This is a genomic window from Halovenus aranensis, from assembly GCF_900100385.1.
Lineage (GTDB): Archaea > Halobacteriota > Halobacteria > Halobacteriales > Haloarculaceae > Halovenus > Halovenus aranensis.
This window is the reverse complement of record NZ_FNFC01000002.1, coordinates 1-111,284: the sequence shown is the minus strand read 5'-3', so window position 1 is coordinate 111,284 and position 111,284 is coordinate 1. Positions and strand designations below refer to the sequence as shown.

At 62.2% G+C, this 111,284-nt stretch carries 113 protein-coding genes, 1 tRNA gene and 1 pseudogene (1 of these 115 running past the window's edge); 61 read left to right on the top strand and 54 right to left on the bottom strand.

What is annotated here, in order from left to right; genetic code table 11:
• Positions 1-186, bottom strand: the start of a protein-coding gene (locus BLR34_RS02445) for a DUF7289 family protein (protein ID WP_092699074.1). 1,449 nt of this gene lie to the left of the window's left edge; only the first 186 of its 1,635 coding nucleotides appear in the window; the start codon lies at positions 184-186; its stop codon lies beyond the left edge, outside the window.
• A 213-nt stretch (positions 187-399) separates the two neighbouring features.
• Between BLR34_RS02445 and BLR34_RS02440 the strand changes: the two genes are divergently transcribed.
• The 5 genes from BLR34_RS02440 to BLR34_RS02420 all read left to right on the top strand — a co-directional run bounded on the left by BLR34_RS02440 (position 400) and on the right by BLR34_RS02420 (position 3,575).
• A complete protein-coding gene (locus tag BLR34_RS02440; RefSeq protein ID WP_092699072.1) occupies positions 400-888 on the top strand; it encodes a type IV pilin domain-containing protein in 489 nt (162 codons plus the stop codon).
• A gap of 215 nt (positions 889-1,103) precedes the next feature.
• The gene (locus BLR34_RS02435) at positions 1,104-1,565 is read left to right on the top strand and encodes a 30S ribosomal protein S15 (RefSeq protein WP_092699070.1); all 462 of its coding nucleotides are present in this window, start codon (positions 1,104-1,106) and stop codon (positions 1,563-1,565) included.
• On the top strand, positions 1,566-2,702 hold the full coding sequence (locus tag BLR34_RS02430; protein ID WP_092699068.1) for a hypothetical protein: 1,137 nt from the start codon (positions 1,566-1,568) through the stop codon (positions 2,700-2,702).
• Positions 2,699-2,959 (top strand): KEOPS complex subunit Pcc1, encoded by a 261-nt coding sequence (locus tag BLR34_RS02425; RefSeq protein WP_092699066.1) that lies wholly within the window; start codon positions 2,699-2,701, stop codon positions 2,957-2,959. Before BLR34_RS02430 ends, BLR34_RS02425 begins: the two co-directional genes overlap by 4 nt.
• Positions 2,952-3,575 carry a 30S ribosomal protein S3ae gene (locus BLR34_RS02420; protein ID WP_092699064.1) on the top strand — a complete coding sequence of 208 codons (624 nt, stop codon included), beginning with the start codon at positions 2,952-2,954 and terminating at the stop codon, positions 3,573-3,575. The genes BLR34_RS02425 and BLR34_RS02420 overlap by 8 nt, the downstream gene beginning before the upstream one ends.
• A 46-nt stretch (positions 3,576-3,621) precedes the next feature.
• Here BLR34_RS02420 and BLR34_RS02415 read toward each other — a convergent pair whose 3' ends face one another.
• Both BLR34_RS02415 and BLR34_RS02410 read right to left on the bottom strand, forming a co-directional pair.
• Positions 3,622-3,996 (bottom strand): hypothetical protein, encoded by a 375-nt coding sequence (locus BLR34_RS02415; protein ID WP_092699062.1) that lies wholly within the window; start codon positions 3,994-3,996, stop codon positions 3,622-3,624.
• 51 nt (positions 3,997-4,047) lie between these two features.
• Positions 4,048-4,770 (bottom strand): alanyl-tRNA editing protein, encoded by a 723-nt coding sequence (locus BLR34_RS02410; protein WP_092699060.1) that lies wholly within the window; start codon positions 4,768-4,770, stop codon positions 4,048-4,050.
• 94 nt (positions 4,771-4,864) lie between these two features.
• On the opposite strand from BLR34_RS02410, the gene BLR34_RS02405 reads away from it, so the two are divergent.
• The 3 genes from BLR34_RS02405 to pdxS all read left to right on the top strand — a co-directional run bounded on the left by BLR34_RS02405 (position 4,865) and on the right by pdxS (position 6,446).
• A complete protein-coding gene (locus BLR34_RS02405; protein ID WP_092699058.1) occupies positions 4,865-5,056 on the top strand; it encodes a 30S ribosomal protein S17e in 192 nt (63 codons plus the stop codon).
• Positions 5,057-5,218: 162 nt separating this feature from the next.
• Positions 5,219-5,356 carry a hypothetical protein gene (locus tag BLR34_RS16825; RefSeq protein ID WP_176765210.1) on the top strand — a complete coding sequence of 46 codons (138 nt, stop codon included), beginning with the start codon at positions 5,219-5,221 and terminating at the stop codon, positions 5,354-5,356.
• Between the two features lie 181 nt (positions 5,357-5,537).
• Positions 5,538-6,446 (top strand): pyridoxal 5'-phosphate synthase lyase subunit PdxS, encoded by a 909-nt coding sequence (pdxS, locus tag BLR34_RS02400; protein WP_092699056.1) that lies wholly within the window; start codon positions 5,538-5,540, stop codon positions 6,444-6,446.
• A gap of 15 nt (positions 6,447-6,461) precedes the next feature.
• On the opposite strand, the gene BLR34_RS02395 is transcribed toward pdxS, so the two are convergent.
• The 10 genes and pseudogenes from BLR34_RS02395 to BLR34_RS02350 all read right to left on the bottom strand — a co-directional run bounded on the left by BLR34_RS02395 (position 6,462) and on the right by BLR34_RS02350 (position 19,188).
• Positions 6,462-7,103: a halocyanin domain-containing protein gene (locus BLR34_RS02395; RefSeq protein ID WP_176765209.1), complete on the bottom strand. Its 642-nt coding sequence runs from the start codon at positions 7,101-7,103 to the stop codon at positions 6,462-6,464.
• Positions 7,104-7,204: 101 nt separating this feature from the next.
• A complete protein-coding gene (locus tag BLR34_RS02390) occupies positions 7,205-7,636 on the bottom strand; it encodes a metal-dependent transcriptional regulator (RefSeq protein ID WP_092699052.1) in 432 nt (143 codons plus the stop codon).
• Between the two features lie 25 nt (positions 7,637-7,661).
• On the bottom strand, positions 7,662-8,141 hold the full coding sequence (locus BLR34_RS02385) for a rubrerythrin (RefSeq protein WP_092699050.1): 480 nt from the start codon (positions 8,139-8,141) through the stop codon (positions 7,662-7,664).
• Between the two features lie 100 nt (positions 8,142-8,241).
• Complete coding sequence (locus BLR34_RS02380; protein WP_092699048.1) at positions 8,242-9,126, bottom strand: winged helix-turn-helix domain-containing protein; 885 nt, start codon at positions 9,124-9,126, stop codon at positions 8,242-8,244.
• 41 nt (positions 9,127-9,167) lie between these two features.
• Positions 9,168-11,890, bottom strand: a pseudogene (acnA, locus tag BLR34_RS02375) (aconitate hydratase AcnA).
• A gap of 183 nt (positions 11,891-12,073) precedes the next feature.
• On the bottom strand, positions 12,074-13,285 hold the full coding sequence (gene sufD / locus BLR34_RS02370; RefSeq protein WP_092699046.1) for a Fe-S cluster assembly protein SufD: 1,212 nt from the start codon (positions 13,283-13,285) through the stop codon (positions 12,074-12,076).
• Positions 13,286-13,298: 13 nt separating this feature from the next.
• Positions 13,299-14,723, bottom strand: coding sequence for a Fe-S cluster assembly protein SufB (gene sufB / locus BLR34_RS02365; RefSeq protein WP_092699044.1), 1,425 nt, complete (start codon positions 14,721-14,723; stop codon positions 13,299-13,301).
• A gap of 28 nt (positions 14,724-14,751) precedes the next feature.
• Positions 14,752-15,657: an ABC transporter ATP-binding protein gene (locus BLR34_RS02360; protein ID WP_092699041.1), complete on the bottom strand. Its 906-nt coding sequence runs from the start codon at positions 15,655-15,657 to the stop codon at positions 14,752-14,754.
• 180 nt (positions 15,658-15,837) lie between these two features.
• Positions 15,838-18,582, bottom strand: a complete 2,745-nt coding sequence (locus tag BLR34_RS02355; RefSeq protein WP_092699039.1) for a DNA-directed DNA polymerase — start codon at positions 18,580-18,582, stop codon at positions 15,838-15,840.
• 69 nt (positions 18,583-18,651) lie between these two features.
• The gene (locus BLR34_RS02350; protein WP_092699037.1) at positions 18,652-19,188 is read right to left on the bottom strand and encodes a nucleoside-triphosphatase; all 537 of its coding nucleotides are present in this window, start codon (positions 19,186-19,188) and stop codon (positions 18,652-18,654) included.
• A gap of 153 nt (positions 19,189-19,341) precedes the next feature.
• On the opposite strand from BLR34_RS02350, the gene BLR34_RS02345 reads away from it, so the two are divergent.
• Both BLR34_RS02345 and BLR34_RS02340 read left to right on the top strand, forming a co-directional pair.
• Complete coding sequence (locus BLR34_RS02345) at positions 19,342-23,292, top strand: PAS domain-containing protein (protein WP_092699471.1); 3,951 nt, start codon at positions 19,342-19,344, stop codon at positions 23,290-23,292.
• A 41-nt stretch (positions 23,293-23,333) separates the two neighbouring features.
• Positions 23,334-24,218, top strand: coding sequence for a type IV pilin N-terminal domain-containing protein (locus BLR34_RS02340; protein WP_143414106.1), 885 nt, complete (start codon positions 23,334-23,336; stop codon positions 24,216-24,218).
• 2 nt (positions 24,219-24,220) lie between these two features.
• Here the strand turns inward: BLR34_RS02340 and BLR34_RS02335 are convergent, their stop codons facing one another.
• On the bottom strand, positions 24,221-24,949 hold the full coding sequence (locus BLR34_RS02335) for an SDR family NAD(P)-dependent oxidoreductase (RefSeq protein WP_092699035.1): 729 nt from the start codon (positions 24,947-24,949) through the stop codon (positions 24,221-24,223).
• A gap of 360 nt (positions 24,950-25,309) precedes the next feature.
• On the opposite strand from BLR34_RS02335, the gene BLR34_RS16820 reads away from it, so the two are divergent.
• Together BLR34_RS16820 and BLR34_RS02330 are read left to right on the top strand one after the other, a co-directional pair.
• Complete coding sequence (locus BLR34_RS16820; RefSeq protein WP_176765207.1) at positions 25,310-25,474, top strand: DUF7838 family putative zinc beta-ribbon protein; 165 nt, start codon at positions 25,310-25,312, stop codon at positions 25,472-25,474.
• 7 nt (positions 25,475-25,481) lie between these two features.
• Positions 25,482-25,850, top strand: a complete 369-nt coding sequence (locus BLR34_RS02330; RefSeq protein WP_092699034.1) for a response regulator — start codon at positions 25,482-25,484, stop codon at positions 25,848-25,850.
• Here the strand turns inward: BLR34_RS02330 and gcvPB are convergent, their stop codons facing one another.
• Both gcvPB and gcvPA read right to left on the bottom strand, forming a co-directional pair.
• Positions 25,851-27,281: an aminomethyl-transferring glycine dehydrogenase subunit GcvPB gene (gene gcvPB / locus BLR34_RS02325; protein WP_092699032.1), complete on the bottom strand. Its 1,431-nt coding sequence runs from the start codon at positions 27,279-27,281 to the stop codon at positions 25,851-25,853.
• Entirely contained in the window at positions 27,278-28,612 is a 1,335-nt protein-coding gene (gene gcvPA / locus BLR34_RS02320; RefSeq protein WP_092699030.1) for an aminomethyl-transferring glycine dehydrogenase subunit GcvPA, read from the bottom strand. The genes gcvPB and gcvPA overlap by 4 nt, the downstream gene beginning before the upstream one ends.
• A 177-nt stretch (positions 28,613-28,789) precedes the next feature.
• Here gcvPA and BLR34_RS02315 point away from each other — a divergent pair, with 177 nt between their 5' ends.
• The 11 genes from BLR34_RS02315 to BLR34_RS02265 all read left to right on the top strand — a co-directional run bounded on the left by BLR34_RS02315 (position 28,790) and on the right by BLR34_RS02265 (position 34,001).
• Positions 28,790-29,023, top strand: a complete 234-nt coding sequence (locus BLR34_RS02315; RefSeq protein WP_092699028.1) for a hypothetical protein — start codon at positions 28,790-28,792, stop codon at positions 29,021-29,023.
• A 229-nt stretch (positions 29,024-29,252) separates the two neighbouring features.
• Positions 29,253-29,519 carry a 50S ribosomal protein L37ae gene (locus BLR34_RS02310; protein ID WP_092699026.1) on the top strand — a complete coding sequence of 89 codons (267 nt, stop codon included), beginning with the start codon at positions 29,253-29,255 and terminating at the stop codon, positions 29,517-29,519.
• Positions 29,516-29,650 (top strand): DNA-directed RNA polymerase subunit P, encoded by a 135-nt coding sequence (locus BLR34_RS02305; protein ID WP_092699024.1) that lies wholly within the window; start codon positions 29,516-29,518, stop codon positions 29,648-29,650. The genes BLR34_RS02310 and BLR34_RS02305 overlap by 4 nt, the downstream gene beginning before the upstream one ends.
• Complete coding sequence (locus tag BLR34_RS02300) at positions 29,650-29,904, top strand: KEOPS complex subunit Pcc1 (RefSeq protein ID WP_092699022.1); 255 nt, start codon at positions 29,650-29,652, stop codon at positions 29,902-29,904. Before BLR34_RS02305 ends, BLR34_RS02300 begins: the two co-directional genes overlap by 1 nt.
• A 288-nt stretch (positions 29,905-30,192) precedes the next feature.
• Positions 30,193-30,912, top strand: coding sequence for a GNAT family N-acetyltransferase (locus tag BLR34_RS02295; protein WP_092699019.1), 720 nt, complete (start codon positions 30,193-30,195; stop codon positions 30,910-30,912).
• A gap of 187 nt (positions 30,913-31,099) precedes the next feature.
• On the top strand, positions 31,100-31,474 hold the full coding sequence (locus BLR34_RS02290; RefSeq protein WP_092699017.1) for a hypothetical protein: 375 nt from the start codon (positions 31,100-31,102) through the stop codon (positions 31,472-31,474).
• 163 nt (positions 31,475-31,637) lie between these two features.
• On the top strand, positions 31,638-32,051 hold the full coding sequence (locus BLR34_RS02285; protein WP_092699015.1) for a hypothetical protein: 414 nt from the start codon (positions 31,638-31,640) through the stop codon (positions 32,049-32,051).
• Positions 32,052-32,120: 69 nt separating this feature from the next.
• Positions 32,121-32,504: a prefoldin subunit beta gene (locus tag BLR34_RS02280; RefSeq protein ID WP_092699013.1), complete on the top strand. Its 384-nt coding sequence runs from the start codon at positions 32,121-32,123 to the stop codon at positions 32,502-32,504.
• Positions 32,505-32,513: 9 nt separating this feature from the next.
• On the top strand, positions 32,514-32,774 hold the full coding sequence (locus tag BLR34_RS02275) for a DUF3194 domain-containing protein (protein ID WP_092699011.1): 261 nt from the start codon (positions 32,514-32,516) through the stop codon (positions 32,772-32,774).
• 49 nt (positions 32,775-32,823) lie between these two features.
• On the top strand, positions 32,824-33,327 hold the full coding sequence (locus BLR34_RS02270; RefSeq protein ID WP_092699009.1) for a bifunctional nuclease family protein: 504 nt from the start codon (positions 32,824-32,826) through the stop codon (positions 33,325-33,327).
• Positions 33,324-34,001, top strand: a complete 678-nt coding sequence (locus BLR34_RS02265) for an HAD family hydrolase (protein ID WP_092699007.1) — start codon at positions 33,324-33,326, stop codon at positions 33,999-34,001. Before BLR34_RS02270 ends, BLR34_RS02265 begins: the two co-directional genes overlap by 4 nt.
• A 14-nt stretch (positions 34,002-34,015) precedes the next feature.
• Here the strand turns inward: BLR34_RS02265 and BLR34_RS02260 are convergent, their stop codons facing one another.
• On the bottom strand, positions 34,016-34,450 hold the full coding sequence (locus BLR34_RS02260) for a DUF192 domain-containing protein (RefSeq protein ID WP_092699005.1): 435 nt from the start codon (positions 34,448-34,450) through the stop codon (positions 34,016-34,018).
• A 91-nt stretch (positions 34,451-34,541) separates the two neighbouring features.
• On the opposite strand from BLR34_RS02260, the gene thiD reads away from it, so the two are divergent.
• Positions 34,542-35,906, top strand: coding sequence for a bifunctional hydroxymethylpyrimidine kinase/phosphomethylpyrimidine kinase (gene thiD / locus BLR34_RS02255; protein WP_092699003.1), 1,365 nt, complete (start codon positions 34,542-34,544; stop codon positions 35,904-35,906).
• Positions 35,907-35,917: 11 nt separating this feature from the next.
• Here the strand turns inward: thiD and BLR34_RS02250 are convergent, their stop codons facing one another.
• Together BLR34_RS02250 and BLR34_RS02245 are read right to left on the bottom strand one after the other, a co-directional pair.
• Complete coding sequence (locus BLR34_RS02250) at positions 35,918-36,958, bottom strand: phytoene/squalene synthase family protein (protein ID WP_092699001.1); 1,041 nt, start codon at positions 36,956-36,958, stop codon at positions 35,918-35,920.
• 54 nt (positions 36,959-37,012) lie between these two features.
• Positions 37,013-37,666, bottom strand: coding sequence for a helix-turn-helix domain-containing protein (locus BLR34_RS02245; RefSeq protein ID WP_092698999.1), 654 nt, complete (start codon positions 37,664-37,666; stop codon positions 37,013-37,015).
• 124 nt (positions 37,667-37,790) lie between these two features.
• Between BLR34_RS02245 and BLR34_RS02240 the strand changes: the two genes are divergently transcribed.
• Positions 37,791-38,555 carry a Nif3-like dinuclear metal center hexameric protein gene (locus BLR34_RS02240; protein WP_092698997.1) on the top strand — a complete coding sequence of 255 codons (765 nt, stop codon included), beginning with the start codon at positions 37,791-37,793 and terminating at the stop codon, positions 38,553-38,555.
• A gap of 9 nt (positions 38,556-38,564) precedes the next feature.
• On the opposite strand, the gene BLR34_RS02235 is transcribed toward BLR34_RS02240, so the two are convergent.
• Positions 38,565-38,984 (bottom strand): universal stress protein, encoded by a 420-nt coding sequence (locus tag BLR34_RS02235; protein WP_092698995.1) that lies wholly within the window; start codon positions 38,982-38,984, stop codon positions 38,565-38,567.
• A 100-nt stretch (positions 38,985-39,084) separates the two neighbouring features.
• Here BLR34_RS02235 and BLR34_RS02230 point away from each other — a divergent pair, with 100 nt between their 5' ends.
• From BLR34_RS02230 to glyA, 4 genes are all read left to right on the top strand, one after another.
• Complete coding sequence (locus BLR34_RS02230) at positions 39,085-39,507, top strand: universal stress protein (RefSeq protein WP_092698993.1); 423 nt, start codon at positions 39,085-39,087, stop codon at positions 39,505-39,507.
• Between the two features lie 4 nt (positions 39,508-39,511).
• Complete coding sequence (locus BLR34_RS02225; protein ID WP_092698991.1) at positions 39,512-40,054, top strand: SprT-like domain-containing protein; 543 nt, start codon at positions 39,512-39,514, stop codon at positions 40,052-40,054.
• 232 nt (positions 40,055-40,286) lie between these two features.
• Positions 40,287-42,233 carry an ATP-binding protein gene (locus BLR34_RS02220; RefSeq protein WP_092698989.1) on the top strand — a complete coding sequence of 649 codons (1,947 nt, stop codon included), beginning with the start codon at positions 40,287-40,289 and terminating at the stop codon, positions 42,231-42,233.
• Between the two features lie 63 nt (positions 42,234-42,296).
• Positions 42,297-43,544: a serine hydroxymethyltransferase gene (gene glyA, locus BLR34_RS02215; protein WP_092698987.1), complete on the top strand. Its 1,248-nt coding sequence runs from the start codon at positions 42,297-42,299 to the stop codon at positions 43,542-43,544.
• Between the two features lie 220 nt (positions 43,545-43,764).
• Here glyA and BLR34_RS02210 read toward each other — a convergent pair whose 3' ends face one another.
• Positions 43,765-47,169 (bottom strand): GAF domain-containing protein, encoded by a 3,405-nt coding sequence (locus BLR34_RS02210; protein ID WP_092698985.1) that lies wholly within the window; start codon positions 47,167-47,169, stop codon positions 43,765-43,767.
• Between the two features lie 148 nt (positions 47,170-47,317).
• Between BLR34_RS02210 and BLR34_RS02205 the strand changes: the two genes are divergently transcribed.
• A complete protein-coding gene (locus BLR34_RS02205) occupies positions 47,318-48,211 on the top strand; it encodes a tetrahydrofolate dehydrogenase/cyclohydrolase catalytic domain-containing protein (protein WP_092698983.1) in 894 nt (297 codons plus the stop codon).
• Between the two features lie 168 nt (positions 48,212-48,379).
• A complete protein-coding gene (locus BLR34_RS02200; protein ID WP_143414105.1) occupies positions 48,380-48,925 on the top strand; it encodes a hypothetical protein in 546 nt (181 codons plus the stop codon).
• A 4-nt stretch (positions 48,926-48,929) separates the two neighbouring features.
• Here the strand turns inward: BLR34_RS02200 and BLR34_RS02195 are convergent, their stop codons facing one another.
• Complete coding sequence (locus BLR34_RS02195; RefSeq protein ID WP_092698979.1) at positions 48,930-49,625, bottom strand: DUF7117 family protein; 696 nt, start codon at positions 49,623-49,625, stop codon at positions 48,930-48,932.
• A 134-nt stretch (positions 49,626-49,759) separates the two neighbouring features.
• On the opposite strand from BLR34_RS02195, the gene BLR34_RS02190 reads away from it, so the two are divergent.
• The gene (locus BLR34_RS02190; protein ID WP_092698977.1) at positions 49,760-50,530 is read left to right on the top strand and encodes a hypothetical protein; all 771 of its coding nucleotides are present in this window, start codon (positions 49,760-49,762) and stop codon (positions 50,528-50,530) included.
• A gap of 103 nt (positions 50,531-50,633) precedes the next feature.
• Here BLR34_RS02190 and BLR34_RS02185 read toward each other — a convergent pair whose 3' ends face one another.
• Complete coding sequence (locus BLR34_RS02185; RefSeq protein WP_092698976.1) at positions 50,634-52,823, bottom strand: elongation factor EF-2; 2,190 nt, start codon at positions 52,821-52,823, stop codon at positions 50,634-50,636.
• 303 nt (positions 52,824-53,126) lie between these two features.
• Here BLR34_RS02185 and BLR34_RS02180 point away from each other — a divergent pair, with 303 nt between their 5' ends.
• The 4 genes from BLR34_RS02180 to BLR34_RS02165 all read left to right on the top strand — a co-directional run bounded on the left by BLR34_RS02180 (position 53,127) and on the right by BLR34_RS02165 (position 55,698).
• Entirely contained in the window at positions 53,127-54,170 is a 1,044-nt protein-coding gene (locus tag BLR34_RS02180; RefSeq protein ID WP_092698974.1) for a hypothetical protein, read from the top strand.
• 151 nt (positions 54,171-54,321) lie between these two features.
• Positions 54,322-54,597 (top strand): ArsR/SmtB family transcription factor, encoded by a 276-nt coding sequence (locus tag BLR34_RS02175; RefSeq protein ID WP_092699467.1) that lies wholly within the window; start codon positions 54,322-54,324, stop codon positions 54,595-54,597.
• A 2-nt stretch (positions 54,598-54,599) separates the two neighbouring features.
• Positions 54,600-54,899: a DUF8036 family membrane protein gene (locus BLR34_RS02170; RefSeq protein WP_092698972.1), complete on the top strand. Its 300-nt coding sequence runs from the start codon at positions 54,600-54,602 to the stop codon at positions 54,897-54,899.
• 49 nt (positions 54,900-54,948) lie between these two features.
• Positions 54,949-55,698, top strand: coding sequence for a DUF5781 family protein (locus BLR34_RS02165; protein ID WP_092698970.1), 750 nt, complete (start codon positions 54,949-54,951; stop codon positions 55,696-55,698).
• A 372-nt stretch (positions 55,699-56,070) separates the two neighbouring features.
• Here the strand turns inward: BLR34_RS02165 and BLR34_RS02155 are convergent, their stop codons facing one another.
• A complete protein-coding gene (locus BLR34_RS02155; protein ID WP_092698968.1) occupies positions 56,071-56,199 on the bottom strand; it encodes an AbrB/MazE/SpoVT family DNA-binding domain-containing protein in 129 nt (42 codons plus the stop codon).
• Between the two features lie 181 nt (positions 56,200-56,380).
• Here BLR34_RS02155 and BLR34_RS02150 point away from each other — a divergent pair, with 181 nt between their 5' ends.
• Entirely contained in the window at positions 56,381-57,340 is a 960-nt protein-coding gene (locus tag BLR34_RS02150; RefSeq protein WP_092698966.1) for an AAA family ATPase, read from the top strand.
• Here BLR34_RS02150 and BLR34_RS02145 read toward each other — a convergent pair whose 3' ends face one another.
• The 4 genes from BLR34_RS02145 to BLR34_RS02130 are packed head-to-tail and all read right to left on the bottom strand — an operon-like array spanning position 57,341 to position 60,820.
• The gene (locus BLR34_RS02145; protein ID WP_092698964.1) at positions 57,341-57,880 is read right to left on the bottom strand and encodes a DUF7519 family protein; all 540 of its coding nucleotides are present in this window, start codon (positions 57,878-57,880) and stop codon (positions 57,341-57,343) included.
• Positions 57,877-59,241 carry a DUF58 domain-containing protein gene (locus tag BLR34_RS02140; RefSeq protein ID WP_092698962.1) on the bottom strand — a complete coding sequence of 455 codons (1,365 nt, stop codon included), beginning with the start codon at positions 59,239-59,241 and terminating at the stop codon, positions 57,877-57,879. Before BLR34_RS02140 ends, BLR34_RS02145 begins: the two co-directional genes overlap by 4 nt.
• Positions 59,238-59,867, bottom strand: coding sequence for a DUF7269 family protein (locus BLR34_RS02135; RefSeq protein ID WP_092698960.1), 630 nt, complete (start codon positions 59,865-59,867; stop codon positions 59,238-59,240). Before BLR34_RS02135 ends, BLR34_RS02140 begins: the two co-directional genes overlap by 4 nt.
• On the bottom strand, positions 59,864-60,820 hold the full coding sequence (locus tag BLR34_RS02130; RefSeq protein ID WP_176765206.1) for a DUF4129 domain-containing protein: 957 nt from the start codon (positions 60,818-60,820) through the stop codon (positions 59,864-59,866). Before BLR34_RS02130 ends, BLR34_RS02135 begins: the two co-directional genes overlap by 4 nt.
• 127 nt (positions 60,821-60,947) lie before the next feature.
• Between BLR34_RS02130 and BLR34_RS02125 the strand changes: the two genes are divergently transcribed.
• The 3 genes from BLR34_RS02125 (at position 60,948) to BLR34_RS02115 (ending at position 63,139) form a co-directional block, all read left to right on the top strand.
• Positions 60,948-61,553, top strand: coding sequence for a DUF7549 family protein (locus tag BLR34_RS02125; protein ID WP_092698956.1), 606 nt, complete (start codon positions 60,948-60,950; stop codon positions 61,551-61,553).
• A gap of 81 nt (positions 61,554-61,634) precedes the next feature.
• Entirely contained in the window at positions 61,635-62,216 is a 582-nt protein-coding gene (cmk, locus tag BLR34_RS02120) for a (d)CMP kinase (protein ID WP_092698954.1), read from the top strand.
• A 2-nt stretch (positions 62,217-62,218) separates the two neighbouring features.
• Positions 62,219-63,139, top strand: coding sequence for an RNA-guided pseudouridylation complex pseudouridine synthase subunit Cbf5 (locus BLR34_RS02115; protein ID WP_092698952.1), 921 nt, complete (start codon positions 62,219-62,221; stop codon positions 63,137-63,139).
• A gap of 12 nt (positions 63,140-63,151) precedes the next feature.
• Here the strand turns inward: BLR34_RS02115 and BLR34_RS02110 are convergent, their stop codons facing one another.
• The gene (locus BLR34_RS02110) at positions 63,152-64,504 is read right to left on the bottom strand and encodes an LLM class flavin-dependent oxidoreductase (protein ID WP_092698950.1); all 1,353 of its coding nucleotides are present in this window, start codon (positions 64,502-64,504) and stop codon (positions 63,152-63,154) included.
• Between the two features lie 54 nt (positions 64,505-64,558).
• Entirely contained in the window at positions 64,559-65,791 is a 1,233-nt protein-coding gene (locus BLR34_RS02105; RefSeq protein WP_092698948.1) for a carboxylate--amine ligase, read from the bottom strand.
• A 149-nt stretch (positions 65,792-65,940) separates the two neighbouring features.
• On the opposite strand from BLR34_RS02105, the gene BLR34_RS02100 reads away from it, so the two are divergent.
• The 10 genes from BLR34_RS02100 (at position 65,941) to BLR34_RS02050 (ending at position 76,169) form a co-directional block, all read left to right on the top strand.
• Positions 65,941-66,909: a quinone oxidoreductase family protein gene (locus BLR34_RS02100; RefSeq protein ID WP_092698946.1), complete on the top strand. Its 969-nt coding sequence runs from the start codon at positions 65,941-65,943 to the stop codon at positions 66,907-66,909.
• 70 nt (positions 66,910-66,979) lie between these two features.
• A complete protein-coding gene (locus tag BLR34_RS02095) occupies positions 66,980-67,894 on the top strand; it encodes an ABC transporter ATP-binding protein (RefSeq protein ID WP_092698944.1) in 915 nt (304 codons plus the stop codon).
• On the top strand, positions 67,894-68,724 hold the full coding sequence (locus tag BLR34_RS02090; protein ID WP_092698942.1) for an ABC transporter permease subunit: 831 nt from the start codon (positions 67,894-67,896) through the stop codon (positions 68,722-68,724). The genes BLR34_RS02095 and BLR34_RS02090 overlap by 1 nt, the downstream gene beginning before the upstream one ends.
• Complete coding sequence (locus BLR34_RS02085; RefSeq protein ID WP_092698940.1) at positions 68,721-69,536, top strand: ABC transporter permease subunit; 816 nt, start codon at positions 68,721-68,723, stop codon at positions 69,534-69,536. The genes BLR34_RS02090 and BLR34_RS02085 overlap by 4 nt, the downstream gene beginning before the upstream one ends.
• 1,186 nt (positions 69,537-70,722) lie before the next feature.
• Positions 70,723-71,091, top strand: coding sequence for a response regulator transcription factor (locus BLR34_RS02075; protein ID WP_092699465.1), 369 nt, complete (start codon positions 70,723-70,725; stop codon positions 71,089-71,091).
• Between the two features lie 176 nt (positions 71,092-71,267).
• Positions 71,268-72,176 carry a HEAT repeat domain-containing protein gene (locus tag BLR34_RS02070; protein WP_176765205.1) on the top strand — a complete coding sequence of 303 codons (909 nt, stop codon included), beginning with the start codon at positions 71,268-71,270 and terminating at the stop codon, positions 72,174-72,176.
• Positions 72,177-72,256: 80 nt separating this feature from the next.
• On the top strand, positions 72,257-73,582 hold the full coding sequence (locus BLR34_RS02065) for a glycosyltransferase family 2 protein (protein WP_245683166.1): 1,326 nt from the start codon (positions 72,257-72,259) through the stop codon (positions 73,580-73,582).
• A 246-nt stretch (positions 73,583-73,828) separates the two neighbouring features.
• A complete protein-coding gene (gene purD, locus BLR34_RS02060; protein ID WP_092698932.1) occupies positions 73,829-75,121 on the top strand; it encodes a phosphoribosylamine--glycine ligase in 1,293 nt (430 codons plus the stop codon).
• Between the two features lie 49 nt (positions 75,122-75,170).
• On the top strand, positions 75,171-75,707 hold the full coding sequence (locus BLR34_RS02055) for an acyltransferase (RefSeq protein WP_092698931.1): 537 nt from the start codon (positions 75,171-75,173) through the stop codon (positions 75,705-75,707).
• Between the two features lie 57 nt (positions 75,708-75,764).
• Positions 75,765-76,169, top strand: a complete 405-nt coding sequence (locus tag BLR34_RS02050) for a translation initiation factor IF-2 subunit beta (protein WP_092698929.1) — start codon at positions 75,765-75,767, stop codon at positions 76,167-76,169.
• Here BLR34_RS02050 and BLR34_RS02045 read toward each other — a convergent pair whose 3' ends face one another.
• From BLR34_RS02045 to BLR34_RS02020, 6 genes are all read right to left on the bottom strand, one after another.
• Complete coding sequence (locus tag BLR34_RS02045) at positions 76,170-76,349, bottom strand: DUF7836 family putative zinc-binding protein (protein ID WP_092698927.1); 180 nt, start codon at positions 76,347-76,349, stop codon at positions 76,170-76,172. It abuts the gene before it with no gap.
• 84 nt (positions 76,350-76,433) lie between these two features.
• Entirely contained in the window at positions 76,434-77,399 is a 966-nt protein-coding gene (locus tag BLR34_RS02040; protein ID WP_092698925.1) for a transcription initiation factor IIB, read from the bottom strand.
• A 178-nt stretch (positions 77,400-77,577) separates the two neighbouring features.
• Positions 77,578-77,859, bottom strand: coding sequence for a DUF357 domain-containing protein (locus tag BLR34_RS02035; protein ID WP_092698923.1), 282 nt, complete (start codon positions 77,857-77,859; stop codon positions 77,578-77,580).
• Between the two features lie 33 nt (positions 77,860-77,892).
• On the bottom strand, positions 77,893-78,966 hold the full coding sequence (locus tag BLR34_RS02030; RefSeq protein ID WP_092698921.1) for a saccharopine dehydrogenase family protein: 1,074 nt from the start codon (positions 78,964-78,966) through the stop codon (positions 77,893-77,895).
• A 38-nt stretch (positions 78,967-79,004) separates the two neighbouring features.
• The gene (gene cheB, locus BLR34_RS02025) at positions 79,005-80,054 is read right to left on the bottom strand and encodes a chemotaxis-specific protein-glutamate methyltransferase CheB (RefSeq protein ID WP_092698919.1); all 1,050 of its coding nucleotides are present in this window, start codon (positions 80,052-80,054) and stop codon (positions 79,005-79,007) included.
• A gap of 47 nt (positions 80,055-80,101) precedes the next feature.
• Positions 80,102-81,256, bottom strand: a complete 1,155-nt coding sequence (locus BLR34_RS02020; RefSeq protein WP_092698917.1) for a sensor histidine kinase — start codon at positions 81,254-81,256, stop codon at positions 80,102-80,104.
• 140 nt (positions 81,257-81,396) lie between these two features.
• On the opposite strand from BLR34_RS02020, the gene BLR34_RS02015 reads away from it, so the two are divergent.
• Positions 81,397-82,356, top strand: a complete 960-nt coding sequence (locus tag BLR34_RS02015; protein WP_092698915.1) for a hypothetical protein — start codon at positions 81,397-81,399, stop codon at positions 82,354-82,356.
• An 84-nt stretch (positions 82,357-82,440) separates the two neighbouring features.
• Here the strand turns inward: BLR34_RS02015 and BLR34_RS02010 are convergent, their stop codons facing one another.
• Genes BLR34_RS02010 through BLR34_RS02000 form a run of 3 tightly spaced genes read right to left on the bottom strand, consistent with a single transcriptional unit; the run spans position 82,441 to position 84,157 of the window.
• Positions 82,441-83,142, bottom strand: coding sequence for an enoyl-CoA hydratase/isomerase family protein (locus BLR34_RS02010; RefSeq protein ID WP_092699463.1), 702 nt, complete (start codon positions 83,140-83,142; stop codon positions 82,441-82,443).
• Positions 83,143-83,153: 11 nt separating this feature from the next.
• Positions 83,154-83,585, bottom strand: a complete 432-nt coding sequence (locus BLR34_RS02005) for an SRPBCC family protein (protein WP_092698913.1) — start codon at positions 83,583-83,585, stop codon at positions 83,154-83,156.
• Between the two features lie 44 nt (positions 83,586-83,629).
• Complete coding sequence (locus BLR34_RS02000) at positions 83,630-84,157, bottom strand: SRPBCC family protein (RefSeq protein WP_092699461.1); 528 nt, start codon at positions 84,155-84,157, stop codon at positions 83,630-83,632.
• Between the two features lie 89 nt (positions 84,158-84,246).
• On the opposite strand from BLR34_RS02000, the gene BLR34_RS01995 reads away from it, so the two are divergent.
• Together BLR34_RS01995 and BLR34_RS01990 are read left to right on the top strand one after the other, a co-directional pair.
• Positions 84,247-84,897: a DUF7114 family protein gene (locus BLR34_RS01995; protein WP_092698911.1), complete on the top strand. Its 651-nt coding sequence runs from the start codon at positions 84,247-84,249 to the stop codon at positions 84,895-84,897.
• 77 nt (positions 84,898-84,974) lie between these two features.
• Positions 84,975-85,046 (top strand) — tRNA-Thr (locus BLR34_RS01990).
• Positions 85,047-85,282: 236 nt separating this feature from the next.
• Here the strand turns inward: BLR34_RS01990 and BLR34_RS01985 are convergent.
• The 3 genes from BLR34_RS01985 to BLR34_RS01975 form a co-directional block, all read right to left on the bottom strand.
• On the bottom strand, positions 85,283-85,924 hold the full coding sequence (locus BLR34_RS01985) for an Hsp20/alpha crystallin family protein (protein ID WP_092698909.1): 642 nt from the start codon (positions 85,922-85,924) through the stop codon (positions 85,283-85,285).
• Positions 85,925-86,047: 123 nt separating this feature from the next.
• Complete coding sequence (locus BLR34_RS01980) at positions 86,048-87,226, bottom strand: AI-2E family transporter (protein ID WP_092698907.1); 1,179 nt, start codon at positions 87,224-87,226, stop codon at positions 86,048-86,050.
• 244 nt (positions 87,227-87,470) lie between these two features.
• Positions 87,471-87,677: a DUF8145 family protein gene (locus BLR34_RS01975; protein WP_092698905.1), complete on the bottom strand. Its 207-nt coding sequence runs from the start codon at positions 87,675-87,677 to the stop codon at positions 87,471-87,473.
• A 145-nt stretch (positions 87,678-87,822) separates the two neighbouring features.
• On the opposite strand from BLR34_RS01975, the gene BLR34_RS01970 reads away from it, so the two are divergent.
• Positions 87,823-88,929, top strand: a complete 1,107-nt coding sequence (locus BLR34_RS01970) for a CapA family protein (RefSeq protein ID WP_092698903.1) — start codon at positions 87,823-87,825, stop codon at positions 88,927-88,929.
• Here the strand turns inward: BLR34_RS01970 and BLR34_RS01965 are convergent.
• The 3 genes from BLR34_RS01965 to BLR34_RS01955 form a co-directional block, all read right to left on the bottom strand.
• Positions 88,926-89,636 (bottom strand): queuosine precursor transporter, encoded by a 711-nt coding sequence (locus tag BLR34_RS01965; RefSeq protein WP_092698901.1) that lies wholly within the window; start codon positions 89,634-89,636, stop codon positions 88,926-88,928. The genes BLR34_RS01970 and BLR34_RS01965 overlap by 4 nt on opposite strands.
• Positions 89,629-89,802 (bottom strand): ribbon-helix-helix domain-containing protein, encoded by a 174-nt coding sequence (locus BLR34_RS01960; protein ID WP_092698899.1) that lies wholly within the window; start codon positions 89,800-89,802, stop codon positions 89,629-89,631. The genes BLR34_RS01965 and BLR34_RS01960 overlap by 8 nt, the downstream gene beginning before the upstream one ends.
• A 215-nt stretch (positions 89,803-90,017) precedes the next feature.
• Entirely contained in the window at positions 90,018-90,356 is a 339-nt protein-coding gene (locus BLR34_RS01955) for a thioredoxin family protein (RefSeq protein ID WP_092698897.1), read from the bottom strand.
• A 120-nt stretch (positions 90,357-90,476) separates the two neighbouring features.
• Here BLR34_RS01955 and BLR34_RS01950 point away from each other — a divergent pair, with 120 nt between their 5' ends.
• Positions 90,477-90,794 carry an ASCH domain-containing protein gene (locus tag BLR34_RS01950; RefSeq protein ID WP_092698895.1) on the top strand — a complete coding sequence of 106 codons (318 nt, stop codon included), beginning with the start codon at positions 90,477-90,479 and terminating at the stop codon, positions 90,792-90,794.
• Positions 90,795-90,902: 108 nt separating this feature from the next.
• On the opposite strand, the gene BLR34_RS01945 is transcribed toward BLR34_RS01950, so the two are convergent.
• Both BLR34_RS01945 and BLR34_RS01940 read right to left on the bottom strand, forming a co-directional pair.
• Positions 90,903-92,168: an ABC transporter permease gene (locus BLR34_RS01945; protein ID WP_092698893.1), complete on the bottom strand. Its 1,266-nt coding sequence runs from the start codon at positions 92,166-92,168 to the stop codon at positions 90,903-90,905.
• Positions 92,165-92,863, bottom strand: coding sequence for an ABC transporter ATP-binding protein (locus tag BLR34_RS01940; RefSeq protein ID WP_092698891.1), 699 nt, complete (start codon positions 92,861-92,863; stop codon positions 92,165-92,167). Before BLR34_RS01940 ends, BLR34_RS01945 begins: the two co-directional genes overlap by 4 nt.
• Before the next feature lie 86 nt (positions 92,864-92,949).
• Between BLR34_RS01940 and BLR34_RS01935 the strand changes: the two genes are divergently transcribed.
• The 4 genes from BLR34_RS01935 to BLR34_RS01920 all read left to right on the top strand — a co-directional run bounded on the left by BLR34_RS01935 (position 92,950) and on the right by BLR34_RS01920 (position 98,920).
• On the top strand, positions 92,950-94,401 hold the full coding sequence (locus tag BLR34_RS01935; RefSeq protein ID WP_092698889.1) for a LolA family protein: 1,452 nt from the start codon (positions 92,950-92,952) through the stop codon (positions 94,399-94,401).
• A 49-nt stretch (positions 94,402-94,450) separates the two neighbouring features.
• The gene (locus BLR34_RS01930) at positions 94,451-95,389 is read left to right on the top strand and encodes an oxidoreductase (protein ID WP_092698886.1); all 939 of its coding nucleotides are present in this window, start codon (positions 94,451-94,453) and stop codon (positions 95,387-95,389) included.
• 86 nt (positions 95,390-95,475) lie between these two features.
• Complete coding sequence (locus BLR34_RS01925; protein WP_092698884.1) at positions 95,476-96,927, top strand: ATPase domain-containing protein; 1,452 nt, start codon at positions 95,476-95,478, stop codon at positions 96,925-96,927.
• Between the two features lie 172 nt (positions 96,928-97,099).
• On the top strand, positions 97,100-98,920 hold the full coding sequence (locus BLR34_RS01920) for a PAS domain S-box protein (protein WP_092698881.1): 1,821 nt from the start codon (positions 97,100-97,102) through the stop codon (positions 98,918-98,920).
• Here the strand turns inward: BLR34_RS01920 and BLR34_RS01915 are convergent, their stop codons facing one another.
• From BLR34_RS01915 to BLR34_RS01905, 3 genes are all read right to left on the bottom strand, one after another.
• Entirely contained in the window at positions 98,921-101,404 is a 2,484-nt protein-coding gene (locus tag BLR34_RS01915) for a DUF5059 domain-containing protein (protein WP_092698879.1), read from the bottom strand. It lies immediately after the preceding gene.
• A gap of 131 nt (positions 101,405-101,535) precedes the next feature.
• On the bottom strand, positions 101,536-102,732 hold the full coding sequence (locus BLR34_RS01910) for a DUF5305 family protein (protein WP_092698877.1): 1,197 nt from the start codon (positions 102,730-102,732) through the stop codon (positions 101,536-101,538).
• A gap of 170 nt (positions 102,733-102,902) precedes the next feature.
• Positions 102,903-104,069: a signal peptidase I gene (locus tag BLR34_RS01905; protein WP_092698875.1), complete on the bottom strand. Its 1,167-nt coding sequence runs from the start codon at positions 104,067-104,069 to the stop codon at positions 102,903-102,905.
• A gap of 215 nt (positions 104,070-104,284) precedes the next feature.
• Here BLR34_RS01905 and BLR34_RS01900 point away from each other — a divergent pair, with 215 nt between their 5' ends.
• Entirely contained in the window at positions 104,285-105,118 is an 834-nt protein-coding gene (locus tag BLR34_RS01900) for a DUF8054 domain-containing protein (protein WP_092698873.1), read from the top strand.
• A 5-nt stretch (positions 105,119-105,123) separates the two neighbouring features.
• Here the strand turns inward: BLR34_RS01900 and BLR34_RS01895 are convergent, their stop codons facing one another.
• On the bottom strand, positions 105,124-106,035 hold the full coding sequence (locus BLR34_RS01895; protein ID WP_092698871.1) for a COG1361 family protein: 912 nt from the start codon (positions 106,033-106,035) through the stop codon (positions 105,124-105,126).
• Between the two features lie 221 nt (positions 106,036-106,256).
• Here BLR34_RS01895 and BLR34_RS01890 point away from each other — a divergent pair, with 221 nt between their 5' ends.
• The gene (locus BLR34_RS01890) at positions 106,257-106,817 is read left to right on the top strand and encodes a DUF7344 domain-containing protein (protein WP_092698869.1); all 561 of its coding nucleotides are present in this window, start codon (positions 106,257-106,259) and stop codon (positions 106,815-106,817) included.
• Between the two features lie 30 nt (positions 106,818-106,847).
• Here BLR34_RS01890 and BLR34_RS01885 read toward each other — a convergent pair whose 3' ends face one another.
• From BLR34_RS01885 to BLR34_RS01875, 3 genes are all read right to left on the bottom strand, one after another.
• Positions 106,848-108,431 (bottom strand): helix-turn-helix domain-containing protein, encoded by a 1,584-nt coding sequence (locus BLR34_RS01885; RefSeq protein WP_143414104.1) that lies wholly within the window; start codon positions 108,429-108,431, stop codon positions 106,848-106,850.
• A gap of 225 nt (positions 108,432-108,656) precedes the next feature.
• Entirely contained in the window at positions 108,657-110,090 is a 1,434-nt protein-coding gene (locus BLR34_RS16580; RefSeq protein WP_143414103.1) for a DUF1102 domain-containing protein, read from the bottom strand.
• A gap of 129 nt (positions 110,091-110,219) precedes the next feature.
• Positions 110,220-111,284: vWA domain-containing protein (locus BLR34_RS01875; protein ID WP_143414102.1), on the bottom strand; the 1,065-nt coding region annotated here is incomplete at its 5' end.

The window sequence follows — 111,284 nt, the reverse complement described above, 5'->3', positions numbered from 1 at the left end:
TGTCAGCGTCTGCTCGGCCCTGTCGACCGACAGCCGGTCCTCGGTGTCGTTGATTGCGGTCGCTCCCAGCGTAACGACGGCAGCAGCACCGGTAATCATAATTCCGAGCATGAGGACGACAGCGACAGCGTTGCTCTGTGCCCTGTTCGGCACCGCACTGTGCCGCTCGTCCTCACCGGCGTTCATCGCCCCTGCCTATGCCGGGCGTACTGATAAGCATGCTGCAGAACCCGAGTGAACGGCGTCTCTGTCCCGACAGCCGGGCCACACACTGGCAGCAGCGGAGTACTTATCCCCGCGCTCGGACCTAAAGATAACAATGTGTGTATCCCGCTCATCAGCCAGCGTCGTTCCAGGGGGGCGGTTGGTGGGGGAGCGAGTACACAAGAGGGTGAAACGATGACGGCAACGGAACAGCGAGACAACGCCGCCGTGACACCACTGGTCGGCGTCGTATTGATGCTCGCTGTCACGGTGACGGTGGTCGCAATCGCCGTGCCGCTCGTGTTCACCCAGACCGACGCAGTTACCGACGACCAACCCAGTGTCGACCTCGGATTCTCGTACACGGAGGCCGTCGCGTCGGACGAGGCAGATACCTTCGGTGTGACGGCTGGGGACGCCGGTATCGACGCCGACGGACAGCTCACAGTTATCTTCAGCTCGGGAGATGCAATTCCAGCCGGCCGGCTCACCATCAGCGGTACCGAAAGCTCGGGTAACCTTGTGGCAGATGCCGACCGCTTCGGGACGGGTGACGAGGTGACTCCCGCCGCAGAGATTACCGTCTGGGCGGCCAGAGGAGAGACAGTCCAGGTCCGCTGGACGGCAGAGGACGGCGAGGAGTCAGCACTACTGGGGACGTTCACCGTTCGGCCGACCGACTGAGCGCAGGCACGCTGTTGGCGTCACAGAAAAGTAACCGTTAACAGGCCCGACCGAGTGTACTCAGGTGGGAACGCACGGCCGCAAGTCTGACTCGCCGTCCGCTTGGGCGGCTTGGGATTGCGGTAGTGTCACCCGCCGACAGCGGCTGCCGAGACGCGACAGCCGTTCGGCGGACATTACACGCCGCGTTTGGTCTGTGTTCCAACCAGATACACATGGCACGAATGCATACGCGCCGCCGTGGCTCGTCCGATTCGGACAAGCCGGCGGCAGACGAACCACCGGAGTGGAGCGACGTCGACGCGGACGCCGTCGAAGACCGCGTCGTCGAACTGGCAGAACAGGGGCACAGCCCCAGCGAAATCGGCGTCATCCTCCGTGACGAGGGTGTCCAGGGTACGCCGGTTCCCGACGTGTCTCTCGTGACCGACAAGAAGGTGACAGAGATTCTCGACGAACACGACGCCGAGCCCGAGATTCCCGAGGACCTGTACAACCTTCTCGAGCGGGCAGTGCGCCTGCACGACCACATGGACGAAAACCAGACCGACTACCAGAACAAGCGCGCACTCCAGAACACGGAGTCGAAGATTCGCCGCCTCATCAACTACTACCGCGGCGACGAAATCGACGAGGACTTCTCGTACAGTCCCGACCTCGCCCGAGAGCTGCTATAGATGTCCACGACCGGCCGTTCCGACGGGTCCACGCCTGCGGCGAGTGACATCGCCTCCCGACTCCGGGCGGCAGAGTTCGTCAGGCTCGTCGCCGACGCGACCGGCGATGCCGTCGCCGCGACCGGCCTCCTTGCGACGGCGCTCGAAGGCGATACCATCGCCCACCAGTGTTCGGTCGTTCCCGTGCCGGCGTCGGCACAGCGAGAGACCGACGCGGACCTGACAGTCGGAGTCGGCCGTCACGCGACAGACGCAGACATCACAATCGGCACGGCCGGACCACCGGCGAGTTCGACGGCACTCGCCGTCGCGGAAGCGTTCGAGACGATTGATTACGAACTCGCGCTCGCGGGCATCACGGCTGCCGGGGCGGTTCCGGCGAGTGACACGCTCGCCGCCGCCGAGGCACGCGGTATCGAGCGCCGGCCAGGCGTCGCCGTTCCGACCGCCAACCTCGAAGACGGGCTGGCTCACGCCACGCTCGTGTACGCCCCCTTCTCGGGAGACACCGACGCCACAGCGGCCACGCTCACAGCCCTCGATTCGGCAGAGACAGACGAGGAGACACAGCGGCGTGTCGCCTCCATGGTCGCCTTCGAGGTGTGTAGCGACGACGGGAACGCGCCACAGGCAGCCGAGGCAGTCGAGCGGTTTCTCCGTCCGTTGGCGACAGTCGGCGGCCGATTCGAGACGGTCGAAGGGTTCGGTGACGTTCTCGACGCGACGGCGCGCGAGCGGCCGGGACTCGCTGTCCCGCTCGTTCTCGGCGCAGTCGAGCCAGAACAGGCACTCGACGTGTGGCGAACCCACGGGCAGCGAGCCCACGAGGCCGTGAGTTCGGCGTCGACAGGTCGGTACGATGGGCTCTACGTCGTCCGCTGTGACGGCGACCAGCCCGTTGGCACGCTGGCACGCCTTGTCGCGGCGTACCGCTCGCCGGAGCCGCTCGTGGTGGCCGTTGACGACAGCGAGGCCGCCGCAGTGGCTGTCGAGGAACGCGATGCCGACCTCGGCTCGCGCGTCGAGACAGCCGCGAGACGCGTCGACGGCCGCGGCGGAGGAACGGCAACCGTCGGCCGGGCACAGTTCAGCGGCGACCCGACAGCGTTCGTCGCCGCGTTTAGGGAGGTACAATGAGTCGGCGAACACGCATCGAGTCGACGTTCGACGACGAAGGGACGGCCCGCCAAGTCGCAGCCACGCTCCGGCCGGACAACACGCCGGAGATGGAGACGACGGTCGACGGGACGGCGGTCGTGACCACAATCGAACGCGAGACGACGGGCGGTCTGCAGGCAACAGTCGACGACTACGTCGTCAATCTTCAGGTCGCAGCACAGCTCACAACCACGGACGGGGAGACGTCCACCACAACGACAGACAACAATGAGTGAACGTTCAGTCTCACGACAGAAGCAGCAGAAACGCTGGTACACCGTGCTCGCTCCCGAGCAATTCGACCGCGAAGAGCTCGGCGAAACGCCAGCAGACGAACCGGACAGGGTACTCGGCCGAACCATCGAGACGACGCTGGGTGACCTTCGAAACGACGCAAGCGACAACAACACGAAACTGACCTTCAAAGTCTCCGAGGTGGCCAGCGAGAGCGCATACACGGAGTTCATCAAACACGAACTCACCCGTGACTACATGCGTAGCCTGGTCCGCCGTGGCTCCTCGAAGGTCCAGGCCTACGTGACAGTGCTGACTACCGACGACTACCGCGTCCAGATTCAGCCTGTCGCGCTGACGACAAAGTCCGCCGACGAGAGCCAGGAGAAGGCAATTCGCCGGACGATGATTGACCTCATCGAGGACGCGGCCGCGAACCGCACCTTCGAGGAACTGGTCGACCGCGTCGTCAACGGCGACCTCTCCTCGGCAATCTACAACGAGGCAAAGACCATCTACCCGCTTCGCCGCGTCGAAATCCAGAAGATGACCCTCGAAGCCCGACCCGAAGAGGTCGCCGTCGAGGAAGAGACCAGCGTCGGCGTCGACGACGAGTAACTTCGCAGTTCACTTTTCTGAGAGTCCGTCTTCGGCAGCCGGACGATTACGCATCGTCGACAAGTTGTGCCTCGACCTCGTAGAAATCCAGACTGTCTGTTTCGTCGTGGATACCCTCGAACACGAACTCACGCTGTATCTCGGTCGCGCCCGACAACTCAAGTGGCTCTGTCTGTGTCCACTGCTCGGACTCACCCTCCTCGGGCTCGTAGCGAAGCACTACTTCGACCGTGCTCTGTTTTGTGTCCTGAAACCCGTTCTCGACAGACACCTGAATCTTGAGATTCCCGCCCGGCTGGAGGCTAAAAGCGGTGTCGGTGACCAGAAACTCCGGCTGTTCGTCGTCGGTACAGCCCGCAAGCGAAGCTGCCGTGAGGGAACCAAGCAGGCCTAGGCACCGTCGGCGCGAAAGTGACTCCATGGTACGTGATTCGGGATTCTCCAGACTTGTACGTTCTGCATCCAGACAGTGTCAGCCTTCGAGTCTAAATTCGAGACGCTCGACATCTTCTCCCTTGGAAGTACACTCGACAATGTCGATGTGACCGACCTCACCGAGGCTGTCGACGTGGGTCCCGCCACACGGGCACATGTCGAATTCCTCGATTTCGACGACCCGAAGCGGGTCGACAGAGTCGGGAATCAGATCGAGTAGCGCACGGCCCTCGTCGACGTCGCGCTCGACCGCCTCGCGCGGCCGGTTCGCCTTGGTCACGCCGTAATCCTCGTCGATTGCGTCGTTCGAGCGGCGCTCGATGCGCTCGATATCCGCCTCGTCGAAGTCCGCCGGCTCGAAGTCGATGCGTGACCGGTCTGGATAAACCTGGTTGCCGGCCGTCGTGGCGTCGTACTCGTCGAGAACGACACGGGAAACGACGTGCTGGGCGGTGTGCATCCGCCGGAGTTTCTCGCGGCGCTGCATGTCGATGGCTCCCTCGACTGTCGTCCCCTTGGCGGGCGGGTCACCGGTCATCGACTCGACGTAGTGGCGCACGTCGCCGTGGTTCTTACGGGCGTCCGTGACAGTCGCCTCACCGCCGTCCCACGAGAGCGTGCCGTGGTCTGGCGGCTGGCCGCCGCCCTCGGGGTAGAAATACGTCCCGTCGAGAACGATGTACTCCTCGGTGGCATCGGTCACTGTTGCGGTGAACTCGGTCGTGCCGTCGTCGTCGGGCAGGTACAGCAACTCTGTCATGCGAATACCTTGCAGACACATCCTAAAGAATCGGTCGGACGGAGACGACGAGTCGAATCATTTTAAAGGCCGTCCCGGCTACGTTGGGATACCAATGGCCATCAAACCTGCCTACGTCAAGAAAACGGGACGACTCCTCATGGAGCAGTACCCCGACGCGTTCGGACCGGACTTCGAACACAACAAGGAAGTCGTCAACAAGCTCACCAACATCGAGTCCAAGGGCGTCCGCAACCGCATCGCTGGCTACGTCACGAGCAAGCAAAACACCGGACAGCCCGCATAGGTCGTCTCTCACACTGCCGACGCGCTGGCGGTCGTCTCTCTCACCGGTATCTTTTCGCGACGCCAACCAGTTAGCTGTGGCTGTAAGAGCCGAAACACCGCCAGCAGACGACGCGACGCCGACAGAGCCCCGTGACCTCGACCACGAGCGCCATCGGACCTCATGAGCGAGTATCGAAGCCTCATCGGTACGTCCTCACTCCCGGCGTTTTTCGTGCTCGGAGACGGCGAGTGTATCGAGTGGATAACCGACCGAAAGTCCGGAGCTGAACTCGGCGAAACTGTCGAGCGCTACCGCTGACACGGAGAGACGATTCGCTTGGGCCGGTGGTAATTACGCATAAAACTAACGGCAATAGTGTCCGATAAACGCCGGGACTGGACGCCGCCGATTGGAACAACAGCGACGTGGCCGCCACGGCGAGCGTGCCCAGGCTTGTCACAATCAGGCCCGTTAAGTTCGTGTAGGCCAACAGTCGTATATGAGTCAGGAAACCGACCTAGAAGAGCTTCGGCGTGGGACCGACCTCGTCAAGCGCGGATTCGCCAAAATGCAGAAGGGGGGCGTCATCATGGACGTCGTCAACGCCGAGCAGGCTCGCATCGCCGAGGATGTGGGTGCAGTGGCAGTCATGAACCTCGAAGCCGTGCCGGCAGACATCCGCAAACGCGGCGGCGTTGCGCGGATGGCCGACCCTGCCTCGCTGAAAGAGATTATCGACGAAGTCTCGATTCCAGTGATGGGGAAAGCCCGTATCGGTCACACGACCGAGGCACAGATTCTCGAATCCGCCGGTGCCGACATGATAGACGAGTCGGAGGTCCTGACGCCGGCAGACGATAGATACCACATCGACAAGCGCGACTTTACCTCGCCGTTCGTCTGTGGCGCGCGAAACCTCGGCGAAGCGCTCCGACGCATCGAGGAAGGAGCGGCGATGATTCGGACCAAAGGCGAGGCTGGGACCGGCGACGTGAACCAGGCGGTCCACCACCAGCGCAACATCAAAAGCGCAATCAGGAAGCTCGAAGGGATGAGCCACGAGGAACGCGAGCGCTGGGCCCGCGAACACGAAGCACCCGCCCACCTCGTCCACGACACCGCCGAGCGGGGTCGCCTGCCGGTCGTGAACTTCGCCGCCGGCGGTATCGCGACGCCCGCCGACGCGGCACTGATGATGCACCACGGCTGTGATGGCATCTTCGTCGGTTCGGGTATCTTCGGCGCAGAGAATCCCCGGGCGATGGGCAAAGCTATCGTCGAGTCGGTCAACAACTGGGACGACCCCGACACGCTCGTCGATATCGCCACCAACGTCGGCGAAGGGATGGAAGGAGACGCGAACGCAGACCTCGACGACGACGAACAGCTCCAGCACCGCGGCGTCTAAAAGGCGGCTTCTGTTTTACTCGTTTCCGACGAGTTCGTTGTAGGCACCGACGCCGATAAGCGAGACAGCGCCGAAGACGCCTGCTCCAGCGACGACGGAGCCGAAGTTCATTCCGCTACCGCCACCTCGACTGTAGCTCGTGAGGTCGGTTTCGACGTTGTCTTCGCCGACGACGACGACGCCGAGCATGCCGAGTGTCTTGTGTGGTACACAGAAATACTGATGTACTCCCGCCATGCTCTCGTCGAATTCGACTTCGTACGTGAATCCCTCTTCGCCAACCAGTGACCCATCGTGGGCTTCGCGGCTGTCGAGTCCGCCTTCTTCTGCGACGACGTTGTGCGCGCCACCCTTGCCCGTCCACCGCCAGGTGATAGTCTGCCCGGGCTCGACGTAGATGGCCGGCGGGTTGAACTGGTAGCCGTTCATTCCCGCTCCGACATCAACGATGACCTCGTCGGTGCCGCTGGCATCGGCCGTGGTTCCGTCCCACTCCGCCTCCGAGAGATAGCCGCCGTATGCGCTACTCTGTGCCACAGCGGACCCCGAACCGGCTGTACCGAGCGTTACCGCGCCGGCCACGGTTCCGACGCCGGCCTTGAGTGCTTGCCGTCTCGTCACCGCTGGCGTTGACTCGTGTTCGTCCATATACCCCATACTCACACGTTCCAACGTATAAATCGATTGTTCCATATCGGTTCGTATCCGCGTCGGGCAGAACCGAGATCCGCGCTGTCGCCTGTGGGAGTGATCTGTGTTCAGTCGGCCGCGTCAGCTTCGAGTTCGAGGAGGGCACATACGTCGTCGTCGGCGTCGAAACAGTCGGGACACTGAGGTTGTCGGTCGATAATCGTATCGAGCCGTTCGGCCACCGTCTCGTCGATAACTGGTTCGAGTTGCTGGGCTTCCGTTCGGAAGTCGTCGACTTCCAGCACCTCGACGAGGAAGCGCTCGATGATACAGTAGTTCTGGAGTGCGTCCCTGGCGCGGACGATGCCATCGTCGGTCAGGTCGACACCCTTGTACTTCTCGTGGTTGCAGAGGCCGTCGTTTTCGAGTTTGCCAATCATCTCGTTGGCACTCGCGGGACTCACGTCGAGCATCTCCGCGACTGCACCCGTCGATGCCGGACCGTCTTCGATTTCCTGGACGAGATAAATCGCCTTCAGGTACTGGTTTGCTGTGTTCATAGCTCCCTCCCGTCGCTGTTGCGTGTCATTCTCGCTCCTCCATCAGTGTCGTGACTTCCTCGACGCCGGTCTCCTCTTCCTCGCGAATCGACGCGAGTTCATCCAACAAGACCGACCGGTCGATACTGAACTCGGCCTCGGAGGCCTCGATAGCCTCGATGAGGTCGTCATAGAACTTGTAGGCAGTCTCCTCGTTACAGAGCTGGTCGTAGAGAACGCCGTCGAAGTCCTGGTCTGACTCGTAGCGCTGTTCGACAAGTGTCTGAATCTCACCGAACGGAATCGTCTCGGCGTCGAGCCCCTCGACCAGCGCTTCGATGCGCTCGCGGTGGTCGGCCGACTCCTCGGCGGCCTCGGTGAGCAGTCCCCGGATGTCGTCGTCGATGTCCTCCAGTTCCTTGGCGTGTTTCGCTGCCCGCGCCTCGACGACTTCCTCCAGAACGACGCCAATCTGGAGGAGGCGCGCGAGCTGGTGGTCCGAGGACACAGGCGTCTGGACGCTCATCGCCACCCCGGGAGCGTAATCCCGCCTTCGGGTACTGTTCGGTTCATATTGATACGTCGGGCGTACGCCCCCTTAAACGGTTCCCTGTCGGGAAAGCGATTCACTCGCTGGAGAGTGCTGTCACCCGGCAGTTCTCGTCAAGTTCGACGTCGAGTGTGTCGTCACCGAGCGCAATCGTGGCCGTCGCAGTGACTGGGTCGGTCGTCTCACAGGCCACCTGACAGGTATCGGCGTTCGCTATCGACTGTGGACCGAAGATTATCTCACCGAGACCGTGTCCGTGCTCGGTATAAAAGCCCTGGACTGAGGGAACGCTTGCGAGCAAAATCCGTAACGGCGGTTCGAGCCCGTACCAGCACCGCTCACAGGAGACGTGGGTCTCGTAGTCGGCCCACTCTTCTTCCGAGTCTTCGGTCTCGCGGGGGTAGTCGACGGTCGTCGCCCCCCAACAGCGCGGGCAGATGCCCTGCCTCGCGAGGTTGACTCCAGAGAGCGTCCGCTTGAGGACGACCGTCGCGAGTTCCGAGAGCGACCGTCCCTGGTACGCTCCCGGTGGCGTCGGGTACCCGAGCTGCGCGCCGTGTTCCTCGCAGTTCAAAAAGAGCTGGTCTCGCTCGTAGCTGATTGTCAGCGGGTCGCCACAGTCGGGACACAGCCAGGTCGACTCCGCGGTGTGTTCGCCCGTATCCGCGCCGTAGGTACCCGAATAAATCGCCGAGACTACAGCCAGTCCCGCAGTCCGTATCCCGTACTCACCGTCTCGCTTTCCGATGAAGCCGTCGCTGAGTTTGTCCAGGTGATAGTTGAACCGGCCGCTGTCCTCGACGCCGACCCGCCGCCGGAGTTCTGAGAACTGGAGGCCGGGGTCGCCGTCGCTGAGTGCCTGCGCCAGTTCGAGCAGGATACCCAGACGCGTCTCGTCTCCGAGCACCGAGAACGCGTCTTCCGGCGAGCCGATATAGTCGGTCCCTGTCTCCTCGGTCATACTGCATGAATCCGAGTGGACAGGGAAATATTCGACGGTCGTTACGACCTCAGCAGTCGGCGAAGCACGAGATGGAGGACGCCGCCGTTCTCGACGTACTCGACGGCCGCTGGCGTGTTGAGCTGGGCCGTCACGTCGAATTCGGTGGTCTCGCCGTCGCTTTCGGCGACGACAGTAAGTTCGTCGTTCGGTTCGAGGCCGTCCTCGAGGCCGTGAATCTCGAAGGTTTCGCTACCGTCGAGCCCGAGCGACTCCCAGGAATCGCCGTCCTGGAACTGAAGTGGCAACACGCCCATCCCGACGAGGTTGTCGCGGTAGATGCGCTCGTAGCTCTCGGCGAGTGTGGCACGGATGCCGAGCAAATCAGTGCCTTTGGCCGCCCAGTCGCGGCTGGAGCCGGTACCGAACTCGATGCCGGCCATCACGATTAGCGGTGTTTCCTCCTCTTGATAGCGCATACTCGCGTCGTAGACGGTCGTCTCCTCGTCGGAGGGATGGTAGACCGTGTACCCGCCCTCCACGCCGTCGAGCATCTCGTTTTCGATGCGGACGTTGGCGAAGGTGCCACGCATCATGACCTCGTGGTTGCCCCGGCGAGCGCCGTAGGTGTTGAACTCGTGGGGCTCGACGCCGCGCTCTGTGAGCCACTGGCCGGCAGGGAGGTCCTCGCTGAAGGGTCCGGCGGGGCTGATGTGGTCGGTCGTGACCGTATCGCCAAGCGTCATCAGACAGCGCGCTCCGGCGATATCCTCGACGCCGGGCTCTTCGAGCGGGAAGTCTTTGAAGAAAGGCGGCTCGCGGATGTACGTCGACTCGTCATCCCACTCGTAGACATCGCCCGTCGGTGCTTCGAGCGCGTCCCAGCGTTCGTCGCCCTCGAAGGCGCGTGCGTATTTCTCCTCGAACATCTCGGGGGAGACGTTGTCGTGAATCGTCCGGTGAATCTCCTCGGGGTCGGGCCAGATATCTTCGAGATAGACCGGCTCGCCGCTCTCGTCAGTCCCGAGTGGGTCGGTTTCGAGGTCGATATCCATCTGACCAGCCAGCCCGTAGGCGACCACGAGTGGGGGGCTGGCCAGGTAGTTCGCGCGAATCTTCGGATGGATGCGCGCCTCGAAGTTGCGGTTGCCCGAGAGCACGCTCGTCGTCCAGAGGTCGTGTTCGTCGATGGCGGCCTCGATAGGGTCGGCAAGCGGCCCGGCGTTGCCGATACAGGTCGTACAGCCGTAGCCGACGACGTGATAGCCAAGCGCTTCGAGGTCGTCGAGCAGGTCGGCCTGTTCGAGGTACTCCGTGACGACCTTGCTTCCCGGTGCGAGCGACGTCTTGACGTAGTCGGGCACTTCGAGCCCCAGCTCGGCGGCGTTTCTGGCGAGGAGTCCGGCGGCGACCATCACCGACGGGTTCGACGTGTTCGTACAGCTCGTAATCGCGCTGACGAGGACGCTCCCGTGGCCGATTTCGACCTCTGTGCCGTCCTCCAGTGTGACGGGAATCTTCTCGTCGAGGTCGGGCCGAGAGTCGGTCACAAGGCCACCGTCGCCAGTTGCTGTGCCGGAGTCCAGAACGCCTTCCTCGGCGAGCAGGGTCGGGAAGTGCTCGTCGAGGTTGCCCATCGGAATCCGGGAATGGGGTTTCTTATGGCCCGCCAAGCTCGGCTCGACATCGCCGAGGTCGAACTCGACGGTCTCGGTGAACTCGGGGTCGTGCTCACCGAACAATCCCTGGGCCTCGAGGTACTCCCGGACCAGCTCGATGTGGTCGTCCTCGCGGCCGGTGAGTTCCAGATACTCTAGAGTCTTCTCGTCGACCGGGAACATGCTGATGGTACAGCCGTGTTCGGGCGACATATTCGCGATAGTCGCGCGGTCGGCGACCGAGAGCTGAGAGAGGCCGGGACCGTAGAACTCGACGAACTTGTCGACGACGCCGACCTGCCGGAGTTTCTCCGTGATGTGAAGCACGAGGTCCGTCGCAGTCGCGCCTTCGGGGAGGTCACCGGTGAGTTTCACGCCGACGACTTCGGGCAGTGTCATCGTAATCGGCTGGCCAAGCAGAGCGGCCTCTGCTTCGATACCGCCGACGCCCCAGCCGACGAACCGATACCGTTTATCATCGGCGTGTGGCTGTCGGTGCCGACGAGTGTGTCCGGCAAGAGCCACTGCTCGCCGTCGATTTCACGGCTGTGGACGACACGGCCGAGGTGTTCGAGGTTGACCTGGTGGACTATGCCAGTCCCCGGCGGGACGACCTCGAAGTCGTCGAAGGCCTGCTGGGCCCACTTGATTGCCTTGTAGCGCTCGGCGTTGCGTTCGTACTCCATTTCGACGTTTTTGTCGTAGGCGTCGTCGCTTCCGAAGTAATCAACGTGGACGCTGTGGTCGATGACCAGGTCGGCGGGAATCTCTGGTTCGACGATAGTAGGGTCCTCGCCCGCACGCTCGGCCGCAGAGCGCATCGCCGCGAGGTCGACAACCGCTGGAACCCCTGTCAGGTCCTGTAACACGACGCGAGAGGGATTGAACGGTACTTCGACGTCTGGTACCTCTGGCTCCCACGAAGCCGCGTTTCGTACGTCTGCCTCGGTGATTCGCTCGCCGTCGACGTTTCGGAGAACTGCTTCGAGAAGGACACGGATACTCACCGGCATCGAGTCGAGGTCACACAACCCCTGCTCTTCGAGGACCGTGAGGTCGGCCATCTTGTGCGACTCGCCATCGACCGTTACCTCCCGAACGGCACCGAATGGGTCGGTTTCTGACATGATAGCTGATAGTAGCAGGGGGGTGTTTTAACCGATTACCCATATATTCCTTATATTCATCAATCCGGCTAGGACGGACCGATATGCGGTTTACTGACAGTGAGTGGATGTGTCTATGCCTGTACAGACGTGTGTCACAGTGGAAGAAATCGCAAAAGAATGAACGCGACCGAAACGCGGGCGTCAGTTGCGGAGCCGCTGTGCGATAAGTTCCTGCGTGTCCTCACGCAGTTCGTCGACTTCGACTTCTTCGAGGACCGGGACGAAAAAGCCCTCGACGAGCATGTTGATAGCGTCCTCTTCGGGGATGCTCCGTGAGGTCAGATACAGGAGGTCTTCTTGGTCGACCTGTCCGACCGTCGCGGAGTGGCTCGCTTCGGTGTCGTGGTTGTTGATGATGAGCTTCGGCGAGGCGTCGGCCTCGCTCTCGTCAGACAGCATCAGCGTGTTCTCGCGCTGGTAGGAGTTAGTATCCCACGCGTCCTCACCGACGTCTTGGACGCCCTCGTACACCGACCGGGCGACGTCGTCGAGGACGCCACGGGTCACGAGGTCGGCAGTCGTGTGTTCGGCCTCGTGCCAGACGCGGCTCGCGAGGTCGAGGTGCTGGTCGTCGTGGCCGAAGAAGGCACCGACGATTTTGGACTCGCTGCTGTCTCCGAGCAGTCGCGTCTCGACAGAGGTCTTGGTCATCCGGGTACCGAGGTTGCCCTCAATCCAGTTGAGAGTCCCGTACTGGTCGGCGTGGCCGCGTTTGACCTGGAAGTTGTACGTCTCCTCGGAGAGGTTCTGGAGCGTACCAAACTGGACGTGGGAGTTCTCGCCGACGACGGCCTCGACGACGCCGCTGTAGTAGCGCTGGCCCTCCAGTTCGTCGCCGGTGGACTGCCGTTCGAGAATCGTCACGCTCGCGTTGTCTTCGGCGACGACGAGCGTGTAGTTGAACAGCGACCGGGAGTTCATCTCTGTCCGAATGGTCACGTCCTCGGCGGTGACACCCTCGGGGACGTAGACGACCGTCCCGGCGCTGAACAGTGCCGTCGACAGCGCAGTCAGGTAGTTCCGTTCGGGGTCGACGACGCTGCCGAACTGCTCTTCGATGAGGTCACCGTGTTCGTCGAGTGCCTCCTCCCAGGAGAGCACGTCCACACCGTCGGCGTCGACGCGGTCTTTCTCTTGTGCCCAGTCGAGCGGGTCGACCAGCGTCTCGTAGTCCAGCGAGTCGAGGTTCGTCCAGTCGCGTCCGGGCGTCCTGATGACATCGGGCATCTCCAGCCCTTCGAGCGCCTCGAAGGCCTCTAGCCGTGTCTCCAGTAGCCACTCGGGCTCGCCGAGGGACTCGCTTATCTCCCGTACCTGTTCTTCCGTCAGATTTGCGTGTACCTGCGTACTCATTACATTCACCTCGCTATCCGAGCGAACCCTCCATCTCGAGTTCGACCAGCCGGTTGAGTTCGACGGCGTACTCGATGGGGAGTTCCTCGGTAATCGGCTCGATAAAGCCGTTGACAATCATCTGCTTTGCGTCGTCGTCGTCCAGGCCACGCGACTGGAGATAGAACACGTCTTCGTCGCCGATTTTGCCGACGGTGGCCTCGTGGGCGACGTTGACGTTCGACTCCTGAATCTCCATGTACGGCATCGTGTCTGACGTCGAGTCGTTGTCGAACATCAGTGCGTCACACTCGACTGCCGTCGAAGAGTTCTCCGCGCCGTCGGCGATGTGGACCAGACCGCGGTAGTTGGTGCGGCCGCCGTCCTTGGCGACGGACTTGGATTCGATGGTCGACTGCGTGTTTGGCGCGTTGTGATAGACCTTCGCGCCGGTGTCGATGTTCTGTCCCTCGCCCGCGAAGGCGATGGTGATGTGGTTGTCGGTCGCACCGGGACCCTTGAGGATGGTGCTCGGGTACAGCATCGTCGCTTTCGAGCCCATCGAACCCGAGACCCACTCCATCGTCCCGTCACTCTCGACGATTGCGCGTTTCGTGTTCAGGTTGTAGGTGTTACGCGACCAGTTCTGCACCGTGGAGTACTGAACGTGTGCGTTCTCGCCGACGAACACCTCGACGCCGCCGGAGTGAAGGTTGAACGCGGAGTACTTCGGCGCCGAACAACCCTCGATGTAGTGGACTTCGGAGTTGTCCTCGGCGATGATGAGCGTGTGCTCGAACTGGCCCATGCCCTCGCTGTTCATCCGGAAATACGCCTGAACGGGCATCTCGACCGTCGTGTTCTCAGGGACGTAGACGAACGAGCCACCCGACCAGATAGCGCCGTGGAGTGCGGCGAACTTGTTGTCACTCGGAGGGACACAGGAGGTCATGAAGTGCTCACGGACGAGGTCGGGGTGTTCCTGAACAGCCCGGTCCATGTCCATGAAGATGACGCCCTTGTCTTCCCACTGCTCTTTCATGTTCTGGTAGACGATTTCGGACTCGTACTGGGCACCGACACCCGAGAGGGCGTTTTTCTCGGCCTCTGGGATACCCAGCTTGTCGAACGTGTCCTGAATCTCTTCGGGGAGGTCTTCCCAGTCGTCGACGCCGCCTCGTGTCTCGATGTCCGGGCGGATGTACGGGACGATTTCGTCGATTTCGATTTCCGAGAGGTCGGGCTGGCCGGGCCAGTCCGTCGGCATCGGCATCTCCTGGAAGAGGTCGAGTGCGCGGAGGCGACGCTCCAGCATCCACTCGGGTTCGTCTTTGTCCTCCGAGATGACCCGGATGGTCTCCTCGGTCAGCCCCTTCTCGGATTTGAACGCCGATTTCTCCTCTTTCTTGAACTCGAATCGGGCTTCGGTGTCAGTTTCTTGGAGGTCTTCTGAACTCATGGTGTATCACTTGGTGTTGTAGTTTCGATTAGGCCGTCTCGTAGACTTCTTCGCGGACCCAGTCGTAGCCGTCGTCTTCGAGCTGCTCGGCCAGTTCCGCACCGCCGCTCTTTGCAATTTTGCCGTCGAGCATCACGTGGACGTAATCGGGCTCGACGTAGTCGAGAATCCGCTGGTAGTGGGTAATCTGGAGGATACCAGTTCCCTGCTCGTCACGCAGCGCGTTGATTCCGTTCGACACGTCCTGCAGTCGGTCGATGTCGAGCCCGGAGTCGATTTCGTCGAGCACCGCGATTTCGGGTTCCAGAATCGCTGCCTGGAGGACCTCGTTTTGCTTTTTCTCGCCGCCGGAGAAGCCTGCGTTCAGGTACCGGCTGGCGAACTTCTCGTCCATGTCGAGAACCTCCATCTTCTCCTGGAGAATCTCCTGGAACTCGGCGACGCCGACTTCGCCCTCGTCTGCGGGACCTTCCATCGGCGAGGTCTCGTAGCCCGCGTCCTCGTCGTCTTCTTCCTCCTCTTCGCCTTCCTCGAAGAGCTCTTCGCGCTCTTCGAGCTTGGCGTTGAGTGCCGTCCGGAGGAAGTTGACCATCGTGATGCCCTCGATTTCGGCGGGGTACTGGAATCCGAGGAAGATTCCAAGCGCCGCCCGCTCGTTTGGTTCGAGGTCGAGCAGGTCCCACTCGCGCAGGTCGTCTGGCATCTCCTCGTCGAACTCGTCACCCTCAAGCTCCAGTGTGACGGAGCCGCCGGTGACCTCGTAGGCAGGGTGGCCGGCGATGACTTTCGCCAGTGTCGACTTTCCGCTCCCGTTGGGTCCCATCAGGGCGTGGATGTCGTTACTGGCGACCTCGAGGTCGACACCGCGCAGAATCGTCTCGCCGCCGTCCTCTGCTACCTTCGCTTGTAGGTTCTCGATTTTGAGTGTAGCCATTTTCTTAGGTCATCCGAAAACAGGGCTGTAAGACTCATAATGCTTTCGCATTTTAGCGGCATAATTTCTACTTTGGTAAAGAATGTTTTTGATGTAGAAAGTAAATAGCGATAGATACGATATCTTGACGAGATAAATCAAGGGGCGGTTTTGTATTACCGAACAAGAGATACCTCTCTGTCAGGTATACTGGCCCAGTCCAGTCTGTTCCTGTCCCGAACGAACCTCGTCCCAGGAGATGCCAAGGGCTTCCAGAATCCGGGCAATTGGACCTTTGAGCGTCTTGTCGAGCATCTTCTCCCAGTCGATTTCGAACTCCTCGGGCACCTGGTCGGCGTATTCGAAACAGATGACATCGGGGTCGCGCTGGAACTCTTCATACACCGGGTCGGCGTCGAGTTCGTCGCCGTTCTCTGCCTCGATTCGCTCGAAGAAGTCGGCGTGTACCCGGTCGACGTAGAGGCGCTTTGGCTTTGACCCGCGCTGGAAGTTCGTCCCCAGCACGGTGTTCGCGTACTTCGCACCCCGGACGTGTGCAGTGTCTGTGTCGTAGTTGTCCAGGCGCTTGCCGATACCGCCCGGGATACCCACGTCTTCCGGGTCAGCGTTGCCGTCCTGGAAGTCCTGAATTACGTCGTGGACGTAGGTCTTTATTTCGTCGACGTCCTCGCCTTTGACGATCATCTCGATAACGTCTTTCTGAACTCGCTTCGTGATGGGGGCAATATCCGAGCGCTGGTACTCGAATCCGGTGATGTCGATATCGTCGACGTCCTGGCCTTCCTTCCAGACGATGTGACCGGCGTAGCGTTTCTTCTTGCCCGCCTGGAAGAAGCGCCGGTACAGTTTCTCGAACTCTATCTGGAAGCGGTGGTCTGTGGCGTCGAGTTCCTCTCGTGCGAACTCGTCGTAAGCGTCGTTGATTCGCTCCTCGATTTCGAACGAGCGCTCGATTGCTTCTTCTTTCGAAACGTCCGTTCCGACGCTGACCATGACCGAGTCGGTGTCGCCGTAGATGACCTCCTTGTCGAGTTCGTTTGTCACCTGCTCGGTGAACTCGATTACCTCCCGACCCGTGGCCGTGACGGCCGCACCCATCTCTCGGTCGTAGAGGCGGAACCGGTCCCACCCGAGCACGCCGTATAGGCTGTTCATGATGACCTTGACAGCTTGCTGCTGGCGGTCGTACTGCTCGTAGGCGGCGGTCTTGGCGTCGTGGTCGTCCCGGAGTGTTTTCTTCTCCTCGCGCTCGGTCAACAGCTCGTCGACCATCTCCCGGATTGCGCCGTCGGGTTCCTTCCGGAACCGGGTCCCGTTCGGGGCGCGGTAGGTCTCGCCGTCGTAGCTCTCGGGGTCGACTTTCGTCTCCGGCGAGGCGTTGATAGTCACCATACACATCGGGTAGAGTGACTTCAGGTCGAGCACGCTGACGTTCTCCCGGACCCCGGTGATGGGGTCGAAGACCGCGCCGCCCTCGTAGTCCTCGCTCTCCTGTTGACCTTTCGATGGGAGGGCGAACTCGTCGTGGAGCTTGTGGAGGACGTACATGTCGACGGCGTCGCCGGGTGTGGTGGCGTCTTCGAGCTTACAGCCGACGAACTGGCGTACCTCGTTCCAGAAGGCGACGATGTTCTGTTCGCGGTCGAGTTCGACACACAGCTCCACGTCGCGGAGGTTGTACTCGAGTAGTCGTTCGGGGTCGTCTTCCCAGAGGTCGCCGATGTCGCCGGGATAGCGTTCCTTGCCGACGCCGAGTTCCCGCTCGCCGACATCGTCGAGTCGGTATGAGTCGAGTTCGGTGAACTTCGTTCGCTGATAGGCATACAGCAGGTCGAAGACGACACGACCCTTGATATCGGGGCCACCCCAGCCGCTGGCCCAGACTTCGTTCACCCGCGAGAGGCGGTCGAACTGGAGGTTTCGTTCCGTCTGGTCGTCGAGGTGTTCGAGGCGGTCGATGAGGTAGGGCGCGTCGAAGTCGTCGAAGTTCCAGCCGGTGAGTACGTCCGGGTCGGTTCGCTCGATGTAGTCGAGGAACGATTCGAGCATCTCCTCCTCGGTGCTGTAGCGTCTGATATCGACAGACAGGTCCGTGGCCTCGTCGCTCGCTTCTCGGCTGTCGGTCTCGATTGGGGCGTAGTCGGCCAGTTCCTCGGGTGCGGTTTCGCCGTCCGGGGCCTCGTACAGCCAGAGGATGTATTCGTCGTCGGTAGAGTCGTGGCTGGCGATACAGATAACCTGCTCTTCACCGTCCTCGGGGAAGCCAGAGCGGTCGTCGACCTCGATGTCGAAGGTGTTGACCCGCGGTGTCGCATCGACGTCGACGGCGTCGATTTCCTCGTGGTGGGCTCGGAGTGTCAGCCGGTCGTCGTCGGTGTCGAGTGCGCGCTCTGGGACGCGGATGCCACTGGTGATGTCTTTGTCGATGAGCAGCCGGTTCGGAAAGAGAATATCGGCCTCGTAGTGGTCGAACTCGTCACGAATCTGTCCCACGTCCCGGGGCGTCTGGCCGTAGATTTTGACGAGGCGCTCGCCGCGGATAGATTCGAACGGCTCGCCGTCGTCGTCGGTCTGGTCCCATCCCGTAATCCGGTCGTACTCCATCAGCCGTCCCTCGGTGACGTTCTCTGCTGGGGCATAAAAGTACGGCCTGAACTCCAGCACGCGGACGTGAACCAACTCACCCGCGGGCGTTCGCCCGAAGACGTGGACGATTGGCCGCTCGTCGTCACCGGTTCCTTCGATAGTGTAATCGACCTGCATTACGCCGATATCGACCGTCGCCTCGACATCCGGAAAGAGTGCGTCGCTCGTGTCGACGTAGCTCGCGTCGTCGCCAGTGTCGCCGGCGACGGCTTCGGCTTCCTCCGCGGGTCGCTCGTCCGGGTTCCCGCCGCCGTAGTCCCCGAGTTGACGCTGACTCATGTTGGCCGTGCTTTGGTCCCCCGGATAAAAACGTTCGCGGTCCGATAGCTCTCTGGCACCCAGAGACGACTACAACTCGTTGCGAAAGCGGGTCGCGAGTCGTTTCGGCAACCTGTCCCGCGTCTCCGGTGTCACTCTGTAGAGGCGCACGTCGCGTCGCCGTGTGATTCGGTCGACAAAGTTGGCAGACGACGCGGACTGGACGGACGCGAGCACCGGCCGGTCGCTGTCGAGTGTCAGTTCGAGTTCTTCGAGGAACACGTCGCTGTGGAGTTGCATCGCCGCAATCTCGTCGATAACGACCAGGTCGGCCGTGGCTCGCGCGTCGGGGAGAGTCCGGCCCGCGAACTCGTCGACGGTCTCGACCGCGACGCTGTATTCACCCACGGTCGGCCCCCGTTCGCGGTCGACAGCCGCCAGCGTCGCCCGCTCGTCGGTGGCAACCTCGACGAGGTCGAAGCCGACCCGCTGGCCGTCACGGCGTCGCTCTGGACTATAGAAGCCGCCGACGGTCACACCAGCGTCTTCGAGCCGGTCGAGCGTCCGCCTGAGCGCCGTCGTCTTCCCGCTTTTCGGCGGCCCGGTCAGGAGGTGATTTGTCGCCATAGCTGTGTGAAACGGTGGCTGTCAGCCCGTCCGAGACTAGATAGTTGTAGTTACGTTGGGAAGATGAACGTTTTGCCGGCGTCACCGGTAGAGACCGTGACAGCAGGCGCGACAGTCGTTGTACGAGAGACTGCACAGACGTCGCGGCGGGAAATGTTTAAGCTGGTATGCCCCCTACTGTTGATAATTGTGTCCGGCCTTACCGACAGATTGAACCAAACAATCCAGATACTCTACGTGAATTCTGATTCCGCGTTCACTGAACTCGTCCAGACGAAGCTGCAGCAGACGGATATCGATATCGGCTGTACGCCTGTCGAGGAACCCGATGATGTCTATCAAGAACTGGAGACGGGGGACATCGACTGCATCGTAACCGCGTACTCGCTCGACGGACTGAACGGCATTGAGCTGACGAAGTCCGTTCGCAAGCGGGATGACGATATCCCGATACTCCTGTTCACCGGCCAGGGCAGCGAAGAAATCGCGGGCCAGGCGACGCAGGCCGGGGTATCGGACTACATTCCAGTCAGCCCCAATCGCGACAATTTCACGCTGCTCGCAAATCGTATTCAGACACTCGCAACGGCTGCACGAGACCGGGAGGCGGCCGAACGGACGAGACGGCGCTTCCGTCGGACGCTCGAACGCGCCACCGACGCGGTGTACGCCGTCGATACCGACTGGCGCATCGAGTACATGAACGAAAAGATGGCGGCGCGTATCGACCGTGACCCAGACACGCTCATTGGGACCACGCTCTGGGAGGAGTTCCCCTCGATTGTCGGGACAAAACTCGAAGACAGATATCGGACCGCGATGGAGACCGGGGAGCCAGTCGCGTTCGAACACCACCTGGGTGCCCCGTTCGATTACACGATCGAGGTCCGTGCCTTCCCCGACGACGAGGGGCTGACCGTCTTCTCGCGCGAGATTACCACAGAACGAGAGCGAGAACTGGAGCTAGAGCGCAGTGACCGGATTCTCGAAACCATCCACGACGTCGTGTTCGTCCTCGGTGAGGACCGCGACATCGAGTTCGCGAACGCGGCCGCAAAGCGGCTGACTGCAGGAGACCAGTCCGCACAGCTCGTGGGGACGCAGTTCGAAGCGGCCCTCAGCGACCGTACGAGCGAGCACGATATTAGGCGCCTCTCACAGGCTGTCGAGACGACCCTCGATGGCGGCGAGAACAACGACAGTCTCAACGAGTTGTACGACAAAGACCTACAGGTCGAGATTGCCGCCATGGGCAGTGACCGAACCTTCGATATCCGCGTCACGTCGTTTCAACGCGAGCAGACCGCCCAGGTTCTCCTCGTCGCCCGAGACGTCACCAAGCAGAGTGAGGCCACGCGACAGTTAGAGCGCGACCGGGACGCACTCCGGCAACTTCAGACCGTCATGGCGGAAGGCGGTGTCACGACGCAGACACGGCTCCAACGACTGCTGGAGGTCGGCTGCATGAATCTCGGACTCGAAATTGGTATCGTCTCACAGATTCAAGGCGACGACTACGGTATCAAAGCAGTCCACGCGCCAGACGCCGATATTACAGTCGGCGACAGCTTCGACCTGTCGGCGACGTACTGCGCAGAGGTCGTCGACAGCGATGCTGTCTGTTCGTTTATCGACGCGGTCGCCGACGGGAGAGAGACACACCCTGCCTATCGCAAGTTCGAGCTAGAGTCTTACATCGGCGCTCCGCTCGTGGTCGACGGCGAGCGATACGGGACCGTCAATTTCTCTAGTCCGACGGCGCGGACCGCGGCGTTTGGAGCAGTCGAACGGACGTTCGTCGAGTTGCTGGCAGAACTCGTCAGCGCAGAGATATCTCGGGGTCGCGACCGGATGGAACTCAAGCGCCAGGAGTTCCTCTTCGAGCGTGTCCAGAACATCGCAGATATCGGTGTCTGGGAATACACTCCCGAAACGGGCGAACTCGAGTGGTCAGATGGCGTCAAGCGGATACACGGTGTCGACGAGACGTACGAACCCTCACTCGACGACGGAATCGAGTTCTACCACCCTGACGACAGGGAGACGGTTGAATCGGCGGTCAACGAGGCAATCGAAGCGGGGACACCGTACGACCTCGATTTGCGAATCGTCCGGTCTGACGGGGAGGAACGTGACGTGCGAGCGTGGGGAGAACGCGTCGAGGACACACAGCACGGCGAGACGGCGCTTCGTGGCGTATTCCAGGACATAACGGAGCGAAAAGCCAAGGAACGAGAGTACCGTGAACTGGCAGAGGAGTACGAAGCGCTGCTCGAAACGTCGGGGGACGCGATATTCCTGCTCGACGTCGACACCTCCGGCGAGGACCCGTCGTTCGAGTTCGCCCGTCTCAGCCCCGGATACGAGATGCAGACCGGACTCACGACCGACGAAGTGCGCGGAAAATCCCCGCAGGCGGTCTTCGGCGACGAGCGGGGTGCAGAACTCGACGCCAACTACACGCGCTGTATCGAGCAGCGTGAGCCGATTTCGTACCAGGAAGAACTGGATATAAGCGACGACGCGCGGTTCTGGGAGACGAGCCTCGCACCTGTTATCGTCGACGGCGACATCGTCCGGGTCGTCGGTATCGCTCGAAACGTGACCCAACGGGTCACCCGCGAGCGAAGCCTCGAGACGACCAATCAGCGCCTCGAATCACTCATCGAGGCGACGCCGCTCACCGTGATGGAGATTGATTCTGACGGTATCGTCACCCGTTGGAACGACGAAGCCGAGCACATGTTCGGCTGGTCACGCGACGAGGTCATCGGTGAGTTCAACCCAATCGTCCCCGAGGACAACCAAGGCGAGTTCTCGACACACCGACAGCGCGCACTGAGTGGCGAGCGAATCCGGGGGAAAGAAGTCCGGCGAGTGACAAAAGACGGCGAGGAACTCGACTTACTGCTGTCAGTCGCCCCCGTCGCCGACCCCGACGGCGAGACGACGAGCATACTCGCCATGTTAGAAGACATCACCGACCAGAAACGGTTAGAGGAGAAGCTCCGTGCACTGCAGGAGACGGCCCGGCGTCTCAGCGGTGCACAGTCGACCGACGAAATCGGCGACATCGCGGTCGATGCCGCCGTCGAGATTCTCGGTTTCGAGTTCACCGGCCTCTGGGAGTACGACAGCAACGCCGACAGGCTCGTCGCGCTGAGTGCCAGTGACTCCACCACGGAACTGCTGGGTGAACTACCGGACGCGACGCCCGACGACAGTCTCGCCTGGGACGCGTTCGAGGCGTCTGAGCTACGTATCTACGACGACCTCCGTGCCCAGCAATCGGCCAGCGAGCTCGCCACGGGACTCGAGAGTGGTCTGTTCGTACCTCTGGGAGCGTTCGGCGTCATGGGCGTTGGAACGCCGGTGGCGCAGTCGTTTTCTGACACAGACGCCGACATGTTCCGGATACTCGGAGCAACCGTCGGGGCCGCGTTCGCACGCGCGAGTCGCGAGGCAGAGCTTCAGCGACAGAACGAGCGCCTCGACGAGTTCGCCAGCGTCGTCGCCCACGACCTCCGGAATCCGCTGTCTGTGGCTGTTGGCTTTCGGGAAGTTATCGAGAGCACCGGTGACCTGGAGCATCTCGACCGTATCGAGTCGGCACACGACCGCATGGAGCGGATGATAGACGACCTTCTCACCCTGGCCCGTGGCGAGACGACGGTATCAGATACGGAACAGGTCGACATCGGGGCCGTGACGACCGAAGCCTGGGGGTACGTCGACACTGCCGACGCGACGCTGACAGTCGCCAGCCAGGTCCCGACGCTGGTCGGTGACGGCAGCCGCCTGACACAACTGTTCGAGAACCTCTTCAGAAATGCAATCGAACACGGCGGCGACGGCGTCACGGTCACCGTCGGGCAACTGGAGGCCGATACCGGGTTCTACGTCGAGGACGACGGGACCGGTATCCCCCCCGACCAGCGCGAGGACGTGCTCGAACACGGTGTCACAACAAACGAGGGAGGGACCGGATTCGGCCTCTCGATTGTGACAGACATAGCCGCCGCACACGGCTGGAGCGTCCGCGTGACAGACGGTGCCGATGGCGGTGCACGCTTCGAGTTCGTGACGGCCGCCGGCAGGACGTGACAGCAAGAGTGTTATTCATCTCCAGTGCAACACGCCGAACAGTGACGACACGTCGAGCCATCTCGCCTGTCATCGGCGTCGTGTTGATGGTGGCCATCGTCGTGGTACTGGCAGGTATCACCGCCGCGTTCGTGTTCAGTTCGACCGAGGAAACGGACCCACAGCCGGACGTGGTGATGACCGTCGTCGACAGTGAAGATGCCACGACCGTCGCTCTCAGACACGAGAGTGGTGACACCATCGCCGGTAACAAAACTCGACTCGTCGGGGCCGCCGACGAAGCCGCGTTTCACGGCAGACAGCTCCGAGCAGGGCAGACTGTCGAGGTGGTCCCCACGGAAGCGGAGTTGACACTGGTCTGGTCCGGTGAGAACACAGACTATGTCATCCAGGAGTTCGATGTGGATGCCAGGTCACTCCCGTACAATCCAGATGACGTCGACCGGGAGTGTGGGTGGGTCGAGACCAACGTCGGCGCGAACGGCGACCTGGATATGAGCGGTGATGCGGCAAACTGTAACGTCAAAGACGACCTCGAAGCGAGCATCGACGATGTCAACGTCGACCTCCAGTCGGGCGCGTTGCTTGTCGGTGACGTCGACACCGACGGTGATGTCGACCTCGACGGCTCCAAGGTCGTCGGCGACGTGGTATCGAACGCGGACGATATCACGATAACAGGAGCCAGTTCGGTCTACGGTACCGTCATCGCCAGGTCGGGCACGAACATCGATATCGACGGCAACAGCTACGTTCGGGGTAATGTCGTCGTGAAGGGCGGCTCTCTCAGCCTGAACAGCGTCGATATCGACGGACACGTCTACGCGAGTGACGATGACTTCCCCAGTAGCTGTACAGACACGACAATCGGGCCGGACGAGGAGAGTTGCAGCGAGTACGACCCGCGAGACCCCAGCGACGCCTGAGACTACCGCATGTCTTCGCCGCCGTTGACGTTGAGCGTCTCGCCGGTCACGAACGTCGCATCCCTGAGATAGGCGACAGCCCCGGCGATATCCTCGGGCTCACCGAAGTGGCCGACAGGAATCCCCTCCCGTTCTTGTGCCTTCTCTTCTGGGGTCCGGTCGGCAGTCATGTCTGTCTCGATGTGGCCCGGAGCGACTGCGTTAACCCGGATATCCGGCGCGAAGTCGGTCGCGTGGCTCCGGGTCAGCGAGATGAGTGCACCCTTCGAGGATGCGTAGTGACACTCGATTGGGGCACCCGTGTGGGCGAGAATCGAGGAGATATTCGTCACAGAAGGGTCGTCTGCCGAGTCCTCGAGATACGAGAGCGCGGCTTTCGTGACGTTGAACGCGGAGTTGACGTTGACGTCCATAATGCGGTCGAAGTCCTCGGAGTCGAGGTTCTCGGTGTAGACGTGCTGGTCGATGCCCGCGTTGTTCACGACGTGGTCGAGTCCGCCGAAGGCGTCGACGGTTTTCTCGACGAGACGCGTCGCCGCCTCGGGAACCGAAACGTCGGCTTCGATGACAATCGCCTCCTGTCCGTGCTCGCGGACCGCCGCTGCGACCTCGGTGGCCTGCTGTTCGCTCGTGTGGTAGTTGACGGCCACGTCGTAGCCGTCTTTGGCAAAGCGGAGTGCGGTTGCGCGGCCGAGTCCGCGTGAGGAACCGGTAACGAGTGCTGCTGGCATGGCTCTATCGAGGCGGCCGCGGGACTTGCCTGTTGCGAAAGCGGCGGGTCCTGGCGACACCGTGTCGCGAGATGGCGGTCGACACTGACAGCCGTCACAGCCGGACACTATCGCCGTTTACTCCCGCGGCGGGCCGAGACCGGAGCCTCCTCTCCCAGAGAACGGTCACAGCTCGGACAACACCCCTCTCGGTAGAAGACCGTCGGCCCCTTCCTCGTTTCCGGGTCCCAGCGCACGACGTAACCACAGTGTGGACACTGCGTGGTTCGGTTCCCCATACGTGACGTACGAACGTCACCGAGATAACGTCCGGGGTGAGAAATCGAACCGTTAAACACCGATGACAGCAAATAGGCGTCTATGGGAATGGAACTGGACCGCGAATGTCCGAACTGTGGTGAGACCGGCTTCTGGCGGACAGCGAGCATGGTAGTCCACATCGGCGAGAAGGTGAAGTGGAGTTGTAACGAGTGTGACTACGGCTTCGTCACGATAGACGAGACAGTCGACACGGCAACCGCCTGAACCGAGGATGACCGACAGTATCGACGTACTGCTCGTCGACGAAGACAAGGAGACGCTCGAACTCGCAGCGACGTTTCTGGAGCGAAAGAGTCCCCGTATCACCACGGCGTCGGAAACGGACCCCGAGACGGCCGTCGACAGAGCCGTCGACGGTGGGTTCGACTGCGTCGTCAGCGACTACCGGATGCCGGAGCTGGACGGGGTCGAGCTCTGTCGGGCAATCCGCGAGCGCGAGCAACTTCCGTTCTTTCTGTTCACCGCGGTTTCGGCGTCAGAAATCGAAGACGAGTCCGTCGTGACCGGCTCGGTCCGAAAAGGCGCAGGCACCGAACACTACGACGAACTCGTCGAGCGAATCGAAGCTGCCGTCCCGTAGCTACTCCTCGTCGAGCGCCTGCCAGGAGAGCTGTGGGTCCCGTGCGGCGCTCACCTGGTCGATGCGGCGGGCGGCCGTCCGCTCGGGGGCAGATTCGAGCGTCGCATCGTCTTCTCCGGCGACCGCGTTGAACGCCGTCGCAAGCTGGTCGAGCGTGCGCTTGTTCTCGCCTTCGGTCGGCTCGGTCATCAGCGCCTCGTCCACGATTTCGGGCCACTTCGTCGTCGGCGGATGGACGCCGTAATCGAGCATCCGCTTTGCCACGTCGGCGGCGTCTTGGTCGTCGGCGCTGGCGACGAACTCGTGGTGGAACGGGCCGAACGGAACCTCGTAATCGAGTTGCTCTGCGAGGTAGTTCGCGTTCAGAACCGCCTTTGCGCTGGCGTCGACGAGCCCCTCGTCGCCCAGCCGGGCGATGTAGGCCGCCGTCTTGGCGAGGACGAGCCAGTTCCCGTGGAAGCCATGAACCTTCCCTACCGAGTTCTCAGGCTCGTAGCGCTCGTAGCCCTCGTCGGTCGCGCGGACCTGTGGTGTTGGCAAGAACTGTTCGAGGTCCTCGCTGACACCGACCGGACCCGCGCCGGGGCCGCCACCGCCGTGTGGCGTCGCGAACGTCTTGTGGACGTTGTAATGCATGATGTCAAAGCCCATATCGCCGGGCCGAGCGCGGCCGAGCAGGGCATTGAGGTTCGCGCCGTCGTAGTACAACAGCCCGCCGACGTCGTGGACCATCTCGGCGACTTCGACGATATCTCGCTCGAACAGGCCGAGCGTGTTGGGGTTTGTCAGCATGAGGAGCGCGGTCTCGTCACTCAGTGCGGCCGCCAGGGCGTCGAGGTCGACGCGCCCGTCCTCACCGCTTGGCAGTTCGACCACGTCGAAGCCAGCCATCGCGGCGCTGGCGAAGTTCGTCCCGTGTGCGCTGTCCGGAATGACGATTTCGCTCCGTTCGTCCCCGTTGTGTTCGTGATACGCCTGTGCGACGAGCACTCCCGTGAACTCGCCGGCCGCACCGGCCGGGGGCTGGAGCGTAACGGCGTCCATCCCGCCGATATCGGCGAGGTACTCCTGCAGTTGCGCGTACAGGTCGAGGGTGCCCTGGACCGTCTCGCCGTCGCGGTCCGGGTGGACGGCGCCCGCCGGCGCGGCGGCGATGTCCTCCGTGAACGACGGGTTGTACTTCATCGTACACGACCCCAGCGGGAAGGGGCCGCTTTCGATGCCGTAGTTCATCTGAGAGAGGCGGCTGTAGTGACGAGCCAGCTCTGGCTCGGAGAGGTCGGGCAGTTCGAGGCTATCTCGTGTGAGGTCGTCGGGCAGCGGCGTCTCGATATCAACCTCGCGGTTGTTTTTTTCCGAGAGGAGCGGTACGTACCGGTCGCCGTCGGTGTACCGCGCCTGGTCGTAGCCGTCGCCGTAATCCTCGCTCATTGTGCCACCTCCGAGATGGCCGCGACCAGTTCATCGGCTGCCTGTTCGTTCGTCTCGGTCACGCAAATCTGAAGCAGGTCGTCTTCAACCGCGTGGACCGCGTAGCCGGCCGCCGCGAGGTCGTCGGCGATGTCGGATGCGGGCCGCTCGGTTCGCGCGACGAACTCCCGGAAGTGGTGTCGGTCGTGGACCGGTGCGGTGATGCCGTCGATGTCGTCGAGGCGTTCGGCGACAGCGTGGGTCCGCTCGATGCACTCGGTCGCGGTCTCGACGAGGCCGTCTGGTCCGAGCGTCGCCGCGTGAATCGCTGCTCGGAGCGCAACCCACGCCTGATTGGTGCAGATGTTACTCGTCGCCCGCTCTTTGCGGATGTGCTGTTCGCGGGTCTGGAGCGTAAGCGTGTAGGCGCGTCGCCCGCTCTCGTCTTCGCTCGCACCGACAAGGCGACCGGGGACCTGCCGGAGGAAGTCCTCGCGGGTAGCGAACAGCCCCATGCCCATCCCGTATGCGGTTCCCAGCCCCAGCGTCGCCGCCTCGCCGATGACTACGTCGGCACCGACGTTTGCGGGCTCTTCGAGGACCGAGAGCGCAACGGGGTCCGAGCCGAGACAGAACAGCGCGTCGTGGTCGTCGGCGAGACCACCGATTTCGGCCAGGTCTTCCTCGATGACGCCCCGAACGGTCGGGGATTCGGCGTAGACCATCACCACGTCGTCGTCGATTGCCTCGGCCAGCGCCGTCGTGTCGACAGCGCCGTCGTCCATCGGGTAGCTCTCGACGGTCAGGTCTGCACCGTCTGCGTAGTTGGCGAGGACGCCCCGCTTGCCTGCCCGGAGGTGTTCGGGGACGAGGACGTGTGAGCCGCTGGTCTCTCTGACCCGGGTCGCCAGCGTCGCCGCTTCGCCGAGGCCGGTCGCGGCGTCGTACAGCGAACAGTTCGCGATACCGAGGCCGGTGAGTTCGACCAGCATCGACTGGTACTCGAACAGCACCTGGAGAAAGCCCTGTGCAATTTCGGGTTGATACTGCGTGTAGGAGGTGAGAAACTCCTGACGGTCGGCGAGGTGGTCGACCAGTGAGGGGACGTAGTGGTCGTAGTGACCCCTGCCGAGAAACTCCACGAGGTCGTCGTTTTCGGCGAGTCTGTCTTGCATCTCGGCTCGGACGGCCCGTTCGTCCCGAGCTTCGATGCCAAACTCGTCGTCGAACCTGACCGCCTCGGGAATATCGAACAGGTCGGCCTCCTGCTCGACGCCCACCGCATCGAGCATCGCGTCAGTCTCCGCGGGTGTATGTGGCGCGTATGGACTGCCTGTGTCGTGTCTGCCCATTCTACCTACCGCTTAGGAATACCCCTACGGATTACTTTCGGTTCTGTCCCGTTTTGCTGGGAAATAGCGAGAGCAGCAAAGAGCGTTCACGGCGGGTCCACGCCGTGACACGTACACGTCAGTTGGCTTCTCGCGGTGAGAGACAGACACATTAATCGTTCGCTCAAACAACGACCAATGCCGTCACTGCCTACACTGTTGCGTGTGAGTGCCGTCGTGAGCGTTCTCGCGGGGCTGGCCCACCTCGTCGTCCCGAACCGCCTGCTCGAACTCGCACGCTGGAGCTACGACCGCGTGCTTGCGGTCCAATTTCAACCTCGGACAGGCGCAACGCGTCGTGTTCGTCTCGTTGGTCTCGTGATGGTCGTCCTCGCTCCGGTGCTTGCCCGCCTCGCCGCGTGGCTGGAGTAAGTGTGTGTCCCCTACCAGATACCGGTGCGTTCGAGAGACCGTGTATCCAGCCAGCACACGACCCGACCTTTGTTACCGACTCGTGTCTGTGACAACAGCAAGGGTGACGGTTCCACAACACTGGCCGGGACGGGCTGCCAGCGCGTCGCCAGTCCCGGGACACAGACCGCACCGGTCCCCGTCGTAACTCGCAGGGTTTATTTGGCCGCTGGGCCGAGAGTGTCGTACTATGAGCGACAACGACAACAAGGTCGGGAGTGCCGGCCGCTTTGGCGCACGCTACGGGCGCGTTGCACGGCGTCGCGTCGCCCAGATTGAAGAAGAGATGCGAAACGCACAGGTCGACGGCGACGACGTAAAACGCGTCGGCACCGGCATCTGGGTCAACGAGGAGACCGGCGAGAAGTTCACCGGCGGCGCGTACCAGCCGGAGACGCCGGCTGGCGAGACGGTCACCCGCTCGATTCGGGCGGCGCTCGAAGAGGACGACGAATGAGCTACAAGTGCTCCCGCTGTAAGCGCGACGTGACGCTCGACGAATACGGCGGGGTGCGCTGCCCCTACTGTGGTCACCGCGTCCTGCTGAAAGAGCGCAGCCGTGACATCAAAGAAATCGACGTCGAGTAGTGACTTCCGACCGCTTTCACGACACCGTTCTCACCGTCGACTACGCATCACCGACAGCCGCTCGTCGGGTCGCGCGAGCGATCGAGCCGGAAATCGGTGACATCGACGACGACCGAAGCAGCGTCTCGCTCCGGCGCGAGAGTAACACCGTCGAACTCCACGTCACCGCTAGCGACGTGGTCGCGCTCCGGGCGAGCCTGAACACCTGGCTCTCACTGGTCCAGACTGCCGAGGCCGCGGGCAAGCTCGCGTAGTGACGTGGCGGTTTCTTACCCGAGCTTACGCGATTCACTCCCGTCCTCGAAAATCGAAGATTTTCGGTTGTGGTTCGAGACACGTAGCGTCTCGTCATCACGAAAGACGTACGTCTTTCGAACGACAGCAAGACCTCCGGTCTTGCCATGCCCCTGTTCGGTCCTCGGGTCCGACTTGCGGCGGAACACTCGTCCATCACGGGACGGGCGGGACTCTCTCGTTGTTACAGGTAGTCAGTGCTGACAGGGCGCCACAGCGCTTATACAGCAATCGACCAAACAGTACGTATGCAGGTAAGAGATGCGGTATCACACGACAGCCCGGCACTCAGAGATGTGGCCCGGCGGTCGCTCGAAGCCTCGTACCCGCTGGACCAGCATACCATAGCGGCAGCGGTCGACGAGTGGTACGCCGAGGAGCGCCTCGCCGAGCGCCTCGCCCACGACGAGCAGTTGTTGCTCGTCGTCGAGGAAGACGGTCAGGTAGTCGGCTTCGCAGACGCCGAGCAAACCGGTGACTCCACCGCCGAACTCTACTGGCTCCACGTCGACCCCAGCTTCCGGGCCGAGTCCTACGGCGAACGGCTCTTCACGGGTGTCCAAGAGCGTTTCACAGAGCGTGGCGTTCCGAATCTCCTCGGGCGCGTGCTCGCCGTCAACGACTCTGGCGGAGCGTTCTACGAGCGCCACGGGATGGAACAAGTCGGCCAAGAGCCCGTCGACATCGACGGAACGGAGTACGCCCAGGAGATTTACGCAGCCGCCGAAGGTGAGACCAGAGCCGTCGATGTCGACGGCGACACCTTCTACATCGACCACACCGCGACCGAGCGCGGCTCGCTCGGACAGTTCCATCTCGTCTACGCAGAGGAAGACGGCAACCACTACGGCTACTGGTGTGCAAACTGCGAATCACTGGCAAACGCGATGGACGCGATGGGACGTATCCAGTGTGACGGCTGTGGTAACAGCCGCAAGCCGACCCGGTGGGACGCCGCCTATCTGTAGCGTATCAGATGCTGGTTGCAACTCGCCGGCACCATCGCGTACACATGGGAGCTAAGCAGTGGCTATTTGACTGACAGACCCCTGCATAGCTCGGAGACCCGTGTTCGCCGGGAACCGGCGGACGATGCAAAACAGGATTAGAAAAAAGATAGTGGAGATTAAACGACTACACCACATCAGAGCAGATATGACCGTCACAACAACTGGCGACGGGTGGAGCGTCGAGTTGGTAGACGACGTACTAGTTTGGGAGTTTCTTCCCGGGATGGAGCTGTCGTCGTTCAAGACAGACGCGTATCCAGTCTTCGAGGAACTGCTCGAAGCACACGATATCAAGGCGATGGTGACAGTCGTCCGGCTTGATGACCCATTCACCGGCGAAGTGTTCGATATCTGGGAGCAGTCGGCCCGACGTGCAGAGGAGGCCGGTATAGCACGGTGGGCCGTCGTCGCAGACGGCATCAAGGCCATTTCCCTCCGGGGCAAGATTGACACCGGCGACCTGACGACGCTGACGACAGAGGAGCGAACCGAAGCCGAAGAGTGGGCACACGAGGCGTGAGTAGTCCCAACCGGAGACAATCGAGGGAACGTCCAGCACCGCACAGCGAGGCGACAAGCTGAAACAACCGCATACGCCTGTCGGTGTGACGTGCCGTCGTCGGTAGGTATTTCGACGGCCCTAGTACGTGCTCTGGAAGGTACGGTGTATTTATCGTGACGTCATGTCCGATGGAGACGGTGGCGGACTGGAGCGACAGTCTGTCGACGCTGTTGAGTCGACTGTCGAAAGTATCGAAAAAATGCCTCTGGTTGGCGGCGTGTTCGCGGTTATCGGCTACCTGCTTGCCGGGAGTGTACTCTTTTTTGAACTAACGGAGTTTCATCCACTGCTTGAGGACTTTTTCAGTACGCACACCGAGCACAGCTTGGCTGGTGGCGGCCCCGAGCGCGGGGCGGACACGCTGAACAGTGACCTCGCCGAGTTACACAGTTGGCCGTCGACGCTGTTGTGGCTCAAACTGGTCGGTGTCGCACACATCCTGTTCGGCATCTTCGTCTCGCTTGCGGCCATCGTTCGCGCTCTCGCCTTGATGTCACACCGTCTCTCCTACGAGATGGAGCGAAGCCAGAGCTGATGGGGACACGGGAGCCCGCGTGGAAGCAAGATGCGCAACTTTAACAGTCCGGGTCCCGACCTTCTGGATATGCAAGGAAATCTTCCCCCGGAAGCACAGGAGAAACTCGAAGAGCTACAGGACCTGCAGGAGACGGCACAGCAGGTCGCCAGTCAGAAACAGCAGGCCGAAACCGAGCTCACCGAGTCCAAGACAGCGCTCGAAGAGCTCGAAAACGTCGAAGGCGAGACGACGATGTACCGGAACGTCGGCGAACTCCTCGTCGAGACGGACTACGAGGAAGCGAAAGACGACCTCGAAGAGAAAGTCGATAGCCTGGAAGTCCGCGTCGAGACGCTGGGCAAGCAGGAAGAGCGTGTCCAAGACCAGTTCGAGGAGCTGCAGGAAGAGCTCCAGCAGATGCTCGGTGGCGGCGCTGGCGGCGGCCCGATGGGCGGCGCTGGCGGCGCATAACTCTCGGCTATGAGCGACGACGGTGTCACTGGAGACGCCCCTGACGACGAGACGGTCGTCCAGACGGCAGCAGACGCCGCGGAGGATGTCATATTCTCACGGTACGACCGCTCGGCAGTCTCGGATTTAGACATTACAGTCACCTTCGAGGACGAGATGCTCGAAGTCGACATCTATCTCGATGCCGAGGAGGGACGGACCGACGCCGAGCAGGTGACAGAGGACGCGGCGTTGGCGGCCCGTAGCGCCGTCGACGACCTCTTGTTGTAACGGGACACCCAGCGGACACGTTTTTGCCCTTCGGCCACGAAGCCAGCACATGGAACACGAGGCAACAGTGGAGGGCGTTGGGGTCGGTGTCGGTGACGAGGGTCACAGCCTCCCAGTGGTGATACTGGAGGCAAGAGACCGTCTTGTTCCGATATTCATCAGCGGCGACCAGGCCCAGTCGATGCAGCTCGCGATGGAAGGCGAACCCTTCGAGCGGCCGCTGACACACGACCTGTTCGTCGAGATGGTCGCCGAGTTCGGTGCGGCAATCGACCGCGTTCGCATCGACGACCTCGCCGACGGCACCTTCTATGCGAAAATCGATATGGAACAGTACCACGGCGGCGAACGGAAGCAGGCCGTCTTCGACGCACGACCCTCCGACGGTATCGCGCTCGCCCTGCGAGTGGACTGCCCGCTCATCATCACCGACGAGGTAATCGACGAGGCTGGCAAGCCACCCGAGGCCTTCGACTCCGAGGAAACGTTGGACGACCCGAGCGAGGAAGACGACGACCCGTTCGGCGGTGCCGGTGACGACCCCTTCAGATGACTGCCTACGACTCACTGATTCTCGACTACGACGGCGTACTGGTCACGGTCCTCGACAGCAGCGCCCGCACGGAAGCCTGCTGGCGAGCTGTCGACACGGTCGAGCCATCCGGGCTTGCGCCGGACCGTGACGTGGTGACGACACTCGCCAGCAGCGTCCCGCCGGAGACGGTTCGAGAGCTGAGCGACGAACTCGGCGTCTCGGCGGAGACGCTGTGGCGCTTTCGAGACGATATGCTCGCGACAGTCCTGACAGATGCAGCCGTCGAGGGGCGAAAGCGTCCGTATCCGGACATCGATTCCCTCGCTGCACTCTCGGAGGTCCCGCTTGCCATCGCGAGCAACAACCAACGCCGCGTCGTCGAGCGAATCCTCGACGAGTACGACTTCGGCGACGCCTTCGAGACAGTCCACGCCAGGGAGCCTCGTCTCGGGAGCCTATCGCTGAAAAAGCCTGAGCCGACGTTTCTGGAGCGGGCACGCGAGGATATCGACGCAACGAACCCGCTGTATGTAGGCGACAAGGAGAAAGATGTCGTGGCCGCCCGACGCGCCGGCATGGACGTTGCGTTCATGCGGCGAGACCACAACCAGAACCGGTCACTGGAGACAGCACCGACCTACGACGTGGCCGGTCTCGACGAGGTTGTCCCGCTGGTCGCACAATCCGCCTGACTGCCGGTGCGCAGTCACTCCGCTCCGAGTGACACGCCGTCGGCGTCTTCGACGACGACCCTGTCGCCGACAGAGACGCCGTCGGCGTTCCCTGCGGGGAGTTCGAGAATCCGGTCTGCACGCGCCATCCCGATACCGCGCCAGGGCTGTAGCTGCGAGACCTGCACCACTTCACTGTCGTCAAGCCAAATAACGTCGAGTGGCATCCGGACGAACAGCATATGCACGAGTTGACGGGGCGGCCCGTCAGTGAACGGAGAGAGCGTATCACCGCCGACCTCCATCACGAGCGCGAACTCGTCGGGGAGCGTCGAGCGGAACATGAGGCCACGCCCCGTCGAGAGCAGCGAGTCGGCGACGGTGACATTCGTAGCGAGGACCCGCCGGTTCGTGTCTCCATCCTCGCCGAGTGTCTCGTCTTGTTCGTGGACGACGCGCAGGTCTGCCATATCCAGTTTTCACGACGCCGAGTCAAAAGTCTATTTCCCTCGCGCTTGCCGTATCACCACCAATTTATACTACCAACGAATATCAGACGACATGGCCAGAGTTCGTAACCCAGTAGAACCGCCTGTCGTCCTCACGGTTGCAGGCAGTGACTCGGGCGGTGGTGCGGGAATCCAGGCCGATATCAAGACAATCGAGGCCTGTGGCGGCTTCGCGACGAGCGCCGTCACGAGCGTCACAGCCCAGCACACGCGGAGTGTCGAGAGCACACACGTCCTCCCGTCTGGAGAGGTAACGTCTCAGTGTGTGGCCGTTCGCGATGACTTTGCGGTCGGCGCAGTCAAGACCGGCATGCTCGCGACCGCTGACATCATCGAGTGTGTGACCGAACAGCTACACGAGGTGGACGCGCCGGTCGTCGTCGACCCGGTGATGGTCGCTGCTTCGGGAGACCGACTGCTCGACCCCGACGCGGAGTCGGCATACGAGTCGTTGATTGCCGAGTCTGCAGTGGTCACCCCAAACGCCGACGAGGCCGAAGTGTTGACCGATATCGCCGTGACAGACACCGAGGGCGCAGTCGAGGCCGGGCACGACCTCGTGGAGATGGGAGCCGACGCCGCCCTGCTCAAGGGCGGCCACGTCTCCGGAGAGCCCGTCGTCGACGTGCTGGTCACAGACGGAGGTGTCGAGCGCATCAGCCACCCACGTGTCGAGACGGCGGCGACACACGGCTCGGGCTGTACGCTGTCGGCGGCAATCGCGACACACCTCGCGCGGGGACGCGACCGGTCGACTGCAGTCCGCGAGAGTATCGACTTGCTCGAACGCGCGGTCAGATACGGCCTCGATGTCGGCCAGGGGCCGGGCGCGGTCCACCACAGCGTCGAACGCCGAAACGAGGCCGCGAGAGAACCGACCGCGGAGGCAGTCACAGCCGCGGTCGGGGACCTCGTCGAGATGGACCTCGCTCGTCTCGTTCCCGAAGTCGGGATGAACGTCGTCGGTGCGACGCCATACGCGGAGTCTCCGCGAGAGTGTGCGGCCGTCGAGGGTCGGCTCACCCCACGACTCGACGGTGTCAAAGCAAACGGCGGGGTCCGGTTCGGGGCGTCGAGTCACGTGGCGCGGTTCCTCGTCGCTGCCCGCGAGTACGAGCCGGAGTACCGTTTTGCGGTCAACTGTCGGTTCGGCGACGCGGTCGAGTCGGCACTGGGAGACCTGGAGTGGCCGGTCGGGAGTTACAACAGAAGCGAACAGCCCGAACAGGTCGAGTCCGTCGAAGGGAGCACGATGCAGTGGGGGGCGCGACAGGCGTTCGAGGGTCGAGAGCCAGCGCCGGTCGCGGTGTACGACCCGGGCGCGGTCGGGAAAGAGCCGATGCTGAAGCTGCTGGCAGCCGATACCGACCGATTGGTCGAGCGAGTGCAGACACTGCGCGGACAGCTCTCGGCGTAAGTCACGGCCTCTCAGCGGCCGAACGCGCTCTGTTCGATTTCGGCCTGTAACGCCTCAAGAGACGGAACCTCCTCGCCGGCGAACGTTTCGACGAGCGCGTGGACCTCCGACCGCGAAACCTTGACGTCACCCTCCAGCATGACATCTTCCGGGCGAGCACGCAGTTCGCGCATCGTCGCGACGGCAAGCAGGTAGGGAATCGCCCAGGCGCCTAAGACGTTCCCGCGGCTATCGGGCATCGTTTCGAGCCAGGTACGGGCGTCCTCGGTGTATCCCTCTGCCCGAGTGACCAGCGCCTCGACGACTGGGACGAAGGCCTCGTGTTGTCCATGGTCTGCCATATCGTCTGGGTGGAGTCCGTGTCGCTCGAGCAGTTCGTCCGGGACGTAGACGTTGTTTTCTTCCTCGTAGTCGGCGGCAACGTCTTTTGCCACGTTGACCAGTTGCAAGAGCAAGCCAAAAGAGGGGGCAACGTCGTACAGTCGCTCACGGGTCCGCTCGGGGGCGTCCCGCGCGACCAGCCCGGTAACGAGGTGGCCGACAGTTCCAGCGACGTACCAGCAGTACTCTTCCAGTTCCTCGAGCGTCTGGATGCGAAGCCCTCCCTCCGTGGCATAGCGCTCGATGAACAGCCCCATCCCGTCGATCATCTCGGTCACCGCTGGGGCAATCTCTGCCTGTGAACTCTCGGGGAGTGCGGCGAAGGTCTGGAGGAGGCGGGGCGTCTCGGCCACGACGCGCCAGTCGGCCGACGGGGTGTCGGGCTTCCACCGCTCGACGCCCTCCATGAACCGGTCGAGGCTGTCGGCGTCACCCGTTTCGAAGGCGGTCCGATACTGGTCGAGCAGGCGCACCTGCTCGGCCGGCGGAATCGCGTCGCTGTCCTCGACCGTGTCCGCGACGCGACAGAGCAGATAGCCGACACAGATTTCGCGCGCCAGCGGTTCGTCGAGTTCGGTGATAGTGAGCGCAAACGTCCGGGACACGTCTCCCACTATTTCGTAACACCAGTCGAAGTCGGGGTCGGCTGGCGTCGAAGCGTGGTCGGTCACTGGTAGTACGCTAGGTGGAATCTGGTAAAAAGTGCTGGGGAGTCGGCGAGGGAGTTACTCCCCGAAGCCGAGCTCGTCGAGAATCTTCGACTGGGCAGCGTTGAGGTGTTCGGTGAACGTCGACGGCTGGATGCCGAGTTCGTCGGCGACCTCGCCCGCGTTTGCACCGCGCGGATACTCGAAATAGCCCATCTCTGTCGCCGTCGCCAGGACTTCGCGCTGTCGGTCAGTCAGTCGGCGAACGTCGACCGGAGCGATGTCGCCGTCCTCGTCGTCGGTCCGGCCGCTAACGAGATGTTCGATGCGAACGTCACCAAACCGGTCCTGAAACGCCCGGATGTTCTCCCGCAGGGCCGTGATATCTTGTGCGTGTATCGTTACGTGCAGATCGCCGTCGGCCGCGTAGGTGTCGCTCACTGGCCCGACGGTCTCCTCGACGAACTCACAGACGCAGGGACGACTCGGGTCGCGGTCGAACTCGTAGACTGTCCGTGGGCCGTAATCGAACACTTCTGAGAACTCCGTGTCGTCGGCCGCGGTCGACATCTCCGGCTCGCTCGTCGGTGCGGTGAACTGTTCGGTCACAGCCTCTTCGTTGCCGGCACCCCATTCGATTTCTTCGATAGGCTCCTCGACCGCTGCGGACGCACTCGCCACCGGGCAGGTCTCTGGCGTCGCAAAGACCAGTTCTGCTCGAATCCCGCTCATATCATGACTGTGGGATTTCACCGACAAATAGCGGCTGCCGATTCCCAATCTGTGGGAACAGTGCACACGGAGACCGGCGGCCCGGACAGGAACACATACCACCGTCCGTACCCAACAGCGGCGTATGCACTGTCAGGACCTCGTCGACAGACTCGACGACGAACTCCGGACCGACGACTACGCCGACCTGGACGCCAGTGCTAACGGTCTTCAGGTCGGCCCCGCAGACCACGAGGTGACGACGGCCGCCTTCGCGGTTGACGCCGCTGTGGAGACAATCGAGCGCGCGGCCAACGTCGGTGCAGACCTGCTCGTGACCCACCACGGGCTCTCTTGGGGTGGCATCGAGCGCATCACTGGTCGGGAGTACGAGCGCATCTCCCGCCTCGTCGACCACGACATCGCGCTCTACACCTCCCACCTCCCGCTGGACGGTCACCAAGACCTCGGCAACGCCGCAGGCGTCGCGGACCTGCTGGGACTGGAAGAGAGAGTTCCCTTCGGGTCACTTGGGCCGGAGTACATCGGACAGCGTGGCCAGACGCCCGAGCCCCGACCGATTGCAGCGATTCGCGAGACGCTACAGACGCTCGATACGGGCGGCCAGGACGTACAGCTCCTCGATTTTGGCCCCGAGACGGTTCGAGACGTGGCCGTCGTCACCGGCAGCGGCGTCGACTGGCTCGACGAAGCCCTCGACTGCGGCGCAGACGTGCTCGTCACCGGCGAGGGGAAACAGCAGGTCTACCACGACGCCCGCGAGGCGGGGATACACGTCGTGCTCGCGGGTCACTACGCCACCGAGACCTTCGGCGTCCGGTCGCTGGCGACGCTCGTCGGTGAGTGGGGGCCAGAGACGACGCTCATCTCGTGTCCGACTGGGCTGTGAGCCGGCGCGTCACCGGACCACGGTGACGGGAACCGGGGACTGGCGGACGACCTTCTCGGCGACGTTACCGACGAACAGCCGGTCTGCCAGTGAACCGCCGTGTGTGCCGATGACGACCGCGTCGAACTCCTCGGCGGCAGCGAGAATCTGTCCGACTGGATGCCCCACCGCGACCTCTGTGGTCACCGTTCTGTCGTACTCGTCAGCCATATCGTCTGCGGCGGCTGCGACCTCTGCGCCGAGTTCCTCTGCCTCGGCCCGGATGTCCTCGGCCAGTGCGAGCCGCGTCGCCTCGGCCATCATCCCGGAGGGTTCGCCGACGACGTGGTACGCGGTAATCTCGGCTTCGGGATGGACCTCGAGTGCGTACCTGAGTGCGCGCAGTGCCATCTCCGAGTCGTCTATCGGAACGAGAACGCGTTCTATCATGGTGTATGTTCTCGGGTATCAAAAATAAGCCCGTCGGTGGGAAGGGGCAGCGCGCGAGAACGGTCGTGAATATTATGCCGTGGCTGGGTCAACATCCGATATGGCCACCAACGACATGCTCGAACACGTCCTCGTCCCGGTCGCGACCGAAGCCGACGCCACAGAGACCGCCCGCGCGCTCAGGGAGTACTCCCCGGCGCAGGTCACCGTCACTCACGTCGTCGAGAAAGGCGGCGGCGTCCCGGACAAGACGCCGGTCGAGCAGTCAGAAGCCGTCGCCGCGGACGCCTACGACGCCGTCCGGGAGTGGTTCCCGGACGCCGAGGAACACACGACCTACGAGACAGATGTCGTTCGCGGTATCTTTGCGGCTGCGAGGGAAGTCGAGGCCACGGCAATTGCCTTCCAGCCGCGGGGGGGCAACCGACTGGCCAAGTTCCTCGCGGGCGACCTCACTCAGAAGCTCGTGACGAACGCACCGCTGCCGGTGCTGGTCTTGCCACAAGAAGGGGGTCGCTACTGACCGGATGGCTACCGTCTCCGACAAGAGTCTGCCAGACCCGGCCGCCTACAGCGTCAGCCGGCCCTGTACACACGAGGAGTTTCTCGCTGCCGCCAAAGTGTACGCACGGGCGGTCGTCCGCGCAACCGCCCTCTCTGTCACCGTGAGCGACCTCTCGTGGACGGTCAGCACGCGAGCGAAGCGCCGCGCGGGGGCGGTCCGACACCGGAACGGAGAGCCCGAATCGGTGTCCCTCGCCTGGCGGCAGTTCGAGCACGGCGGATGGAGCGCCACCGCCTCGACAGTCCGCCACGAACTGATTCACGTTCACCTGCTCAACGAGAACAACGACCCGGGCCACGGTCCGGCTTTTCGCCAACTGGCCGAGACACTCGAAACGACAGTTCACTGCCAGCGGTTTACCGACCCCGAGTGGTGGGTCCACTGCGAGGACTGTGAGACACGACTCGCCAGATACCGCCGCTCGAAACTCGTCGCAAATCCGGCAGCCTACCAGTGTGGAAACTGTGGCGGTGACCTCCGTGTCGACCCCGGGGACCCCTCGTGAGTCTGTTGCCACAGACGCCTGCTACCACGACACATGCCTCGATTGAGCGGTGTACACAACGAGTCTGTCCTATAGAGATACCCGAAATAACATAACAGTAGTAATATACTTCTGAAACCAACCGCTGCAGGGGTTCGAACGATTATAATTTCTATTCGATTATATAAATCACAAAAGTTATACAATTGTGCTGTGAGGCAACTAGAAACACAACCGCTGTCGCTAGACGAAAATGAGCGTGATAAACGACTCTCGGCGCTTTCGTACCCTGGTCGAACAGCTTGCGCTCCCCGTTTTTGTTGTCGACATGACCGGGACAGTGACCTACGTGAGCCCGGAGTTGACCGAGCGTGTCACCCCCGGGGGGACAGACTCGGAGTCGCTCGTTGGCGAGGCGGTGACACAGTTCGTCGCCGAGGACGACGCCGAGAAGCTCGTCGGTACAGAGATACCGGAGACGGTTTCCGTCCAGTTCGAGCGCCGGGACGGTCCAAACCCGAAGTACGACCTCCTCAGAGTCGACGGAGAGGTGCTCGGCTGTCCGCCCCCCGACGCTGTCGAAAACGGCGCGGTCGCTCGCGCCCTCGAAGAGCTACACGAGGCGACACGCGAGCTACACCGGGTAGAGACGACAGGCGAGGCACTCGATATCGTCATCGAATCCGCCGTCGGCGTGCTCGGGTTCGACCGGTGTCTGCTCTGTGAGACGGGCGAATCGGCGTTCCGGGTCCGGGCCGCGTCGGCAGACTGCCCGTACGACCCCGACGAGACGACACTCCCACTGGAGGCGGAGCCGATGAGAGGAGTCTATCGCTCCGGCGAGCCAGCTGTCACGGGTGACACAACACAGCAGGCGGTTGGCCATCCGGTCGTCCAGTCAACGGTCACCATACCCGTCGGGACGTGGGGCGTGTTCCAGGCACAGTCGACGGCCGCCGAGGCGTTCGACGGCCAGGACAGACGGCTCGCCGAACTGCTCGTCGGCTCACTCGCAGCCGCGATAGAGCGCCTGCGCCGCGAGGCACAGCTTCGTGAGAGTACCGAGGCCAAGGAACGCCAGCGCCGCCAGATTGAGGCATTACACACCGTGGCGACAGAGATGAAATCCTGCGAGAGTCGCACGGAGGTCTACGAGAGGACTGTCGAGGCCGTCGAGGAGATTCTCTCGTTCGATATCTGTACTATCGACGAGGCTGTGGGTGACACGCTGGTCCCGAAAGCCGTCGGCTCCGATATGTCTCTCGACGACTACTACGAGGAGACCCCCATCGACAAAGAGGACAATCTCGGGAGCCTCACGTATCGCCGGGGTGAGAGTTTCGTCGTTGACGACCTCCACGCGGCCGGGTATGTGCCCGCCCAGTCACGCTACCGGTCTGCGCTCAGTCTCCCGCTCGGTGACTGGGGCGTGTTTCAGATTGTTGCCGAAGATGTCGGTGCCTTCGACGAGACGGCCTGTCGGCTGGCCGAACTGCTCGCCGAACACACCGTCGCCGCTATCGACCGTATCGACCGAGAGACAGAGCTCAGACAGCGAGCCCGCGAACTCGAACAACAAAACGCCAGACTCGACGAGTTCGCGTCTATCCTGTCTCACGACCTCCGAAACCCGCTGAACGTCGCGTCGTTGCGAACGGAACACGCAATCGAAACCGGCGAGACCGAGACCCTAGAGCCGGCCCGGGAGGCACTGGACAGGATGGAAACAATCGTTGAGGACATGCTGACGCTCGCTCGTCAGGGCTCGGCGGTCGACGACCCGCGACCGGTTAGCCTGACACATCTCGTCGACCGCTGCTGGAGTCAGGTGCCGACCGAAGGTGCAGTGGTGCGGGTCACGACCGACATGACCGTCGAAGCCGACAGTGACCGCCTGTGTCACCTCTTCGAGAACCTGTTTCGAAACGCTGTCGAACACACTCCGGGAGAGGTTACCGTCGAGGTCGGTGAACTGAGCGAGCGAGCGGGGTTTTACGTCGAAGACGACGGGCCCGGTATCGACGAGGGACACAGGAACAAAGTGTTCGAGCGGGGATATACTGCCACCGAGGGCGGGACCGGACTGGGGCTCGCTATCGTGAAAGACGTCGCTGACGCTCACGGCTGGAGTATCGCGGTCCGCGCGGCCGAAACCGGCGGTGCGCGCTTCGAGGTGACTGGCGTCGACATCCCTGAGTGACCGGTCGCGGCGAACGACGACGGGACAGGTAGATTCATTGCCCTGACCCTCGGACGTGAAGACATGAGCTACGAGACGGTGCGCGAGACGGACGAGGCCGTCGCCGACGCCCTCGAAGCCGAGCGAGACCGGCAAAACGACACGCTGGCGATGATTGCGAGTGAAAACCACGTCAGCGAAGCAGTGCTCGAAGCACAGAGCTCTGAACTGACGAACAAGTACGCCGAGGGCTACCCTGGCGGCAGATACTACGGCGGGTGTGAACACGCCGACGAGATAGAGAACCTCGCCATCGAGCGGGCAAAAGAGCTGTGGGGTGCCGACCACGTCAACGTCCAGCCCCATTCGGGGACGCAAGCGAACATGGGCGTCTATCTGGCGATGCTCGAACCCGGCGACAAGATTCTCTCCCTGGAGTTGAACCACGGCGGTCACCTCTCGCACGGTCACCCGGCAAATTTCACGGGGCAGACCTACGAGGTCGAACAGTATCAGGTCGACGAGGAGACCGGATACATCGACTACGACGGACTCGAAGCGGCTGCCGAGGAGTTCGACCCAGACATCATCGTCTCGGGCTACTCCGCCTACCCCAGAGACGTCGAGTGGGAGCGTATCCAGGCCGCCGCCGACGCCGCCGACGCCTACCACCTCGCCGATATCGCACACATCACTGGACTGGTCGCGGCTGGCGTCCACTCCTCGCCTGTCGGCGTCGCAGACTTCGTGACCGGCAGCACCCACAAGACCGTCCGCGCGGGCCGTGGGGGTATCATCATGTGCGACGAAGAGTACGCAGACGACATCGACTCGTCGGTGTTCCCGGGCGCACAGGGCGGCCCGCTGATGCACAACATCGCAGGCAAGGCCGTCGGCTTCGGCGAAGCCCTCCAGCCCGAGTTCGAGGAGTACGCCCAGCAGGTCGTCGACAACGCGACGGCACTGGGCGACCGCCTCGAAGAACACGGATTCTCGCTGGTCTCGGGTGGAACAGACAACCACCTCGTGTTGGTCGACCTGCGTGACTCACACCCGGACACCACCGGCAAAGCGGCCGAGGAAGCGCTCGAAGAGGTCGGTATCGTCCTCAACGCCAACACCGTCCCCGGCGAAACGCGCTCGGCGTTTGACCCCTCGGGAATCCGAATCGGAACACCGGCGCTCACGACGCGTGGCTTCGACGAGGACGCAATCACGGAAGTCGCAGACCTCATCGCCCGCGTGGTCGACGAACCGGACGACGAGACGGTCAAAGACGACGTGAGCGAGCGCGTCGATGAACTCACAGACGAGTTCTCGCTGTACGAGTAGCTGTAACTGAACGTCTCTCGACGCAGCGTGTGAAAGTTGGGACAGTACGGAGAGAGAAATATCCGTCCCCCTGAAGGGTGGTCGTGCCTCTGACAGTCGGGGTACGACAGGCGTATCCGAACTCCTGTCGCCACTTCTGTATTAGTGCAAGATGTACATACAAATGATTGCTAATATACAAGAGGTAGTCCCGTTGAGGGGCTAAATATCTAGACGGCGTTCAATCGTCGAGGAGACAGCTGAAGAGTCGCCGCTGAGCTTCCCGGAGATGGTGGGTAACCGTCGGCTGTGACAAGTCGAGAAGGGCAGCCAGTTCTTCGCCCGTCGTCTCGCGGGGCGACTCGAAGAAGCCGCTCTCGTACGCGCTTACCAGCACCTCGCGCTGTCTATCGGTGAGGCGGTCGTCGAGGGCACTGCGAATGTTGCCGCCCTCGACTGTATCACCGGCGGGGTGTCTGGCGAGGAGTTCTGTCTCGGCGTACTGGTCGCCGAGTCTGTCGAGGAACTCCCGAACGGTCAACTCCGTCGAGAGTCTGACCGTCGCTCGTGTCGTCTCTGGGGTGGCGGTGACCGACTGTGGAATCCCGCCACAGTCGAGGATGTCTGTTCCGACGGTCTTCTCCGAAAGCGTCGCCCGGAACAGGTGGGTGTTCTCCCGGCGGGTGTGTGTCAGTGATTCGACGGCGACGAACTCTCTGTCGAGGGCGAGTATCTGCTCGATGGGTGGGTCTGACAGCGAGAACAGTACCTGTGTCGCCCGGTCAGCGAGCGGTGTTATCTCTCGGTAGCTGACCGGCTCGTCGACGAGGGTCGCAATCGCGTTGAGGAACGTCTCTGTCTGTCCGAGAGAAACCTCTATCTCGGTCGCTCCGTCTGCGAGCATCCCCCGGCGGGTTTCGACACTGTTGATGCCGTAGGCGATAGCTGAACCGAACTCCACGACCAGGTCCGTGACGCCGTCGTCGCGGACGGTGGGCTCTGGGCCGTACACCGTGAGCACACCGTAATCCGTCTCGCCGTAGCCGAGCGGGATAGCGAGAACTGACTGGAAGCCGCGCTCGATAGCCTCTCGCGCCCACGATTGCTCACGCATCTGCGTCGCGACGTTCGAGACCGTCGTTACCACACCCGAGTCGGCCGCCCGCACCGCGGGTTCTTCACTCTCTGGGGCGAGGGAGACGGCGTCGAGATACCCGTCCTCAACGCCGGCCCACGACCGGGGTTCGATAGTGTCGCTGTCTGCCGGACGGTGACCCACCCACGCGAACGAGAGCGCCGTCTCCTCGACGAGTCGTTTACAGAGGTCGGCCTCCAGTTCCTGTCGCGTCGTCGCGTCACGCATCACTTCCATCAGCGTCCGACTGGCCGACAGCAGCCGATCGGCGCGTTCGAGTTCTCTCGCCCGCTCTTCGAGTGCCGCATCCCGCTCGCGGATGTCGGCCTGCCCGGCGACGCGGTCGAGTGCAGTTTCCACTGTCGTCGCGAGCAGTCCGACGAGCTTTCGACGCTGACCGGTGAAGACGCCGCTCTCCCGGGAGGCTGCGGCGAAGACGCCGTGTTCACCGAGCGGTATCAACAGCGACGCGCGGGCGGACGTATCCGGCTTCGCAAGCCGGTCTGAGTTCCGCACGTCGGCGAAACACTGCGGTTCGCCCGTGACGTAGGTGTGCCAGGTGATGGAGTCGCCTTTCCCCGGGCCAAACACCGGAGACTCCCCAAAAAATTCGAGGAACTGCTCGGTGTCGGCGACCGGTTCGAGCAGATTCGTTTCTTCGTCGAACAGGAAGATACCGATTCCCGAAAGGTCCAACACGTCGGTAGCCGTGTTGACCGCAACGTCGCTAATCTCACGTGGGGTTTCGGCAGTGAGGAACTGACGGGTCGCCTCGTACAGCGCGGTCAGCGTCTCCTCGCGCTGGCGGCTGTCGACGGCGGCAATCGCGTGGCCGACTGTCTCTCCAAGTTCGTCGAACACCGAGCGCTTCCGGGCACAACCGGGGGTGTCCGCCGCCGAGAAGACGACGATGACCCCGTGGTCGGTGCCGTCGTAGACGATTGGGATGGCTGCGACCGACTCGACGGCCGCACTCTGGAGCGCCCCCCGCCAGCCGTCTGGCAGGTTGTCGGCTGTCGCAGGGTGACAGACCTGTGTCTCGGCGGTCGCGAGTGCGCGCTGGACCGGGCCAGCGGGGGCCACGGCGGTCTTCTTCGAAAAGAGCGCGTCGACCAACTCACCGGCACCCTCGGTCCAGGCAGTCGCATGGAGGGCCTCCTCGCCGACGGACTGGAGGGCAACGGCGTCCTGGTATCGGTCTGCAGTCGTCAGGTTTTCACAGACTGCCTGGAGGATTTCGTCGCGCGTTTCGGTGCTGAGAAGCGCCTTCTGGACCCCCCGAATAATCCGGTTGATGTGGTCTAGGTCTGCGAGTTCGTCGCGCTGTTCTTCCAGTCGCTGCTCTCTGGTCGCTCGGGCCGTCACGTCGTCGATAGTGAGGACGACACGTTCGAGCGAGTCGTCGTCGAACATCGGCACGCCGTCGACCGAGATGATGGTTTCGTCGCCATCCGGATGGTCGACGACCAGTTGCTCGTCTTCCAGTGGCTCTCCCGTGCGCTTGATGCGGTTGAACGGGAAGGCCGATTCCGGGAGCTCATCGCCGTCTGGCCCCCGGATACGCACGTCTTCGGGTGAGTAGACACAGCCCTGGAGTTCGTGCTGGCTGGTTCCCAGAACGGTAGCAGCCTGCTCGTTTGCCCTGACGATAGTTCTGTCCGTGTCGATGACAACGATGCCGACGGTACTGGTTTCGAGAATTCGTTCGACGAGGTCACGCTCAGCGGCGAGTTGCTGTTGGTTGGTCTTTCGCTCTGTGATGTCGGTCACGATACCGACGATACGGACCAGTTCTCCCTCCTCTCGGATGCCGACAGAGCGGCTGTGGACCCACCGCAACTGGCCGTCTGGCCGGACGACACGGTACATTTCGTCGTAGCTGTCCGGGTCTTGTACTTGTTTTTGCAGTGCCTCCCGAAGTCGCTCGCGGTCGTCGGGATGGACTGTCTCCAGGAGTGACATGCGGTCCTCGTAGAGATGTTCCGGACTCCGCCCCCACACCTCCTCGTAGGCGTTGTTGACGTACTGAATTTCCGCCTCGTCTTCGACGTGGGTGAGCCAGACGACATCGTTTATATTCTCTGTTACTTCCCGCAACAGCGGTGTCTGGTCGTATTCGGACGTGTGTTCCGGCGTCTGCTCGGCGAGGGCCAGCGCGGCCTCGATGCGGCGGTCGATAACCGCCGGCGCTGTGGCCCCGGGCGAGGCGTGAATTACGTCGGTGACGCCAGCATCGAACAATCGCTCGACAGACCCCGCCCGGTCGCCGACGAAGGCGATGACAGGAATCGACTGGTCGCTCGCCTCGAACGAGCGTGTCACGTCGACAACCTGCTCGGGGTCGAGTGTGTCTGAGAGAAGGACACAGTCGGCGGCAGGCGGCTCCGTCTCTTTACTCCAGGTCAGGCGCGACAGGGACCGCTCGTCGCCGAGTGCCGACGGCAGCGAGCCGGCATCCCCCTCTCTCCCCGTAATAAACAGTATCTCTGGTGGCTCGGTGAACGCGTACATTGGCAGCAGGGTGGCTCTGAATAGTTCTAGAGCCGCTCGTTCGATATTGTCCTTTCGCTTTCAAGACGTGGTCCCGGCCGGTCGGCCGACAGTCCACGGGAGATAGCAATTCGAGACGTTCAAGACCCACCGCTACGCGAGGATAGATATGACAGAGATAATCGACGGAAACGCGGTCGCGGCGGGGCTCCGAGAGGAACTCACGTCCTGTGTTGACACGCTCACAGCGGCCGCTAGTCGCCCGACACTGGCGACGGTATTGATGAGCGACGACCCGGCAAGTGAGACGTACGTCTCGATGAAACAGGACGACTGTGAAGAGTTGGGTATCGGGACGCGTGACGTAGAACTCGATACAGATGCCCCAGCAAGTGAGTTGTTCGGGGTTGTCGACGACCTCAACGCCGACGACGACGTGAACGCGATTCTCGTCCAGTCACCGGTGCCCGACCACGTCGATTACCGGGAGGTACTCGAACGCATCGACCCGATGAAAGACGTCGACGCCTTCCACCCTGAGAACGTCGGCCGACTCGTCGCGGGCTATCCGCGGTACAAACCCTGTACGCCCCACGGCATCCAGCGCCTGCTCGCAGCCGCAGATGTCGACACCGACGGGAAAGATGCCGTCGTCGTCGGGCGGTCACGCATCGTTGGCAAGCCGATGGTGAATCTGTTCATCCAGGACGCACCCGGCGGGAACGCGACGACGACCGTCTGTCACTCCCACACCGACGACCTGACAGCCAAGACGCGTGAGGCCGACATCGTCGTCGCCGCAGCTGGCGTGCCGGAACTCGTCGACGGGTCGATGCTCAAAGAGGGCGCTGTCGTCATCGACGTAGGTATTAACCGCATCGAGGCAGAGGACGGCGACGGCACCACGCTGGTCGGCGACGTGGACTTCGAGAGCGCCAAAGAGAAAGCGAGCGCAATCACGCCCGTTCCGGGCGGTGTCGGCCCGATGACGCGTGCGATGTTACTCTATAACACCGTCAAGGCGGCCAGCCTGCAGACCGACACCGAGGTCGAGTTGCCGTAGCTGTCGGCCCAGCTCGACTCCTGTTTCTCACCGGACGACGACCGGACGTGGGTGAATCTGAGTATGAGATACCTGTACTCAATATTATTCGCAGAGATTTGAAAAATTACTATTTGCTTGTATATTAATGCTGAAGCTATATCTACACAGACCTGCACTGGACCGATGATGACAGAGACAAGCTCAAGTGCCGAACTGAGTGGACAGTATATTGCATCACTCGTCGAAAGTGCAGGAGACGTATCGCCGGTGTTCGAGCGGAAGGTCCGAGATATTTTCAAGGAGTATATTTCGACGGAAATCGAGTACGACCAGTGGTATCCGGTTCCGGAAGTCACAGACACCTATCAGCGCATCGCCCGACAGGTGGGGTCGTCGACGATGCAGGAAGGGGGTGCCGCGAGCGCACAGGCCGTCGAGTGGCCCGACCACGTGACGCGTGTCGCTGACGGACTCGAACTGCTCAACGACATGCACCAGCAGGCCCACCGTGGCGGCGAGGAGGCCCATCCGGGCGGTCAGTATCTCGTCGAGACCGAGGATGCGCGGGCGGCGCGGGTCGCCGTCTCAAGTGACTGGCCTTACACTGTCCCGCTCGCAGAAGGCGTCTTCAAAGGAATCGTCAAAGACCTCGGCGACGACGACGCGGTTCCCTCTCTCGAAGACGTGGAGTCCCGTCACGACGAGGAAGCGGCCTGGAAACTGACCTGGTAACGCGTTAGAGCCGTTCGAGCGCGCGGGCCAGTGCCGCCTCGTCGCCCTCGCGCAGGTACGCGCTGACGTCTCTGGTGGTTCTGACAAGCTGTTCGGCCTCCGTGGGGTCGACATCCCCGTCGAGCGCCTCGATTCGTTTCCGCCGCGACCGGAGCCCAGAGAGAACCCGGTCGACTTCTGTCTCTCGGTCGTCGTGGACGCGCCGCAGGTCTGTGAGATAGATATCGACCGCGGCAGCAACTGCGAGACCGCGCTCTGGTGTCAGGGTTTCTGGCACCTCGTCGGCTGACGGTCTGTCGTTCTGGTCGGCGAGTCGGAGCAGTTCGAGCAGATAGAGTTCTTCCTCGTCTTCGACGCGCATCACGCGGCCGAGCGTCGCGCCGACCCGGCGCAACTCACTCGCCGCCAAAACCGTGTCGTCGAGCGGTTGTAGCTCTCCCGCGTGGACGAACCCGACACGTCGGAGATAGTCTCGAGCCGCCGCCGCGGCGTCGTCGGCTAGCTGGTCGACACCCACGTCGTCGACCTCGGCTCTGACAGCAGTCAACTCGAATTCGGTGTTGCCTGCCGTGTGTGTCGTCGGCTCGTCGAGCCCGACGCTCCGGATGCTGCCACACTCCGGGCAGGTAATCTCGCCTGTCTCGTAGTACGACCACTGCACGCCACAGGACTGGCACTCGCGCTCGCCCCGGAGTTCCATACCTATAGCTAGCAGAGCCAGCCATTTAGTCGTCTGGATAACGGGCCGAGGAGTTCGACGGACCGAGACGACCCACCCACGGATTTTCACACAGCCATCACAAAACAGATATATTACCACAGTGAATCCGGGCTATGCGCCGCCGCCGTGCCCTCCAGCTAGTCGGCGGGACAGTCTGTGCACTCGCCGGCTGTCTCGGCCAGAACGGCTCGGACTCAGAACCGACGCCAGACCAGGACCCAGGGAAGACGACCACGCCGAGGGCAGAGCCGACACCCCGCGAACTCGGCACACAGGCCGGAGACGGAGTAGCCGTCGACGCTGTCAGTGTCCAGCGGTCCGTGATTCACCATCACGCCTGGCGCGAGATACACGAACCAGATGACGGACAGATGCTCGTTGTCACTGGGAGCGTTCCAGCGTCCATCGACAGGTCTGCCGTTCGATTCGACGCCCGCCTCGACGGTGATACCGTCAGCTCTACCGTGCAGACCGAGTTGCGAGACCGGTCACGCCTGTACGCGCTGTCGGTGCCCGTCGAGACCGTCGACGAGGCCGAACTCGTGTTACAGAACGGAGCGAAGCCAGCCTGGCGACTGCCCGACGATGTCACCGAGACCCTCGCCGCCGCCCCAGAGTTTCGTCTCACGACGGCCGAGATTCTGGACACCGACGGCGACACCGGACTACGGCTAACCGTCGAAAACCGTGGCGAGCGGGACGGCGTGTTTCGGGGTGTCGTCGAGTACGCGGACGCAGCCGACGCAGACAGCCCCGTCGAAATACAGGTCTCCGCCGGCGAGACCGTCACCGAGACCGTACAGCCCTCGGCGCTCGAGAGCTGGAGCGCAGACGCTGAGTTTGCCCGCGACATCGCGCCGAAGACGCGTGTCTTCGAAATCTGACGCCACAGCGCTCGGTCACTGGTTCCTCAGATGGGAGTCGAAACACGCACTGCTGTCTCGGACGAGAACCGCAAAAGAGAGAAGTCAGTGGGCGCTCGGCGGCTTAGAAGTAGTCGATGCTCTCGGGCAGTTCGAGCTTCATGCCCTTGCGCTCGCGAATCTCGTCAATCTGGTCCGGCTGGAGGTTGTCGGCCATGACCTGGAAGCCGGCGTTTTCGGTGTTCCAGGAGGCACGTCCCTCGGTGGCCGAGCGGATGTCCGAGGAGAAGCCAATCATCTCTTCGACCGGTGCGACACCCTCGACGACCATCAGGTCGCCTTCCTGGTACATGTCGTCGACGCGGCCACGACGGCCCTGGACTTCACCACTTGCAGCACCCATGTGCTCGTTAGGCACGTCGATGCGGACCTCCTGAATCGGCTCCAGAAGCTTGACCCTCGCGTCGATGAGCGCGTTGTGCAGCGCCTGGCGAACCGCCGGGATTACCTGTGCGGGACCGCGGTGGATGGCGTCTTCGTGCAGGCGTGCGTCGTGGAGCGTAATCAACGCACCCTCGACAGGCTCGGCGGCGAGCGGGCCGTCGTTGAGCGCTTCCTCGAACCCTTCGAGGACGAGTTCCATCGTCTCGTTGAGGTGCTGGATACCTTTCGTGTCGTCGACGATGATGTTCGCACCGTGGATGTGCTCGACGTTCTGTGAGGTGTCCTTGTCGAGACCCGCATCCTGAAGGGCCTCACGCCGTTCGAGTTCGGGCATGTCCATCGACGCCTTGCCCTGTTTGAGCGTGTCGATAATGTCTTGCTCGAGCGTCTCGACAGTCAGATAGAAGCGGTTGTGACGGTTCGGCGAGATGCCCTCGACCTCGCGGCTGTCCTCCTGTGGAGCCTCGCGGAAGACGACGATGGGTTCGCCAGTCGTTACCGGAATGCCCTGGTTGCGCTCGATGCGCTGGGTGACGACTTCGAGGTGAAGTTCGCCCTGCCCGGAGATGAGGTGCTCGCCGGTGTCCTCGTTGATTTCGATGTCGATGGTGGGGTCTTCCTTGGCGACCTGCTGGAGCGTCTCGATGAGCTTTGGCAGGTCGTCCATGTTCTTCGCCTCGACAGACTTCGTGATGACCGGCTCGGAGATGTGCTCGATGGACTCGAAGGGAGTCATCTCCTCGCTGGATACAGTCGAGCCCGCGATGGCGTCGTTGAGGCCGGTGACGGCGGCGATGTTGCCGGCCGGGACGTGGTCGACTTCCTCGCGCTCGCCGCCCATGTAGATACCGACACTCTGGACGCGGTTCTTGCCCGCAGTTCCGGAGACGTACAGTTCCTGGCCTTTCTCGATGGTACCGGAGAAGACACGCCCGGCAGCGATTTCGCCGGCGTGAGGGTCGATACCGATGTCGGTGACCATCAGGACGACCTCGCCGTCCTCGTCGACAAGCTGCATCTGCTCTGCGACGTCCAGTTCGTCGTCACCACGCCAGATACGCGGGATACGACGGGGCTGGGCGTCGACGGGGTTGGGGAAGTGCTCACAGACCATGTCGAGTACGACGTCTGCAAGCGGCGTCCGCTTGGCGAGTTCCTGGCGCTTGTCGGCGCGTTCGAGGTCGATAATCTCGCCAAAATCCATCCCGGTGCGCTGCATCGACGGCAGGGAGACGCCCCACTTGTAAAGCGCAGAACCGAAGCCGACGGTCCCGTCCTCGACGGAGACTGTCCAGTCTTCCTCGATGTCGTCCATCTCCTCGGTCATGCCCCGGATGAGGTCGTTGACTTCGCGGATGACGCTGGTCATCCGCTCTTGCATTTCCTCGGGGCCTTCCTGCAGTTCGGAGATAAGGCGGTCGACCTTGTTGATAAACAGCGTCGGTTTGACGCCCTCCCGCAGCGCCTGGCGCAGGACCGTCTCGGTCTGTGGCATCGCGCCCTCGACGGCGTCGACGACCACCAGTGCGCCGTCGACGGCCCGCATCGCACGGGTCACGTCACCGCCGAAGTCGACGTGGCCCGGCGTGTCGATGAGGTTGATGAGGTGGTTTGTCCCCTCGTACTCGTGTGTCATCGAAACGTTCGCCGCGTCGATTGTGATACCGCGTTCCTGCTCGTCTTCCTCCGTGTCCATGGCCAGCTGTTCGCCGGCCGTGTCGTCGGAAATCATCCCTGCTCCGGCGAGCAGGTTGTCCGTCAGCGTCGTCTTCCCGTGGTCGACGTGTGCCGCAATCGCAATATTCCGGATGTTCTCCGGTTTATCCATCAGCGTTTCACATTCCTGGACGATTTTCTTTCGTCGGCCCATTATTACTGTCGCATACCGGCAGGAGGGTCAAAAGGGTAGTGTTTCGCGCCGACCAAATCCGGCTCGTTCGGAGGTTTCTGTGCTATTCTCACACAAGATGTTGCGACCGGCCGCCCTGTCGACGCCGAATAGGCTGCGCGTGACACGTTGGGGTCGCTTCGGACCGGTCCCTTATTTAAACCCTCCGGCGAGACCGCCACCGATTTGGAACGAAATTTCAATAGTCTCACGCGGGATGTTCCCGTGAATTTGTCTCGATGTTGAAAAAACCACTTTATACAGCAGTCGAACGGTGCAGTTGCAATGTCAAACGACAATACGACACGACGGCGACTTATACAGGTAGCTGGAGCGTCGACAGCCGCCGCATTGGCGGGTTGTCTCGGTGGCTCCGACGACGACTCGATGGACGACGAGAGTGACGGTTCGATGGCTGACAGTGACGAGACGGACGGCGACGACGGGATGGACGGTAGTGACGAGATGGACGACGGACCCGAGCCGACGGACCCGTCCGAGGCACCACGGGCCACCGTCGACCGCTTCAGCGAGGAGGCCGGGACGCTATTGGTTCGGACCGAGGAGAATGGTCTGCCTGCCCCGGACGAACCGGTCGACTTCGACCAGGGGCCACACATCACGAAGGGGCTCGGTCCCGACGGTGAGATGGTCGAGTACTACAACTTCGACGTCCAGCCGGAGACGCCCGCACCGATTTACGCGCTGTTCCACGAGAACGGCGACCCCGTAGAGGGGCAGCTCAACGTCCTCGACGTGATTCCGGGCGACGATGGATACAACGACTTCTGGCACGTCCACAAGGTGACGGTACCCGACGACTACGAGGCCAATGTCGTCACCAGCGTCGACGATATCACCGAGGCGGGCTACGACGTGGAACCGACCGGTATGATAAAGAACTGCCCGGTCGTTCCCGAGGGCTCGACCGCTTCGAAACACTTCGGCGACGACCACGACGAAGCACCGGTCGTCGACGGCTGGTACGGCGGCGAGGTCGTCTCCTACTTCCTGTTCGAAGAGGACTCCTACGAGGCGACTTCCGACGGGAAGATACCACTCTCGCCGATTTACGTCAGCTTCAACACGAACCCAGGACAGGAAGGCGGCGGCCCGGCCTCCGGCTTCATGACCGAAGAAGGCAGCGACCAGACCCACAACGTCGTCGCGACAGTGCCCGGTGACGACGGCTATTCGCCGCTGTGGATGGTCAATCCGTACGACAACGCTGACTTCGACGACGTTTCCGACCTCGACTCCGCAACGGACGCGAACGTCCTTGCGATGGGTGCTGCGACCGTCAACTGCCCTATCGTCTCGATGGGTTGACGCTCCTGCACGCCCTCAGAGTCGGATGCAGACATAGCACACCAGGTGGAGAATGTACCACGAGAACCAGGGGAGCGAACTCGAGAGGACACCCGACGCGGAGACAGATGTCGAAACCCCTTTTGTCACACCATCTGATAGGACCAACTCAATGGAGAAGGCCCTGTGGTATCTCTTTGCTGGGAGTCGCGGCGGTGCAAACAGGGTTCGCATCGTCAGAGAGCTAGCAGACAGGCCGCGGAACGCGAACGAACTCGCCGATGAACTGGACCTCAATTACAACACGATAGACCACCACCTGGATATGCTAGAAGACCACAACGTCGTCGAACCGAGCGAGCACGACTACGGGAAGCTGTACTTCCTCACGGACCAGTTCGAACAACATCAAGAGACCTTCGAGACGATCTCAGAGGAGGTGAGCTGACGATGGCGATGGGTGTGCCGACGATACTGGGAATCGCACTGACCGCCGTCAACAGCGTCTTACTCACGGTCATCTCGCTCGTCTGGCTCCGGAACTACCGCCAGTTCCGGTCGACGATGGTGCTGGGCTTGCTCGGATTCTGTCTCGTCTTACTGGTCGAAAATCTCGTCGGCCTGGTATTTTTCCTCAGCAGTATGAACATGCTGTACGCCGCAGACCCCATTGCGGGCCAGGTCGCGCTGGGGATGCACCTGCTCGAACTTATCGCGGTCAGCTTCCTCACCTACGTGACGCTGAAATAACACAGGGCGCCACAAATCTAATACGCCAGCGTCCCCTGGCTGTGTGCGTATGGACGTTCTAAAGGAGGGACCAGGCCCTGCGGAACCGTTTCTCGCCGCCAGCGAACTCGTCGAAACGGAGTGGCCCCTCGAACGACCCGTCACCGTGACCGTCGTCGAAGACCCCGACGAGCGAACCCGCGTTAGCCACTCCGCGGAGGGACACCGCCTGACGATTTCACGCCAGGCCGCAACGAGCGCGATGGCCCGAGAGCTGGCACTCCACGAGTTCGCGCACATGCACCACCACGAGCAGGCACACCCATCACACACACAGTCGACAGAGGAAGCCATCTATCTCGCCTTGACCGGCCGGACTGTCGAGAAGCGCAAGCTGACCCACTGCTACCAGATTGCCAATCACATGAAAGATATCTACGCCGACGACCTCTGGCTCGATGTGGCCCCGGCCGACAAGCTGGTCGATTTCCTCGAGGCCAGTCTCGCCAACTCCGTGGCCGACCGGCCAGACGGTCCGCAGGCGTGGGACCTGCTCACCGCGGGCGCAGACCCCGAAATCACGGCCGTCAACGCGGCCTTCGCTCTTGGGCTCGTCGAGCGACACAACCTCGTCGGCGACGACCACCGGCTCTATGACCTCGCCCACGCGGCCGCCGCAGACGCGCCCGAGGTCGACTTCGAGCACTTCAGAGAGCTGTTCAGGTCGCTTGCCGCCGACCCTGACGAGAGCGAGTACCGGAAACACCTAGTCGACGCCGCCCGCGAGTACGCCGGCGGGACTGGCCCCGCAGCGGATTGATACCCACGTTGAAGCGACTAGACTGATTGTACGACACCGACCGAAATTCGCCGTTGCCTTGCCGCTGCAACCGCCCAACATCGTAGCCTTCGTTTCGGTGTTCTTGCAGCGTCTCTAGGTCGCTGTGAATCTGAGTAATGGCCTGTTGTGCGGCGTGTTGTGACGGGTCGGCAAAGGTCGGCCACTGGTCTGTCCAGTCTTTGAGTTTGTTGTGTTGGTCGTAGTCAGATGGTCTATCGTTGTAGTCTGAGTTATACTAGTCTCGGACAGCGTGATTACGAATCTGCCGGAGAATGTCGATTTGGTGCCACGCTTCGCTTGCCACGTCGTCGGGCAGGTACGCGCGGAAGCGAAGCGTGTGTTTCATCGGTGTTAGTCGAGTTTTTCGACAGTGAGTTTCAACTGGTCGCCTTCTTCCAGATTAAGCCCGTCTCGGACTTCTTCTGGGATTGTTACTTGCCCGCGTTCTCTGAGTTTTGGGTAGCACTCCATCGAAATCATTATTATTTATTCATACTCAATCGTAATAAAGGTTGGGTGTTGTCGGCTTCAACCCCGGGGCAGTCGCCTTGACTGCCTGTACAACACCGCTGTGTGGCACGGCTGTACCGACTCGGAACCGGTACCGTGAGGGGGTGTAACAGAGAGATAGTTGTAAGGGGACGGGACCTGTTTTTGCGGTATGGACGTTACCGAAGCAAGTGAGACGACCCAGTCGGTTATCGACGAAATACTCGGCGCAGTCATCGGCGAACGGGAGTTCATGGAGACAGTCATGATCGGCGTCCTCTCTCGGGGGCACGTCCTGCTCGAAGACGTTCCCGGCACCGGGAAGACACTGACCGCGAGTTCGCTGGCGACGGCGCTCGGACTCGAATTCTCGCGCATCCAGTTCACCCCCGACCTCCTCCCGTCGGACGTGACTGGCACCCACGTATTCAACGAACGCGACCGTAGTTTCGAGTTCTCCGAGGGACCGATTTTCGCCAACGTCGTTCTCGCTGACGAAATCAATCGCGCACCGCCAAAGACTCAGGCCGCCCTGCTCGAAGCGATGCAAGAGCGACAGGTGACCGTCGACGGCGACACACACGACCTACCCGAGCCCTTCTTCGTCATCGCCACCCAGAACCCTGTCGAGCAGGAGGGGACCTTCGAGCTTCCCGAGGCACAGGTCGACCGCTTCCAGGTGAAATCCTCGGTCGGGTACCCTGAAGAAGAGGGCGAGTTCGAACTGCTCCGGCGGCGGGCGGGGCGTGACGTACAGACGCCGAGTGTCGATTCGATACTCGACCCGGATTCAGTCAGAGCCCTGCGACAGGTCGCCGAGACCGTCCACATCGACGAGGACGTGCTGAAGTACGTCGCCAGGGTGGGACGAGCGACCCGGAATCACCCACAGGTCGAGGTCGGCGTCTCACCGCGCGGGACACAGAAGCTGTTCGAGTCGGCGCGCGCACACGCTGTCATCCAGGGACGGGAGTTCGTCACCCCCGACGACATGAAGCAGGTTGTCGAGCCGGTACTGGCACACCGGTTGGTCCTCAAGCCCGAGGCAACGATAGAAGGCGTCGAACAGCGCAGTGTCGTCCGGGACGTACTCGACCAGGTGCCGGTACCGACGGTCGAACTGGAGGCGTAGCTACCCCGACCGCGAGGCCGAGCCAGCGAGCACGAGCCCCGAGATGAGTAACGTGACCGCAGCCAACAACACGACGACGGCGGACTCCGGCTGCTGTGTCGGCGACACGTAGTAGATGCCGGCACCGACAACGCCACTCGCGGCAGTCACGCCGGCCGTTTGCCCGACATGAGAGACGACGGCACGCGTCGCTCTACCGTCTGCGCCGACTTGTGAGCCGATGCGGACGGTATACCGGCCCGCATCGTATGCCACGACTATCCCGCCAGCCGCCACCAGCGCGGGTACAACCGCGCCGTCCGTGCCGACAAGCAGACAGAGTGCACCGAACATCACGCCGGCACCGGCGGTGACGATACGATGGCTTCCGCGGAAGAGCCCGGCCGCGAGCAGGAAGCCGCCGGCCGTGACACCGACTGCTAACGACAGCCGGAACGAAGCAAGTGCCACGGCTGCCACGAACGACCCGCCGAGCGCAGCAGCGGCTCCCGCCGTCGGCGGCTGATACTCAAACGCCGTCCAATCACTGTCCACACTCATTGTGACCACCCCTTCATCGTTCGCGCAACAGCAACGTCGAGTGATATATCTGACGGCCAGTCGATGACCGGGACGCCGTAGCCGTGGATGCGGCCGATTCGCTGTTGGCGGTCGAGTGTCGCGACGACACCGCCGCGGCTGTCCATCCGTGTCGGGTCCGGCGAGATGACAGTCACTTCGTGACCCGCCGACTCCAGGAGCTGAATCGGTACCTCAATCGTGTCGTCGACCAGTGGCGTACAGAGGAGTATCTGACTCGGCTCGGTCAGCCGCTGGAGGAGTTGTATCGCTCGCAACCGGACCGGGAATGCGTTTTCGGGCGGGCTCGACGTGAACGCTGGCTCTGTCGAGAACGCGTCCAGCACTCTGGTCCGATGGGTCGACGTATCGCTCGGCGGTATCCAGACATCTGGGCCGAGCGTCGCGAGCCCGACGCGGTGGTCCTCCTCGAGTAACGTCACGAGCAGGCGACTCGCCGCCTCGATGCTCCGGTCGACAGCGTGGTTCTCAGACTGGTCGGTTCGAACGTAGGCCTCCTGGCGCAAGTCGAGAAACAGCACAATCGAAGTCGACCGCTGTGTGCGGAACTGAAGGGTCGTAAGCTCCCGACTCGATGCGTACTGATTCCAGTCGATACGCCGGAGGGAGTCGCCCGGCCGATACTCCCGGACCGCGTAGAATTCGAGGCCGTCACCGGAGTCATCGGTTGCCAACCGGCCGGCATACGGCGTCGTCAGACGCCGTACGACCGGTATTTCGAGCGTGTCGGGGTCGTATCGACACTGCAGTTGGCTCGGTGCCGTCAGTTCGTACTGGCGTTCGCGTGCGGCCATCCGGTCGCTCACTATCGCTTGGACACCTTCGAAGCGGTGGTTGCCGCTCTCTGCTTCGATTTCGTACTCGATTGTACACGTCTCGCCTGGTTCCAGTCTGGTTGCGAGTCGTGGCGCCCCCGAGGTGACCCGAAGCTCCTCTGGCACGAGGTCGATGAAGCGACAGTCAGGCAACACCCTGTCTCCGCGGTTCCGTATCGTCGTTTCGACCGTCACGGTCTCGCCAGCGTCGGGTGACTCAGGCGTGAGCGACCGGCTGACTCCGAAGTCCGGTCTCGGTGGTGAGGAGAGGCTGCGGGCCGCCAAGACGCCGATTGCGACCACGGGAGCGAGCAGCAACGCCTCCGTCTGGAATATAATTCCGAGTCCCGCGGCGACCATGGCTCCCCCGCCGACGACGTCCCAGTAATCGGGAGTGTAGGTGTCGAGAAGGCGAGTGTAGGCCTGCTCGCTCGTCGTGTCGTCGCGTTCGTCGTCAGTTGGTTCCGGCGTCGTCTCACGCTCCTCGCGTTCCTGAGTGACACTCATGCAGACTCACCTCTCTCCTGTTGCTCGGTCTCGTCGACCCCGGTAGACAGTGCGCCTTCGGGCAGCAGTTGGTCGCCGCGCTCGATTGCGCCGAGCTCGTCGATGACGTGGCTGGCCTGCTCGCCGGCGGTCGCACCCCCGTCGCGCCAGGGAACCAGCGACGGCGCGTCGTTGCCGTCATCGTCGGTAAAGAAGGCGACTGCGCGGTCGTTCTCGGACCAGGCTCCGGATTCGAGCAGGTCGTTCGCCTCGGCCTCGGTCAGATTGTACCGCTCGGTCAACGTCGCCAGCGCCAGCGGACGCAGACGGTCTCGGAGGTCGTCGTGTGTCTCTTTCCACCTGCGCTTTTCTTCGGGACGGAACGGCCGCCGGGAGAGCGTCGCCAGTTGGTCTTCGACCTCGTCGCCCGGCGTCGGCAGGCTGGCAGGCCCCTCAGTCGCAGGGATATCCGCCGCTGTCCGTGACTCACCCCTGATGTACAGGGCGCCAGCGCCGACAACGGCAGCGCCGAGAATGACAGTCAGCTGTCTCGCAATCGGCAAGTCGATGCCAAATTGCGGAGCGAACATGACTGCCACCGCACACACGAACAGACCGATACCGACGAGGGTCCGTCTCGGTCTCACTGGCGGTCACCTCCGCTTTCGAGAGCCGACTCGCCACTTCGCTCGATTCGCCGAAGGGTGGCCTTGGCACGCTGTTCGTGCTCCTCGGTAATCGGCGTCGTGCCGTATCGAACCTGTTCGAACAGTTCGGTAAGCTCGTCGACGTCCTCAGTATCGAGGCCGGCGGCAAGCGCTGCGTCGGCGAACTCACCGGGAGTGCTCGCCTCCGGGTGTTCGACATCGAGCGGTTCGGCCATCCGCGCCCAGGCGCGGTAGACGGCGTTCTCGCTGTCGGACACCTGTGTGATTTCGTCGGCAGCGTCGCCAGCGGCGGAGATAACCTCGTCGGTGACCTCTGGCTCGTCGAGGGTCTGCTCGTCCTCTTTGCGGCGCTTCCTGCCACGCAGGTACAGACCGAGCAGGCCAAGCGCGCCAAGAGCCGCGACGAAGATGATACCCAGGCGGAACCGCTCGACCGGCGTATCCGACTCACCGCCCGAACTGCTCACAGCCTCTGTCACAGCGTCGGTCGACACATTGCCGGCGGCCTGCGCGGCTGCGCCGCCAGGGGGCGGACAACTGAGCAGCGCAGTCACCGCGATGACGATGGCCATTCCCGGCAGGAATATCAGCGGGAACGTGACTACACCCGCCATGAGCTCTCGGTTGTGAATGGCTCCGAGCACAGAGAGTGTGAGAGCAAGCAATACGACGATGACCGTGAGGTCGCTCTGGTCGTACCCCGCGGCACATTCGTCGTCCTCTTCGAGGGCCTGCCCGGTAGGGACCCCACCACCTCCTGGACCGGAGTCGTCGACGCTCGCGTTGCTATCGCCGGTGGCCTGGCCACCGGAGGTCGGTGAACCGGAGCCACTGCCGCCGCCATCGAGGCTGTCCGTAATCGCCGCCGCGCCGAGACCAATGCCGACAACACAGAGGAGGGCAACGGCAACGGGAACCAAGGAATTCCTCATTCGATGATGGCAATTACGTATCATTATATAAAAACCACGGTGTTTCGTGACGTTGTGACATATCCTCGTGTGGGTGCCCGAAGACGGACACGTTTAAGTTGGTCCTGTGACAGACCACTGCACGGACATGTGGGTACGTTCACGGTACACCAGTGAACTGGCAGTGCTCGCGGCTTGGGTTTCGCTTTTCATTCCCTGGAACGTGACCTACCACACGAGCGCGACTGTACAGGAGGCACCGGCAGCGGAGGGGACGATGTTCGTCCTTCGGTTTGCGCTTTTCGAGTTACAGCTTCGGGAAAAGGCAGTCACAGCCGGGAACATCCAGGTTGGGAACTTCGCCGAGTTCCTCGAAGCCCAGTACGCGGGTGTCAACCTGTTCGGCGGCCTCTATATCACCTCGCCGCCGACGGCGACGCGGTTCTACGAGGGGACGCTCTCACACGCGAGTCTCCTCTGGACTGTCGCCGCCGTCGCGTTCGCGCTTGCGGTGGCGTTGAGTCTGGCTCTGTATTTCAGGACCGAAACGACAATCGCCCGTCTCCCTGTCAGCGAGGTGCGGCTGATGGGGTCGCTGCTCGGGGCCGCCACGCTCGCGCTTGCAGGCTCCAGCTATCTGTACTTTCAACAACGGGATATCGTCGGTACGCCGATTCCGGTCGGCGTTGTCGTTATCGGCGCGTTGGCGGCTGTCCTGCTTGTCACCAGTGAAGTCACCGAGACCGCAGCGTAACCACCGTCTGAGGCACCCGGCGACGGGCAGTAGGTGGTCGGAACTCGCAACCTCTTTTAGGTAGACTGTGTGAGATTACGTATGTTGATTACCGTTTCCGGACAGGCCGGCAGTGGCAAGAGCACACTCGCGGCAGCTCTCGCCGACGCGCTCGGCTGCGAGCACATCTCTGGCGGTGACATCTTCCGTGACCTCGCCGCCGAGCGCGACCTGTCGCCCCTGGAGTTGAACCGGCTCGCCGAAGACGACGACCAGATTGACCGAGACCTCGACAGGCGGCTGCGAACGACCGCCAGCCAGGCGGACGACCTCGTGCTCGAATCTCGGCTCGCGGGCTGGATGGCCGGCGACCACGCCGACCTCAAACTCTGGCTCGACGCGCCGCTCGACGTTCGCGCCGAGCGCATCGCGGACCGAGAGGACAAGGCCGTCGAAACCGCACGCGAGGAGACAGAGGCCCGAACCGAGAGCGAGTCGATGCGCTATCAGGAGTACTACGGCATCGATATCAGAGATCTTACGATTTACGACCTCGTCATCGACACCGCCCGCTGGGGTCCCGACGGCGTCCTGACTCTCGCACAGTCGGCCGTCGAGTCATATAACCCTGCAAGCGACGAAGGCAAGACGCCCGTGACGGGGATTCGCTACGACTTCGAGTGACGATGTCGCTTCGTCCCCCACCCGCTGACCGGTCGCCGGCCGAGTTACTCTCCTTCGGGGTCGTCAACCTCGATAAGCCGCCTGGCCCCTCCTCTCACGAGGTGGCAGACTGGACGCGCGACCTCGTGGCCGACGCGCTTGCCGACACCGACAGAACGGTCGACCGAGTGGCACACGCCGGAACGCTCGACCCGAAGGTGACGGGCTCGCTGCCGCTGTTGCTCGGCCGGGCGACCCGACTCGCACAGGTCTTCGACGACAGCCAGAAGGAGTACATCGCCGTCCTCGAATGCCACGGCCCGCTTCCCTCGGATTTCGAGGCGACGCTGTCTGCCTTCGAAGGCAACCTCTACCAGAAGCCCCCGCGCAAGAGCGCGGTCAAACGCCAGCTTCGGGTTCGTCACGTCGACGAGATTTCCGTGCTGGACCGCGGCGACCGCCGACTCCTCGTTCGAGTTCGGTGTGAGGCGGGGACGTACATTCGGAAGCTCTGTCACGATATCGGACTGGCGCTCGGGACCGGGGCACACATGGGCGATTTGCGACGGTCGGCGACCGGGACGTTCGACGACACGGGCCTCGTCACGATGGAAGACCTCACCGACGCGCTCGCCTTCTGGACCGAAGACGGCGACGATGGGCCCCTTCGAGAGATAGTCGCCCCCGCAGAGCGTGCGCTCGCGCCGCTCGGACGAGTGACGATTGCGCCGAGCGCGGCCCGCGAAGTTGCCGAGGGTGCGCCGGTGTACGCGCCGGGTGTCATCGGGACGGAGCCAGCAAAGAGGGCGGAGACGCCACCGACTGAGGGCGACCTCGTGGCCTGTTACACGCCCGACGATGCGGCGGTCTGTCTCGGTCGGCTGGTCGGTGACCCCGCGGCGGCGTCGGGGACTGTCGTCGACCTCGAACGCGTCCTCGTCTGAGACCGAACCGACCTATCTCTCGTCGTTGTGTCCGGGATGTCCGGCAGGAAGACCGCGCTGTCCGCAGGTGCGCTCTCGAAGCGTTTCCCCGGTCAGAGGTTCGAGAACACCGCGCTCACGCAGTTCGGGGACCACAAGGTCGACGAAGTCTTCGAGCGTCCCCGGTCGGACCACTTCTTTGACGTTGACGCCGTCGACGCCGAGGTCCCGGTACCAGCTTTCGATAGTGTCGGCGACCTCCTCGGGAGTCCCGACCACGACCGGTGAGGTCGTCCCCAGCCCGGCAAACTCCGCGACCTCGCGGACCGTCCACTCGCGGTCGTCGTTCGTGGTGAAGGCGTTCACGACGCCCTGGATGGCCTCGGTCTCGATGTGCTCGATTCGCTGGTCCGGGTCGAGCGTCGAGAGGTCCATATCGACAAAGCCCGACAGCAGTGTCAACACGCCCTCGGTGTCGATGGCGTCGACGTAACTCTCGTACTTTTCGGCGGCGAGTTCTTCCGTCTCGCCGACAATCGGAACCAGTCCGGGGAAGAAGGCGACAGAGTCGGGGTCTCGGCCGTGGTCGGCGAGGCGAGATTCGAGGTCAGTGATATAGTCCGTGATAGCGGACTCGGAGGGCTGGCTGAGAAAGACCGCCTCTGCGTGTTTCGCGGCGAACTCACGACCACGGTCCGAGGAGCCAGCCTGATACAACACCGGCGTCCGCTGTGGCGACGGCTCACAGCCGTGTGGCCCGGGTACGTCGAAGTACGTCCCCTCGTGGCCGATTTGTTGTACTTTCGCCGGGTCCGTAAAGCGGCCCGCTGTGGCGTCACGCTCGACGGCACCGTCCGCCCAGGAATCCTCCCACAGCGCGTAACAGACCTCCATGAACTCCTCGGCCCTGTCGTAGCGCTCGTCGTGGTCGATGCGCTCCTCCAGTCCGAGGTTCGCCGCCGCGGACTCTAGGTAGGAGGTGACGATGTTGAACGCGACCCGCCCGTCAGTCAGGTGGTCGAGCGTCGAGAACTCCCGGGCAAGCTGGTAGGGGTGGTTGTAGGAGGTCGATTTCGTCACCGCAAAGCCGAGGTCGTCGGTGACCTCCGCCATCGCGGGGACGACGTAGGCTGGGTCGTTCGACGGCGTCTGGACGGCTCGTTCGAGTGCCGGGTCGGCGGAGTCGCCGTACACGTCGTAGATGCCACGGACATCGGCGAAAAAGACGGCGTCGAACCCGCCTCGCTCTGCGGTCCGTGCCACCTCTGTCCAGTACTCTCTGTCCCGGTACCGCTGAGATTGGTCGCCCGGATACCGCCAAGAGCCGACGGTGACGTGTTCGACCGAACTCATCGTGAAAAGGTTGAGGTGAAGGCGCTCGCTCACAGGTTGGATTCGGTCGCCAGACGGATGAATGAGCCACCTGCCGGAAATTTTTGCTCAGCAGGCGCAGTAGTACTCTTCTCCGCCGACTGCCGTCCGGAGCGCCCGGTAGGCAGGCCCGGGGTCGGCGGGGCGGTAGACAGCGGTCGTCAACTCGCCAGTATCCTCGAAGCTCCCGTCGACCAGGGCAGTCCAGTCACCACGTCCAAGACGGTCACGAAACCCGTCGGCCGTCGCCAGCAAATCGAGATAGTCCGGCAGGTACACCCAGCGGGCGTCTTCGACACCCTCGTGCTCGTACGTGCCGTCAGTCGCGTCAGCGTACGCGGCATACGGGAGGTTTGCCCCTGCCGCGACAGGCAGGCCAATCCACTTCCAGGGGCGCGTGTTGACATCCAAGAGGAGATATTCCTCGCGGTCCGGACAGTAGACGAACTCTGCCTCACTGATGCCGTGATAGCCAGCTTCGTCGAGGACCGCCAGTGCTCGCTCCTCGATGACCGGCTCCGAACTCCGTTCGACGAGACAGGAGGTCCCGAAATCGAGAGGGTTCCGGACGCGTGCGTTCCCGACCAGCGAGAGGGTCTCGCCGTCGGGTCCCCGGTAGGAGGCCAGCGAGTGGTCGCGTCCACGGACCGTATCGATACGGCGCTGTGCCATAATCTCGATGTCTTGTTCGGCAGCGAGGTCAACCACGTCTCGGAGGTCGTCCTCGCTTTCGACTTCGATGACGTTGGTGCCGACGGCCTCCTCGAACTCGCGTTTGAGTGCTGGCTTGACGACGAGCGGAAGCCCCAGCCTGTCGGTCACCGCGGCCGCGTCCGTCTCCGGGGTGAGTGGTACCGTCTCCGGGTAGGGGACGCCCAGCTGTTCTGCAATCTCGTACAGCGAGGACTTGTCGAGCACGTCGTCGATGACCGCACGGCCCGAAAAAGGGAGTCTGACGCCGTCGGGCTCGGTGTCGACAAGCGCGTGGACCCATTCGTCCATACAGCCGAATCCGACGAGGTCGGTGCCCGCCGCCGTGGCGATGGCTTCGACGTCTTCCCGGAACGCCTGCCGGTCGTCGAGTGGATACGTGACCTCGCCCGCGAAGTCGACATGCGTCGAGGGTGGCGCGACCCCGTCACCGGTCCGGTCGACGGCGATGACCGGAACCTCGTGTGCCGAGAGCGCGCGGGCGACACTCAGCCCCGTAATGTGTGCGTTCGCGACGAGTGCTGGCGGTCGCTCGAAGGTCGCGTCCGCGACCGCGCTGACGAGTTGCTCGTGAGAGTGAAACGCTACCATTGGGTGGATTACGTCCGAAGACCGTTATAGGCTCGTTGCTAGCGGCGAACACTACCAGCCGAGTATGTCAGATATAAATACGAACGACGAAACAGGAATATCAACCGCTGACCACAGCCTTTTGCCCGTGCAGCGTCACTGGACGATAGATGCACGCAATACGTGTCAAAGAGTACGGAGGTCGTGACGTACTCGATATCGAGGATGTTGCACAGCCCGAACCCGACGCCGGCGAAGTCCGTGTCGAGGTCAAGGCAGCTGGAATCAACTTTGCCGACATCATGCAGCGACGCGGCCACTACCAGGGCGGGCCAACCCCGCCGTACACGCCGGGTCTCGAAGTCGCGGGCGTTGTCGACGCGGTCGGCGAGGGCGTCGGTCGCGAGCCGGGTGACGAGGTTGTGACGATGGTCGACGACGGCGGTTACGCGGAGTACGTCACCGCGGACGCGGCCGGTCTGTTCGACGTCCCGACAGGACTGTCAGTCGAGGAGGCCGCCGGTTTTCCGGTCCAGTTCCTGACAGCCCACAACTGTCTGCACAGCTGGGGGGACCTCGAAGCCGGTGAGAGCGTCCTGATTCACGCGGCGGCGGGTGGCGTCGGGACAGCTGCCGTCCAGCTCGCCAGCGAGGCGGGTGCAGAGGTGTTCGGCACCGCCTCGACAGACGAGAAGCTGGCACTGGCAGAGCGTCTTGGCTGTGACCACCCCATCAACTACGAGGACGAAGACTTCACAGCGGTAATCGACAGCGAGACCGACCACGGCGTCGACCTGGTGCTCGACGGCGTCGGCGGCGAAACCAGCGCCCGTTCGCTCGATGCCCTCAAAGAGTTCGGCCGGATGGTCGTCTACGGGGCGGCCTCGGGCGAGCCCGGGCAACTCCGCACCGATGAAGTCCTGTTTGGCAACCAGACCATCCAGGGGTACCACCTCGGACGGGCGACACGGCGACAGCCCACGCGGGTGTTTGAAGCGGTCCCTGAGTTGACCGAACTGCTCGAATCCGGTCGTCTAGAGGTTCAGTTCGACCGCGCGTTCGACCTCACAGCCGTTCAGGACGCCCACGAGTATATCGAGTCGCGGCAATCGAGTGGAAAGGTCGTCCTCACGCCTTGACACTAGCCGTTGCACACGGGGAAACACAGCAGTACTGATTTAAATAATGGTAGTCAACTGATTGGATACCATGGCAGCGATTGAGGTCGAGAATATTTCGAAGCGATACGGGACCGTGACCGCACTCGATAGGGTCGATTTCACGGTCGAGGAAGGGGAAGTGTTCGGCTTTCTCGGTCCCAACGGAGCCGGGAAGTCGACGATGATTAACATCTTTCTGGATTTCGTTCGGCCGACCGACGGTCACGTTCGTATCTTCGGCCACGACTGCCAGACCGAGGGCAAGCAGGCCCGCGAGCGGATGGGCGTCCTCCCGGAGGGGTACCACGTCTACGAGCGCCTGACCGCCCGCCAACACCTCGAATTCGTGATGGACTCGAAAGGCGTCGCGGAAGAGCCAATGGAGCTACTCGGCCGGGTTGGCCTCCGGGACGCGGCCGACCGACAGGCCGGTGGCTTCTCGAAGGGGATGGCACAGCGGCTCGTCCTGGCGATGGCGCTCATCGGCGACCCCGACCTCATCGTCCTTGACGAGCCAACGACAGGACTGGACCCCAACGGAGCACGCGAGATGCGAAACATCATCCTTCAGGAGGCAGACCGCGGCGCAACGGTCTTTTTTTCCAGTCACATCCTCGAACAGGTCGAAGCCGTCTGTGACCGCGTCGGCATCCTCCACCAGGGAGAGTTGGCCGCTATCGACACCATCGAAGGACTCAGAGAGTCCGTCGGCGGCGGCACGAAGCTCCAGATACAGGTCGAGGGCGTTCAAAACGGGATGCTCGACGACATCGAGACGCTGGAGGGTGTCGAGAAAGCCTGGCTCAGCCAGGAGGGCACCCAGGTCGAGGTGACCTGTTCAAACGACGCCAAGCTCGACGTGGTCGTCGCACTCAACGACGCCGGCGTCGAGGTGAACAACTTCCGGACCGAGGAGGCGTCGCTCGAAGACATGTTCGCCGAATACACCGGGGGGAGCCGGTAATGACATGGCAGGCGATAGCGCGGAAGGATTACGCACAGTCGCGGGACTCGAAGCTGGTGCGGTATCTGCTGTATTTCTTCGTCGCGGTCTGTCTGCTGGGCGGATACATCTACCCGATTACCGTCGAAGCAGACCCGACGAAAGGCGAATTTACCGGCTTTATGACCGGCAGTATCACCCTGTTGTTGCCGTTGCTCGCCATCCTGCTCAGCTACAACTCTATCGTTGGCGAGCGAGAGAGCGGACAGCTGAACCTCCTGTTGTCGCTTCCGAACAAGCGCCGAGAGGTCGTTTTCGGCAAGCTGGTCGGGCGCGGTCTGTTTCTGCTAGCCGGCGTCGTCGTCGGACTCGTCGGCGCCGGGGCCCTCGTCGTCTACCCGTTCGGGTCGATAACGGTCTCCTCGACGCTCAGCTACGCCGGGTACATCCTGCTGACGCTGGCCTTTGGCGGCATTTTCTACGGAATCGGGCTCGCAGTCTCGACGTTCACCACCTCGAAGCGGCTGGCGACGATGACCGGCTTCGGCGCGTATTTCCTGTTCGTCCTCGTCTGGGACGGCGTCCGCCAGGGTATCAACATCGGCCTCGAACGGCTGGGCGTCATCAACGGGACGCCACCGGACTGGCTGTTGTTCGTCTACGGCATCGAGCCGACGATGCTCTACGACCGGCTGGTGGCGGCGTTTTTCGAGGAGGATATGACCGGCGCCTATCTCAGTGCCGACGCGTCCTGGTATCTGGGCGAGTGGGTCGCGCTGGCGCTGTTTCTCACGTGGGTCGTGGTTCCGCTGGCACTGGGCTACTGGCGCTTCGAGGTGACTGACCTATGAGCTGGACCGCGATTGCGCGCAAAGACTTTCTCGACGCAGCACGCTCGAAGACGCTCTGGGGACTGCTGGTTCTCTTTGTCGGCTACCTCGGGGTTATCACGTACCTCAGTCAGGGCCAAGACGCGGAACTGCTCCAGTTCATCGAACTCACCGCGGCCGGGTTCGTGCTGTTCGTCCCGCTGGTGAGTATCATCCTCGGCTACAAGGCCATCGTCGACGAGCGCGAGTCCGGGACGATTGCGTTGTTGCTCTCGTTGCCACACACGCGCCGAGAGATGGTCTTCGGCAAGCTAGTCGGCCGGTCGGCCGTGCTGGCGATTCCCGTCCTCGTCGGCCTGCTCGGGGCCTCGGTTGTCATTGCAGTGCTGTTCGACTCGTTCCCGGTCGTCGAGTACCTGCTGTTCGCGCTGTTGAGTGTCGGACTGGGCGTTGCATTCCTGGGCATCGCAATCGGCCTGTCGATGAGTACGACCTCGAACCGTCGGGTGACGACTGGAGCCTTCGGCGCGTACGTCGCGCTCGGTGTCCTCTGGAAGAACCTCATCGACGCGATACTCCTCTTGCTCTGGCGGTTCGACAGCGAACCACTCAGTGACCCGCCGGAGTGGGCGGTATTGGTCCAGTTGGCATCGCCGATGGAGTCATTCGAGCGCGTCACCGCCGCGCTGTTCGACATCGATATCGCATCGGCGTATACCGGCGCTGGTGCGCCCTGGGTCGCTGATGCCTGGGTCGCCGTGCTCTTGCTGGTCGGTTGGATTGTCCTCCCGCTTGCGGTCGGGTACGCGCGGTTCTCGCGCGTCGACCTGTAGTCGGTCGGAACCGCGTCTGAATCGGCGTATTCTGTCTCGTTGGCGGTGGGCAGTTGTGTTATCGCCTGACCGCTGAGGAAACGTCCAGAGGAAGATACTATTTGCTCTGGTCTGCAAGATAGCATGCGCGAGTCGGTCATCGATAGGCGGTTGTCTCTGAGGCGGCCGGTTCGTACGATACAGACAACGGCGTTGACCCTAGAGCAGGGCAAGTACAGTTCTTTCTGACTTGACCCTCCCTTCTCGGTTGACCCTGACTATGTGCTGTTGCCTACTCATCCCCGTTGTCAGTTTTGAGACTGGTGAGAGGAACAATAGAGACAGAGAGAACCAGTCTGATCAATTTATTGAGATAAGCGTTCACTACGCAAGTGGATTGACCGCCGAGTAACGTGTCACATAGACCGGTGTTCATACAGTTATACAAGCGAAGCGGTACATATCAATCAGTGAACTGATTTCTGGCCAGTAATTCTATACACGATGGAACCATCATCACAGCTAAGACCAGTTATGATCGGAGAAATCGACGCCATACGCACGGTGATGATACTGTATTATGTATTGATGGTGTTCTCACTCGGTCTGTGGGTCATCCGGGACGCTCGCACTCGCGGGAGTAAACAGCCTTACACATGGGCATTGGTGTCGGTCTTTACACCAATTGGACTACCATACTATCTCTACAAACGGTACCGAAATGTAGGTCTTGAGAAACGTGAGACGACAAGGAGGGTCGATCGAGTTCTTGCGACGTGGGCCAGTGCTAGTCTCGGTGCATTTCTCTTAGCCGCCGTTCTGACACCACCTGACCCGTTCTCGCAGATACGAGTAATGCTGATTGTCTTTCTCGTCTTTCTCCCGGGTGCGTATCTGCTCGTCTACCGTGGGAAATACCGAATGCTCCAGCAGTCGATTCAAATTTAGGTCTCCCAGGGGACCGGTGTACACGACCGTTCTGCTGGCTACACCTCTTTACTGACCGACTGTGCGCCGTTTTGGACTACACTCAGAGGTGAGCGCGTCGACCTGTCGTCGGTCGGAACCGCGTCTGAATCGGCATATTCTGTCTCGTTGGCGGTGGGCAGTTCCCGTGTGTCCTGAGCGGTGAAGAAACTACTAGACAATTTAAGATTTGCCCCAACATATATCCTAATAGAACAATTATCTTATGTACTCACTACAGATGCATTCTATCCTGATTGCTGACGATGACGAAGAGATGCGCGAGCTTCTTAAATTCAAATTACAGGGAGGGTACGAAGTCACTGCCGTGAGTGATGGTGAAGAATGTTGGCGCTATCTTGTGGCAAATTCAAATGACCTCCCAGATTTGATGATTCTCGACGTCATGATGCCCGGATTGAACGGGTACCGGGTGCTCGACAGAATGCAAGACGACGAGCGCTTCGATGAGGTAGCTGTTATTATGCTCACATCACGTGGGAAAGAAGATGATATTGTTCGCGCACTCGAATCTGGTGCTACCGACTACATGACAAAACCGTTCTCGGCGAATGAACTCATCGCACGAATTAAGAGAGTCCTTGAATGAGTAATAGCTCCGCCGTGTCTTCCGATTTTCTGATACTCCTCGGCTCTATCATAACGATTCTCCTTGCGACCATTGCGATACTCACTATCTCAAAGTCAGTTATATTGAAGCGTCGAGATCGACGAGACACAGAGGTCCGACCAAGTGTTCGACAGACGCTTTTGGATCAAATGGAGATGACAGACCCAGAATGGGAAGAGTGGGTCAACAGTCTCAGTGAATCTGAACGACGCGTTGCCACCGAACTGCTCGAAGAATACCTTCAGCGGATTCAAGGACGGGATAGAGCGGCCCTGCAGCAACTTGGCTATGCGCTTGGGATCGACCAGATGGCCCGGCGTAAACTCCGTGACGGCGATCGTTTTGAACGCCTCTGGGCATTGCATTGGATTGCGCGCCTCGATATCGATATCAAAATACAGACGCTCCAGAGCAGTAGTGACGACTATCCAGAAACGAGAGCAGCAGCAGCACGAGTGCTTTACGAGCAGGAGCGTCCGGAAGCAGCACGAACGGGGACCGAGTTACTACTGCAGGGGCCGAAGCCACTGTCTGTTCTCGGTGTCGATACACTCTATCAACTCAATAAGCTCTCACCCGAGCCACTGATTTCAGCCGCGACGAGCTCGTACTCTGAGTGGGACGAATCGCGACTCATTCAGGTGTTACAGGTGATCGGCGAAGCTGGTCCCTCAAAGCCGGATACAGCTCTTGGATGGCTTGGCTTTCTTTTCTTGAGTGAGTCTCCAAACGTCCGAGCCGCGGCAGCGCAATCGCTCAGCGGGTACGGCTGGCACGATGACGTTCGATCTGCAGTCGATATCAACCAAGTGCGAACAGACGAGTCCCCGCAGGTCCGACGGGCAGTCTATCGAATGCTCGGAACCTGGGAGGATGACGCGTCAACGAATGCACTCCTCGACGCTGTCAGAACCGAATCGGATCCGCGGGCGGCGATTGACGCGATTACCGCTCTCGGAGAGCGGGCCGAACAGATCCCCGAAAGCGAGCTCAGTACTTCCAGTTCGGCAGCCAGAGACTGGGTTTTTACTTCGACGTATACGAGTACGGAGGCCGCACAGTGACACCGCTGGGCGATATACTACTGTTAGTCGGCTGGGTCGTGCTGTGGTATTACCTGTTAGTCAATGGTGTGTATCTGCTGGTGCATATCGCAGCATTGTATGGACTCCGCAGCGATCTGAAGAGACAGGCCGCGGGAACGATTTTCCAGCGGTTTTCCTCGCCGTTCTTTCCCGGCGTCACCGTCGTAGTTCCCGCATACAACGAGGAGGCCGTAATCGTCGAGAGCGTCCAATCGCTGTTGAATCTCAACTATCCAAAACTCGAAATCGTCGTTGTCAACGATGGCTCAGACGACAGGACCCTCTCTCAGCTCCGGTCAGCGTTTGATCTCCGTCCGATCGACGCTCCAGTTCCGTTCGATGTCCCGAGCGAACCGATCGAAACCGTCTATCAATCCGTCGATGCGACCAACCTCAGAGTCATCGACAAAGAGAACGGAGGGCGAGCTGACGCAGTAAATGCCGGTATCTGGCTTGCCGAGCAGCCACTGTTCTGTACAGTCGACGCCGATTCGATTATCGACAGAGACGGACTATTACAGGCAGTCGAACCGTTCTTGGAGCAGCCGGAGGAAACCGTAGCGACAGGGGGGACGATTCGCGTCGCGAGCGGGTGTACAATCGAGAATGGGACCATCGAATCGGTCGGCCTTCCGAGTAATCCATTAGCTAGCCTCCAGACGATGGAGTATCTACGGGCTTTCTATTCGGGGCGATTAGGACTCGATCGATTGAACGCATTGATGTTGATTTCCGGTGCCTTTGGTGTCTTCCGAACGGATCTCGTTCGCGAGGTCGGTGGCTACGAAACCGATAGCATTACTGAAGACTTCGAGTTGACCCTTCGGTTGCATCGCTACCTTCGAGAGCAAGACCGCGATTACAACGTCGAATTCGTCCCGGAACCCGTCGTCTGGACAGAAGTACCCGAATCGCGAACTGCGTTCAGCCGACAGCGACGACGCTGGTACCGTGGGCTTCTCGATACGATGGCTCGGCATCGACAGATGGTCGGTCGGCGACGGTACGGATCACCTGGACTGTTCGGGTATCCCGCGTTTCTACTCGCCGAAGTGCTTGGACCACTCGTCGAAGGGCTCGGCTACGTGGTCGTGCCACTGGCGTTCGCAACCGGGGCAGCAGATGTGTCGTTCGTCCTCATGTACTTCGGGATTACAGTCGGTGTCGGCGTGTTCCTGTCTTGGTTTGGCATCCTCAGTGAGGTGTGGAGTTTCAGACGATACGACCAACCGAAACAAGTCATTCGTCTACTGGGCATGGGAATTCTCGAAAACTTCGGGTTCCGCCAGTGGAAGACACTAATCGCGTGGCGGGGGCTGTACGAGTATTTCCGTGGTGACACGTCATGGGGAGAAATGCAGCGCTCCGGCTTCGGCGGCGACTAGTGGTCTCGATAGCTCCAAGACGGTTGTCTTCACTCGTCGGCTACCCACGAGTACTCGTGAGACGCCACACTGATGCCGGTGTCAGAGCACGAACGAGAACTGGTGCCAACGATTGATAGAAGCACGCTGTTTAGCGGCGTCTAGGAGGTGCTTTCCGAACTGCGGGCGTCCCGCACACTGCCGTGACCCGTCTGACGGCTGACAGGGAGCGCAACATTTACACCCGGTACGGGCGGTGGTTCCGGTATGGACGAGACAGTGCTGCTCATCGGCGGTGGCGGCCGCGAACACGCGCTCGCGCGGAGCCTCGCCGACACCGAGGCCGACCTGTACGCCTGTGCAGGCAACCGGAACCCGGGTATCGCACGGCTGGTCGACGGATTCGAGACGCTCGATACCGCCAACCCGACGGCGGTTCGCTCGTACGCCGACGAAATCGGCGCGACGCTTTCGGTCATCGGGCCGGAGGGACCGCTTGCGGCCGGCGTCGCCGACGCGCTCGACGAGGCGGGCGTCTACGCCTTCGGTCCCCAGGAGGCCGAGGCCCGCATCGAGACGGACAAGGCCTTCCAGCGGCGGTTCATGGACCAGCACGATATCCCCGGGCTGCCGACTTTCGAGACCTTCGAGGACACCGAGGCCGCCTGCGAATTCGTCGACGAGTTCGACGGCGACCTCGCGGTCAAGCCGGCCGGGCTGACCGGCGGCAAGGGCGTGAAGGTAATCGGCGACCAGGTGACCCCCGAGGAGGCAAAAGAGTACATCCGCGAGTCGGGATACGATAGACTCGTTCTCGAAGAGCGCCTCGTCGGCGAAGAGTTCACCGTCCAGGCCTTCGTGGCCAACGGCGACCTGCGCGTCGCCCCTGCAGTCCAAGACCACAAGCGTGCCTACGAGGGCGACGAGGGGCCGAACACCGGCGGCATGGGTTCGTACAGTGACGCAGCCCTCGAACTGCCGTTCATGGACGAAGACGACTACATGGAAGCCGTCGACATCCTCCAGGCCGTCGTCGACGCGCTGGATGGCTACAAGGGCGTCCTCTACGGCCAGTTCATGCTGACCGCCGAGGGCGTGAAAGTCGTCGAGTTCAACGCCCGGTTTGGCGACCCTGAAGCGATGAACACCCTCCCCGTACTCGGGGGCGACCTGCTCGACGTGCTGGTCGCGGCCCGTGAGGGCGACTCTCTGCCCCAGCTTACCTTCGAGCGCCAGGCAACTGTCTGTAAGTACGCGGTCCCTGAAGGGTATCCGGTAGAGCCAGAGGCCGGCGCCAAGGTCGCTATCGACGAGGAAAGCGCCGGCGACGCACTCTTGTTCTATGCCTCAGTCGACGAGCGCGAGGACGGCATCTACACCACTACGTCGCGCTCGTTTGCCGTCGTCGGAGTTGCCGACACGATATCGGCTGCCGAGGAGATTGCCGAGGATGCCCTCGCGGCCGCAGGCGAAGACGGACTGCGGATGCGTCACGATATCGGCAAGCCCGACCTCGTCGAGCAGCGCATCGACCACGTCGAGGACCTGCGCGGCGAGTAGTCGGGCCGACCAGACAGTTTCAAGACGACGGCACGACAATCAGGGCGTGATGGACAGCGACGAGACAGACGGTGAGGGGACCGAGCCGGAGCGCCGACACGACCGCGTCACACGCCATCGACGGCCCGGAGCACACAACTCGCTTCACCGCTGGTACCGGGCGCGGAGTCCGCTCCGAGTCGTAGTTAATTACGTTGTCATTCTGTTCTGTCGGCTCTGCCCGAGCCTCTGGCTCAAGCGGGTGCTGTTTCGTCGACTGGGAATGACCGTCGGAAGTGGCGTCGCGTGGGGACTCGAATCGACACCCGACGTGTTCTGGCCCGACCTCGTCACTGTCGAGGACGACGCAATCATCGGCTACGACGCGACGATACTCTGTCACGAGTTTCTCCACGAGGAGTATCGGACCGGTCCCGTCGTCATCGGTGAGCGGGCGATGATTGGGGCGGGTGCTATCGTCCTTCCCGGCGTCGAAATCGGCGAGGGGGCACGTGTCGCGGCAAACTCGCTCGTGACCGAAGACGTGCCGCCAGAGACGACCGTCGCCGGCGTGCCAGCGGAGCCGGCAGCCGACACAGCTGAGTAGCCTCGCCGACAGCGGGAAAACGCGAGACACTTTAGGCTCCGGCCGAAATCGGCGTATATGGATTATGACGATATGCTCGATAGGGGACTTGAAGAGACGCCTGACATCGAGGGAAGTTCGGAGCGGTTCTCGGTTCCCGAACCCGACGTGCGACAGGAGGGCCACGCCACGGTGTTCGAGAACTTCCAGCAGGTCTGTCGTGACCTGGGTCGCGACGAAGACCACCTGCTGAAGTTCTTGCAAGACGAGCTGGGCACGAGCGCACACATCGACGAGAGCGGTCGCGGTCGGTTCACCGGTGAATTTAGCGAGCGCCGCATCCAGAACGCACTGGAGGCCTACTCCGAGCGGTTCGTCCTCTGCTCGGAGTGTGGGCTCCCCGATACGGACATCGTGAACGAGCAGGGGGCAGAACTGCTGCAGTGTGCCGCCTGCGGGGCACGTTCGTCGACCTCGGGATAACTACCCGAACTGTTTGAGCGTTCTGAGGTCGTGTTCTGTGCGCGTAAACTCCGAGACGCGCCGACTGGCGTGACAGTTCGGACAGTGTAGCACGCGCTGACTCTCAGGCAGTTCGCCCGGCGGTTCTTGCCACTCCTTGTTGCATTCAGGACAGAGCAACCGAACGTACGCTTCTTCCATGCGTACCAGTAACACACAGGGACCGGTGAAAAGGTTTGTGTCAGTTCTCAGCTAACGAAACTAAACTCGGGGACGGGAGGCTGTTCAGGCCGGTGTTTCGGAGTGTGTTTCGAGCAGTTCGTGGTAGCGGTTTCGGATAGTCACTTCGGAGACGTCGGCTACGTTACCGACTTCGTTCTGTGTCAGTTTCTGGTTCGTCAACAGCGAGGCGGCATAGATTGCTGCTGCTGCCAGCCCGACCGGCGATTTGCCGCTGATGAGTCCCTCCTCACGGCCGTGGTCGAGGAGGTCACGGGCGCGGCGTTCGGCTTCCTCCGAGAGGCCCAGCTCCGAGGCAAACCGGGGGATGTAATGCTCTGGGTCGGCCGGCTTGACTTCGAGTTCCAGTTCTCGGATGATGTAGCGGTAGGTCCGGGTGAGTTCCATCCGGTCGACCCGGGAGACGCGTTCGAGTTCGTCGAGCGAGCGCGGGGTACCCGCCTGCCGTGCGGCTGCATACAGCGCCGCACTGGCGACGCCCTCGATGGAGCGACCGGGAAGGAGGTCGTCTTCGAGCGCGCGGCGATAGATGACACTCGCGGTCTCGCGGACGTTCTCGGGGAGGCCAAGCGCGGAGGCCATCCGGTCGATTTCGCCAAGCGCCTGCTTGAGGTTGCGTTCCTTGGAGTCACGGGTACGGAACCGCTCGTTCCAGGTGCGCAGCCGTTGCATCTTCTCGCGCTGTCGGCTCGATAGTGCGTTGCCGTACCCGTCTTTGTCCTGCCAGCCGATGTTCGTCGACAGGCCCTTGTCGTGCATCATGTTCGTCGTGGGCGCGCCGACGCGGGATTTCTCGTCACGCTCGCGTGAGTCGAACGCCCGCCACTCCGGGCCGGGGTCGATTTCGTCTTCCTCGACGACGAGGCCACAGTCTTCACAGACCGTCTCGCCGTGCTCGGTGTCGTTGACGAGGCTGCCGCCACACTCCGGACAGACATTGGTCTCCGTGGTCTCATTTGTCTTTTCGCTCGTTCGTTCGTCCGTTCGTGTGCGGGGTGGTGATTCGCTCATTGTGTTGCTCTCGTTGCCGGTTGAGAAAGTTACATACCTCTACCAGCTCTTTCGCTAATGTTTAGTTAGGACTCTACACATATAAAACTTCGTTTAATTCGTGTCCCGCGTGTGGTCAGATTAGGAGAGCTAATCAGCTACGGAAAGCGACAATAACGAAAGCGCGGGCTCCGGGAGGCTAAATCGTGAACAGGTGCCCTTCGCGGGGAACGTCGAGCAGCCCGATGCGCGCGCCGGCGTCCAGCCAGGCGTGGCCGTACGAGAACGCAGCCAGGGCATTCACGAGGTCGCCGTCGTCGCGGAAGTGTCTCCCGTCTTCGAGGTAGGATTGGGCCATTTCGATACAGTCTGTGGCCCCCGTCGCGAGCGGTGTTTCGGGTGGGGCCGCGAGTTCGGCGGCGTCGAGTGCCTCGGTAAGTAGCTGTTCGTATCGGTCCGTCTTCTCGGCGAGGTCAGCCATACCTCGGCTACACTGCCCGTCGATATAGGTCTGTTACTCCAGTCCGGGCCGCTCGCCTTCGCGGAGCGCCTCGTCGTGAAATCCCTCGACACCGTCTAAATCGAGGACGAACTCCGCGTCCAAGGCGACCGCAGGCGTCTCGAAGCCGGCGGGGAGTTCGGGCATCCCGTCGAGTCGTTCGAGGACGGTCGTCGCGGCGTCGACGGTCAGCGAGTACGGCTCTGGCGTCTCGAGACGGGAGACAGCGGTCTGGTTGCCATCGGTAACTGCACCCCAGACTGAGACCCGGTCGCGCTCGGCGGGCTGTGTGGGCGGGTCGGCGGCGAGGGCCTTGACGGCTCGCTGGAGCGTCCGGCGAAGCGGACGGAAGCCAAGCAGCGACAGCAGCGGCTGTCCCACGCGGAGCGCTCGCGCCGCACTGTCGGGGGCCGCGACGTAGGTCTCGATGTTCGGAACCCCGGTCGTGTAGTAGGCCGTCGCCACGTCCGCAAGCGGCGCGAGTAGTCCCGTCCGTGGGCCGTTGCCAAAGTCTATCTTGCGGGTACGTTCGCCGACCGCAACCGATTCGAGTGCGCCGTTTTGCCGAATCGAGCCGCCGCCAGCCGCGTGTTCGAGTACCGTCTCCAGCGTCCCTCGCGAGAGGTCGGCTCGCGTCTCGACGCCGAGTGCGAGTGACTCCGCGCCGGGGAGCCGGTCGTGAAGGTGACAGGCGAGACAGTCCGTCGGCACGACATCGAAGCCGACAGCCGGCAACACCGGTACACCCGCCGTTTCCGCGTCTCTATCGCGTTCTGCGAGCGCCTCGACGACAGGGAGTTCGCCCGTGATGTCGAGATACGCCGTTTCGGTGTCGAGACAGGCGTCGACGACCGGTTCGGCGGTCCGCGTGAACGGTCCGGCGCAGTTGAGGACGGCGTCGATATCCTCAAGTTCCGGTGCCAACTCGCCGGGGTCGGCGACCCGCGACTCGACGCCCAGTTCGATTCCCAGCCCCCGAGTCTTGGTGCCGTTACGGCCGGCGACGACGACATCGAGACCGCGGTCGAGTGCTTCGCTGGCGATGCGTTCGCCGGTGTAGCCGTAGGCGCCATAAACCAGTGTTTTCATGTGCGAGGCTACGACGGGGTCGGTGAAAAGTATCCCTTCTACTCACCTGTCTCGTCGGTGACAGCACTGACAATCTCGTCTGTCATCTTGCTGGTCCGGAAGACGCCATCGACGACGCCGGTCTCAATAGTGTGTTCTGGCATCGCTCCGATGCTGGCCTCGGACGGCTCCTGTGCGAGGACAGTTCCGCCCGCCTCGGCGACATGCTCGGCCCCGGCCGCCCCGTCGTATCCCATTCCCGAGAGCACGACGGCGACGAGTGGTTCGGTGCAGACAGCCGCGCCGGCCTCGAAGGTCACGTCGGCAGCGGGACGGACGTTGTGAACCGGTTCGTCATCGGTAAGTCTGTACGAAATCTCTACGCCGTCGTCCTCGCGTGGCACCAGATGTGAGCCGCCTTTGGCGATGATTGCCTCGCCGGGGCCGACTCTGCCGGCACGTTCGGCCTCCCGAACGTCGAGTTCACAGACCGAGTCCAGCCGGTCCGCGAACCGGTCGGTGAAATCCGTCGGCATATGCTGGACAACCAGTACCCGGGCGTTCAGCGTTCCGGGCAGTGCGGCGAGGAGCGACTGCACCTCCGGTGGCCCGCCAGTCGAGGCGGCGATGAGGATTGTCGGGGGCCGTGTCGGCGTCTCCTGTGGCGTCGTGACCGTCTCAATCGCTCCGGTGCCGGCCGGTGAGACCGGCGATACGTCGGCGGTAGCCACGAGCGACACTGCCTCGACGAGGTCATCTGCGAACTGGACGAGGCTCGTCGAGACTTCGCCCCCGGGCTTTCTGAAGAAGTCGACGGCTCCGGCATCGAGGGCTTCGAAGGTGGTGTCTGCTCCCTCCTCGGTGTACCGGCTGAGCATCAGAATCGGTGTCGGCCGTGTCTCCATGATGCGTTCGACCGCCTCGATGCCGTCCATCCCCGGCATCTTCACGTCCATCGTCACCACGTCGGGGTCGTGTTGCTCGACGGCGTCGATTGCCTCCTTGCCGTTGGCCGCGTCGCCGACGACGGTGATACCGCCATCCTTGAGCACCTCCGCTATCTGTACCCGCATGAACTGGGAATCGTCGACGACGACAGCCTCAACCATAGTTCAGCTACCAGTTCCCCGTACTTATCGTTCACCGTTTGCCGGACTTACCAGCGGCTAATGATAATCTCGACCCGAGTCCCCGACGGTTCTCGCGGTTCGAGCGACACGTCCCAGCCGTGTGCGCCGGCAATCTCGGTCACGATAGAGAGCCCGATGCCGTCTCGGTCGGCGTCCGTGGTGTATCCGGTGTCTATGACGTACTCGCGTTCGTCTGACGGGATGCCGGGACCGTCATCGGCCACGTAGAACCCCTGTGCATCCGTGAGTGGACCGATTTCGACCGTTACCTCCCCGTCGCTGTGGGCGAAGGCGTTCCGGACCAGTTCGTTGAGTAACATCCTGACGCGCTCACGCTCGCCGTCGAATATCGCGTCAGTGGTGACGAGTTCACCGCGTTCCTGACCGACATCGCTCCAGCTATCACGTGCAAGCTCCGCCAGCGAGAGGCGTTCGCGTTCGACCGGCTGTTGTCCGACCTCGACCAGGCGGACACCACGCTCCATGAGCGCGTCAATCTCTTCGAGCGCGCTGTCGACACTGTCGAGATGTGACGTGTCTTCGTCTGTGCGCGCGAGTTGGACGCGGCCCGAGGCGATGTTCACCGGATTACCGAGGTCGTGCGAGACGAGGGTTCGCAACGACTCCAGTCGCTCCCGCTCGCGGGTGAGTTGCGCGGCACGCTCGAAAGACCGCAGGCGTCGACCGACTGTCCGCCCAAGCGACGCGAGCGGCCCCGGGTCTCCGGTCCATTCGGGAGTCCACAGGTGAAGGGCGCCATAACACGAGTCGACAGAACAGAGCGGTACGGCGACGAACGCCCCGATATCGCCAGGGTCGTTTCCGGTGTGTTCGGCGACCAGACGAACGTCGGTCGGCGGATTTTCGACCACCCGCTGTACCTCGCCTGTCGATTCGGCCCGCGCGGTCAGTGTTTCCTCGGGGGTCGCCTCGAGACGCGCAGGCAACTCGGCCGGGGCACTCCGAACCCGGACCGCCGGCTCGTCGACTGTGGCTATCCATGCGAACTCGACGGGCGTCGTTGCGGTGAGTCTCGCGGGCAGAGTCGTTCCGAGTGCCGGCGCTGTTGTCGCGTCGTCTACGGCGGCGTGGACCGTCTCGACGGTCTCACAGAGCCAGACGGGCCACTCGTCGTGGCCACCTGCTGTCGGTCCGTGCTGGGAACTCTCCCGGTCAGTCATTGGTTTCAGTCCTCCCGCCACTGGTAAAACTGTACTGGCGACGGGCGTGTTCTGGCGTGGATTCTTCGGTCCAGACGCGATTGCTTACTCGCTGCACGGGTGGGATACTCGTTTATTTCTGGCGCACCTAATACGGTGCAATGGGTGAGAAGTCTCCGCCGCAGTCGGCGCTGAGCGACGACGAGCGTGCGTGGCTCGTGGCGGTCGAATCGGCAGACTCACTCGCTGAACTCGCCAATATCGTCGGAACAGTATCACAGCACCAGGCTTACATCGCGGCCAAACAGCGCTGGCAGACACTCAGAGAGCGAACCGAGGTGGCAGAGACCGAGGCCGAACTCCCTGGAACACGCGTCGACCTAGGCGGCCGGACAGTGGTCGTGCACGGCGTTACCCACGCCGATACCACAGCGGAGCAACGCCTGCTTCGCGACCACGTCCAGGCGTTTCTCGACGCCGGCGAGGCGGTGTACTGCGAGCAGGGCATCCGCCCGATGTACTTCACAGACATGGAGGCAGTCTGTGAGATAGACGACTACCGGTGGGCGATGTATCACTGCACGGAGCGAGACATCGACTCACACGTCCCGGGCGCCATCGAACGGTCGTTCCTCGAAGACGAACGACTCGGCGCGGATATCCGGGCGGTGGCGTCTACCTTCCGCGAGCGCGCGTTTACGCTCATCGACGCGGGCAAGCACATGTACGGGGACGCCTTTACCGCTGCAATCGGCGACCTCGCCTCGGCTTTCCTCACCTCACACGAGGAACTGGCGACCGGCGAGGACTTCACCTCCTTTCAGCTCTCGAAACAGGCCGCCCGGAACCCGGCGATGTTGGCCGACCTCCAGCGGTATTATCGGACCGTCTTCCTCCCACAGCCCCTCGAACGCGAGTGGCTCCGGCGACACGACCCTGAACTCGAGCTGTTCACTCACGCCCGGAACGAGCGTATCGCCGCCTACATCCTCTCGAACGGACCAGATACTGACCTCATCCACGTCATCACGGGTGCTGCCCACCAGCCCGGTGTTGCCTACTATCTGCGCGCCTACCGCGAGAACGAGTGGAGCTACGAGCCATTCGAGATAGTGCCCTGAGGCGCTCGTCGGACTGCGTCACAGACGTTGCTGGGCCACTGTCTGTCGTCGATTCCAGACTGCGGTGACGGTTCGCAGTACCGACTACGAGTCACGCCCATCCACAGCATCGAGGTCACTGTCCGCAATCAGGTCGCCAAACGCTTGCGATGCCCGCTGTTCCTGTTGCTCGGCTGGCGCAGAGTCTCGGAGGCGTGCTTTGATAACACGGAGCACCGCGGCGTCGTTGTCTGCAATCTCGGTCGCAACTGCACGGGGGTCCTCGACGACGCGGCTCAGCAGGCCGACCTCGCGGGCCTCTTGGGCCGAAAGCACGCGTCCGGACAGTGAGAGGTCCATCGCGACCGTCTCGCCGACAATTCTGGGGAGTCTAGCAGTCCCGCCCCACGCGCCGAACAGACCGAGTGAGACGCCGCTCTCGGCGAGTGTCGCCGCCGGCGTACCGATACGGATGTCACAGGCCAGTGCAAGCTCGACGCCGCCGCCGCGTGCGGCCCCGTCGATGCCCGCGACGACGACGCCGTCGTAACCTTCGATTGTACGCGTGACCCGCTGGCCGTGTGCTGCGAAGGCGACCGCTTCCTCTCGGTCCAGTTCCGAGACGACAGTCAGGTCGGCACCGGCACAGAAGGCTTCGCCAGCGCCATGGAGGTAGACGACGGGTTCGGTCGCCTGCTCGAAGGCCGCCGATAGCGCGTCCAGTCCGTCGGAATCGAGCGCGTTCATCTTGTCCGGGCGGTCGACTGTCACGACTCGGAGTGGCCCGTCTGTCGCGGTTCGTATCATCCCGGCAGACATCACTCGGTGCCGCCGTCGACAATCGCCATCCGGAAGTTCTCCATCTGGGTGTCGATATTTCGTTTGAAAAAGCGTTCGACGCCGGGGACCTTGCCGTCGACCATGAACCGGTTGACGACGTGACAGCCCGTCTCGGTCTCTTCCAGTTCGTGTTCACCGGTCACGGTCATCACCTTCGACGTGCCGGCGAATTTCACGTAGTGTGGCGGCTCGCGCTCGACATCGCGGGTCTTGACGGCCACCGTCGAGCTGATGACCGGAATCGGGAGGCTGAGGTTCCAGACGACCTCGTTGTGTTGGCTGCCGGGGCGTGTCTCGTAGGACTCGACAACCCCGATGGTCTCGGCTCGTATTTCCTCCTCGGAGAGCAGGTCCCACACCCGCTCTATCGGCACGTCGACATCGAACGAACGCTCCACCTCGACGGTCATACCTCCGCGTTGGGAACTCCCGCAGTTAACCCTTGTTTCTCCCTTCAGAGGGATGGTGTCTCGTGGATTCGCAGCTCGATATCGCGCTGCTGGCCTTCGAGGTCGGCGACGACGCGCTCGACGACCCGCCGACCCTCGGCCTGGATTTTCGGGATAACACGGTCGAGAACGCTATCGAACGAGATGAAGCTTGGAATGCTGATAGCACTCCCTCGGGCGCTCTCGGTGTCGAGTTCGACGACGAAAAACACCTCCGAGGCGCGTTCGACGCCCTCGGGTGCCCGGTCTGGCGCTGGCTCGACACGCCAGTAGCCGTTCGCCTCGATATCCTTGACGGTCCGCCAATCGATACGCCGGGGCTCGTCTACGTCGGTCACCTCCGAGCGTGCGGTATAGGAGAGCTTCCACCACGAGAAGACCAGGTCGTACTCGGTGCCCGGACCGCCGTCACCGTACTGTTCGACGCGGTCGAGATACTCCGAGTAACGGGCATACCGAGGGAAATTCAGGAGAAACTCGTAGACGTCCGCTGGTGGGAGGTAGACATCAGTACTGATTTCCAGACGCTGCACACGCATGCTGTGTGCCGTGGCTACTTTCCTGTTATGACCCGACACGTATTTTCAAAGGGCTTTTTAGCTCGTTCACCAAGGTAGGGGTAGTGACAGAAGTCACCGTCGTCAGGGAGACGCTGGAACAATCGGTCGCGGACCTCCACCCGCCCGCGTTCCAGAACCGTCTACAGACGCGTCTCGCTGATGTCTCACTCACACCTGCGGTCCTCACGGTTCGGGCCGCTCGCGCGCTCGAACCGTCGGCCGACATGGATGCCTGTGCACTTCGTGGCGCGGGCGTTCAACTCACCTACGAGGGACTCCGGTTGACCCGCTCGATACTCCGCAACGAGCGCTGGGACGACGGGAACGCCAACAGCTACTATCTCGACTTACTCGCGGCGGCTGTGCTCGTCTCCCGGGGCTATTACTACCTCGCTGACACCGGCGTCTCACAGGAGGCTGTCGAGGCAGCCCGGCGCTTTGGCCGGTACCAGACCTACGCCCAGAACGGCGAACTCGCGGACGGCGAGTACTCGCTCGAAGCGGACTTCGTCGCGCTCGCTGTCAACACCGGGGCAGACCTCGCGCTCCAGACGGTCCCACCGTCGGTGACCGCTTACGGCGAGAGTCTCGCCCGAGACATCGGCTCCGAACCGCTCGCCGGCCCCGATACCGCACTGGAGGGTGTCGACGAGCGAATTCGGTCGTTCGCGGGCGGTCCAGACGCTACAGAGGTCGACGAGTACGACGAATAGGCGTTACGTGAGGCGTCCGCACACCCTGCGACAAATCGAAACGTTCAAAGACCAATCGCGGCAACCCACTGTTGCGCGCCTGGGTAGCTTAGCGGTAAAGCGCGTCCTTGGTAAGGACGAGAGCCCGGGTTCAAATCCCGGCCTAGGCTCTTTTCGTCGCCAACTCTCGTGAAGTTGCATCTCGACGCGTCGTCGCGACGGCAGGACACAGTTCTCATCGGATGCAACAACGCACGCTCGGAGTACGTGCCGTTGCCGTCTGGCAAATCGACATCGAATGCTGTCACGAGATAGGTGTACCTGTGTTCTGTGCTGTTAAAAACGCCCGCGTGGAAAGGGTACGCGAGCGATGAGGGTCGCCGAACCACACGGTTGAGTGTCCTGGTTACTCGACGCCGATGCGTTGCGTACTTTCAGCTTCGACTTTCGGGAGCGTAATCGTGACGACGCCTTTGTCCCACGTCGCGGAAGCATCGTCCACGTCGCATTCGGCAGGGAGCTGAATCTGCCGTTGCATGACCTTGCCGCGCTCGGCCATGACAGGGTTGCCCTGCTGGTCTTCCTGCTCGCGCTCGATGCGCTCAGCGGAGAGACTAATCGTGTTGTTCGAGGCTTGGACCTCTATCGAGTCGCTGTCGACGCCGGGCAGGTCGGCGAAGATGTGCACTTCCTCGTTGCTCTCGATGACGTCCACCGCTGGTGAGTACTGCTGTTGTGCCTGTGCCTGGGACGCCTGCTGTTGGAACGCCGAGAGCTGGGGCGATGTAGCCTGCTGGCTGAACGACGGTGACGTCGCCTGTCCCCGCTGTGCTTGGGGCTGCTGTGCTCGTTGTGCATGGGCCTGTGGCAGCGTTTGGCCTGTGTACACCCCCTGTTGAGTCGGTTGTGTAAACTCTAGCGGCGCGGATTCGATGGCCCCTCTCGCAGCCTGTGCAGCCACGTCAGACACCAGATTCATCAGGTCCTGCTGTTCCTGAGGGAGACGTTCTGTAGACTGTGTGCCTGTCAGTGTGTTATCGTATGACATGGCAATCTAGGTATCCACGCAAGAGATGATGAATTGTTACTTTTTAATAATAAATACAGTGTCTCCTCGAGACACGGCGTGGTCAAGATTACAGGGACGCCGGTCCGTCACTGAGAAGGGACGCTACTGCTCGCCACCGTCGGATTCTGTATCGCCATCGTCAGGGTCGTCATCGGGCCGGTCGCCAGCGGTTTCGTCTGTTCCAGTGTCCTCGATTCGTGCATCGTCCTGGCCGGTTTCGTCGCCGGCCGAAGCCATGTCAATCACGTCGGCACGGTTCTTGGCAGCGGATTTCAGGTCGTCTTCGACGTACTCTCGACGATAGACGTCGAGGACAGCCCGAAGCGAGCCGATAATTACCGGTCCGAAGAAGATACCGATGAAACCCATGAGGTAGATACCCCCGAGCACGCCGAGGATAACGGCGCTGGGGTTGAGTCTGGTCTCAGTGTATCTGTCGATAACTAGCGGGCGGAGAAAGTCGTCGCTGAGGCTGACGACGATAGTCCCGTAGATGAACAGGGCGCCGCCGGCGATGGGTTGGTCGATGCTGACGAGATAAAACGACGCGGGACCCCAGACGAGAAACGAGCCGATGATAGGGAGAACGGCAAGCAGTATCATCACCGCAGTCCAGAACACGGCGTTTGGGACGCCGAGGACGATGAGTCCCAAGCCGGCAACGAACCCCTGGACGACTGCTATAAACACGTGGCTGACGAGGACGGCCCACATCACGTCGTCGAACTCTTTGCGGAGTTGGCGCTGGATATGGTCGGGAAGCGGCGTCGTTGCATCCAGCCAGCGGTAGAAGCGGTCACCGTCCTTGAGGAAGTAATAGAGCAAGAACATCGTCAACGCCAGCCCGATGAGGAGGTTCGTCACCGTCCGGAACAGACCCAGCGCGCCGTCGAGCGTGCCGAGTCCCGTTCCACGGAGGCCACTCATCACCGACTCTAGCAGGTCGATGTCGACGCCGGTCCTGTCGCGTATCCACGTCTCGACGACGGTAAAGGTAACCTCACCGGTTCGAATCTGTTTGAGGAGCCCGCGAGCCTCCGTGACAACCAACTGCACCAGATACAGCATCGGTAACACGATGGCGACGGTGACCGAGATGACGATACCGGCTGCCGTGAGCTGCTTGCCGAAGGTACCCTCGAATCGGTTCTGTACGGGCCGAAGCGGGTATGCCAACAGCAAGGCCAGCAGGAAAAACTGGAGGAACGGCTGGACGAGCAAGAAGGCGACAGCGAGCAGGCCCGCCGCAAGCAACAACACGAGGGCCCGTGTCGTATTCATATCTCCATGTGTTCGCGTGGCCGGGATAAAAGACGGGGGTTGTTCCCCGGCGTGAAACGGCGGGCGGTAGAGCCGTGATAGTGATTATTGCGGTGATTTTCGTGACCACGTGACAGCAATCGTCGTGTCACATCCTGTGAACTTCGTCTGCTGTTGCCACGGCGGTAACGACTCGCAATAATCACGATGAGACGGTCTGGGCCGCCCGGATTGCGAGCGAAGCAGGTCAGGCGTCACGCATCCGTTAGTTCGGTGCCGCCTGGTCGTGCGTGTGATGATAAAATCGGATGTGCGCCTGGCCATCGGTCTGGTGTGGCTCGAAGCAGACGCGGCGATACCGCTCGTTGTCGTCGAGTCCGACCATCAGCCCCTCGTCGTGTTCCGAGATGGTGTCGTACGTCGTCTCACATACGGGACAGCGTTCGGGCGCGTCGTCCGGGACCTGAGACATGACTGTGTTGGGATATGGCACTGAGAGAGTATATACCGGGCGCTTTTTGTCCATGTCTGTGGCGCCCAATCGGCTCCTGAATCACACGGCCGCCCGGCAGTGGGGTCCACAGGACTAAAGCCACAGCCTGCCGACAGCGAGGACAATGAGAACACGTCGGAGCGTGGTAGCGACAGGACTCGCCGCACTAGCAGGCTGTACGAGCCTCGCCGGGAGCGAGGACAGCCAGCGGACCTGTCTCGACGCCGGAGCGGTCGACGCGCGGCTGGGGTTCACCGGTGACGTGATGCTCGGTCGGAGTGTCAACGAGCAGTGGGTCGGCGAGGACCCGACAGCGGTCTGGGGGTCGACGCTGTCCCGACTTCGGTCACTCGATGGTCTCGTGGTGAACCTGGAGTGCTGTGTTTCGGCGGGTGGCGAGCGCTGGCCGAACAAGACTTACTACTTCCGGGCCGCTCCTGACTTTGCGGTGCCGGCGCTGGCAGGAGCTGGCGTCTCGTTTGCCTCGCTTGCGAACAATCATATACTGGATTTCGGTGAGACAGGGCTCGACGACACCCGGAGACACCTCGACGACGCGGGCATCGCTCACGCCGGCGCTGGACCAGACCGGGAGGCTGCCATAGAGCCCGCAGTCTTCGACGCTGGCGGACTGACTGTCGCCGCCTTCGCACTCACCGACCAGGCCGCGGAATTCGCCGCGGCCGGAGAGACGCCGGGAACAGCCTTCGCCCATCTTCACGCCGCAAACGCCACCACACAGTCACTGGTCGCCGATGCGCTCGACCAGACACGACAGCACGACCCGGACCTCGTCGTCGCCTCGCTGCACCTGGGACCGAACTGGGAAACCGTACCAAATCCGATACACGAGGAGTTCGCCCGCTGGCTTATCGACCAGGGCGTCGACGTGGTTCACGGCCACAGCGCACACGTCCTCCAGGGCGTCGAGGTCTACCAGGGGCGGCCGATTATCTACGACGCGGGCGATTTCGTGGACGATTACGTGGACTACGTCGACAGGGAGGGGGTCCACAACAAACGGAGCGCGCTGTTCGAAATCGTCGTGGCCGACGGCGAACTCGCTGCACTCAGGGTGGTGCCGATACGAATCGGCGACGAGAAAGCCAGCCTCGCAGACGGCGACGTGGCGGCGTGGGTCCGTGGGGCCGTCGCCGAGCGCTCGGAGCCGTACGATACTCCCGTCGAAGAAGTCGGCGAAGCGTTGTCGATACCACTTGGGCAGTGTTAGCTCGCCGCGGGCCGGACGGCCGGGGCCCAGCCGTTCGACCGGAGATAGCCGACGATGGCGTAGACGACCGGCGTGTCGAGGACGGCAATCCCGAGCTTGACGATGTACTGCCCGACGAGCAGTTCGAGCAAGACGGTGTTCGAAGCAGCGTCACCGACGCCGATGAGCTGTGGGGCAAGCGAGAAGGCGATGACGACGAATATCGCGGTGTCGATGAGCTGGCTGGTCATCGTCGACCCGAGGTTCCGGGCCCAGAGATAGGCTTCCCCGGTCTCCTGGCGGATGCGGTCGAAGACGAACACGTCCCAGTTCTGGCTGACGAGGTAGGCGACGAGACTGCCGATGACGACGTTCGTGCTCACGCCGAGTACCGACTCGAAGGTCTCGGGGTCGACGCCCGCATCAGAGCCGGGCGCGAAAATCGCCAGCCAGACGAGTCCGAGCATCACGAAGTTCATCAGGAAGCCGACGTTGACCAGCAGCGTCGCCGTCCGGCGGCCGTACAGCTCGGTGAAACAGTCCGAGGCGACGTACGTGACCGCGTAGGCCAGCACGCCGGCGGGAACGAGCACCGTGCTTCCGACGACTGGCAGTCCATTGGGCACCGAGACGACCAGTAGCTTCACCGCGAGGAGCTGGGCGGTGACCAGCGCCGTGACAAACAGCGAAGCCAACAGCAGTTTCGGAGCCTCTGTGTGCTCACTCATCTGTTCGCCTCCCTTGACGGTCGTCGATTTCGTCGAGCATATCCAGCGTCTTGCGTATCGAGGCGCGGACCGCCTCGCTCCGGTTGACGAACTTTCCCTCGTCGCCGACGTGACCGTCGAGGTCCTCGAGCAACTCCTGAGGCACCTCGACACTTATTTTGGGCATACTCAGCGATTCTTGAGAGAATCGCATAAGCATATCGCTTCGGCTATCGGTCGGCCAACAGTGCGTTCGTATCCGTCGCTGTGTTCACGCTCAGAGTCTCGAAGCGTCGGTAACCGACACGAGGCGTCGTGTCATGTTACCACGCTGGCAAAGACAGCACTTGCGGGGGTAGAGACAGCGAAGCGTCGAGCGTAGCCACACCGGAGTTAGCCGTTTCAGGCGGATTCCGCTATCCACGTCAGGAGCTCGTCCGCGCCGACGAAGCCGTCGGCCCGTCGGGCGACCGGCTCACCGTCGACGAACAGAACCAAAAGCGGGACGCTCTGGACCTGGAACCGGTCGACCAGCGGCGGGTCGTCTCGCGGATTGACGGTCGCTACCGCGGCCGTTGTCTCCCGGGCGACGTTACCCAGGACCGGCTCCATGCTCTGGCAGATGCCACAGCCGTCGGTGTAAAATTCCACGAGTGCAACGTCGGTCTGTGCGACGAAGTCGTCGAGGTCATCTTCGGTCTGGAGCGTGACGGGGCGGTCCGGGTGGTCGGTGTCAGCCATACGGAGACGACGGGCCGACGGCAGTTAACCTCGGTGGCGTCGGCCCACAGAGTGCGCTCTCGCGGGGCGCGTAGCGCGCGGGCAGCGAGCGTTTCTTTACGCTGTGGTCGAAGCAAATACATGGGCGAAATCGACCCGAGCGACCTGTTCCCGAACGAGCGAACACTGAACGCCGTCGCAGACGGCGAGATAACCCAGATTCACCGCGGCAATCGGTACGCCGAGGAGGGCGACACCTTCGAACTCGACGGCGACCGCTTCGAGGTGGTCGATGTCACCGAACGGACCCTCGGCGACATGACCGACGAGGATGCCCGACGCGAGGGCTCGCCGGACCTGGAGGCCTACAAGGAACGGATGGTCCGAGCACACGGCGGCGAGTTCACGTGGAACGAGGACGCCGACGTGGTCCGTCATCAGGTCGCCGTCATCGAGTGACCGTCGGCATGGTGTAGGAAGACGGACAGCTATCGAGTATCGGCGTTTCTCCGGGATTGTTTCCCGGCTGTACTCCTGACGGGCGTAGAGGTGTCACGCTACGCCGGACTACTCGTATCTGAGCGCGTCGATTGGGTCGACGCGTGCAGCGCGCCAGGCGGGATACAACCCCGAGACGATACCCGTGACAATACCCATCGCCGAGGCGATGAGAATCCAGTCGTAGGGAATTGTAAAGCCGACTTCCGCGTACGTCGAGGCCACGAAGCCGACTCCGAGACCGAGCGGGATGCCGACGACTGCGCCGGCCATCCCAAGTAGCACGGATTCGGTGAGGAACAGCCCCATTATCTCGCGGTTCCGTGCGCCGTTTGCCTTCATGATGCCGATTTCTTTGGTCCGCTCGGTGACGCTGACGAGCATGATGTTCGCGATGCCGAAGGCACCGACCAGCAGCGCCAACACACCGATACCGGTGACCAGGCGGACGATATCGGTCAAGACGGATTCGATGCCGTCCACGAGGTCGGCCGTCGACTGGACGGTGATGCCGACATCGCCGAGGACTTGCGTTGCGTCGGAGGATTCGTTGAGGTAGCGCTCGACGCGCTCCTGAGTGTCGGATACCTGGTTTGGTCGAGCGACGAGTGTCACCTGCCGGTAAGCCGTCTGCTCGACACCCTGGTTTGCCGAGGCGGCGGTCGGACCGGCCTCCTGATAGTACGGGTCGGTTGGCACGTAAACCGTCGGCGCAAAGTCGCCAAACGAGCCGAATCCGCCGCGTGCCTGGCTGGCGATACCGACGACGGTCACCGTCTCGGTCCGGTCGCCGTAGTCGACGGTGAGGTTCTGGCCGACGGTCACATTCTGTTCGAAGCGCTCGACCGCCGACTCGCTGAGGACGACCTCGCCGCGAACCCCCACCTCGAAGGCCCGCCCGGCGACGATGTTGTCACCGCTGAAGGCTGCCGGCGTCGTCGCCGTCAGACTGTCGAGGACGACAGTCTGGTTGCCGTCACTCATCGACGTGACGTCGACAGAGCCTCTGGGAATGACCGAGACCACCCCCTCGATTTCGCCGAGTTGCTGGACATCATAGGTCGTGAGCGCCGGCAGCGCGAAGTTCTCGACAGCGCCGCCGAAGAAACCGTCGTTCTCGCCGCCGATTCCCACCTCGCCGGTCACGACGAAAATCTCGCTGGCGGAGGTGTCCTCGAACTCCGAGACGACATCGGTCTGGACGCTGATGCCGAAGCTCGCAAAGACGATGACGGTAGCGATGCCGATGACGATACCGGCGATAGTGAGCGCCGAGCGCAGCCGGTGACCTGTCAGAAAGCGGGTCGCCATCCTGATGCTGTCGCTGACTTTCATGCCTCTTCCACCCGTTCGATTGTGCCGTCGGTCATGTGGACAATTCTGTCCGCTCGCGTCGCGATGTGGCGCTCGTGTGTGACGAGCAAAATTGTGTTCCCTCGCTCGTTGGTCTCACGCAACAGCGACATGATTTCGTCGCCCGTCTCGGTGTCGACATTACCCGTCGGCTCGTCGGCGAGAATCAGCCGGGGGTCGGTTGCGAGCGCGCGGGCGATGGCGACACGCTGGCGCTGGCCGCCGCTGAGTTCGCGAGGCAGGTGGTCCAGTCGGTCACCCAGTCCGACCTCAGTGAGGAGGTCACGGGCCCGCTCCCGGCGGCTCTCGCAGCCGTGTTCTGCAAAGACCAGTGGCAGTGTCACGTTTTCGACGGCTCTGAGTCGCGTCATCAGGTTGAACGTCTGAAAGATGAACCCGACCTGCGTGCCGCGCAAACGTGCCCGTTCGGTTTCGGAGAGGTCGGCGATAGCCCGGCCGTCGACAGTCACGTCGCCGGCAGTCGGCGTATCGAGCGCACCGACCAGATTCAGCAGGGTGCTTTTGCCCGACCCGCTCGGGCCCATCACCGCCGTGTACGAGCCAGCGGGCAACTCGAGACTGACGCCGTCGAGTGCGGTCACTGTCCCGCCTAACTCGTACTCCTTGTGCACGTCTGCAACCTGGACGACGGGCTCCTCGTCCGTGCTCTCATCCATGCCTCTAAATGAAGGGACGACAGCGGCGTGAATGTTTTGATTGTGCAACAAAGGGTATAACCGACTGAAAGCCCTAGCGCTTTCAGATGAGATTAAACGACCGCGGCAGGCTTCGAATAGCTGTCGTCCTGACTGTCGCTGTCGCGGCTGTCGGGATAATTGCCGCGACCGGGTTCGTGTTCGCGACCGACGAGCAGACGGGCGAGGAAGTGTTCGAGGATATTCAAGAAAAGTACAATACTGCTGAATCGGTCTCCGCCGACGCGGTCCTCACCATCGACACCGAGAACGGGACCAGAACGTACGAGAGTTCGGTCGCAGCGACCGCTGATGGAAAGACCTGGCTCAATGTCACGGATGGCGACAGGTACGTGACAACGGGGAGCGACGGCGAGTCGGGCTGGGTGTACGAGCCGGAAACCGGAGTAACGACTGTTCTCACCGGTGACAGCGAAGACGTGACCGCGACACTCCGCGCGGGCACGGCAGAGCCGCGGGCGGGCATTGCGGCGTTCGAGGCGTTCGACGCGAACCAGACCGTCGGCGACGCGCTCGACGAGGTCGACGAGAGTTCGATTCCACAGGAGTGGCGGGACGTCCTCGACGAGGTTCCGAGCAACACAACGCTCGGTGAACTCGCTGACGGGGAGTACGACGATGTACTCGACAACGAATCGGCAGCGGCCGAGGAGGTCGATGCACTGCGAGACCGTGGCTCCCAAGAGTTGATGTCCAGCGTGACTATCGACCGGCTCCTCGAGGAGTTCGACAGCGGCGACGCGGCTGCGGACTGGAACGAGAGTCACATCGACGACTTCGCTGGGGCGTGGAACGAAAGCGAGTGGCCCGAAAGCACAGCCGAGCTACGGGACCGCATCCAGGCGCTCACAGACCAACTCGACGACACTACAGCGAACCGAGACATCGAACTGGTCGGGACGACGACTGTCGACGGCCAAGAGGCCAACGAGTTGCTGATTACTGCACCGGACCGAGACGACGAGACGCGGCTCTGGGCGAGCGTCGACTCGAACGAGGTTCTCAAAGTCGAGTGGACGGGGCCCGACTCGACCGTGACCGTCGACGTGACAGAGACGCGGTTCGACGTGTCGCCTGCCGATAGCACGTTCGAGCCACCGGGGGCAACCGAACTGGCGCGGGTCGATGTGACCGCGACTGAAGACGCAGACGAGTTCGGCACAGGCGTCTCATTCGATGTCGCGACACCGGAAGATGACTGGACCTTCGAGCGCGGATACACCGCGACGGTGAACGTCTCGGACGAGACGAACACCACCCTCGACGGCGACGTGCTCGTGGCCGTCTACAGCGACGGCGAGCAGTCGATAGTCGTCACACAGTCCGAGAACGCCAGGGAACTCAACGAGACGGTCACCGTCGGCGACAGAGACGTTCGCATCGAGGAAACCGACCAGGTCGCGGTGGGCACCTGGAGCGACGGCGGGACGACCACGACCGTGCTGGGGGCGTTCTCTGAGAGTGAACTTCGGACGGTCATCGAGTCGGTGACTACCTGAGGGTTGCCGTTGGCACGGCCCTTAACTCGATACGCACCTACGTTGTCTCATGAGTCGCTCGTGGGACATCGAAGCGATGCCAGACCAGTCGGGACAGACGGTCATCGTGACCGGTGCAAACAGCGGGCTCGGGTTCGAAGCGACCCGCGCTTTCGCACAGAAAGGCGCGACCGTCGTTATGGCCTGTCGGGACCGAACCCGCGCACAAGAGGCACGCGCCGAGATTCGGTCGAGGGTCGAGTCGCCGTCACTGCCTATCATCGAACTCGACCTCGCGTCACTGGCGTCGATTCAGTCGTTCACAGAGACCTTCGAGGCCGAGCACGGCGAGGCACACGTCCTCTGTAACAACGCCGGGCTGATGGCGATTCCTCGCCGGGAAACCGCCGACGGCTTCGAGATGCAGTTCGGCGTCAACCACCTAGGTCATTTCGCCCTGACCGCGCAGTTGCTCGACGTATTGTGTGATACCGAAGGCGAGAGCAGGGTCGTCACACAGAGCAGCGGCCTCCACGAGAACGGCGAGATGTCGTTCGACGACCTCCACGGTGAATCCGCATACGACAAGTGGGACGCCTACGCCCAGAGCAAACTCGCGAACCTGCTGTTTGCGTACGAACTCGACAGGCGGCTCCCAGCGGATGCAAGCGTGACGAGTGTCGGCTGTCATCCAGGGTATGCCGACACGGACCTCCAGCGACGCGGCCCGGAAATGATGGGCTCTCGGTTGCGACTCGCAGGCGTAAAGCTAGCAAACGCGCTCGTCGCACAGTCGTCCAAACAGGGCGCGTTACCGATGCTCTATGCAGCCACTTCGCCCGAAATAGCCGGCGGCGAGTACGTCGGGCCGGGCGGTTTCATGAACATGCGCGGCGCACCAGCGGTCCAGTCCTCCAGTGACCGGTCGACCGACGAGGCGGCCGCCGCCCGTCTCTGGGAGGTGTCCGAGGAGCTCACGGGTGTCACATTCGATATCGGGGACGGCTGAACTCAGCGACGGCGTGCCGGGACTGTCCGAGAAAGCTAGGTGTGCTATACCGTACATATAAGCAGGCAGAGGGAGTACGTACTGACATGACGACTGAGAGGGTGTCCACGGGGGTCTCCGGGCTGGACGCAGTGCTATCGGGCGGACTCATCGAGAGCAGGAACGTCCTCGTTCGGGGCTCTCCCGGCGCGGGAAAGACGATATTCGGTCTCTATTTTCTCTCTGCAGGTGCCGATTCGGGCGAGACCGCACTCTATGTCAATCTGGGGGAGCCACAGACCTACGTCGAGGAGACGGCGACGGCGTTCGGACTCGACGCCGACGCGATTCAGTTTCACAACTTCTCGCCGACACAAGAGCAGTTCTCGGAGGAAGAGTCGTACACGCTGTTCGAGTCAGCAGAGGTCGAACAGCCCGACTTCATCGCCGACCTTCGGGAGACGATCGACGAGGTCGAGCCAGACCGAGTGTTACTCGACCCGATTACGGAGTTTCGGTATCTCACGACCGACGAACGGGGATTTCGGACGGGTATTCTGGGACTGCTCGATTACCTGAAAGACGCAGACGCGACCGTGATGCTCACGTCACAGGCGGGCGGGACGGTTACCGACGACGACCTGCAGTTTCTCGTCGATTCGGTAATCACACTCGATGTAACCCCCGAGAGCAGAGCGGTCACGGTCAGTAAGTTCCGCGGGTCGTCGTTCCGGCGGGGCAAACATTTCTATGAAATCAGCGAAGATGGGCTGACTGTCTGGCCGACGCTGGTCCCGGGTGAACAGACACGCGAAATCGAGGAGGGGACGCTTGCCTCTGGCGTTTCGGGGCTCGACGCGTTGCTGTACGGCGGCATCGAACAGGGAACGATAACGATTCTGAGCGGTCCAACCGGCGTCGGGAAGACGACGACCGGGATGCAGTTTCTCACACGGGCCGCCCTCGACGGAAAAAAGAGTGTCCTCTTCCAGTTTGAGGAGTCACAGCGGACGCTCCGCAAGCGGGCCGACGCTATCGGGATTCCGTTATACCGGGCGCGCGAGAGCGGTATGCTCTCGGTCGTCGAAATCGAGCCCGACACACACACCGTCGGTGAGTTCGAGCACATGGTTCGCGAGGTTGTTGAAGACGGCGCTGAGGTGGTGATGATAGACGGCACACAGGGATTTCAGCAGAACCTCCGTGGACTCGACGACCCGACGAGCGTGTTGTTACGCATCGGTCGGTACCTGCGAGCGGTCGGTGTCACGACGTTTATTCTGAACGAAGTGCACAATATCACGGGCGACTTTCAGGCGACCGAAGAGCGTACGAGCAACCTCGCTGACAACATCGTCTTCCTCCGACACGTCGAGTACCGCGGCGAGATGCGAAAGGTCGTCGGGACGCTCAAAATGCGGACCAGCGACTTCGAGCGCAGCCTTCGCGAACTCAAGATAACAGACGCCGGTATCGAGGTGGGCGGGCCGCTGCCGGAGCTTCGGGGTATCCTCACCGGCACACCGGAGTGGCATAGTCCGCCGGACGAGTCGGCCTGAGGAGACACAAACTGAAATTCGAGATGACTCAAATCCAGTCCGCCACCGACGACACGTGGTTCCACGCCGCTGGCACCGGCAGTGAGTCGCTCGACCGGCGCGGGCGGCCGGCTCTGCTGGTAGTCGAGTCACGGAACGTGGCCGAACAGAAGCGTGGTCGAGGTGCGTCGCGATGACATTTCAGCACGAGGCAGACAAGCAACAGGAGAGTAAAAGCAGTGACGCCGCGATTTTTCCGTTGCTGTCTGGAGAGGGAAACCAGCGGCTGTTACTCGAGTGGATAGCCGACCACGAGGAGTACACGCTCGTCGACCCTGAGAAGCCGGTCGAGACCGCCGATTTCGACTGCTGTATCCTGGACGGCCAGGCCCTGGAAACACACGGCGAGACGCTGCGGGAGCGAAAACAGGAGGCCGAGCCGATTTTGCTACCGTTTCTGTTGCTCCTCCCGGAAGCAGACCTCTCGGTGCTCGAGGTCGACCGCGGCGAGATTGCCGACGGCGTCGTCTTCGACACCATCGACGAGGTCGTCTCGCTGCCGATAAAGAAGGTCGAGCTGGAGTGGCGGGCGGAGGCGTTGCTCCGTCTCAGAGAGCAGTCACTCGAACTGGCGGCTGGCAAGCGAAAACTCCGGCAGTTCAAGCGGGCGACAGAAGCAGCCGGTCATGCGGTGTACATCACCGACGCAGAGGGGCGAATCGAGTACGTGAACCCTGCGTTCGAGGAGATGACCGGGTACAGTGAGACGGAGGCAGTCGGCGAAACACCACGGCTTCTGGACGCCGAAGAGATGTCAACGGAGTATTTCGACCGACTGTGGGAAACAATCTCAAATGGAGAAACCTGGGAGGAAGATATCGTCAATCAGCGAAAAGACGGTGACGTATACCACGCATTCCAGACGATTGCGCCAATCAACGATGAGACCGGCACCCCCGAGCGGTTCGTCGCCATCCAGTCAGATATCACACAGCGCATCGAGGCCGAGCAACGCCTCAGGTTGTTCCGAGACATCGTCGAGCGCGTCGATGACCCGATTATGCTTCAGGACCGCGACGGCAAGTTTCGGCTCGTCAACGAGGCTCTCACAGAGTTCGCAGCGATGACACAGGCGGAGTTGATCGGTGAGACCGAGTCCGCGTTCATGGACAGTGAGTCGGCCGCGCGCATCGAAGAGCGAAAGCAGCAGGTACTCGACCAGGAACAGGCGATTCGGTACACGATTTCGCCGACGTTTCCGACGATGGACGGCGAGACGTTCTCGACGATTCGGTACCCTTACTACGGCGAGACCGGCGATGTGGAGGGAACGATTGCAATCTGTCGGAACGTCACAGACCTCAAATCCAGGGAGAGTCAGCTACAGGTCATCGACAGGGTCCTCAGACATAACCTCCGTAACGATATGACGACAATCGGAATGTTCGCCGAGCAAATCGAGGAGTCAGCACCGGACTCACTCGTCGAAGACGCGCGGCGGATACGGGTCACAAGCGAGAAGATAAACCGGACTATCGAGAAAGAACGCAAGATTACGAAGTTCCTGACCGAAGACCCCAAGGAGACCTCCGTCGATATGGTCAGGGTGGTCGAGACGGTCGTCGACCGGCTGGCAAAACGGTATCCAGACGCGGTGGTTTCGTGTGAGCTCCCCGACTCCTGTCAGGTACACGCGACCGTCCACATCGAACAGGCCTTCGTCGAGTTACTGGAGAACGCAATCGTCCACTCAGACAGGGACAGCCCGACCGTCGACGTTCGGCTGACCGACCATCCCGACGCCCCAACCCTTACCGTCGCCGACGACGGCCCCGGTGTCCCCGAGATGGACCGCAAGGTCCTCACTCAGGGAACAGAAATCGAACAGCTCTATCACGGCAGCGGTCTCGGCCTCTGGCTGGTCCACCTGATTGTGACACACTCCGGCGGGACCGTCTCGTTCTCGGAAAACGAGCCCCGCGGGAGTGTCGTCACAGTCCAGTTTCGGTTCTGATTACTCCTCGACGATGACGCTCCCGACCATGCCAGCGGCCTCGTGTGGAATACAGAGATACTCGTGGGTGCCAGGTGTTTCGAAGGTCCGGACGTAGGACTCGCCGTCCTGAACCGCCCCCTTGCCGCTCTCCCAGCCCTCGCGAGCAGCGGACTCGCTGTCGAACCCACCCGATGCCCAGTAGTCGGCCTCCGCCGGAATCTTCTCCTCGTAGGCCGTCACAGAGTGGGGCTCGCCGCCTGCGAAGCTCCAGGCAACCGTGTCTCCCGTGGAGACAGTGAGCTCCTCGGGTTCGAAGGCGACAGCCGTCATGTCGACCACGTGGTCGGCGTCGTCTGGGACGCCCTCGACAACGTTCGGTCCGCCTTCGAGTTCCGAGGTTGCCCCGTCCCCGTCACTGCCGTCTCCGCCACCATCGGCGTCGACGGGCGCATCTTCGACTGCGCCGGCAACGGCGAACTGTGCCTTGAGCGAGCCGTCGGCGTACACAGTTGCCGCCTCACGCGGACTCTCGCCGGATTCGAGCGCGTCGATGTACGTTTCGAGCGCGCCCTCGAAGGCCTCGTAGGTCTCGTGGTCGGCGTCTTCGAGCAGTTCGTGGACGGCTGCTCCCTCGAAGTGCGCGAAGACATCACTGACGAACGGGGCCGCGCCGGCACCACCGGTTCCGGCCGCGACCACGGCGTACGTCGCGTCTGTGGCGTAGGCTGTGACACTCTCGACGGCGTCAGTGGTACCGTCGTCTTCGAGACTGTTCTGGAGGGCCTCGACTGCCCCCTCGAAGGACTCGTATGTCTCGTGGTCGGCCTCCTCGATGGCCTCGTGGAAGCCGCCGGCGCCCGCCTCGAAGTACCCGAAGGCGTCGGTCGAGACGGTCTGTGCGCGCTCGGTCGCGTCGAGTCGTTCCAGAACGACCGAGTCCCGAAGCCGTGCGGTGATGTAGCCGCTTTCGACGCCGCTGACAGCCGGTCGGGAGGCGAGTGCGGTCTCGAACGACAGCAGTGTCTCGCGGATGCCCTCGACGTGGTCTGTCACTGCCTCGTCGTCGCCTGCCTCGAAGGCCTCGATGAGTCCTTCCAGATGCTCGTGTTCGAAGGCGTCGTAGAGACTCTCGTCGGTCTCCTCGAGCGTCTCGTGGAAGCCACCGGCGTCAGCCTCGAAGTCCGCAAACACTGACTGGGCGATTTCGCCGGCCCGTTCGCTCTCGCCGAGCAGATACCGCTCGTGGGCGTCCTCGATGCGTGTCTTCATGTAGCCGGCTTCGAGGAGGGCGGGTCCGTGGCCCGAGGCCAGTGCCTCGATGCCGCTCCTGACCGCATCTTCGACCGTCACTGTCGCCTCCGCGACGGCCTCGGCGTTGTCGTTTTCGATTGCCTCACCGAGCTGTTCGAGTCCACGCTCGAAGGATTCGTAGCTGTCGTGGTCGGCGTCTTCGAGCGCGTCGTGGGCGCGAGCGGTCTCGAACTGCTCGAAGGCACGCTGGACGAACGCCGCGGCAGCCTCCGCGTTCCCGTGTTCGAACAGCCACATGGCGTCCTGGGCCTGTGCCCTGTAGTCGTTCAGTGCCGCCGCGTGAGCGTACGACTGCGAGACGCCACCGAGGTTAGCGAGCGCCATCCCGTCCCAGCCACGGGCCTGCAAGGCAGCCATGTGTGCGGCACCGGCGACCGAATCGCTCGCAAGCGCGTGCATTCCCTGCGTTGCCGCACCGAATGCCTCGTGTGCCGCCGCTATCGCCGCCTCGGTGTCCGACTCCGCGTTCGCCTCGGCACGGTCTATCGCATCGAGGAATCCATCGGCTGCCTCGCTGTCGGCCTCGGCGACCATATCGTAGTGTTTCTCCTCGAACTTGCCGCCGATGTTCGAGAACTCGTGTGTCGCATCGTCGTAGTCGCCGACTTCGAGCAACATGGCCGCGTCTTCGACGTGTGCGCCCATTACGAGCATCGACAGTCGCTTGACTGTCGCGTTATCGGTCAGGGCCGCCTGTGCCTTCCGGAGGTGTTTATCGGCCGCATGCATCGCCTCGTGTGCGCCCTCGAGGTCTTCGGCTTCGAGCGTCTCGCGGAGGTCATTGAGCCCCGCCTCGAACCCCTCGTAGTGTTCCGTACTGGTCTCCTCGAGCATCTCGTGTGCGTTGTACTCCCCAGAGGCAGTCTCGAAGCGCTCGAAGATGTCGCCGACGACCCCCGCACCGGCGGCATACTCCTCTGCGTGACCGAGAATGACCGGGTCACGCAGACGCGTCCGAATCGCGTTCCACTCGGCGGCGACCGCAACGTCGACTGCGGCGAACTCGCCGCCATCGGACCCGTCTTCTCCCGACCCGTCCTCAGTGGCGTTGCTGTCGGGCGTGTCGCCGGTCTGCTTGCCCCCTTCGGTCTCCTCGGGCTCGTCGGAATCGCTTCCGCTACAGCCCGCGAGCGCGACGCTTGTGAGAACCGCTCCTGCTGACTGCAACCACCGTCTTCGTGTCTGCTGCATGTTTTAGGCTTGCCTAAACAATACTAAACACTTTCGATTTTTAGGCAAGCCTAAATCACAATTCGTTGGCAAAACAGTCACTGCTCCGTCGCCCCTGTCAGTGACCTGACCGACAGCGCGTGTTGTGGTCGTCAGCTATCGTCCTGGCTCTGGTCGGCCGAGTCTGCCTGTGAGTTGTCGTCTGTCGCAGTCGATTCGCTGTCGCCGTCGGCCCCGGCTGTCGTCATCACCCCTTCTGTCGGCGTGTGGCCGTTGGTCGACTCTCCGACACTCCGGTACTGCAGTCGGTCGTCGCTCACTGTTGATGCCGGTGGGACGTACCGGTATATCGCTGTCGGCGTCCGAACCGAAAGGACGCCGGTTCTGGAATCCTCGATGACACGCTGGTTCGTGTCGATTGCCACGTCGACGAGGCCATCCGGCGCTTCGACCTCGATTTCTGGCACGTCGTCGGTGGCGGTCGGCGTCTTGCCTGTCGTAATCCACTCGTCGAACTCGGCCCGTGTGTCAGCGTACTGTAGCCGTTCCCGTTCCGCTTCGGGGACAGCGATGCCACCGCGGTACTGGATGACCCCGAGAAGTCCCAGCCCGGCGACCCCGACCACGATTGCGGTCCCCCCTCCCAGTGCGAAGGGAATGGCAATGTCGGTCTCGACCGTGCGCTCGTCGGTGGTCTCGAACGTCTCACTGTAGCTGTCGGGCGATTCCACGGTAAACGTCTCCCCGTTCGGTTCGACCCGGAGGCTTCGCGTATGTCGCGTCGGCTGACCCTGTTCGGCTCTGCTCGTCACCTCGGCGATGACCAGGATTTCGGGTGTCCCGAGGCTCGCTCCGAGCCGTTCCTGAATGTCCGCTATGCGGAGTTGGTCGGCCGAGACGTTCGTCTCCCACGAACCGACGGCGTTCTCGTCGGGCCCGAGCGTCGCTTCGACGGTCTCGACTGATTCGGTTCGCCGCCAGAGTCGCCCCTCCTCTCGCACCGACTGGATGACAACCTGAATGGTCATCGTGACCGTCCGTGCTACGTCGTCGGAGTGCTGGTAAGAGTAGCTGCCTTCGAGCACCGGCGACACTGCGGTGTAGTAGAGCTGGCGTTCGAGCGTCGCTCCTTGCTCGAACACCGGCGTCGCCTGGGTGACGGTAGCGGTGTGGTTGAACCCGCCCTGTTCGCCCCACTGGTCGGTGACGACGGTTTCGGTCTCGGTCCCGGGCTGGGCGGCGTAGACTCCCCAGCCGCCGGCCACGAGACAGAACACGAGCAACACCGCGACGACCGCGGCGTAGTCGGCGACGAACAGGCGAAGCCGGTCCCGGAGCGGTGGCTCCATACCGCGTCACCTCACTGTCCCCACACCGGCGGCAGTTCCGGCGGGCCGACGGCGACACCGCATCCGGCTGGTGGCGCTCGGTCGGCTGTCGTACTCTGTGACTCCCCCGGCTGTCCCCGAGGTGTGCGATACACCGGCGTGTCGTTTCGGCGTGTGTTGATGTTTCATAGCTATCTCCGGTCGAATAGACCTGTGAGACCGCTTCGAGGGCGAGAGCGTGACCGCGTCCGGAGGCGGCCGGTGCCGACGGCCAACAGCCCGACGCTGCCGGCAACGACCCCGACGAGCAGGTCTATCGCCAACAGCGCGGCTGCCGGATGGACCTCGTGGAGGGAGTCGATGACCGCCGGCGGAAGCAGTTGGAAGTAGCGATACTCGGTTATCGAGCGCCGGTAGAGGCCTGTCTGTTGGGGCGCTGACGTGGTTATCGTCTGCTCGTGGACGCCGCCCCGCGAGAGTGAGAACCGCTCGTCTTCGACAGTGAGGCCGTTTGACTCCGACTCGACGATGACTCTGACCGGCAGCAGGCCCCCGTTCTCCACGACGAAGGGTCGTTCGGTGGTGCCACCGACCTGTGTCACACGCGGCGTCTCGGCGTCTGATTCCGCGCTGATGAGCTCGAATGTCGTCGACCCGGCGGGGACGAGCATCCCTACTGTCGCAACGAGCATCAACAGGACGACGAGGCCACCGACGAGGAGTTTATTGTCGATTCGGTTCCAGTCGAACCGAGAGCGCGACCGCGACCGGTCCCCCCTGGAACGCCCCCGTCGCTCGACGATGAATTCGGTGCCAAGCAATGCTATCCCGGCACCGAATAGCGTGAGTGCCAGCCCTCGTTCACCGCCAAAGAGGTCTGTTCCAAACAGCGACGCGAGCGTCTCCTGGAGCCAGGATATCCCACCGCGGAGCAGACCCACGACCACGCCCACTCCTGGAATCCGAACGACATCGCCGTTTACGGCGAGGGCCACGGCGGTAATCTCCTCGGCGGCGACCGGGGGTGCGCCGGTATCCTGGTCCGTGACCGGGTTCGCGTCCCCTTTCGTGATGTATCCGGACTCTGTGACCTCTACGACGCGATGGGTGGTCGGTTGCCCTCCTTCGATACCACTCGATTCGAACGTGACAACGTCACCCGTCTCGACATCGCCAGCAAGAACTGCGGGAATCGGCACGTAGCCGTCACCGGTCGACAGCGTCGGCTCCATGCTTCCGCTCTCGATGACGCCGAGAACCGCCGGCTGACCGATAACGACAGTCGACACCAGCGCAACGGCCACCAGCACCAATAACACCAGCAACAGCCAGTTGGCTATCCGGTTGACTACCCCCATCGCGACCGCCCTCCCACGGCTGTTCTCAGTCTCATGCCAAGAGTGCTGGCGGAGCCTACTCCGGCCAATGGATTATTTAATTCCTCCTTATACCGGCGACAACCGGGCCATACTCCGGAATATTCCCTGTGTATCTGTCCGCGGACCACGGCCCATGCCGGGGCGATTCAGGTACGTGCATCATACCAAATGTGGTGGCCGCGTTACGGCGCGATATGCCATCTCGGATACGCACTATCCACAGTCGGCTCCGGCAAGACGAATACGTCGGCCCGAACCGCTGTCTTCCGTGTACCGCCGTGAATCTCGTGATTGCAGGGGGTGTCGCCGGGGCGTTCGCGGTCGTCACTGTTTCACTCGGCGTCACAGCGTTCGTCGTCGCTGTCCTCGCAATCTACTTCCGAGGATATCTGGTGCCCGGGACGCCGACACTCACACAGCGGTATTTCCCGGAGCAAGTCCTCGTGTTGTTCGGGAAACAGCCGACGGCGACCGACGGCGCTGGCGCGACACAGACGGCTGCCGTCGGTCCGTCCGACGAGACCGACGAGCCGGCACAGCAACTCGTCGGCGCGGGAGTCGTCGAGCCCTGTGCCGACGTGGATGACCTGTGTCTGGCACCGTCGTTCCGCGAGACCTGGTGGCGGCGAATCGAGCGGTTCCGTGACAACGAGCGGGCCAAAGAGCAGCTCGCGGCGACGATACGCGTCGACCCGGCAGCACTGTCCTTCGAGGAGAAGTCGGCAGGATTCGTCGTCGGATACCAGGGCGACCGAATCGCACAGTGGTCCTCGAAAGGGGCGTTTCTCGCCGACCTGGCCGCAGACCCGACACTGGGCGAGTGGGTCTCCGGCTGGAGTGAACTGCCCGACCATGCCAGAACAGAGCATCTCGTCAGGCTGCGGGCGATGCTGGAGCGGTGTCCTGCCTGTGACGAGCAACTCGAAGAAAACGTCGAAACGATGTCGAGCTGTTGTGGGTCGGACATCCAGAGCATCTCGCTCGACTGTCCGGAATGTGGCAGTCTATTCACTGGAACAGATCGGTAGTGTAGTTAGTTACCGTCTCCGCTGGTACATCCGCTGGGGCACTCGGCTGCTGTCTGTGTCCTGGCGGTGAGACCGTCGCTGCCGAGCCTGTATTTCACGCATTGCTGTTTTTCTCCGGGCGAACTGGGGCACCGGTACGGTTTTTCGGCACCGACGCAGGTACCAACCCCCAGCTTCCGACAGTCGGTCTCACGCTCGTTCGTCCCGGCTGTCCCGTGTGTTCCGCCATCGCACAGGAACCACTCTCGGCCGCCGTAGACGACTACCTCAGCCACCGAGACCTCCGACTGCCACTCGACGAGCGTGACCTCACCGTCGGCGTTTCTGGCCATCGACTCGACGGTCGGCGTCGAAAGCGCAGTCGCCTCGGTGGCACCCCCGGGAACGAACGCCACGAAGCTGACCTCGGGTCCGGACACGGCACAGTTGGCACGAAGCGCGAGGTCCCACGACCGGTGTAGCTCGAAACGCCCCTGGGTTCCGAGCACAGACTGTGGGTCGTCCCCGTCGGTGTTGGCGACGAGGTCGACCGTCGCCACCGTGTTCTCCGACCCAGCGCTCGCGACCGTAACAGTCACCGTTCCCGACTCGCCGGTCGCGAGACTGTCGGGAACGGACGTGTCCGTAATCTCGAACGCGTCGGCGTTGTCGAGCGTAATATCTACCTGAAAGTTCGTGAGTTCTAGCTTCGACTGGTTCGTGACGGTGAGGATGTCAGCGGTCTCGGTACAGTTTCCCGTCCCGTCAAGGATGAGTCGGTCGCGGAATTCGAGACCGACGTAGGCGTCGTCCTCGCCCTCGACCGCGACCCGTGCGGTCCGCTGTGACCCAGAGCGTGAAACCCCCTGTGCGCCCGTGAGAAGGCCCGCACCCGTCGCCACACTGACCGCGCCGAACAGAAGCTCTCGGCGTCTCATATCATAGCACCACAACGATGACGTGCTTAGCTATGGTCCCCATAACGGACTGTTAGAACATGTTATACCGCGTGTACCGCGAAAACCCCAGACCTAATCGCCGGTTATCGTCCGTCGCGTTTTTTCTCATATATACATCCGGAATATTTATACAATAGAATGTCGTTTGCAGGTAGTCGTTTGATAGGGTTACACATGGACTATGCAGGTGCGGGGGCAACATGAGTAAGATTCAGCTATCGAAACAGCGGGAAGGAGGTCGGGGAAATAGCACGAACGAATCGACGCTCGACGAGGGTGAAATTCACGAGTTACTGCGGAACAACAGGCGTCGCGCGGTACTACGTATCCTCCATCAGACGAGAGAAGCGCCGGCCAGGGACATTGCCGAACAGATTGCCGCCGAGGAGACCGGCAAGAGCCCACCGTCCCGAAACGACCGCCAGAGCGTGTATATCTCACTTATTCAGACACACCTGCCAAAGCTCGACGAGACAGGAACTATCAACTACGACGAGCGAGCGAAACACGTCAGGCTGGGGCCTGCCATCGACCAGCTCGCAGCGTACACCGGCGACATCGGCGAGTCGACGCCAGAGGAGTGTCTCGGTGACGGTATCGAGGACGTGGCCCAGGCAGCGATGCTCGCGGCCGTCGTCGCGAGTTGGCTGTTGGCCGGCGGTGCCGCGGTTGGCCTCCCAGCCGTGGCGATTCTCTCGCCAGCCCACTGGTCGGCACTGGGCGTCGCGGCCGTCGCAGGCGTCTACCTCGGCTGCCGGTAGGTGGCTACGAACGCGTTCGGGCAGTGAGATTTACCGTTCTGGCTCCAGGAGTTCACGGAGGAGCTTTCGTTGGGCCGTACGGAGGTGTTGCGAGACGGTCTGCCGGCTCAGTCCGAGTTTTTTCGCGATTTCTGTCGTATTGTGTCGTCGGGGCTGGTCGAAGTAGCCGTTGAGATAAGCGAACTCGAGGACCTGTCGCTGGCGGTGCGTGAGTGCCTCGGCAATATCGCCGTAGCCGGTCGGCTCTTCGGTGCCTCTGGACCAGACGGCACCTATCGAGACGGCATCGTACTCGGACTCGAACGCGTCGAACAGCCCCTCGACGCGCTGTTCGCTCCGGACTGCGACCGTCATCACGACTGCCTCCGGCGTGACCGAAACGCTGACGAGTTGGCCCCCGTGTGTCATGAGCACTGTCTCAGGTGTCGGTTGTCGGAACAGCGCCTCGAACCGGGGCGGTCGTTCGGTGAGAACGGCAACGCCCTCACTGGCTCTCTCGAGTCGGGGTAGGGCCTCGTCTGGCGGGCCTTCGTCTAACTCTATGACATAGAGGACAGCCTCTTCGCGTGGTATCGCCGACAGCACCGAGAGACGTGTCTCGTCGGGTAACCCCTGGAGGCTGTCGATCAGCGGCACCGACTCGTCGGTGAGTTCGACTTCGACCGCGACCGGTGCCGCCGACAGGACCGCTTCGCGCCACGCCGCCGCACGGAGGGCGTACCCCACAATCTGCGCGAACCAAGAGAGAAAGTCCCGCGTCCCCGACGGAATCGAACACATCTCGTCGTAGACCGAGAGTGCGCCGAAAACGGTTCCCTGATAGGCGATTGGGACGCCGACTGCACTGCCGAACCCGTGCTCGGCCGCGGTCGCCTGCCACCCCCCGTCTTCGCCGTTAATCGGTGCGAAAGCCGTCACATCACCGGTTTGGAAGGCTCTGATACTCGGCTCAGTAGCGCGGGTATCGGCGTCGAGTACGTCGCTGACGTAGCCTGTGTCACCGGCCGCCCACTGTCTGGTGAGTTCGCCACGTCCCTGTGTCGTGCGAATCCAGGCACACTGAGAGCCGTAGGCGTTCACCAGGAGGCGGCAGAATGCCGTGCCGACCTCCTGCTGTGAGACTGCTTCCCGGAGCGTTTCGAGAATCTGTAACTTTGCCCGGTCTGCGTTTGCGAGCGCTTGACGGGTACGGTAGGACTCGATGTGCGTGCTGATTCGGCAGGCGAGTGTCGGACTCTGGCCCAGTTGACTCCCCGGGATGCAGTCTGTGACGACATCGCGACCGAGAAGCGACTCACACGCCTGAGCGGTCTCACAGACGACGACTACGGGACAGCGACAAATGTCTCGGCACCCTACCGCAGAGAGGACCGCAGACCGACCGTTCGCGCCAAGTGTGGGCCCACAGACGATGCATTCGGTGTCGGTGACCCTGTCGTCGACATCGTCGGCGGTGTGAACGACCGCCTCCGTGAGAGTAAATGTCTCGTCAGCCGATTCGAGTCGCTCCGTGACCGCGCCCGCTGTTCTCTCGCCCTCGACGACGAGTACGTCGTATTCCTCTTCGGTCGTGGCGCGGAGCACGTCACCCCGATGTGTGTGTGGTCCAATCATGGAAATCTCCGTTCTCCCCGTCTGTTCGCCGGCAAACACAGGCTCAAATGAACGCCGCGTGCCGACGAATCCCTGTTCGTCGCAAAGTTATTTAAACACAACTATTAACCCAATAAATAATAAATAACTCACGTGGATGTTCAAATGCATGTTTTGTTTTCAGGCACCGCGTTTAACATTATTATATATCCACCAGACGCGTTCGGTGTCGACACATTAGCGGCGTCATCGCTCGGCTTGGTACTGAGCGAACGGTTGGGTGGTATCACGGGCCTGATATCCGGACACGTCGAATGTCGGCTGCGAGAGGTCGACACCTCTGACCGCCAGTGAGTCGGGCTCATCCCCGTCGACAGCGACGGCGATGTTCTCGATATCGTCGACTGTTTCCAGCCCGCCATCGAAAGAGAGTAGCGTCAGGTCTGCGGGCGGAACACCGGGGTTGCCGACGGTGAAACAGGCCATACCGTTCTCGAACTCGACGGGCAGCGATGCCAGGTCCGACGAACTGGGGTTCCACGTCGTCGGTGCCTGTCCGAATGTTCCGTGGTGGTCTGTCACTTGCACGCCGAGTTCGGTGGCTCCGTCTATACCGTCGCTCGTAACACAGATTTCGACGGCGTTGGTGCCGAAGGTCTCGCCGGTTAGCTGGTCGAACTGTGCTTCGAGTTCTGTCTCGGGGTCCGCGTTCGTCGGCAGCGACAGCGCAACGTCTATCTCGACCGGATTGGCGACGACGCTGTCTGCGTCGGGAGGCACGTCGGCCTGCTGGCCGTCGCCGCTGATGACTGCGGCAGGCTGTCCCGCCGGTTCGTCGTCGACGTCGACTGCAATCTCGTAGTCTACCGGCTGCTGGTCCGCCACAACCGTGAAGACGGCTGTCGACTCCGGCTGCTGTCCGGTGAGCGACACGTCTTTCGGGACTGGGTTTTGCAGACTTCCGCCGCCGTTTATCGGACTGGGGTCGACCGCGGCGACGACTGACTCGTCGTCTTCCAGCGCTTTCTCGGTACGCAGTTCGACTGGGACCGCGAGCTCTGTCAGTTCGCCAGAGCCATCACCGAAACAATCGCCGTCGACGTCGGCAGTGACGACCACCTCGTCGTCGATGAGTGGGCCGTCGTCGGCGCTGACGCCCTCGGTGACTGTCCGGACGCCCATCTCTGCACAGTCACCCAGCGCAAGCGGGAGTTTCTCCCCTTCTCGGACGACTCGGCGATTCGTCACCGCGCCGTCGCTGTCGCGTTCGACATAATAGAAGGCCACTGTCTGGGCGTCGACGGCGTTCGCGACGACGCCGTCGGGTAGCGAGTAGCTGAGACAGGCTCCCTCTTTGCCCTGGTTACACAACTCGAACATCCCGTCGAAGTACGTTCGTGAGTCGGAGTTGACGCCCGTGCCAGGCTGTGTCTCTGGGCCGTCAAAATCGTCGTGTTCGGCAATGTCGATTGTCAGATGGCCCTCGTCGTCGAGCGCGACGTAGTTGTTACTGTTTGGCGTATCGAGGGGCTTCAGCCCGAGGTAGGCGCTCTCGTCGGTCGCAACCTCGATCGAGACGGCCCGCTGTGATTCGACACTGGAAAAGGCACCAGAGCCAACGAGTGCGCTCCCGCCAAGCACTGTACTACCGGCACCAACGATGAACGTTCTGCGGTTCATTATCCTGTGGTGGTACCGACGGACTGTACCCACCTTTGTATGTGATTCATGTCGGGTAGCATGGGCCGATTGGCAACGGGCAACACGAGAGTAATCGGCCTGTACAGAGCGGCAAAAATGAGCGCGGATTCAAGAGGAGGGAGACGTGTAGCTTCCAGTGGTATCAGCGTCGCCTGCGGAAGGGTCGTCGACGTACACCCGTACGTTCCGGTCGGTTCCGTCGGTCGCGAAGTTGGCCGTCTCGTACTCGATGGTGTACGTGCCGAATATCTCCTGGCCAATCTCGTCGAAGATGGTCGTGATATCGTCCTGGTCCGCGTCGAAGGTGTAATCCTGATAGTTCGGGTCGCTCGGGACCTCGCCGGAGATGTCCTCGAAGTCGGTCACCGAAGCGCCGTCGCCGTAAGCGATACCGAAGATCGTCGTCCCGTTGTTCTTGGCGGTATCGGCCGGGCCGGCCCCGTTCGAGGTGTCTCCGTTCCCCAGGACAATCATGAAGTCAGGCGCGTTAGCCCGGTTGCTCTGTGAGTTCTGGAGTTCGGTGTTTGCCGTCGAGATGCCAGCACCGAGGTCCGTCGTGCCGCCCCCGGTAAGGCCAGCGATGTCGTCTTCGAGCTGGTTCTGGTCGGTGCCAAGAGGCGACACCAGCGTCGCGTCGCCGTCGAACTCGACGAGCCCGGCGTTGACCGTCGGGTCGAAGCCGCCCGCGTTGGCGTCGTTTGTTCTGTCGGTATCGCCACCGACAAGCTGTATGGCACCATCTTTCGCGCTATCTATCTTCGAGCCGATCATCGACCCCGACGTGTCGAGGACGAACATGATATCCGCGAGCGTCTCCTCCTGTTCCCCACCGAATCTGACCGCCTGGATTGTCTGCCCACAGAACCCGTCACCGAGTCCGTCGACAGTCTCCTCACAGATTCCGAAGTTGGAGGCGTCGAGGTCACCGTTGCCACCCGCAGTCGTGTCTATGCGTGCCGTGACCTCGACCGTCGGGAAGCCGCTGTTGTCAACGCTCTCGATGGAGACGTCGAAGTCGTCAGTTCCCGGGTCCGGAGTCGTACAGTCCGGACACGTCGGGGTTGCCTGAACGAAGCAGTCGCCGTCGACGTCGGCAGTGACGACCACCTCGTCGTCGATGAGTGGGCCGTCGTCGGCGCTGACGCCCTCGGTGACTGTCCGGACGCCCATCTC

Coding starts and splice junctions, on each gene's coding strand:
- BLR34_RS02440 (WP_092699072.1), top strand. CDS start 400: ATGACGGCAACGGAACAGCGAGACAACGCCGCCGTGACACCACTGGTC.
- BLR34_RS02435 (WP_092699070.1), top strand. CDS start 1,104: ATGGCACGAATGCATACGCGCCGCCGTGGCTCGTCCGATTCGGACAAG.
- BLR34_RS02430 (WP_092699068.1), top strand. CDS start 1,566: ATGTCCACGACCGGCCGTTCCGACGGGTCCACGCCTGCGGCGAGTGAC.
- BLR34_RS02425 (WP_092699066.1), top strand. CDS start 2,699: ATGAGTCGGCGAACACGCATCGAGTCGACGTTCGACGACGAAGGGACG.
- BLR34_RS02420 (WP_092699064.1), top strand. CDS start 2,952: ATGAGTGAACGTTCAGTCTCACGACAGAAGCAGCAGAAACGCTGGTAC.
- BLR34_RS02415 (WP_092699062.1), bottom strand. CDS start 3,996: ATGGAGTCACTTTCGCGCCGACGGTGCCTAGGCCTGCTTGGTTCCCTC.
- BLR34_RS02410 (WP_092699060.1), bottom strand. CDS start 4,770: ATGACAGAGTTGCTGTACCTGCCCGACGACGACGGCACGACCGAGTTC.
- BLR34_RS02405 (WP_092699058.1), top strand. CDS start 4,865: ATGGCCATCAAACCTGCCTACGTCAAGAAAACGGGACGACTCCTCATG.
- BLR34_RS16825 (WP_176765210.1), top strand. CDS start 5,219: ATGAGCGAGTATCGAAGCCTCATCGGTACGTCCTCACTCCCGGCGTTT.
- pdxS (WP_092699056.1), top strand. CDS start 5,538: ATGAGTCAGGAAACCGACCTAGAAGAGCTTCGGCGTGGGACCGACCTC.
- BLR34_RS02395 (WP_176765209.1), bottom strand. CDS start 7,103: ATGGGGTATATGGACGAACACGAGTCAACGCCAGCGGTGACGAGACGG.
- BLR34_RS02390 (WP_092699052.1), bottom strand. CDS start 7,636: ATGAACACAGCAAACCAGTACCTGAAGGCGATTTATCTCGTCCAGGAA.
- BLR34_RS02385 (WP_092699050.1), bottom strand. CDS start 8,141: ATGAGCGTCCAGACGCCTGTGTCCTCGGACCACCAGCTCGCGCGCCTC.
- BLR34_RS02380 (WP_092699048.1), bottom strand. CDS start 9,126: ATGACCGAGGAGACAGGGACCGACTATATCGGCTCGCCGGAAGACGCG.
- sufD (WP_092699046.1), bottom strand. CDS start 13,285: ATGAGTACGCAGGTACACGCAAATCTGACGGAAGAACAGGTACGGGAG.
- sufB (WP_092699044.1), bottom strand. CDS start 14,723: ATGAGTTCAGAAGACCTCCAAGAAACTGACACCGAAGCCCGATTCGAG.
- BLR34_RS02360 (WP_092699041.1), bottom strand. CDS start 15,657: ATGGCTACACTCAAAATCGAGAACCTACAAGCGAAGGTAGCAGAGGAC.
- BLR34_RS02355 (WP_092699039.1), bottom strand. CDS start 18,582: ATGAGTCAGCGTCAACTCGGGGACTACGGCGGCGGGAACCCGGACGAG.
- BLR34_RS02350 (WP_092699037.1), bottom strand. CDS start 19,188: ATGGCGACAAATCACCTCCTGACCGGGCCGCCGAAAAGCGGGAAGACG.
- BLR34_RS02345 (WP_092699471.1), top strand. CDS start 19,342: ATGTTTAAGCTGGTATGCCCCCTACTGTTGATAATTGTGTCCGGCCTT.
- BLR34_RS02335 (WP_092699035.1), bottom strand. CDS start 24,949: ATGCCAGCAGCACTCGTTACCGGTTCCTCACGCGGACTCGGCCGCGCA.
- BLR34_RS16820 (WP_176765207.1), top strand. CDS start 25,310: ATGGGAATGGAACTGGACCGCGAATGTCCGAACTGTGGTGAGACCGGC.
- BLR34_RS02330 (WP_092699034.1), top strand. CDS start 25,482: ATGACCGACAGTATCGACGTACTGCTCGTCGACGAAGACAAGGAGACG.
- gcvPB (WP_092699032.1), bottom strand. CDS start 27,281: ATGAGCGAGGATTACGGCGACGGCTACGACCAGGCGCGGTACACCGAC.
- gcvPA (WP_092699030.1), bottom strand. CDS start 28,612: ATGGGCAGACACGACACAGGCAGTCCATACGCGCCACATACACCCGCG.
- BLR34_RS02315 (WP_092699028.1), top strand. CDS start 28,790: ATGCCGTCACTGCCTACACTGTTGCGTGTGAGTGCCGTCGTGAGCGTT.
- BLR34_RS02310 (WP_092699026.1), top strand. CDS start 29,253: ATGAGCGACAACGACAACAAGGTCGGGAGTGCCGGCCGCTTTGGCGCA.
- BLR34_RS02305 (WP_092699024.1), top strand. CDS start 29,516: ATGAGCTACAAGTGCTCCCGCTGTAAGCGCGACGTGACGCTCGACGAA.
- BLR34_RS02295 (WP_092699019.1), top strand. CDS start 30,193: ATGCAGGTAAGAGATGCGGTATCACACGACAGCCCGGCACTCAGAGAT.
- BLR34_RS02290 (WP_092699017.1), top strand. CDS start 31,100: ATGACCGTCACAACAACTGGCGACGGGTGGAGCGTCGAGTTGGTAGAC.
- BLR34_RS02285 (WP_092699015.1), top strand. CDS start 31,638: ATGTCCGATGGAGACGGTGGCGGACTGGAGCGACAGTCTGTCGACGCT.
- BLR34_RS02280 (WP_092699013.1), top strand. CDS start 32,121: ATGCAAGGAAATCTTCCCCCGGAAGCACAGGAGAAACTCGAAGAGCTA.
- BLR34_RS02275 (WP_092699011.1), top strand. CDS start 32,514: ATGAGCGACGACGGTGTCACTGGAGACGCCCCTGACGACGAGACGGTC.
- BLR34_RS02270 (WP_092699009.1), top strand. CDS start 32,824: ATGGAACACGAGGCAACAGTGGAGGGCGTTGGGGTCGGTGTCGGTGAC.
- BLR34_RS02265 (WP_092699007.1), top strand. CDS start 33,324: ATGACTGCCTACGACTCACTGATTCTCGACTACGACGGCGTACTGGTC.
- BLR34_RS02260 (WP_092699005.1), bottom strand. CDS start 34,450: ATGGCAGACCTGCGCGTCGTCCACGAACAAGACGAGACACTCGGCGAG.
- thiD (WP_092699003.1), top strand. CDS start 34,542: ATGGCCAGAGTTCGTAACCCAGTAGAACCGCCTGTCGTCCTCACGGTT.
- BLR34_RS02245 (WP_092698999.1), bottom strand. CDS start 37,666: ATGAGCGGGATTCGAGCAGAACTGGTCTTTGCGACGCCAGAGACCTGC.
- BLR34_RS02240 (WP_092698997.1), top strand. CDS start 37,791: ATGCACTGTCAGGACCTCGTCGACAGACTCGACGACGAACTCCGGACC.
- BLR34_RS02235 (WP_092698995.1), bottom strand. CDS start 38,984: ATGATAGAACGCGTTCTCGTTCCGATAGACGACTCGGAGATGGCACTG.
- BLR34_RS02230 (WP_092698993.1), top strand. CDS start 39,085: ATGGCCACCAACGACATGCTCGAACACGTCCTCGTCCCGGTCGCGACC.
- BLR34_RS02225 (WP_092698991.1), top strand. CDS start 39,512: ATGGCTACCGTCTCCGACAAGAGTCTGCCAGACCCGGCCGCCTACAGC.
- BLR34_RS02220 (WP_092698989.1), top strand. CDS start 40,287: ATGAGCGTGATAAACGACTCTCGGCGCTTTCGTACCCTGGTCGAACAG.
- glyA (WP_092698987.1), top strand. CDS start 42,297: ATGAGCTACGAGACGGTGCGCGAGACGGACGAGGCCGTCGCCGACGCC.
- BLR34_RS02210 (WP_092698985.1), bottom strand. CDS start 47,169: ATGTACGCGTTCACCGAGCCACCAGAGATACTGTTTATTACGGGGAGA.
- BLR34_RS02205 (WP_092698983.1), top strand. CDS start 47,318: ATGACAGAGATAATCGACGGAAACGCGGTCGCGGCGGGGCTCCGAGAG.
- BLR34_RS02200 (WP_143414105.1), top strand. CDS start 48,380: ATGACAGAGACAAGCTCAAGTGCCGAACTGAGTGGACAGTATATTGCA.
- BLR34_RS02195 (WP_092698979.1), bottom strand. CDS start 49,625: ATGGAACTCCGGGGCGAGCGCGAGTGCCAGTCCTGTGGCGTGCAGTGG.
- BLR34_RS02190 (WP_092698977.1), top strand. CDS start 49,760: ATGCGCCGCCGCCGTGCCCTCCAGCTAGTCGGCGGGACAGTCTGTGCA.
- BLR34_RS02185 (WP_092698976.1), bottom strand. CDS start 52,823: ATGGGCCGACGAAAGAAAATCGTCCAGGAATGTGAAACGCTGATGGAT.
- BLR34_RS02180 (WP_092698974.1), top strand. CDS start 53,127: ATGTCAAACGACAATACGACACGACGGCGACTTATACAGGTAGCTGGA.
- BLR34_RS02175 (WP_092699467.1), top strand. CDS start 54,322: ATGGAGAAGGCCCTGTGGTATCTCTTTGCTGGGAGTCGCGGCGGTGCA.
- BLR34_RS02170 (WP_092698972.1), top strand. CDS start 54,600: ATGGCGATGGGTGTGCCGACGATACTGGGAATCGCACTGACCGCCGTC.
- BLR34_RS02165 (WP_092698970.1), top strand. CDS start 54,949: ATGGACGTTCTAAAGGAGGGACCAGGCCCTGCGGAACCGTTTCTCGCC.
- BLR34_RS02155 (WP_092698968.1), bottom strand. CDS start 56,199: ATGATTTCGATGGAGTGCTACCCAAAACTCAGAGAACGCGGGCAAGTA.
- BLR34_RS02150 (WP_092698966.1), top strand. CDS start 56,381: ATGGACGTTACCGAAGCAAGTGAGACGACCCAGTCGGTTATCGACGAA.
- BLR34_RS02145 (WP_092698964.1), bottom strand. CDS start 57,880: ATGAGTGTGGACAGTGATTGGACGGCGTTTGAGTATCAGCCGCCGACG.
- BLR34_RS02140 (WP_092698962.1), bottom strand. CDS start 59,241: ATGAGTGTCACTCAGGAACGCGAGGAGCGTGAGACGACGCCGGAACCA.
- BLR34_RS02130 (WP_176765206.1), bottom strand. CDS start 60,820: ATGAGGAATTCCTTGGTTCCCGTTGCCGTTGCCCTCCTCTGTGTTGTC.
- BLR34_RS02125 (WP_092698956.1), top strand. CDS start 60,948: ATGTGGGTACGTTCACGGTACACCAGTGAACTGGCAGTGCTCGCGGCT.
- cmk (WP_092698954.1), top strand. CDS start 61,635: ATGTTGATTACCGTTTCCGGACAGGCCGGCAGTGGCAAGAGCACACTC.
- BLR34_RS02115 (WP_092698952.1), top strand. CDS start 62,219: ATGTCGCTTCGTCCCCCACCCGCTGACCGGTCGCCGGCCGAGTTACTC.
- BLR34_RS02105 (WP_092698948.1), bottom strand. CDS start 65,791: ATGGTAGCGTTTCACTCTCACGAGCAACTCGTCAGCGCGGTCGCGGAC.
- BLR34_RS02100 (WP_092698946.1), top strand. CDS start 65,941: ATGCACGCAATACGTGTCAAAGAGTACGGAGGTCGTGACGTACTCGAT.
- BLR34_RS02095 (WP_092698944.1), top strand. CDS start 66,980: ATGGCAGCGATTGAGGTCGAGAATATTTCGAAGCGATACGGGACCGTG.
- BLR34_RS02090 (WP_092698942.1), top strand. CDS start 67,894: ATGACATGGCAGGCGATAGCGCGGAAGGATTACGCACAGTCGCGGGAC.
- BLR34_RS02085 (WP_092698940.1), top strand. CDS start 68,721: ATGAGCTGGACCGCGATTGCGCGCAAAGACTTTCTCGACGCAGCACGC.
- BLR34_RS02075 (WP_092699465.1), top strand. CDS start 70,723: ATGCATTCTATCCTGATTGCTGACGATGACGAAGAGATGCGCGAGCTT.
- BLR34_RS02070 (WP_176765205.1), top strand. CDS start 71,268: ATGACAGACCCAGAATGGGAAGAGTGGGTCAACAGTCTCAGTGAATCT.
- purD (WP_092698932.1), top strand. CDS start 73,829: ATGGACGAGACAGTGCTGCTCATCGGCGGTGGCGGCCGCGAACACGCG.
- BLR34_RS02055 (WP_092698931.1), top strand. CDS start 75,171: ATGGACAGCGACGAGACAGACGGTGAGGGGACCGAGCCGGAGCGCCGA.
- BLR34_RS02050 (WP_092698929.1), top strand. CDS start 75,765: ATGGATTATGACGATATGCTCGATAGGGGACTTGAAGAGACGCCTGAC.
- BLR34_RS02045 (WP_092698927.1), bottom strand. CDS start 76,349: ATGGAAGAAGCGTACGTTCGGTTGCTCTGTCCTGAATGCAACAAGGAG.
- BLR34_RS02040 (WP_092698925.1), bottom strand. CDS start 77,399: ATGAGCGAATCACCACCCCGCACACGAACGGACGAACGAACGAGCGAA.
- BLR34_RS02035 (WP_092698923.1), bottom strand. CDS start 77,859: ATGGCTGACCTCGCCGAGAAGACGGACCGATACGAACAGCTACTTACC.
- BLR34_RS02030 (WP_092698921.1), bottom strand. CDS start 78,966: ATGAAAACACTGGTTTATGGCGCCTACGGCTACACCGGCGAACGCATC.
- cheB (WP_092698919.1), bottom strand. CDS start 80,054: ATGGTTGAGGCTGTCGTCGTCGACGATTCCCAGTTCATGCGGGTACAG.
- BLR34_RS02020 (WP_092698917.1), bottom strand. CDS start 81,256: ATGACTGACCGGGAGAGTTCCCAGCACGGACCGACAGCAGGTGGCCAC.
- BLR34_RS02015 (WP_092698915.1), top strand. CDS start 81,397: ATGGGTGAGAAGTCTCCGCCGCAGTCGGCGCTGAGCGACGACGAGCGT.
- BLR34_RS02010 (WP_092699463.1), bottom strand. CDS start 83,142: ATGATACGAACCGCGACAGACGGGCCACTCCGAGTCGTGACAGTCGAC.
- BLR34_RS02005 (WP_092698913.1), bottom strand. CDS start 83,585: ATGACCGTCGAGGTGGAGCGTTCGTTCGATGTCGACGTGCCGATAGAG.
- BLR34_RS01985 (WP_092698909.1), bottom strand. CDS start 85,924: ATGTCATACGATAACACACTGACAGGCACACAGTCTACAGAACGTCTC.
- BLR34_RS01980 (WP_092698907.1), bottom strand. CDS start 87,226: ATGAATACGACACGGGCCCTCGTGTTGTTGCTTGCGGCGGGCCTGCTC.
- BLR34_RS01975 (WP_092698905.1), bottom strand. CDS start 87,677: ATGTCTCAGGTCCCGGACGACGCGCCCGAACGCTGTCCCGTATGTGAG.
- BLR34_RS01970 (WP_092698903.1), top strand. CDS start 87,823: ATGAGAACACGTCGGAGCGTGGTAGCGACAGGACTCGCCGCACTAGCA.
- BLR34_RS01965 (WP_092698901.1), bottom strand. CDS start 89,636: ATGAGTGAGCACACAGAGGCTCCGAAACTGCTGTTGGCTTCGCTGTTT.
- BLR34_RS01960 (WP_092698899.1), bottom strand. CDS start 89,802: ATGCCCAAAATAAGTGTCGAGGTGCCTCAGGAGTTGCTCGAGGACCTC.
- BLR34_RS01955 (WP_092698897.1), bottom strand. CDS start 90,356: ATGGCTGACACCGACCACCCGGACCGCCCCGTCACGCTCCAGACCGAA.
- BLR34_RS01950 (WP_092698895.1), top strand. CDS start 90,477: ATGGGCGAAATCGACCCGAGCGACCTGTTCCCGAACGAGCGAACACTG.
- BLR34_RS01945 (WP_092698893.1), bottom strand. CDS start 92,168: ATGAAAGTCAGCGACAGCATCAGGATGGCGACCCGCTTTCTGACAGGT.
- BLR34_RS01940 (WP_092698891.1), bottom strand. CDS start 92,863: ATGGATGAGAGCACGGACGAGGAGCCCGTCGTCCAGGTTGCAGACGTG.
- BLR34_RS01935 (WP_092698889.1), top strand. CDS start 92,950: ATGAGATTAAACGACCGCGGCAGGCTTCGAATAGCTGTCGTCCTGACT.
- BLR34_RS01930 (WP_092698886.1), top strand. CDS start 94,451: ATGAGTCGCTCGTGGGACATCGAAGCGATGCCAGACCAGTCGGGACAG.
- BLR34_RS01925 (WP_092698884.1), top strand. CDS start 95,476: ATGACGACTGAGAGGGTGTCCACGGGGGTCTCCGGGCTGGACGCAGTG.
- BLR34_RS01920 (WP_092698881.1), top strand. CDS start 97,100: ATGACATTTCAGCACGAGGCAGACAAGCAACAGGAGAGTAAAAGCAGT.
- BLR34_RS01915 (WP_092698879.1), bottom strand. CDS start 101,404: ATGCAGCAGACACGAAGACGGTGGTTGCAGTCAGCAGGAGCGGTTCTC.
- BLR34_RS01910 (WP_092698877.1), bottom strand. CDS start 102,732: ATGGAGCCACCGCTCCGGGACCGGCTTCGCCTGTTCGTCGCCGACTAC.
- BLR34_RS01905 (WP_092698875.1), bottom strand. CDS start 104,069: ATGGGGGTAGTCAACCGGATAGCCAACTGGCTGTTGCTGGTGTTATTG.
- BLR34_RS01900 (WP_092698873.1), top strand. CDS start 104,285: ATGCCATCTCGGATACGCACTATCCACAGTCGGCTCCGGCAAGACGAA.
- BLR34_RS01895 (WP_092698871.1), bottom strand. CDS start 106,035: ATGAGACGCCGAGAGCTTCTGTTCGGCGCGGTCAGTGTGGCGACGGGT.
- BLR34_RS01890 (WP_092698869.1), top strand. CDS start 106,257: ATGAGTAAGATTCAGCTATCGAAACAGCGGGAAGGAGGTCGGGGAAAT.
- BLR34_RS01885 (WP_143414104.1), bottom strand. CDS start 108,431: ATGATTGGACCACACACACATCGGGGTGACGTGCTCCGCGCCACGACC.
- BLR34_RS16580 (WP_143414103.1), bottom strand. CDS start 110,090: ATGAACCGCAGAACGTTCATCGTTGGTGCCGGTAGTACAGTGCTTGGC.